At 73.3% G+C, this 113,795-nt stretch carries 104 protein-coding genes and 2 riboswitches (2 of these 106 only partly in view); of the genes, 40 read left to right on the forward strand and 64 right to left on the reverse strand.

The window, feature by feature from the left end; all coding sequences use genetic code 11:
• The 4 genes from AC3ANM_RS04130 to infC form a co-directional block, all read right to left on the reverse strand.
• Nucleotides 1-442, reverse strand: the 5' portion of a protein-coding gene (locus AC3ANM_RS04130) for a TrmH family RNA methyltransferase (protein ID WP_488286872.1). The gene continues 365 nt to the left of window position 1, outside the view; only the first 442 of its 807 coding nucleotides appear in the window; it begins with the start codon at nt 440-442; its stop codon lies off the left edge, out of view.
• 39 nt (nt 443-481) lie between these two features.
• On the reverse strand, nt 482-865 hold the full coding sequence (gene rplT / locus AC3ANM_RS04135) for a 50S ribosomal protein L20 (RefSeq protein WP_488286873.1): 384 nt from the start codon (nt 863-865) through the stop codon (nt 482-484).
• 78 nt (nt 866-943) lie between these two features.
• Nucleotides 944-1,138, reverse strand: coding sequence for a 50S ribosomal protein L35 (gene rpmI / locus AC3ANM_RS04140; RefSeq protein WP_331113087.1), 195 nt, complete (start codon nt 1,136-1,138; stop codon nt 944-946).
• Between the two features lie 66 nt (nt 1,139-1,204).
• Entirely contained in the window at nt 1,205-1,843 is a 639-nt protein-coding gene (gene infC / locus AC3ANM_RS04145) for a translation initiation factor IF-3 (protein ID WP_488286874.1), read from the reverse strand.
• A gap of 399 nt (nt 1,844-2,242) precedes the next feature.
• On the opposite strand from infC, the gene AC3ANM_RS04150 reads away from it, so the two are divergent.
• Together AC3ANM_RS04150 and AC3ANM_RS04155 are read left to right on the forward strand one after the other, a co-directional pair.
• Nucleotides 2,243-2,641, forward strand: coding sequence for a DUF1844 domain-containing protein (locus AC3ANM_RS04150; RefSeq protein ID WP_488286875.1), 399 nt, complete (start codon nt 2,243-2,245; stop codon nt 2,639-2,641).
• Nucleotides 2,642-2,657: 16 nt separating this feature from the next.
• Nucleotides 2,658-3,185, forward strand: coding sequence for a hypothetical protein (locus AC3ANM_RS04155; protein WP_488286876.1), 528 nt, complete (start codon nt 2,658-2,660; stop codon nt 3,183-3,185).
• Nucleotides 3,186-3,257: 72 nt separating this feature from the next.
• On the opposite strand, the gene AC3ANM_RS04160 is transcribed toward AC3ANM_RS04155, so the two are convergent.
• A complete protein-coding gene (locus AC3ANM_RS04160; RefSeq protein WP_488286877.1) occupies nt 3,258-4,457 on the reverse strand; it encodes an MFS transporter in 1,200 nt (399 codons plus the stop codon).
• A 139-nt stretch (nt 4,458-4,596) separates the two neighbouring features.
• On the opposite strand from AC3ANM_RS04160, the gene AC3ANM_RS04165 reads away from it, so the two are divergent.
• Nucleotides 4,597-4,926 (forward strand): DUF952 domain-containing protein, encoded by a 330-nt coding sequence (locus AC3ANM_RS04165; protein WP_488286878.1) that lies wholly within the window; start codon nt 4,597-4,599, stop codon nt 4,924-4,926.
• 68 nt (nt 4,927-4,994) lie between these two features.
• On the opposite strand, the gene AC3ANM_RS04170 is transcribed toward AC3ANM_RS04165, so the two are convergent.
• The 8 genes from AC3ANM_RS04170 to hisD are packed head-to-tail and all read right to left on the reverse strand — an operon-like array spanning nt 4,995 to nt 11,303.
• On the reverse strand, nt 4,995-5,717 hold the full coding sequence (locus tag AC3ANM_RS04170; RefSeq protein ID WP_488286879.1) for an SseB family protein: 723 nt from the start codon (nt 5,715-5,717) through the stop codon (nt 4,995-4,997).
• Nucleotides 5,714-6,121 (reverse strand): RidA family protein, encoded by a 408-nt coding sequence (locus AC3ANM_RS04175; RefSeq protein ID WP_488286880.1) that lies wholly within the window; start codon nt 6,119-6,121, stop codon nt 5,714-5,716. The genes AC3ANM_RS04170 and AC3ANM_RS04175 overlap by 4 nt, the downstream gene beginning before the upstream one ends.
• A complete protein-coding gene (gene priA, locus AC3ANM_RS04180) occupies nt 6,118-6,855 on the reverse strand; it encodes a bifunctional 1-(5-phosphoribosyl)-5-((5-phosphoribosylamino)methylideneamino)imidazole-4-carboxamide isomerase/phosphoribosylanthranilate isomerase PriA (RefSeq protein WP_488286881.1) in 738 nt (245 codons plus the stop codon). The genes AC3ANM_RS04175 and priA overlap by 4 nt, the downstream gene beginning before the upstream one ends.
• A gap of 48 nt (nt 6,856-6,903) precedes the next feature.
• Nucleotides 6,904-7,545: an imidazole glycerol phosphate synthase subunit HisH gene (hisH, locus tag AC3ANM_RS04185; RefSeq protein ID WP_488286882.1), complete on the reverse strand. Its 642-nt coding sequence runs from the start codon at nt 7,543-7,545 to the stop codon at nt 6,904-6,906.
• Nucleotides 7,546-8,184, reverse strand: coding sequence for a hypothetical protein (locus AC3ANM_RS04190; protein WP_488286883.1), 639 nt, complete (start codon nt 8,182-8,184; stop codon nt 7,546-7,548). It abuts the gene before it with no gap.
• A 4-nt stretch (nt 8,185-8,188) separates the two neighbouring features.
• A complete protein-coding gene (hisB, locus tag AC3ANM_RS04195; RefSeq protein ID WP_488286884.1) occupies nt 8,189-8,824 on the reverse strand; it encodes an imidazoleglycerol-phosphate dehydratase HisB in 636 nt (211 codons plus the stop codon).
• Entirely contained in the window at nt 8,821-9,951 is a 1,131-nt protein-coding gene (locus AC3ANM_RS04200; RefSeq protein WP_488286885.1) for a histidinol-phosphate transaminase, read from the reverse strand. The genes hisB and AC3ANM_RS04200 overlap by 4 nt, the downstream gene beginning before the upstream one ends.
• The gene (gene hisD, locus AC3ANM_RS04205; protein ID WP_488286886.1) at nt 9,948-11,303 is read right to left on the reverse strand and encodes a histidinol dehydrogenase; all 1,356 of its coding nucleotides are present in this window, start codon (nt 11,301-11,303) and stop codon (nt 9,948-9,950) included. The genes AC3ANM_RS04200 and hisD overlap by 4 nt, the downstream gene beginning before the upstream one ends.
• A gap of 68 nt (nt 11,304-11,371) precedes the next feature.
• Here hisD and AC3ANM_RS04210 point away from each other — a divergent pair, with 68 nt between their 5' ends.
• From AC3ANM_RS04210 to AC3ANM_RS04220, 3 genes are all read left to right on the forward strand, one after another.
• Nucleotides 11,372-12,181 (forward strand): ABC transporter permease, encoded by an 810-nt coding sequence (locus tag AC3ANM_RS04210; protein WP_488286887.1) that lies wholly within the window; start codon nt 11,372-11,374, stop codon nt 12,179-12,181.
• A gap of 10 nt (nt 12,182-12,191) precedes the next feature.
• On the forward strand, nt 12,192-13,166 hold the full coding sequence (locus AC3ANM_RS04215; protein ID WP_488286888.1) for a threonine/serine dehydratase: 975 nt from the start codon (nt 12,192-12,194) through the stop codon (nt 13,164-13,166).
• Between the two features lie 122 nt (nt 13,167-13,288).
• Nucleotides 13,289-13,711: a DivIVA domain-containing protein gene (locus tag AC3ANM_RS04220; RefSeq protein ID WP_488286889.1), complete on the forward strand. Its 423-nt coding sequence runs from the start codon at nt 13,289-13,291 to the stop codon at nt 13,709-13,711.
• 6 nt (nt 13,712-13,717) lie between these two features.
• Here AC3ANM_RS04220 and AC3ANM_RS04225 read toward each other — a convergent pair whose 3' ends face one another.
• Nucleotides 13,718-15,862 carry a SpoIIE family protein phosphatase gene (locus AC3ANM_RS04225; protein ID WP_488286890.1) on the reverse strand — a complete coding sequence of 715 codons (2,145 nt, stop codon included), beginning with the start codon at nt 15,860-15,862 and terminating at the stop codon, nt 13,718-13,720.
• Between the two features lie 98 nt (nt 15,863-15,960).
• A complete protein-coding gene (locus AC3ANM_RS04230; RefSeq protein ID WP_488286891.1) occupies nt 15,961-18,084 on the reverse strand; it encodes a S9 family peptidase in 2,124 nt (707 codons plus the stop codon).
• A 48-nt stretch (nt 18,085-18,132) separates the two neighbouring features.
• Between AC3ANM_RS04230 and AC3ANM_RS04235 the strand changes: the two genes are divergently transcribed.
• Nucleotides 18,133-19,575: an FAD-dependent oxidoreductase gene (locus AC3ANM_RS04235; RefSeq protein WP_488286892.1), complete on the forward strand. Its 1,443-nt coding sequence runs from the start codon at nt 18,133-18,135 to the stop codon at nt 19,573-19,575.
• Between the two features lie 73 nt (nt 19,576-19,648).
• On the opposite strand, the gene dnaE is transcribed toward AC3ANM_RS04235, so the two are convergent.
• From dnaE to mraZ, 22 genes are all read right to left on the reverse strand, one after another.
• Nucleotides 19,649-23,218, reverse strand: coding sequence for a DNA polymerase III subunit alpha (gene dnaE / locus AC3ANM_RS04240; protein WP_488286893.1), 3,570 nt, complete (start codon nt 23,216-23,218; stop codon nt 19,649-19,651).
• A gap of 230 nt (nt 23,219-23,448) precedes the next feature.
• Nucleotides 23,449-24,378 carry an RluA family pseudouridine synthase gene (locus AC3ANM_RS04245; protein WP_488286894.1) on the reverse strand — a complete coding sequence of 310 codons (930 nt, stop codon included), beginning with the start codon at nt 24,376-24,378 and terminating at the stop codon, nt 23,449-23,451.
• Nucleotides 24,371-24,877, reverse strand: coding sequence for a signal peptidase II (lspA, locus tag AC3ANM_RS04250; RefSeq protein ID WP_488286895.1), 507 nt, complete (start codon nt 24,875-24,877; stop codon nt 24,371-24,373). The genes AC3ANM_RS04245 and lspA overlap by 8 nt, the downstream gene beginning before the upstream one ends.
• A gap of 65 nt (nt 24,878-24,942) precedes the next feature.
• Nucleotides 24,943-25,731, reverse strand: coding sequence for a TraR/DksA family transcriptional regulator (locus tag AC3ANM_RS04255; protein ID WP_488286896.1), 789 nt, complete (start codon nt 25,729-25,731; stop codon nt 24,943-24,945).
• Between the two features lie 264 nt (nt 25,732-25,995).
• Entirely contained in the window at nt 25,996-27,129 is a 1,134-nt protein-coding gene (locus tag AC3ANM_RS04260; protein ID WP_488286897.1) for a DivIVA domain-containing protein, read from the reverse strand.
• A gap of 101 nt (nt 27,130-27,230) precedes the next feature.
• A complete protein-coding gene (locus AC3ANM_RS04265) occupies nt 27,231-27,506 on the reverse strand; it encodes a YggT family protein (RefSeq protein WP_488286898.1) in 276 nt (91 codons plus the stop codon).
• A gap of 54 nt (nt 27,507-27,560) precedes the next feature.
• Complete coding sequence (locus AC3ANM_RS04270; RefSeq protein ID WP_488286899.1) at nt 27,561-28,049, reverse strand: cell division protein SepF; 489 nt, start codon at nt 28,047-28,049, stop codon at nt 27,561-27,563.
• 53 nt (nt 28,050-28,102) lie between these two features.
• A complete protein-coding gene (locus AC3ANM_RS04275) occupies nt 28,103-28,840 on the reverse strand; it encodes a YggS family pyridoxal phosphate-dependent enzyme (protein WP_488286900.1) in 738 nt (245 codons plus the stop codon).
• The gene (pgeF, locus tag AC3ANM_RS04280) at nt 28,833-29,603 is read right to left on the reverse strand and encodes a peptidoglycan editing factor PgeF (RefSeq protein WP_488286901.1); all 771 of its coding nucleotides are present in this window, start codon (nt 29,601-29,603) and stop codon (nt 28,833-28,835) included. The genes AC3ANM_RS04275 and pgeF overlap by 8 nt, the downstream gene beginning before the upstream one ends.
• 166 nt (nt 29,604-29,769) lie before the next feature.
• Nucleotides 29,770-31,029 carry a cell division protein FtsZ gene (ftsZ, locus tag AC3ANM_RS04285; protein WP_488286902.1) on the reverse strand — a complete coding sequence of 420 codons (1,260 nt, stop codon included), beginning with the start codon at nt 31,027-31,029 and terminating at the stop codon, nt 29,770-29,772.
• 220 nt (nt 31,030-31,249) lie between these two features.
• Entirely contained in the window at nt 31,250-32,026 is a 777-nt protein-coding gene (locus tag AC3ANM_RS04290; protein WP_488286903.1) for a cell division protein FtsQ/DivIB, read from the reverse strand.
• 26 nt (nt 32,027-32,052) lie between these two features.
• Nucleotides 32,053-33,516, reverse strand: a complete 1,464-nt coding sequence (murC, locus tag AC3ANM_RS04295; RefSeq protein ID WP_488286904.1) for a UDP-N-acetylmuramate--L-alanine ligase — start codon at nt 33,514-33,516, stop codon at nt 32,053-32,055.
• A complete protein-coding gene (gene murG, locus AC3ANM_RS04300; protein ID WP_488286905.1) occupies nt 33,513-34,622 on the reverse strand; it encodes an undecaprenyldiphospho-muramoylpentapeptide beta-N-acetylglucosaminyltransferase in 1,110 nt (369 codons plus the stop codon). Before murG ends, murC begins: the two co-directional genes overlap by 4 nt.
• Nucleotides 34,619-35,896 (reverse strand): putative lipid II flippase FtsW, encoded by a 1,278-nt coding sequence (gene ftsW, locus AC3ANM_RS04305; RefSeq protein ID WP_488286906.1) that lies wholly within the window; start codon nt 35,894-35,896, stop codon nt 34,619-34,621. The genes murG and ftsW overlap by 4 nt, the downstream gene beginning before the upstream one ends.
• Complete coding sequence (gene murD, locus AC3ANM_RS04310; RefSeq protein WP_488286907.1) at nt 35,893-37,386, reverse strand: UDP-N-acetylmuramoyl-L-alanine--D-glutamate ligase; 1,494 nt, start codon at nt 37,384-37,386, stop codon at nt 35,893-35,895. Before murD ends, ftsW begins: the two co-directional genes overlap by 4 nt.
• Entirely contained in the window at nt 37,383-38,465 is a 1,083-nt protein-coding gene (gene mraY, locus AC3ANM_RS04315; protein ID WP_488286908.1) for a phospho-N-acetylmuramoyl-pentapeptide-transferase, read from the reverse strand. The genes murD and mraY overlap by 4 nt, the downstream gene beginning before the upstream one ends.
• On the reverse strand, nt 38,462-39,856 hold the full coding sequence (locus AC3ANM_RS04320; RefSeq protein WP_488286909.1) for a UDP-N-acetylmuramoyl-tripeptide--D-alanyl-D-alanine ligase: 1,395 nt from the start codon (nt 39,854-39,856) through the stop codon (nt 38,462-38,464). Before AC3ANM_RS04320 ends, mraY begins: the two co-directional genes overlap by 4 nt.
• Complete coding sequence (locus AC3ANM_RS04325; protein ID WP_488286910.1) at nt 39,853-41,463, reverse strand: UDP-N-acetylmuramoyl-L-alanyl-D-glutamate--2,6-diaminopimelate ligase; 1,611 nt, start codon at nt 41,461-41,463, stop codon at nt 39,853-39,855. Before AC3ANM_RS04325 ends, AC3ANM_RS04320 begins: the two co-directional genes overlap by 4 nt.
• Nucleotides 41,464-41,472: 9 nt before the next feature.
• Complete coding sequence (locus AC3ANM_RS04330) at nt 41,473-43,191, reverse strand: peptidoglycan D,D-transpeptidase FtsI family protein (RefSeq protein WP_488286911.1); 1,719 nt, start codon at nt 43,189-43,191, stop codon at nt 41,473-41,475.
• 316 nt (nt 43,192-43,507) lie between these two features.
• The gene (ftsL, locus tag AC3ANM_RS04335) at nt 43,508-44,182 is read right to left on the reverse strand and encodes a cell division protein FtsL (RefSeq protein WP_488286912.1); all 675 of its coding nucleotides are present in this window, start codon (nt 44,180-44,182) and stop codon (nt 43,508-43,510) included.
• A complete protein-coding gene (gene rsmH, locus AC3ANM_RS04340; RefSeq protein ID WP_488286913.1) occupies nt 44,179-45,159 on the reverse strand; it encodes a 16S rRNA (cytosine(1402)-N(4))-methyltransferase RsmH in 981 nt (326 codons plus the stop codon). Before rsmH ends, ftsL begins: the two co-directional genes overlap by 4 nt.
• Before the next feature lie 186 nt (nt 45,160-45,345).
• Complete coding sequence (mraZ, locus tag AC3ANM_RS04345) at nt 45,346-45,777, reverse strand: division/cell wall cluster transcriptional repressor MraZ (RefSeq protein ID WP_488286914.1); 432 nt, start codon at nt 45,775-45,777, stop codon at nt 45,346-45,348.
• A 399-nt stretch (nt 45,778-46,176) separates the two neighbouring features.
• On the opposite strand from mraZ, the gene AC3ANM_RS04350 reads away from it, so the two are divergent.
• The 11 genes from AC3ANM_RS04350 to AC3ANM_RS04400 all read left to right on the forward strand — a co-directional run bounded on the left by AC3ANM_RS04350 (nt 46,177) and on the right by AC3ANM_RS04400 (nt 60,975).
• Nucleotides 46,177-47,163: an AAA family ATPase gene (locus AC3ANM_RS04350; RefSeq protein WP_488286915.1), complete on the forward strand. Its 987-nt coding sequence runs from the start codon at nt 46,177-46,179 to the stop codon at nt 47,161-47,163.
• A gap of 52 nt (nt 47,164-47,215) precedes the next feature.
• Nucleotides 47,216-48,529: a DUF58 domain-containing protein gene (locus tag AC3ANM_RS04355; RefSeq protein ID WP_488286916.1), complete on the forward strand. Its 1,314-nt coding sequence runs from the start codon at nt 47,216-47,218 to the stop codon at nt 48,527-48,529.
• Entirely contained in the window at nt 48,526-50,928 is a 2,403-nt protein-coding gene (locus tag AC3ANM_RS04360; protein ID WP_488286917.1) for a transglutaminase TgpA family protein, read from the forward strand. The genes AC3ANM_RS04355 and AC3ANM_RS04360 overlap by 4 nt, the downstream gene beginning before the upstream one ends.
• Before the next feature lie 349 nt (nt 50,929-51,277).
• Nucleotides 51,278-52,429 (forward strand): Gfo/Idh/MocA family protein, encoded by a 1,152-nt coding sequence (locus tag AC3ANM_RS04365; RefSeq protein WP_488286918.1) that lies wholly within the window; start codon nt 51,278-51,280, stop codon nt 52,427-52,429.
• Complete coding sequence (locus AC3ANM_RS04370) at nt 52,426-53,568, forward strand: DegT/DnrJ/EryC1/StrS family aminotransferase (protein ID WP_488286919.1); 1,143 nt, start codon at nt 52,426-52,428, stop codon at nt 53,566-53,568. Before AC3ANM_RS04365 ends, AC3ANM_RS04370 begins: the two co-directional genes overlap by 4 nt.
• A 56-nt stretch (nt 53,569-53,624) precedes the next feature.
• Nucleotides 53,625-54,299: a sugar transferase gene (locus AC3ANM_RS04375; protein ID WP_488286920.1), complete on the forward strand. Its 675-nt coding sequence runs from the start codon at nt 53,625-53,627 to the stop codon at nt 54,297-54,299.
• On the forward strand, nt 54,296-56,041 hold the full coding sequence (gene murJ / locus AC3ANM_RS04380) for a murein biosynthesis integral membrane protein MurJ (protein ID WP_488286921.1): 1,746 nt from the start codon (nt 54,296-54,298) through the stop codon (nt 56,039-56,041). Before AC3ANM_RS04375 ends, murJ begins: the two co-directional genes overlap by 4 nt.
• Nucleotides 56,038-57,489, forward strand: a complete 1,452-nt coding sequence (locus AC3ANM_RS04385) for a hypothetical protein (RefSeq protein ID WP_488286922.1) — start codon at nt 56,038-56,040, stop codon at nt 57,487-57,489. The genes murJ and AC3ANM_RS04385 overlap by 4 nt, the downstream gene beginning before the upstream one ends.
• Nucleotides 57,486-58,808, forward strand: coding sequence for a YveK family protein (locus tag AC3ANM_RS04390; RefSeq protein WP_488286923.1), 1,323 nt, complete (start codon nt 57,486-57,488; stop codon nt 58,806-58,808). The genes AC3ANM_RS04385 and AC3ANM_RS04390 overlap by 4 nt, the downstream gene beginning before the upstream one ends.
• The gene (locus AC3ANM_RS04395) at nt 58,805-60,157 is read left to right on the forward strand and encodes a glycosyltransferase family 4 protein (RefSeq protein WP_488286924.1); all 1,353 of its coding nucleotides are present in this window, start codon (nt 58,805-58,807) and stop codon (nt 60,155-60,157) included. The genes AC3ANM_RS04390 and AC3ANM_RS04395 overlap by 4 nt, the downstream gene beginning before the upstream one ends.
• Entirely contained in the window at nt 60,154-60,975 is an 822-nt protein-coding gene (locus AC3ANM_RS04400; RefSeq protein ID WP_488286925.1) for a hypothetical protein, read from the forward strand. Before AC3ANM_RS04395 ends, AC3ANM_RS04400 begins: the two co-directional genes overlap by 4 nt.
• 264 nt (nt 60,976-61,239) lie before the next feature.
• On the opposite strand, the gene sat is transcribed toward AC3ANM_RS04400, so the two are convergent.
• The 7 genes from sat to AC3ANM_RS04435 all read right to left on the reverse strand — a co-directional run bounded on the left by sat (nt 61,240) and on the right by AC3ANM_RS04435 (nt 68,870).
• Nucleotides 61,240-62,442, reverse strand: a complete 1,203-nt coding sequence (gene sat, locus AC3ANM_RS04405; RefSeq protein ID WP_488286926.1) for a sulfate adenylyltransferase — start codon at nt 62,440-62,442, stop codon at nt 61,240-61,242.
• A gap of 186 nt (nt 62,443-62,628) precedes the next feature.
• On the reverse strand, nt 62,629-64,251 hold the full coding sequence (locus AC3ANM_RS04410; protein ID WP_488287909.1) for an RNA polymerase sigma factor: 1,623 nt from the start codon (nt 64,249-64,251) through the stop codon (nt 62,629-62,631).
• Between the two features lie 312 nt (nt 64,252-64,563).
• On the reverse strand, nt 64,564-64,971 hold the full coding sequence (locus tag AC3ANM_RS04415) for a universal stress protein (protein WP_488286927.1): 408 nt from the start codon (nt 64,969-64,971) through the stop codon (nt 64,564-64,566).
• 75 nt (nt 64,972-65,046) lie between these two features.
• Nucleotides 65,047-66,171 (reverse strand): homoserine O-acetyltransferase MetX, encoded by a 1,125-nt coding sequence (gene metX, locus AC3ANM_RS04420; RefSeq protein ID WP_488286928.1) that lies wholly within the window; start codon nt 66,169-66,171, stop codon nt 65,047-65,049.
• 34 nt (nt 66,172-66,205) lie between these two features.
• A riboswitch (SAM riboswitch) is annotated at nt 66,206-66,317 on the reverse strand.
• 70 nt (nt 66,318-66,387) lie between these two features.
• Nucleotides 66,388-67,503, reverse strand: a complete 1,116-nt coding sequence (locus tag AC3ANM_RS04425; RefSeq protein ID WP_488286929.1) for a DUF4192 domain-containing protein — start codon at nt 67,501-67,503, stop codon at nt 66,388-66,390.
• Nucleotides 67,504-67,660: 157 nt separating this feature from the next.
• Nucleotides 67,661-68,029, reverse strand: coding sequence for a YkvA family protein (locus AC3ANM_RS04430; protein WP_488286930.1), 369 nt, complete (start codon nt 68,027-68,029; stop codon nt 67,661-67,663).
• A 112-nt stretch (nt 68,030-68,141) separates the two neighbouring features.
• Nucleotides 68,142-68,870, reverse strand: a complete 729-nt coding sequence (locus AC3ANM_RS04435) for an EcsC family protein (RefSeq protein WP_488286931.1) — start codon at nt 68,868-68,870, stop codon at nt 68,142-68,144.
• A gap of 46 nt (nt 68,871-68,916) precedes the next feature.
• Here AC3ANM_RS04435 and AC3ANM_RS04440 point away from each other — a divergent pair, with 46 nt between their 5' ends.
• The 3 genes from AC3ANM_RS04440 (at nt 68,917) to AC3ANM_RS04450 (ending at nt 72,011) form a co-directional block, all read left to right on the forward strand.
• The gene (locus AC3ANM_RS04440; RefSeq protein WP_488286932.1) at nt 68,917-70,476 is read left to right on the forward strand and encodes an ATP-dependent DNA ligase; all 1,560 of its coding nucleotides are present in this window, start codon (nt 68,917-68,919) and stop codon (nt 70,474-70,476) included.
• A 166-nt stretch (nt 70,477-70,642) separates the two neighbouring features.
• Nucleotides 70,643-71,512, forward strand: a complete 870-nt coding sequence (locus tag AC3ANM_RS04445) for a sulfurtransferase (protein WP_488286933.1) — start codon at nt 70,643-70,645, stop codon at nt 71,510-71,512.
• A 25-nt stretch (nt 71,513-71,537) separates the two neighbouring features.
• Entirely contained in the window at nt 71,538-72,011 is a 474-nt protein-coding gene (locus AC3ANM_RS04450; protein ID WP_488286934.1) for a SufE family protein, read from the forward strand.
• Between the two features lie 112 nt (nt 72,012-72,123).
• Here the strand turns inward: AC3ANM_RS04450 and AC3ANM_RS04455 are convergent, their stop codons facing one another.
• Nucleotides 72,124-73,452, reverse strand: a complete 1,329-nt coding sequence (locus AC3ANM_RS04455) for an MFS transporter (RefSeq protein WP_488286935.1) — start codon at nt 73,450-73,452, stop codon at nt 72,124-72,126.
• 154 nt (nt 73,453-73,606) lie between these two features.
• Nucleotides 73,607-74,857, reverse strand: coding sequence for an SGNH/GDSL hydrolase family protein (locus AC3ANM_RS04460; protein WP_488286936.1), 1,251 nt, complete (start codon nt 74,855-74,857; stop codon nt 73,607-73,609).
• A 129-nt stretch (nt 74,858-74,986) separates the two neighbouring features.
• On the opposite strand from AC3ANM_RS04460, the gene AC3ANM_RS04465 reads away from it, so the two are divergent.
• Together AC3ANM_RS04465 and AC3ANM_RS04470 are read left to right on the forward strand one after the other, a co-directional pair.
• Complete coding sequence (locus AC3ANM_RS04465) at nt 74,987-76,687, forward strand: DNA polymerase (protein WP_488286937.1); 1,701 nt, start codon at nt 74,987-74,989, stop codon at nt 76,685-76,687.
• Entirely contained in the window at nt 76,684-77,523 is an 840-nt protein-coding gene (locus AC3ANM_RS04470; protein ID WP_488286938.1) for a DUF1206 domain-containing protein, read from the forward strand. The genes AC3ANM_RS04465 and AC3ANM_RS04470 overlap by 4 nt, the downstream gene beginning before the upstream one ends.
• Before the next feature lie 84 nt (nt 77,524-77,607).
• Here AC3ANM_RS04470 and AC3ANM_RS04475 read toward each other — a convergent pair whose 3' ends face one another.
• Complete coding sequence (locus AC3ANM_RS04475) at nt 77,608-78,525, reverse strand: PAC2 family protein (RefSeq protein ID WP_488286939.1); 918 nt, start codon at nt 78,523-78,525, stop codon at nt 77,608-77,610.
• A gap of 265 nt (nt 78,526-78,790) precedes the next feature.
• Here AC3ANM_RS04475 and AC3ANM_RS04480 point away from each other — a divergent pair, with 265 nt between their 5' ends.
• From AC3ANM_RS04480 to AC3ANM_RS04490, 3 genes are all read left to right on the forward strand, one after another.
• Nucleotides 78,791-79,396, forward strand: coding sequence for a TetR/AcrR family transcriptional regulator (locus AC3ANM_RS04480; protein ID WP_488286940.1), 606 nt, complete (start codon nt 78,791-78,793; stop codon nt 79,394-79,396).
• A gap of 92 nt (nt 79,397-79,488) precedes the next feature.
• Nucleotides 79,489-81,051 carry an MFS transporter gene (locus AC3ANM_RS04485; protein WP_488286941.1) on the forward strand — a complete coding sequence of 521 codons (1,563 nt, stop codon included), beginning with the start codon at nt 79,489-79,491 and terminating at the stop codon, nt 81,049-81,051.
• Nucleotides 81,052-81,199: 148 nt separating this feature from the next.
• The gene (locus tag AC3ANM_RS04490; RefSeq protein WP_488286942.1) at nt 81,200-82,306 is read left to right on the forward strand and encodes a WD40/YVTN/BNR-like repeat-containing protein; all 1,107 of its coding nucleotides are present in this window, start codon (nt 81,200-81,202) and stop codon (nt 82,304-82,306) included.
• On the opposite strand, the gene AC3ANM_RS04495 is transcribed toward AC3ANM_RS04490, so the two are convergent.
• The gene (locus AC3ANM_RS04495) at nt 82,196-83,176 is read right to left on the reverse strand and encodes a carbohydrate kinase family protein (RefSeq protein WP_488286943.1); all 981 of its coding nucleotides are present in this window, start codon (nt 83,174-83,176) and stop codon (nt 82,196-82,198) included. The two genes, AC3ANM_RS04490 and AC3ANM_RS04495, sit on opposite strands and share 111 nt — an antisense overlap.
• A 32-nt stretch (nt 83,177-83,208) precedes the next feature.
• On the opposite strand from AC3ANM_RS04495, the gene AC3ANM_RS04500 reads away from it, so the two are divergent.
• A complete protein-coding gene (locus AC3ANM_RS04500; protein ID WP_488286944.1) occupies nt 83,209-84,105 on the forward strand; it encodes a pseudouridine-5'-phosphate glycosidase in 897 nt (298 codons plus the stop codon).
• A 39-nt stretch (nt 84,106-84,144) separates the two neighbouring features.
• Here AC3ANM_RS04500 and AC3ANM_RS04505 read toward each other — a convergent pair whose 3' ends face one another.
• From AC3ANM_RS04505 to AC3ANM_RS04515, 3 genes are all read right to left on the reverse strand, one after another.
• A complete protein-coding gene (locus tag AC3ANM_RS04505; RefSeq protein ID WP_488286945.1) occupies nt 84,145-84,852 on the reverse strand; it encodes a class I SAM-dependent methyltransferase in 708 nt (235 codons plus the stop codon).
• 65 nt (nt 84,853-84,917) lie between these two features.
• The gene (gene hrpA, locus AC3ANM_RS04510; RefSeq protein WP_488286946.1) at nt 84,918-88,829 is read right to left on the reverse strand and encodes an ATP-dependent RNA helicase HrpA; all 3,912 of its coding nucleotides are present in this window, start codon (nt 88,827-88,829) and stop codon (nt 84,918-84,920) included.
• Nucleotides 88,830-88,943: 114 nt separating this feature from the next.
• On the reverse strand, nt 88,944-89,528 hold the full coding sequence (locus AC3ANM_RS04515) for an antibiotic biosynthesis monooxygenase (RefSeq protein ID WP_488286947.1): 585 nt from the start codon (nt 89,526-89,528) through the stop codon (nt 88,944-88,946).
• A 169-nt stretch (nt 89,529-89,697) separates the two neighbouring features.
• Here AC3ANM_RS04515 and AC3ANM_RS04520 point away from each other — a divergent pair, with 169 nt between their 5' ends.
• A complete protein-coding gene (locus AC3ANM_RS04520; RefSeq protein WP_488286948.1) occupies nt 89,698-90,243 on the forward strand; it encodes an NAD(P)H-dependent oxidoreductase in 546 nt (181 codons plus the stop codon).
• Nucleotides 90,244-90,276: 33 nt separating this feature from the next.
• Nucleotides 90,277-91,137 carry an SDR family oxidoreductase gene (locus AC3ANM_RS04525; RefSeq protein WP_488286949.1) on the forward strand — a complete coding sequence of 287 codons (861 nt, stop codon included), beginning with the start codon at nt 90,277-90,279 and terminating at the stop codon, nt 91,135-91,137.
• Here AC3ANM_RS04525 and AC3ANM_RS04530 read toward each other — a convergent pair.
• The 5 genes from AC3ANM_RS04530 to AC3ANM_RS04550 form a co-directional block, all read right to left on the reverse strand.
• A complete protein-coding gene (locus tag AC3ANM_RS04530) occupies nt 91,124-91,711 on the reverse strand; it encodes a TetR/AcrR family transcriptional regulator (RefSeq protein WP_488286950.1) in 588 nt (195 codons plus the stop codon). The two genes, AC3ANM_RS04525 and AC3ANM_RS04530, sit on opposite strands and share 14 nt — an antisense overlap.
• A 107-nt stretch (nt 91,712-91,818) precedes the next feature.
• Nucleotides 91,819-92,406: a TetR/AcrR family transcriptional regulator gene (locus AC3ANM_RS04535; RefSeq protein WP_488286951.1), complete on the reverse strand. Its 588-nt coding sequence runs from the start codon at nt 92,404-92,406 to the stop codon at nt 91,819-91,821.
• Nucleotides 92,406-93,416 carry an aldo/keto reductase gene (locus tag AC3ANM_RS04540; protein WP_488286952.1) on the reverse strand — a complete coding sequence of 337 codons (1,011 nt, stop codon included), beginning with the start codon at nt 93,414-93,416 and terminating at the stop codon, nt 92,406-92,408. Before AC3ANM_RS04540 ends, AC3ANM_RS04535 begins: the two co-directional genes overlap by 1 nt.
• Nucleotides 93,417-93,577: 161 nt before the next feature.
• Complete coding sequence (locus AC3ANM_RS04545; protein WP_488286953.1) at nt 93,578-94,903, reverse strand: bifunctional o-acetylhomoserine/o-acetylserine sulfhydrylase; 1,326 nt, start codon at nt 94,901-94,903, stop codon at nt 93,578-93,580.
• 98 nt (nt 94,904-95,001) lie between these two features.
• Nucleotides 95,002-95,117: riboswitch (SAM riboswitch) on the reverse strand.
• An 86-nt stretch (nt 95,118-95,203) separates the two neighbouring features.
• Nucleotides 95,204-96,184 carry a polysaccharide deacetylase family protein gene (locus AC3ANM_RS04550; protein WP_488286954.1) on the reverse strand — a complete coding sequence of 327 codons (981 nt, stop codon included), beginning with the start codon at nt 96,182-96,184 and terminating at the stop codon, nt 95,204-95,206.
• 203 nt (nt 96,185-96,387) lie between these two features.
• Between AC3ANM_RS04550 and AC3ANM_RS04555 the strand changes: the two genes are divergently transcribed.
• The gene (locus tag AC3ANM_RS04555) at nt 96,388-97,491 is read left to right on the forward strand and encodes a ScyD/ScyE family protein (protein ID WP_488286955.1); all 1,104 of its coding nucleotides are present in this window, start codon (nt 96,388-96,390) and stop codon (nt 97,489-97,491) included.
• Between the two features lie 143 nt (nt 97,492-97,634).
• Nucleotides 97,635-98,909 (forward strand): FUSC family protein, encoded by a 1,275-nt coding sequence (locus AC3ANM_RS04560; RefSeq protein ID WP_488286956.1) that lies wholly within the window; start codon nt 97,635-97,637, stop codon nt 98,907-98,909.
• Here AC3ANM_RS04560 and AC3ANM_RS04565 read toward each other — a convergent pair.
• A complete protein-coding gene (locus AC3ANM_RS04565) occupies nt 98,887-99,330 on the reverse strand; it encodes a homing endonuclease associated repeat-containing protein (protein ID WP_488286957.1) in 444 nt (147 codons plus the stop codon). The genes AC3ANM_RS04560 and AC3ANM_RS04565 overlap by 23 nt on opposite strands.
• A 23-nt stretch (nt 99,331-99,353) precedes the next feature.
• Nucleotides 99,354-100,190, reverse strand: a complete 837-nt coding sequence (locus tag AC3ANM_RS04570) for a serine hydrolase (RefSeq protein WP_488286958.1) — start codon at nt 100,188-100,190, stop codon at nt 99,354-99,356.
• A gap of 91 nt (nt 100,191-100,281) precedes the next feature.
• On the opposite strand from AC3ANM_RS04570, the gene AC3ANM_RS04575 reads away from it, so the two are divergent.
• On the forward strand, nt 100,282-101,331 hold the full coding sequence (locus tag AC3ANM_RS04575; RefSeq protein ID WP_488287910.1) for a C40 family peptidase: 1,050 nt from the start codon (nt 100,282-100,284) through the stop codon (nt 101,329-101,331).
• A 113-nt stretch (nt 101,332-101,444) separates the two neighbouring features.
• A complete protein-coding gene (locus tag AC3ANM_RS04580) occupies nt 101,445-101,960 on the forward strand; it encodes a hypothetical protein (RefSeq protein WP_488286959.1) in 516 nt (171 codons plus the stop codon).
• 73 nt (nt 101,961-102,033) lie between these two features.
• On the opposite strand, the gene AC3ANM_RS04585 is transcribed toward AC3ANM_RS04580, so the two are convergent.
• The 3 genes from AC3ANM_RS04585 to AC3ANM_RS04595 all read right to left on the reverse strand — a co-directional run bounded on the left by AC3ANM_RS04585 (nt 102,034) and on the right by AC3ANM_RS04595 (nt 103,729).
• The gene (locus AC3ANM_RS04585) at nt 102,034-102,276 is read right to left on the reverse strand and encodes a hypothetical protein (protein WP_488286960.1); all 243 of its coding nucleotides are present in this window, start codon (nt 102,274-102,276) and stop codon (nt 102,034-102,036) included.
• 113 nt (nt 102,277-102,389) lie between these two features.
• Nucleotides 102,390-103,418, reverse strand: coding sequence for a putative T7SS-secreted protein (locus tag AC3ANM_RS04590; protein WP_488286961.1), 1,029 nt, complete (start codon nt 103,416-103,418; stop codon nt 102,390-102,392).
• Nucleotides 103,415-103,729, reverse strand: coding sequence for a hypothetical protein (locus tag AC3ANM_RS04595; RefSeq protein ID WP_488286962.1), 315 nt, complete (start codon nt 103,727-103,729; stop codon nt 103,415-103,417). Before AC3ANM_RS04595 ends, AC3ANM_RS04590 begins: the two co-directional genes overlap by 4 nt.
• Nucleotides 103,730-103,902: 173 nt before the next feature.
• Here AC3ANM_RS04595 and AC3ANM_RS04600 point away from each other — a divergent pair, with 173 nt between their 5' ends.
• Together AC3ANM_RS04600 and AC3ANM_RS04605 are read left to right on the forward strand one after the other, a co-directional pair.
• Nucleotides 103,903-104,478, forward strand: a complete 576-nt coding sequence (locus tag AC3ANM_RS04600) for a TIGR03086 family metal-binding protein (protein ID WP_488286963.1) — start codon at nt 103,903-103,905, stop codon at nt 104,476-104,478.
• Nucleotides 104,479-104,642: 164 nt separating this feature from the next.
• Nucleotides 104,643-105,548, forward strand: a complete 906-nt coding sequence (locus tag AC3ANM_RS04605; protein ID WP_488286964.1) for a nuclease-related domain-containing protein — start codon at nt 104,643-104,645, stop codon at nt 105,546-105,548.
• Between the two features lie 25 nt (nt 105,549-105,573).
• On the opposite strand, the gene AC3ANM_RS04610 is transcribed toward AC3ANM_RS04605, so the two are convergent.
• Entirely contained in the window at nt 105,574-107,811 is a 2,238-nt protein-coding gene (locus AC3ANM_RS04610; protein WP_488286965.1) for an MMPL family transporter, read from the reverse strand.
• Nucleotides 107,812-107,924: 113 nt separating this feature from the next.
• Here AC3ANM_RS04610 and AC3ANM_RS04615 point away from each other — a divergent pair, with 113 nt between their 5' ends.
• The 4 genes from AC3ANM_RS04615 to AC3ANM_RS04630 all read left to right on the forward strand — a co-directional run bounded on the left by AC3ANM_RS04615 (nt 107,925) and on the right by AC3ANM_RS04630 (nt 110,950).
• Nucleotides 107,925-108,719 (forward strand): TetR/AcrR family transcriptional regulator, encoded by a 795-nt coding sequence (locus AC3ANM_RS04615; protein WP_488286966.1) that lies wholly within the window; start codon nt 107,925-107,927, stop codon nt 108,717-108,719.
• Between the two features lie 96 nt (nt 108,720-108,815).
• A complete protein-coding gene (gene sqr, locus AC3ANM_RS04620; RefSeq protein WP_488286967.1) occupies nt 108,816-110,087 on the forward strand; it encodes a type III sulfide quinone reductase, selenoprotein subtype in 1,272 nt (423 codons plus the stop codon).
• 10 nt (nt 110,088-110,097) lie between these two features.
• Nucleotides 110,098-110,412 (forward strand): TusE/DsrC/DsvC family sulfur relay protein, encoded by a 315-nt coding sequence (locus AC3ANM_RS04625; protein WP_488286968.1) that lies wholly within the window; start codon nt 110,098-110,100, stop codon nt 110,410-110,412.
• A gap of 22 nt (nt 110,413-110,434) precedes the next feature.
• Nucleotides 110,435-110,950: a DsrE/DsrF/DrsH-like family protein gene (locus AC3ANM_RS04630; RefSeq protein ID WP_488286969.1), complete on the forward strand. Its 516-nt coding sequence runs from the start codon at nt 110,435-110,437 to the stop codon at nt 110,948-110,950.
• Nucleotides 110,951-111,058: 108 nt separating this feature from the next.
• On the opposite strand, the gene AC3ANM_RS04635 is transcribed toward AC3ANM_RS04630, so the two are convergent.
• Both AC3ANM_RS04635 and AC3ANM_RS04640 read right to left on the reverse strand, forming a co-directional pair.
• Nucleotides 111,059-112,144, reverse strand: coding sequence for a hypothetical protein (locus AC3ANM_RS04635; RefSeq protein ID WP_488286970.1), 1,086 nt, complete (start codon nt 112,142-112,144; stop codon nt 111,059-111,061).
• Between the two features lie 190 nt (nt 112,145-112,334).
• Complete coding sequence (locus AC3ANM_RS04640; protein ID WP_488286971.1) at nt 112,335-113,096, reverse strand: helix-turn-helix transcriptional regulator; 762 nt, start codon at nt 113,094-113,096, stop codon at nt 112,335-112,337.
• Between the two features lie 63 nt (nt 113,097-113,159).
• Between AC3ANM_RS04640 and AC3ANM_RS04645 the strand changes: the two genes are divergently transcribed.
• Nucleotides 113,160-113,795, forward strand: partial view of a globin domain-containing protein gene (locus tag AC3ANM_RS04645; protein ID WP_488286972.1) — the 5' portion only. 576 nt of this gene lie beyond the right edge of the window; the window shows 636 of its 1,212 coding nt (coding positions 1-636); the start codon lies at nt 113,160-113,162; the stop codon falls past the right edge of the window.

The following is a 113,795-nucleotide window of genomic DNA, read 5'->3' on the forward strand; positions in this document are numbered from 1 at the left end:
CGTCGCTGACCAGGACGGCGTCCGCCCCGGCGGCGTCGGCGCCCCGGATGACCGTGCCGGCGTTGCCGGGGTCGCGGACGTTGGTGAGGACGACGAGCAGCCGCGGGCGGGCCTCGAGCACCGGGGTCAGGTCGACGTCCACCGGCCGGCAGACGGCAGCCAGCCCCTGCGGGGCGGTCGTGTCGCACATGGCCGCGAGCACCTCGGGGCTGACCTCGTGGACGTGCAGGCCGTGCTCGTGGGCCTCCTCCAGGATCGCCGCGTGGCGCGCGGCGGCCTCGGGCACGGCATACAGGTCCTTGACGACGTCCGGGCGGAAGCGGACGGCCTCACGGACGGCCTGAGGGCCCTCGGCGAGGAACAGCCCCTCGCGCTGACGCACAGCGCGCCGGGTCAATGCCTTGACGGACCGGACCCGATCGGAACGGGTGTTGGTCAGCACGGCATCGACCCGGCGCGCGGAGAGTGCTGGTGCAGCAGGTCAGGCAGCGTCGGAGCTGTCGGCCTGCGCCGGCACGTTGGCCTTGGCGATCTCGACGAGCGCGGTGAACGCGGCGGCGTCGTTGACGGCCAGGTCGGCCAGGATGCGACGGTCGACCTCGACCTCGGCAGCCTTCAGGCCCTGGATGAAGCGGTTGTAGGTCATGCCGTTGGCGCGGGCCGCGGCGTTGATCCGCTGGATCCAGAGGCGACGGAAGTCGCCCTTCTTGGCGCGACGGTCACGGTAGGCGTAACCGAGGGAGTGGGTGACCTGCTCCTTCGCCTTGCGGTAGAGGCGGGAGCGCTGGCCGCGGTAACCGCTGGCCCGCTCGAGGACAACCCGACGCTTCTTCTGGGCGTTGACCGCCCGCTTCACGCGTGCCACGTGAGTACTCCTTGCTGGTTAAAGCTGAACCGAGAGAGCTTCAGACTCGGTCGCTGGGATCGACTGGGTGAATCTCGGTTACTTGCCGAGGAGCTTCTTGATCTTCTTCGCGTCGGGCTTGGCCAGCTCGACGTCGTTCGCGATGGAACGCATCTTGCGGGAGGACTTGTGCTCCAGCAGGTGGCGGCCGCCGGCCTGCTCGCGCATGACCTTGCCCTTGCCGGTGACCCGGAAACGCTTCTTGGCGCCGCTGTGGCTCTTCATCTTCGGCATGGGAAGCCGATCTCCTTCAGTCGTGCTTGCTGTGGTCTGGTGTCGCCCGGGGGCGACGGTCGGCCGTCAGTCGGCGGCCTGGGCCTCCGGGGCCGCGGCCTCGGTCTGCGCCGGGGCGCTGGCCTCGGCCGGCGCCGGCGCGTCGGCCTGGGTGTCGGCCTCGGTGGCCGGGGCCTCGGCGGCATGCGGCGCCGCGGCGTCCTCACGACGACGACGCTGCTCGGCCTTGGCCTCGGCCTTCTTGCGGGTCGGCCCGAGCACCATGATCATGTTGCGGCCGTCCTGCTTGGGCGCGCTCTCGACGAAGCCGAGCTCGGCGACGTCCTGGGCGAGGCGCTGCAGCAGGCGGAAGCCCAGCTCCGGACGCGACTGCTCGCGACCACGGAACATGATCGTCACCTTGACCTTGTCACCGGCCTTGAGGAACCGCTCGACGTGGCCCTTCTTCGTGCCGTAGTCGTGCGGGTCGATCTTCGGGCGGAGCTTGATCTCCTTGATGACCGTGTTGACCTGGTTCTTGCGGGCTTCCCGCGCCTTCATGGCGGCTTCGTACTTGAACTTGCCGAAGTCCATGAGCTTGGCGACCGGAGGCTTGGCCATGGGGGCCACCTCGACGAGGTCGAGGTCCGCCTCCGCGGCCAGACGCAGGGCGTCCTCCACACGGACGATGCCGACCTGCTCACCATTGGGGCCAACCAACCGCACTTCCGGGACCCGGATGCGGTCGTTGATACGAGGCTCGCTGATGTTTGTCTCCTTGAGTCAGTGTCACGGTGCCGGCGGGGGACGAAGAAGGCTCCTCGCCACCTGAGTGCGCGAGGAGCCTGGGCATCCGGACCAAGAACCGCCGGTATGACGGGTGGCTGGCCACGTGTCATACGCTGACCGCCGCGGGTGAGCCGCCCCTCCGATTGAGGCGGCCCGCTCGTGGCGGGCGGGACCTGGAACCCGACGACTGGTGTCGATGCGGGTGGAAGCGGTGGTGCTGGCTTCTCTTGCACGCTGTGACCCGGTCGCTGCCCGGGGGCACCGTCGAGTCACAGCCGGTCGATCTGCAAGGCTACCAGCGTGGACCCGCAGAATCCCAATCCTGACCCCCTGACCATGGGCGACGCCCCCGCAGCGGCCGACGCTGCCGCCGGCGCCTCCCCCGACCCGGCTGCGGACGCGGCGGTGGACGCGCAGCTGCGCGACATCGCCGAGGTGCCCGCCGTGGAGATCATCACCACCGCCGCGGTGCACCTGATGAGCGCCGCCGCCGTGAAGTGCGGGCTGGCCGAGGGCCCCGACGCCGAGGACCTCAAGGACCTCGACGAGGCCCGCCGGCTGATCAACGCCCTCGCCGGGCTGGTCACCGCCGCCGCCCCCGACATCGGCAGCCAGCACGCCGCTCCCCTGCGCGACGGCCTGAAGTCGCTGCAGCTGGCCTTCCGGGAGGCGTCGGTCTACCCCGACGCGCCCGGCCAGGGCCCGGGCGAGAAGCTCACCGGCTCGGTCGTCTGAGCCGGCGAGGACACCCGTGCGACGGCTGCAGCAGGACATCGTGCTGCCGGTGGGGGCCCTCGACGTGGCCTCCGCCGTCGCACTGCTGCGCGTCCGGACCCACGCCCACGGCTGGCGGGGGCCCCGGGTGCACGTGGGTGACGACGGCACGGTCCGGCTGCGCCAGAGCACCAGGGGCGGACCGACCGGCGGCGGGACGGGCCGCCCGCTCCTGGACGGCCGGCTGGTGCCCGCCGCGGCAGGCGGCTCGGGTGTCGAGCTGCGCGCCGTGGTCCGGGAGTCGCTGCTGGCGGTGCTCGTGCCCCGGTGGCAGCTCCTGGTCGCCGCCGCCACGACGGCGGTCTGCGTCACCCTCCTGCTGACCGAGCGACCCCCCGGGGCCGACGCCCTCGTGTGCGGCCTCCTGGCGCCGGTCAGCGCGGCGCTCGGGTGGTGGACGGCCCGTCGCCGGCCCCACGAGTTCGCCACGCTCGTCGAGGAGCTCCGGCAGACGATGGCCCCGATGCTGGCGGCGGAGGAGCCGGGGCGCTCCGCGCTGCGCTGAGGACGCCTGAGCGGGCCCCGGAAGCTCGGGGGCCGGCTCAGGCGCCGACTCAGGCACAGGCTCAGGGGCGGCTCAGGCGCTGGGGGCAGGTGCGAGCTCGGCACCGGCCCGGCGACGACGGCGCACCGCGACCGTCCCCCAGCCGCCGGCGGCAACGAGCACGCCGAGGGCGCCGACGAGGACGAAGCCGCCCTCGAAGCCCTGCAGGTCGATCATGGCCCCGGCGACCGGGGCGCCCAGAGCCGAGCCGGCGGTCATGGCTGATCCGTGCCAGCCCATGGCTTCGCCCCGGGCCCGCTCGTCCACGACCCGGCTGACCGCGTCGACCGTGGCCGTGATCGTCGGGGCACAGAGCAGGCCGGCCACGAACGACAGCAGCGCCAGACTGACCGGGCCGCCGGCCAGGGCGAGCGGCAGCGTCGCCAGGCCGAGCCCGGCCAGCAGGCCGAAGACGGGCAGCGAGCGGTGGAGCGCGCCGTAGACGAGGCCGCCGATCGCCGACCCCAGGCCCCAGACCGCCAGCACCGGACCGAGCGAGCCGACCGCGCCGAACCCGCGCATCGCGGCAACGAAGGCCACGTCGCAGCCGGAGAGCACCATGGTGGTGGCCGCGGCGGCCGCAAGGACGGCCACGAACGCCCCGCTGAACCACTCGCGCCGGGGCAGGTGAGCCGCGTCGGCGTCGTGGCCCTCGCTGCGCATGACCGGGTTGACCACCCAGACCGCGATCGCGCCGACCACGGTCAGCATCTCGGCGGTGAAGAGCACCCACGTCGTCGACCACGTCGTGGCCGCCCACACCCCGAGCACCGGGCCGAGCATGAAGGAGAGCTCCACGCCCACCGAGTCCAGCGACAGCGCGGTACGCCGCTGCTCCTCGGAGATGGCGGCGATGATCGCCTGGCGCAGGATCGAGAACGTGGGCGTGACGAACAGGCCGGCCGGGATCGCCAGGAGCAGCAGCGGCACGAAGCTGACGAACGGCGCGACCGACCAGACCAGTGCAGTCACCACGATCGAGGGAAGCACCGTGCGCCGCAGGCCGAGGCGGTCGAGCAGCCGCCCGCGCCACGGGCCGCTGACGGCGATGCAGACGGTGGCGAGCGCGGAGACGATCCCGGCCTCGGCGTAGCTGCGGTGCAGGGTCTGCACGATGTGCAGGGTGAGCACCACGCCCCCGGCGAACATCGGGATGCGCAGGAACAGACCGAGCAGCAGCGCACTCCTGGCCGCCGGGACGGCGAGCACACGTCGGTAGCGGGCGAACGGCATACCGGCAGGCTCCCACGGGCCACCGACGGCGCTCCATCCATTTCCCCGCAACGCCATTCGTCCTTGGTGAAGGGTTGACCACACCCGGGTGTGGTCAACCCTTCACCAGAGGCCCGGCGCACCGGGGTAGCGTCGCGGCGTGACGATCTACCACCTGGCAGAGCAACAGCACTGGGAGGCCGCGCAGGTCTCGGGGAGCTATGGGCAGTCGACGCTGGGGCGGACCCTCGAGCAGGAGGGGTTCATCCACTGCTCGTCGGCGCAGCAGTGGCCGGTGGTGCGGCGGGCGTTCTACGCGGCATACCCGGATCCGTTGGTGCTGCTGGAGATCGACGAGGCGCGACTGACCTCACCGCTGGTGCGCGAGGTGGGCAACCCGCAGACGGGCGAGGAGTTCCCGCACGTCTACGGGCCACTGAACACCGACGCCGTGGTGGGCGTCACCGAGCTCGCGTCGCCGCACGCCTGAGCCAACGGCGACCGGCGACGGCGACGGCGACGGCGACGGCGACGGCGACGGCGACGGCGACGGCGACCTCAGGCCTGGCGGATCGCGAAGGCCAGCGCGTCGATCCGGGCGCGAGCCTCGCCGTCGGTGGCGATCCGCTCGCCCACCCGGGTCGCCAGCGCCTGGACCTGCGCCTGGTCGAGGCCGGGACGCAGTCCGAGGACGACCCGCAGCGTGCCGGTGCCCGGCTCACCGGCCTCGGCGGCGAGGTCGATCAGGTCGGGCTCCTCGGCGGCCGCCCGCTCGAGCGCCTGGGCGATGAACGGGTCCTCGTGGGCGGGCAGCCACTCGCGCTGCTGCGCCAGGGCCCACAGCATGCTCGGGCGCAGGACGACCGGCCGGCCCGAGCCGAGGTCGAGCACCATGACGTCACACCGCTCCTGGACCGCCGCCTGGGCGGCCAGGGCGCTGGTGACCGGCGAGGGCCGGGCCTGGGGGTCCCAGGCCAGCAGCGCCGCGACGCTGCTGAAGACCGGCAGGGCGCGCTGCCCGTCCGGGGCGGTCAGCGTCACCACGGCCATGTCGGTGGACTTCTCCACGGCGAGGTCGCCGGACTCGTCCACCTCGGTCGGGGCGGCGACGATCGGCACGATGAGCCGGGCCGCGGCGACGGCCGCCACCAGGGCCCGCTCGTCCTCACGGTGGGCGACGGCCTGCATCAGCGCGGCGTCCGCGGCGCCGGTGTCGTCGTCGAACCCGGTGCCGCTCAGCTGCCGTCCCGTGAACGGGATCCCGGCGGAGTCGTGGCTCACTGCTCCTCCTGGCGTGCGGCCGACAGCACCGCGTCGACCTCGATCTCGACGAGCATCGCCGGGTCGATCAGGCCGGCGACGACCACCATGGTCGCGGCCGGCCCGACCCCGGCGAACCGCTCACCGTGGGCCCGGCCGACGGCCTCGCAGTCAGCCCGGTCCACGACGTACATCCGCGTGCGCACCACGTCGGCCGCGCTCCCGCCGAGGCGGGCCAGCGACGCGAGCGCGGCATCCAGCGCCAGTGCGGCCTGGGCACCGGCGTCGCCGGGGTGCTGCACCCGACCGTCCACGACGGCGGTGCACCCGGAGACGTGGACCGACTCCCCCACCCGGACCGCGCGCGAGTAGCCGAACAGGTCCTCCCACGGGCCGCCGGTGCGGTCGAGCTGCCGGGCCGTCACGGCCGGCCGGCGACGTCGAGCGCGTCGGGCAGGGTGAACGCCCCGCGGTAGAGCGCCGACCCGACGATCGCGCCCTCGACCCCCAGCGGGACCAGGCCGCGGATCGCCTCGATGTCCGCCAGGGTCGAGACGCCACCGGAGGCCACGACAGGGCGGTCCGTGCGGGCGCAGACCTCGCGCAGCAGGTCCAGGTTCGGGCCCTTGAGCATGCCGTCCTTGTTGACGTCGGTGACGACGTAGCGCGCGCAGCCCTCACCGTCGAGGCGGCCCAGCGTCTCCCACAGGTCGCCGCCCTCCTGGGTCCACCCGCGGGCAGCCAGGGTCGTGCCGCGGACGTCCAGGCCCACGGCCACGCGGTCGCCGTGCTCGGCGATCGCGCGGGCGGTCCACTCCGGGTTCTCCAGCGCCGCGGTGCCCAGGTTGACCCGGCGGCAGCCGGTCGCGAGGGCGGCCTCGAGGGTCTCGGCGTCGCGGATGCCGCCGGACATCTCGACCTTGATGTCCAGCCGGCCCACGATGCTGGCCAGCAGCTCACGGTTGGCGCCGCGGCCGAACGCCGCGTCGAGGTCGACCAGGTGCAGCCACTCGGCGCCCTGCTCCTGCCAGGCCAGGGCGGCCTCCCACGGGTCGCCGAACTCGCCGCCGCTGCCGGCGACCCCCTGGACCAGCTGGACGGCCCGGCCACCGGCGACGTCGACGGCGGGCAGCAGCTCGAGGCGGGGTGCAGTGGTCACGAATCTCCTTGTGTTGTGGGCGTTGTGGGCGTTGTGGGGATCAGGCGCTCAGAGCGACTGCACCCAGTTGCGCAGCAGGTGGGCTCCGGCGTCGCCGGACTTCTCGGGGTGGAACTGGGTGGCTGCGAGCGGGCCGTTCTCGACCGCGGCGACGAACCGCTCCCCGTGCTGGCTCCAGGTCACCTTCGGCGCCATGGCCGCGAAGGCGCCCTGGGGGTCGAGCTTCCAGTGCCGGGCGGCGTAGGAGTGCACGAAGTAGAAGCGCTCCTGCTCGATGCCGGCGAACAGGCGCGTGCCCTCCGGGGTCTCGACCCGGGACCAGCCCATGTGCGGCACGACGTCGGCCTGGAGCCGCTCCACCAGTCCCGGCCACTCCCCCAGGCCCGGCTCCTCGCCGTCGACGCTGGGCTCGGCCGAGCCCTCGAAGAGCACCTGCATGCCGACGCAGACGCCGAGCACCGGCCGGCCGCCGGACAGGCGCGTCTCGATGAGGCGAGGGCCGGCCACGGCCCGCAGCCCGCGCATACAGGCGTGGAAGTTGCCCACGCCAGGCACCAGCAGGCCGTCCGCGGCCAGCACCGCGGCGCGGTCGGCCGTCAGCTCGACGTCCGCGCCGACGCGCTCGAGAGCCCGCACCGCCGAGCGGACGTTGCCGCTGCCGTAGTCGAGCACCACCACACGGGCCGCCATCTAGTGTCCTTCCATCTCGGCCCGCAGCCGGGCCTCGTCCGAGACGATCGAGTCGAATGTCGCCAGGTGGTGCTCGTCGGGCTCCACCAGCAGTGCGCCGTCCATCCCGGCAGCGCGTCCGGGGTCGTGCAGCAGCTCCGCACCGGGCAGGTCGAGCAGCCCGAGCAGCGTGGTGAGGAGCCCGCCGGCGTCACCGCCGGGGTCCCGCAGCAACCCGGCGACGTCGCGCACCGCGCGCCGGTCCCGCAGGCCCGCCACCTCGACCAGCTCGTCGGGCGCACCGAGCGGCAGGTCGGAGTCGCGCACGACGCCCTGGCCGGGCTCCCAGACCGCCCACCGCTGTATCGCGCGACGCGCGCCGGCCTGCACGGTCACCACTGCGCGCTCCTCCACGAGGAAGAACCCGAGGGCCTCGCGCAGGCGGCCCGCCACCGGGCGGGCGGCCAGCACCGAGAGCGCGTCGTCGTAGGGCGCGGGTCCTCGTGAAGGGCCGGCCGGCACGACAGCCGTCCACCCCGGCAGCGGCACCACGTGGACCGGCACGAGGCCGCGGCGCGACCAGGCCGCCACGGCGTCGGGCCGGCCACGCAGCAGCAGCAGGCCCCGCCCCCGGCGGGCCGACTGCCACGGCACGTCCACGGGACTACAGGCTGCCCTTCGCGCTGGGGATGCCGCTGACCCGGGGGTCCCTGGCCACGGCGGCCCGCAGCGCCCGGGCCACCGCCTTGAACTGCGCCTCGACCAGGTGGTGGGGGTCGCGGCCGTAGAGGACGCGCACGTGCAGCGCGATCCCGGCGTGGTGGGCCAGGCTCTCGAAGACGTGGCGGGTCAGGGCGCCCACGTAGGTGCCGCCGATGAGCACGTAGGCCTGGCCCTCGGGCTCGCCGGTGTGGACGACGTAGGGCCGGCCGGCGACGTCGACGACGGCCTGGACGAGCGTCTCGTCCAGGGGCACGGTGGCGTCACCGAAGCGGGAGATGCCGCGCTTGTCGCCGAGGGCCTCGCGCAGCGCCTCGCCCAGGACGATCGCCACGTCCTCGACGGTGTGGTGCGCGTCGACGTCGACGTCGCCGGTGGCCTGGATGCGCAGGTCGACCAGGGAGTGCTTGGCCAGGCTGGCGAGCATGTGGTCGTAGAACCGGACTCCGGTGCTGACCTGGGACTCACCGGTGCCGTCGAGGTTGACCTCGACCTCCACGGTGCTCTCGTGGGTCGCGCGCCGGATGTGCGCGGTGCGGGCCGGGGCGGTGGTGCGGGCGTCGATGGCCTGGTCGGTCATGCGGGCTGCTCCTGCTCCTGCTGGTGGGTGGGCGCGAGGCGGTGCATCGCGGCGAGGAAGGCGTCGGTCTCCGCGGGGGTGCCGGCGGTGACCCGGAGGTGGTGCGGCAGCCCGACGTCACGGACGAGGACGCCCTCGTCCAGCAGGGCCTGCCACGTGGCGTGCTCGTCGGCGAGGCCGCCGAAGAGCACGAAGTTGGCGTCGCTCGGCACCGGGCGCAGCCCCAGGGCGGCGAGCTCGGTGACGATGCGGTCCCGCTGCCCCTTGATCGTCTCCACGGTGTCCAGCAGCGCGTCGGCGTGGGCCAGCGCGGCGCACGCGACGGCCTGCGTGGGCGCGGACAGGTGGTAGGGCATGCGCACCAGGCGCAGGGCGTCCACGAGCTCGGGGGTGGCCGCGAGGTAGCCCAGCCGGCCGCCGGCGAGGGCGAAGGCCTTGCTCATGGTGCGCGTGACCACGAGCCGCTCCCGTCCCTCGAGCAGCGTAAGGGCGCTCGGGGTGCCGGGGCGGGCGAACTCGGCGTAGGCCTCGTCCACCACGACCACGGCCGAGGGGGCCGCCTCGTAGACCGCCTCGACCACCTCGAGGCCGAGGGCGGTGCCGGTCGGGTTGTTGGGCGAGCAGAGGAAGACCAGGTGCGGCTGGTGCTCCTTGACCTGGGCCACGGCTGAGGCGGCGTCGAGGTCGAACTCGCCGGCACCGGGCACCCCGCGCAGCCCGTCGACCCACCGGGTGCCGGTGGTGCGGGTGATGATCGGGTGCATCGAGTAGGCCGGGGTGAAGCCGAGCGCCACGCGGTCGGGACCCCCGAAGGCCTGCACCAGGTGCAGCAGGACCTCGTTGGAGCCGTTGCCCGCCCACAGCTGGGCCGGGTCGAGCGCCACGCCGCCGGTGCGGGTGAGGTAGCCGGCCAGCGCCTCGCGCAGGGCGGTGAACTCGCGGTCGGGGTAGCGGTTGAGGTCCGGCGCCACGGCGGCCACGGCATCGGTGATCGCGGCGACGACCTCGGCCGGCACGGCATACGAGTTCTCGTTGGTGTTCAACCGGACGGGGACGTCCAGCTGCGGCGCACCGTAGGCAGTGCGGCCGCGCAGGTCAGGGCGCAGCAGCTGTTCGATCGAGGTCACCGGCCGTCACCGAACCGGGCCGTGACCGCCTCGCCGTGCGCGGGCAGGTCCTCAGCGCCCGCGAGGGTCACGACGTGGCCCGCGACGTCGCGCAGTGCGTCCTCGGTGTAGTCGACGAGGTGGATGCCGCGCAGGAACGACTGCACCGACAGGCCGCTGCTGTGGCAGGCGCACCCGCCGGTGGGCAGCACGTGGTTGGAGCCGGCGGCGTAGTCACCGAGGCTGACCGGCGCCCACGGGCCGACGAAGATGGCGCCGGCGTTGCGCACCCGCAGGGCGACCGCCCGCGCGTCGCGGGTCTGGATCTCGAGGTGCTCGGCGGCGTAGGCGTCGACGACCTTCAGCCCGGCGTCGAGGTCGTCGACCAGGACGATGCCGGACTGCCGCCCGGCGAGCGCGGTCGTGACCCGCTCGGTGTGCTTGGTGGCGGCGACCCGCCGGGCCAGCGCCTCCTCGACCCGGGCGATGAGCGTCTCGCTGTCGGTGACCAGCACGGACGCGGCGAGGGTGTCGTGCTCGGCCTGGCTGATCAGGTCGGCGGCGACGTGCTCGGCGTCGGCGGTCTCGTCGGCCAGGACGGCGATCTCGGTCGGGCCGGCCTCGGCGTCGATGCCGATGAGGCCCTTGAGCGCGCGCTTGGCCGCCGCGACGTAGATGTTGCCGGGACCGGTGACGAGGCTGACCGGCTCGCACAGGACGTCGCTGGTGTTGGCGCCCTGCGGCCCGCCCTCGCGGGCGCCGTAGGCGAACATCGCCACGGCCTGGGCGCCGCCGACGGCGTAGACCTCCTCGACGCCGAGCAGCGCGCAGGCGGCCAGGATCGTCGGGTGGGGGTAGCCGGTGAACACGCCCGTGTTGTCCCGCTGCGGCGGGCTGCTGACGGCGATCGAGCCGACCTCGGCGATCTGGGCGGGCACGACGTTCATGACCACGCTGCTGGGGTAGACGGCCACGCCGCCGGGGACGTAGAGCCCGACGCGGTCGACCGGCAGCCAGCGCTCGGTCACGGCGCCGCCGGGCACCACCTGGGTCGTGACGTCGGTGCGCCGCTGGTCCTCGTGGACGATGCGGGCGCGGCGGATGGACTCCTCGAGGGCGGCGCGCACGGCCGGGTCGAGCTGCTCCAGGGCCGCGGCCAGCACATCGGCGGGCACGCGCAGCTGCTCGGGACGGACCCCGTCGAAGCGCTCCCCCAGGTCACGCAAGGCGTCGGCACCACGATGACGGACGTCCTCGCAGATCGGCCGCACTGCCTGCAGTGCGGCCTCCACGTCGAACTCCGCTCGGGGCAACGTCTCGCGCAGCGAGCGCACGTCGAGGGCGCGGCCACGCAGGTCAATCCGGGAGATCACCGGGCCAGTCTAGGTCGTCCCGCGCGTCCTCCCGCGGCCCGTCCCGGCCCGCGGCGGACAATGCGGCCATGATCACGGACCGAGCCGGTATGCCGTCCGCCCACCTGACGGGGCAGGCCCTGGTCAGCGTCGAGGGCACCGGCGGCCTGGTCCGCCTCGCCCTGGTCATCCTGGTCTGCACCGGGGCGGCGGCCCTGCTCAACGTGCGGGGCGGCCTGGGCCACGCCCGGGACGACGTGGTGGCGGCGGGGCGGGCCACCGTCCAGCTCGGCGTGGTCGGCCTGCTCATCACCGCGGTGCTGAGGTCGTGGTGGCTGACCCTCGCCTTCGTCATGGTCATGCTCTCCGTCGCGTCGATGACCGCGGGCCGGCGCCTTGCACCGCGGGGCCGGTGGGCCTGGGCCTTCGCCCCGGTCACCCTGGCGGCGGCGCCCGTCTCGGCCGGGCTGCTGGCCAGCGGGCTGATCCCGCTGCGCACGATCGCGATCGTGCCGATCGTCGGCATCCTCATCGGCAACGCGATGACGGCCACCTCCCTGGCCGGGCGCCGGGCCCTGGACGCGCTGCGCACCCGGGCCGGGGAGTACGACGCGGCCCTGTCGATCGGGCTGTCCGACCGGGACGCGGCGCTGCTCGTCGCCCGCGACGACGCAGCGCTGGCGCTGGTCCCGGGCCTGGACCAGACCCGGACCGTGGGCCTGGTGACCCTCCCCGGCGCCTTCGTCGGGATGCTGCTCGGCGGCGCGTCCCCGTTGCAGGCCGCGGCGGTCCAGCTGGTCGTGCTCGTGGCCCTGCTGCTGGTGCAGTCGATCGCGGTCCTCGTCACCGTCGAGCTGGTCGCCCGCGGCCGGATCGGCACGGTGCCGGTGCGTGGCTAGCATCGCGGGCATGCCCGAGCCGAGCGACCAGAGCCCTGCCGTCCCCACGCTCCGGGAGATCGAGGACGCCGCTCGGCGGATCCGCGGGCGGGTCCGGCGCACTCCCGTCGCGATGGTGGAGGGCACCCTCCTGCACACCCCGGGGCCGGTGGTGCTCAAGCTCGAGCAGCTGCAGCACTCGGGCTCCTTCAAGGCCCGCGGCGCCTTCAACACCCTGCTGTCCGCCCGCGAGCAGGGGACCCTCCCCGGCGCCGGGGTCGTGGCCGCCTCGGGAGGGAACGCGGGCCTGGCCGTGGCACACGCGGCCCGCGAGCTCGGCGTACCGGCCAGCATCTTCGTGCCGGAGGCGGCGAGCCCGGTCAAGGTCGCCCGCCTGCGCGCCTTGGGCGCGCAGGTGAGCGTGGTGCCCGGGTTCTACGCCGACGCCCTGGAGGCCAGCGCCGAGGCGGTCCGGGCGACCGGGGCCCTGACGGTCCACGCCTACGACCAGCCCGAGGTCGTCGCCGGCCAGGGCACGCTCGGCCTGGAGCTGCTCGAGCAGGCCGAGGTCGACACCGTGCTCGTGGCGGTCGGTGGCGGCGGTCTGGCCTCCGGGGTCGCCCTCGCGACCGCGGGCCGGGCCCGGGTCGTGGCCGTCGAGCCGGAGCGCATCCCGACCCTGCACGCGGCGCTGGCGGCCGGGAGGCCGGTCGACGTCGACGTCTCGGGGGTCGCCGCCGACGCCCTCGGCGCACGCCGGGTCGGCGCGATCGCCCTCGCCGTGGCCCGGGAGAGCGGCATGGACAGCGTGCTCGTGGCCGAGTCCGCCATCGTCGCCGCCCGTCAGCTGCTGTGGGACGAGCTGCGCCTTGTCGTCGAGCCGGCCGGAGCCACCGCCGCGGCCGCCCTGTTCAGCGGTGCCTGGACCGCCGGGCCCGACGAGCGTGTCGCCGTCGTCCTGTGCGGGGCGAACACCGACCCGAGGGACCTGTCCACCCTGCCCTGACACCGCCGCGGTGAGGCCGTCCGAGCCAGGCCTCCCCGCTGGCCACGGGCGGAACAGGCAGGGTCGGCCCTGTGTAGGCTCGCCACGATCGCCGCACACCACGGACGGCTGGAGGCCCCCACGTGACGTACACCGAGAGCACGGGCCCCCGTTTCACGCGGGTGCCCCAGGGCTACGACCCCGGACAGGTGGATGCCCACATCGCCGCGCTCACCTCCGGCGGCCAGCCGGGGGTCACCTCGGCCGCCGCGACGGCGCTGCTGTCCCGGTCGCAGGAGGTGGCCGACACCCTCGTCGCCGGCGCCAACGCCGAGGCGGAGCAGATCCTGGCCCGCGCCCGTGAGTCGGCGGCGGAGATCGTCGACCAGGCCCACGTCCGCGCCGCGGACATCGTCCAGGCGGCCGAAGCCCGCGTGGCCCAGCTCGACGCCCACGCCCTCCAGCTGCAGAACCGCCGGTCCGAGACCGCCGCCCGGGTGCGCCAGCTCGCCGACCAGCTGCACCGCGCGGCCGACGACGTCTTCGTCTCCCTGCCCGACCGCTGAGCCGCCTCAGCGGTCGGTCGGGCGCCGACGGACCACGATCGCAGCCACGTCGTCCTCGCCCGTCTCGCCGGCCAGGCTGACGACGAGCTCGCGCAGCCGCTCGCCCAGGCCCCCGCCCGCAAGGCTCGTGGCCACCTGGCCCAGCCGGTCCAGGCCGCTGTCGATGTCCTCGCCGCGGCGCTCCACGAGCCCGTCGGTGAAGGCGAGCAGCGTGGCGCCGGCGCGGAACGGGACCCGCAGGGTGCGACGTTCGAAGCCGTCCACCCCCAGGGGCGGGGACTCGGCCAGCGGCAGCCGCTCGATGAACCCGTCCGGGCCCACCACCAGGGGCGGCGGGTGCCCGGCGTTGACCAGCGCGATCTCGTCCCGGACCGGGTCCAGCACCAGGTAGACAAGGGTGACCAGCTGGGCGATGTCGTACTTGTGGAACATCCGGTCGAGCTTGGTCAGCACGGCGTCCGGGCTGGGGTCGATGACGACGTAGGCCCGGATCGCCGAGCGCACCTGCGCCATCGCGGCGGCAGCCGGGATGCCGCGGCCCATCACGTCGCCCATGAACACGGCGACGCGGCTGTCCTCCAGGGACACGGCGTCGTAGAAGTCGCCGCCGACCTCCGTGCTGCCCGCAGGGCGGTAGTAGCCGGCCATCTCCCAGGCGGGCAGGTCGTCCAGCCGCTCGGGTGACACGGCGCGCTGGAGCCTCAGCGAGCTCTCCCGGACCTCGCTGTGCAGCAGCGCGTTGTCGATCGCCACCGCTGCGCGGTGCGCGAGGTTCTCCGCGAAGGCCAGGTCCGCCTGGTCGTAGTGGTGTCCGGACTCCGCGCTGACCAGGGTGATCGCCCCGAGGACGCGCTGGCGCGCGATCAGCGGCACGACCAGGCCGCTGCACAGCTGAAGCTCGCGGCTGAGCCGCAGGTGCTCCTCGTCGCGTGCGCCGGCGACCAGCATCTCGTCGGTGACCTCGGGGACGAGCTGGCTCACGCCGGTACGGATCACCTCGTACACCCCGCCGGGGGCGTCCGGGTCGGCCGGGTAGCGCTCCTGGAGGTCCTCGGCCAGGGCCACCTTCGCCGGGTCCACGTGGGCGACGGCGAGGGTGTTGAGCTCGCCGTTCTCGACGACCTGCACCGCGCACCAGTCGGCGAGCGTCGGCACGGCCAGCCGGGCGACGTTGGCCAAGGTCAGCCGGTAGTCCAGGCTGCTCGCCAGCTCGGCCGAGGCACCGGCCAGGAAGGAGAGCTTCGCCGCGCGGTCCGCGGCGTCGGCCAGCGCCTGGAGCCGGTCGATCGCCTGGGCCGTGGCGTCACCCAGGGTGCTGAGGAACTCCAGCTCCTGGGAGTCCAGGTGCCGTGGGCCCGGGAAGGACAGTCCCATCGCCCCCAGGGTGCGCTCCCCGACGACGAGGGGGAGGGCCAGGAAGGAGCGCTCGCCCGGGACCCGCGCATACATCTCGGGGAACCGCTCCCGGATCGCCTCCGCGCCCTCGGCGAGGACGGGCTTGCCGGTGCGGATCGCCTCGGCCGACGGGGTCTGGGCGGTGATCGAGTAGCGCGCGTAGACGCTGGACAGGCTCTTGTCGTCGCCGCTGAAGCCGGCCAGGCGCACCGTGTCCTCGTCCTCGAGCAGGCTCAGGGAAGCCATGTTCGCGCCGACCGCGGCGGACGCGTGGGACACGATGACGTCGGTGACGGTGTCGAGGTCATGGGCGGAGGCGAGCTCCGCGGTGACCTTGGCGAGGCGGTTGAGCCGGGTGGCGAGCAGGTCGATGCCCGCCCGCGCCGTCTCGAGGTCGGTGACGTCCTCGGCCACCCCGAGCACCCCCACGACCTCGCCGCCCTCGTACAACGGGGAGTCGGTGATCTGGACCAGCTTCTCCTCGCCGTCCTTGGTCCGGACGAGGAACTCCCCGGTCCACTGCTGCCCCGCGGTGACCTGACGCATGATCTCGCGGGCGGGGGTGGTCCCCGCCGTCGGCACCAGCAGGTCCATGACGCTGGCCCCGCGCATCTCCCCCGGTCCGTAGCCGTACAGCGCCTCGGCCCGGCTGTTCCAGTAGAAGATCGTGCCCTGCAGGTCGGTGGCAATGACGGCAGCGCCGAGCGCGTCGAGCAGCGAGGAGGTGTCGCTGCGCCAGCTCGGCGGGAGGGTCATCGCCGTCCGCCCTTCACACACAGGATCCTCTCAGTCGGGGACCACCTCCGTCAGGAGAATCCCGACACGCCAGGGGGTCGTTCCCGGGAGGGGACCACTCAGGTCAACGCCCGGGCCTCCTGCGATGCTCCCGCCCGGTCGATGAGGAAGGCGAGCTCCCACGCGATCTGGTGCCAGGCGTCATACCGTCCGCTGCGGCCGCCGTGGCCGGCGATCATCTCGGTGCGCAGGAGGATGGGCCGCTCGACCGGGTCGTTGGTCACCGTCTCGCGCAACCGGGCCACCCACTTGGCCGGCTCGACGAAGTAGACCCGGGTGTCGTTCAGGCTCGTCGTCGCGAGGACGGCCGGGTAGCGCACCGGGGTGATGTTCTCGTACGGGCTGTAGGCCTTCATCCCGGCGTAGGCCTCGGGGTCGGCCAGCGGGTTGCCCCACTCCTCCCACTCCGGGACGGTCAACGGCAGCGAGGGGTCCAGGATCGTGGTCAGCGCGTCGACGAACGGCACCGCGGCGTGCACGGCCGCGAACCGCCCCGGCGCCAGGTTGACCGCCGCGCCGATGAGCAGCCCGCCGGCGCTGCCGCCCTCGGCGACGAGGCGGTCCGGGTGCACCCAGCCGGCCTCGACGAGGTGGTCGGCGCACGCGACGAAGTCGGTGAAGGTGTTGGTCTTGGCGGCGAGCTTGCCCTCGTCGTACCAGCGGCGGCCCATCTCCCCGCCGCCACGCACGTGGGCGACGGCGTAGACGAACCCGCGGTCGAGCAGGGAGAGCCGCGAGACGGAGAACCAGGGGTCCATCGACATCTCGTAGGCGCCGTAGCCGTAGACCAGGCCCGGGTTGGTGCCGTCGGGGGTGACCCCGCGCCGGTGCACCAGCGAGATCGGCACGCGGGTGCCGTCCCCGGCGGTGGCCCACTCCCGGTGCTGCTCGTAGTCGGCGGGGTCGTAGCCGCCGAGCACCGCCTGACGCTTGAGCAGGGTCAGCTCGCCGGTGGCCACCTCGACGTCGTAGACGGTGCGCGGGGTGACCAGGGACTCGAACGTGATCTGGAGGGTGTCGGCGGCGTACTCCGGGTTGTTGCCCGTGCCCACCGCGTGGACCGGCTCGTCGAAGGTCAGCGCCCGCGCCGGGCCGAATCCGTGCGGGGCCGCGTCGTCGCGCTGCAGGACCCGCAGGGCGGTCAGGCCGTCGCGGCGCAGCGAGACCACCGCGTGGCCGGCGAACGCCTCGATCCCGAGGACCCGCTCCCCCGGCACCGGCGGCAGCCACGGCGTCCACTGCTCGTGGCTCGTGGCGTCCAGCGGCGCCTGGGCGACCTCGAAGTCGGGGTCCCCGGCGTTGTGCACGATGAGCAGCCGGTCCCCGGCGGGCTCGACGTCGTACTCCACGCCCTCGCGCCTCGGGGCCACCAGGCGCGGCGGGTCCAGCGGCGTCGCGGCGTCGACCAGCCAGCACTCCGAGGTCAGCTTGGAGCCGAGCTGGATGACGATCCAGCGGTCGTCGCGGGAGGAGCCGATGCCCAGCCAGAACCGCTCGTCCGGCTCCTCGAACACCATGACGTCGGCCTCGACCCGTGTCCCGACCTCGTGGCGCCACACCTGGTGGGGGCGCCAGGCCTCGTCGACCCGGGTGTAGAAGACGTGGCGACCGTCGAGGGACCAGACCAGGCCGTAGCCGATGTCGGTCACGGCGTCGTCGACGACCTCGCCGGTGGCGATGTCGCGCACGCGCAGGGCGAAGCGCTCGTCGCCCTCCACGTCGACGGCGTAGGCGATCCGGCCGCCGTCCTCGCTGACCTCGAGGGCACCGAGGCTGAAGAACTCGTGGCCTGCGGCCTCGACGTTGCCGTCGAGCAGCACCTGCTCCCCCTCCGGGGCGCCGTCCTCCAGCGACGGGCGGCGGGCCGGGTCGGTGACCGGCACCCGGCACTGCGCGGCGTACTGGCGGCCCTCGAAGGTGCGCGCGTAGTACCACCAGCCGCGGTAGGACACCGGCACCGACAGGTCGGTCTCCTGGGTGCGGCCCTTGATCTCCTCGAAGATCGCCTGGCGCAGCGGCTCGAGGTGGGCGGTCATGGCCTCGGCGTAGGCGTTCTCGGCCTCGAGGTGGGCGATGACCTCCGGGTCCTCCTTGTCCCGCAGCCACTCGTAGGGGTCGACGACCCGGTCGCCGTGGTGCTCGCGGACGGTCTCGACCCGCTTGGCGCGCGGTGGGGTAGGCATGGGTGCAGCCTAGTTACCCGGGGCGCGGCGGCATCGGAGGTGTCGGGCATGACGGCAGGCGCGGGACGGGACGACGGGCTGGAGACGGCGGGGCTGGAGACGGCGCGGTCGGCGGTGGCCGGGGCGGCTGGGTCGGCCGTGACGGCGGGGTCGGCTGGGTCGGCGCGGCGGCGCACCCGGTGCTGCATCGCCGGCGGCGGTCCCGCGGGCATGGTGCTGGGCTACCTGCTCGCCCTCGCCGGGGTGGACGTCGTGGTCCTGGAGAAGCACACCGACTTCCTGCGCGACTTCCGCGGCGACACCATCCACCCCTCGACCCTGGAGGTCTTCCGCGAGCTCGGCCTCTTCGAGCAGCTGCGGCCGTTGCTGCAGAACGAGGTCCGCACCCTCGACGTCGTCGTGGCCGGGCACCGGCTGACGCCGGTCGACTTCGCCACGCTCGGCGGGCCGTGCGCGTTCCTCGGGCTCATGCCGCAGTGGGACCTGCTGGACTTCCTCGCGCGGCGGGCGGCGCTCCTGCCCGGGTTCCACCTCGTCATGGGAGCCGAGGTCACCGAGCTCCTCTGGCGCCGCGGCACCGTCGTGGGGGTGCGCGCCCGCACCGCCGAGGGCACGCTGGAGGTCGCGGCCGACCTGACGGTCGCCGCGGACGGCCGCAGCTCGACGGTGCGTCACAAGGCCGGTATGCCGGTCCGCGAGTCCGGGGTGCCGATCGACGTGCTCTGGTTCCGGCTGCCCAAGCCGGCGCAGGAGCCCCCGCCGACGCTTGCCTACCTCGACGCCGGCGAGATGGTGCTGACGGTCGACAGGGGCGACTACTACCAGTCGGGGATGCTCATCCCCAAGGGCGAGCTGGCGCGGATCCGCGCCGCTGGGCTGGACCGCCTGCGCGAGCGCGTGGTCGCGGCCGCGCCGTTCCTGTCCGAGGTGGTCGGCACGCTCACCGACTGGGACCAGGTCAAGCTGCTCACCGTGCAGGTGAACCGGCTGCGCCGCTGGCACCGCCCGGGCCTGCTGTGCCTCGGCGACGCCGCCCACGCCATGTCGCCCGCCTTCGGCGTCGGGATCAACCTGGCGGTGCAGGACGCGGTGGCCGCCGCGAACCTGCTGGCCAGCCCACTGCGCTCGGGCCCGGTCGCGGAGTCGCTGCTGGCGCAGGTGCAGCGTCGACGCCTCTGGCCCACCGTCGCGATGCAGAGCCTGCAGGTGGCCCTGCACCGTCAGGTGGTGCGGCCGGGCGGCCCCGCAGCCGGCGTGCCCCGGCGCTTCCCGGCGCCGGTCCGGCTGCTCGGCCACGCCGCGACGCCAGTGATCCAGCGGCTCGCCGCCCGGCTGGTCGGTCGCGGCTTCCGGCCCGAGCACGTCGCCACGGTCCTGCGCGATGCCGCCTCGGCTTCCAGCGCGTCCATGGCCCGCACCGGGACGGCTCCGGAAGGGACCGCCAGGGCCGACGACAGCCGGGCCGACGACACCCGCGCCGGGCGGCCGTAGCCGGCGCAGCCCGCCACCGCCACGGTGGGCCGGGCGCCCGGGGTGGGCACCCGGCATACCGGTGGGGGCGGCGTCAGCCGCTGAGGCAGGCGGGGCCGAGCAGGGCCTTGAGGTCGCCGAACAGCGCCGAGGAGGCCGTCACCCGCAGCGAGTCGTCGAGGCGGACCAGGACCGAGCGGCCGGGCTGGGTGAGGCGCAGGTGCACCTCGGTCACCCCGGGGTGGTCGGACAGGACGCCCTTGATCTTCTCGGCGACCCCGTTGGTGGCCCGGGCCAGCGGCAGCGTGACCACGACCGGGCCGCGCGGGCCCTCCTTGAGGTCGGGCAGGGTCAGCTCCTGGGCGAAGATCGAGACGCTGTCGTCGCGCCGGTTGACCCGGCCCTTGACCACGCAGACCACGTCGTGGCCGAGCATGGTCGAGACGGTCATGTAGGCCGAGGGGAAGAACAGGCACTCGATCGCGCCGTCGAGGTCCTCAACGGTCGCGATGGCCCACAGGTCGCCCTTCTTGGTGCGCTTGACCTGCAGGCCGGTGATCAGGCCGGCAATGGTCACCGAGGTGCCGTCGGGCTTGCCCTCCTCGCCGTTGAGGGTGGCGATCGAGGTGTCGGCGTGCTGGGAGAGCACGTGCTCGATGCCGAACAGCGGGTGGTCGGAGACGTAGAGGCCGAGCATCTCGCGCTCGAAGGCCAGCAGCGTCTGCTTGTCCCACTCCCCCTTGGGCACCGGCGCCAGGCCGTCGAACACGTCGCCGCCGCCCATGCCGTCGCCGTCGTCGTCGCCGAAGGAGCCGAACAGCGAGTCCTGGCCGATGGCCTCCTTCTTCTTCACCTCCACGAGCGCGTCGACGTACTGCTCGTGCACGGCGACCTGGCCGCGGCGGCTCTCGCCGAGGGAGTCGAACGCCCCGGCCTTGATCAGCGACTCGATGGTGCGCTTGTTGCAGACCACGGCCGGGACCTTGCCGAGAAAGTCCTTGAACGAGCCGTAGCGGCCCTTCTCCTCGCGGGCGCCGACGATCGCCTCGACGACGTTGGCGCCGACGTTGCGGATCGCGGCCATGCCGAAGCGGATGTCGGTGCCGACGGCGGCGAAGTTGGCGATGGACTCGTTGACGTCCGGCGGGAGCACCTTGATGCCCATGCGGCGGCACTCGTTGAGGTAGAGCGCCGACTTGTCCTTGTCGTCGCGGACGCTGGTCAGCAGGGCGGCCATGTACTCGGCCGGGTAGTTGGCCTTGAGGTAGCCGGTCCAGTAGGAGACGAGGCCGTAGGCGGCGGTGTGCGCCTTGTTGAACGCGTAGTCGGAGAACGGGACGAGGATGTCCCACAGCGTCTTGATCGCCTTGTCGCTGTAGCCGTTGTCCTTCATGCCCTGGCTGAAGGGCACGAACTCGGCGTCCAGGACCTCCTTCTTCTTCTTGCCCATGGCGCGGCGCAGCAGGTCGGCCTTGCCGAGGCTGTAGCCGGCGACCTTCTGGGCGATCTGCTGGACCTGCTCCTGGTAGACGATCAGGCCCTGGGTCATCGACAGGATCGGGTCGAGCGGCTCGGCCAGCTCGGGGTGGATCGGGGTGATCGGCTGCTTGCCGGTCTTGCGCAGCGCGTAGTTGGTGTGGCTGTTGGCGCCCATCGGGCCGGGGCGGTAGAGCGCGAGGGCGGCGGAGATGTCCTCGAAGTTGTCCGGCTGCATCTGGCGCAGCAGGGTGCGCATGCCGCCGCCGTCGAGCTGGAAGACGCCCAGGGTGTCGCCGCGGGCCAGCAGGGCGAACGTCGCCTCGTCGGTCATGTCCTTGGACAGGGCGTCCAGGTCGAGGTCGATGCCCCGGTTGAGCTTCACGTTGGCGACGGCGTCGTCGAGGATCGTGAGGTTGCGCAGGCCGAGGAAGTCCATCTTGACCAGCCCCAGCGTCTCGCAGCTGGGGTAGTCGAACTGGGTGATGATCTGGCCGTCCTGCTCGCGGCGCATGATCGGGATGAGGTCCATCAGCGGCTCGCTGGACATGATCACGCCGGCGGCGTGCACGCCCCACTGCCGCTTGAGGCCCTCGAGGCCGAGCGCGGTCTTGACGACCTCCTGGGCCTGCGGGTCCTCGTCGTGGACCTGGCGGAACTCCGCGGCCTCGGCGTAGCGCTTGTGCTCGGGGTCGAAGATCCCGGTCAGCGGGATGTCCTTGCCCATGACCGCCGGCGGCATCGCCTTGGTGAGCTTCTCGCCCATGGCGAAGGGGAAGCCCATGACCCGGCTGGCGTCCTTGAGCGCCTGCTTGGCCTTGATCGTGCCGTAGGTGACGATCTGGGCGACCCGCTCCTCGCCGTACTTCTCGGTGACGTACTTGATCACCTCACCGCGCCGGCGCTCGTCGAAGTCGACGTCGAAGTCGGGCATCGAGGGTCGCTCGGGGTTGAGGAACCGCTCGAAGATCAGGCCGTGCGGCACCGGGTCGAGGTCGGTGATGCCCATGGCGTAGGCGGCCATCGAGCCGGCACCGGAGCCTCGGCCGGGGCCGACCCGGATGCCGTTGCGCTTGGCCCAGTTGATGAAGTCGGCGACGACGAGGAAGTAGCCGGGGTAGCCCTTGCCGACGATGACCTCGATCTCGTAGTCGGCCTGCTTGGTGGCGTAGTCCGGCACGCCCTCGGGGAAGCGGCTGCGCAGCCCGGTGTGGACCTCCTTGATGAACCACGAGGTCTCGTCCTCGCCGGGCGGGCAGGGGAAGCGCGGCATGTAGCGCCCCTCGCCCTCGGTGAAGGACACCTCGCATCGCTCGGCGATGAGCAGCGTGTTGTCGCAGGCCTCGGGCAGCTCGCGCCAGACGTGGCGCATCTCCTGCGGGGACTTGAGGTAGAAGTCCTCGGCGTCGAACTTGAACCGGTTGGGGTCCATCAGCGTCGAGCCGGACTGCACGCACAGCAGCGCCGCGTGGGCCTGGGCGTCCTGCGGCTTGGTGTAGTGCAGGTCGTTGGTGGCGACCAGTGGCAGGCCGAGCTCGCGCGCCAGGCGGAGCAGGTCCTTCTGGACGTCGCGCTCGATGCCCAGGCCGTGGTCCATCAGCTCGCAGTAGAAGTTCTCGGCGCCGAAGATGTCGCGGAACTCCGCGGCTGCGGCGACCGCCTCGCGGTACTGGCCGAGGCGCAGGCGCGTCTGCACCTCACCCGACGGGCACCCCGTGGTCGCGATGAGGCCCTCGCCGTACTGGTGGAGCAGCTCGCGGTCCATGCGCGGCTTGAAGTAGTAGCCCTCGAGGCTGGCCAGCGAGCTCATCTTGAACAGGTTGTGCATGCCGGTGTTGTTGCGCGCCCACAGCGTCATGTGGGTGTAGGCACCGGCGCCGGAGACGTCGTCGCGGCCGCCGTCGCCGAACTTGACCCGCGTCTTGTCGGTGCGGTGCGTGCCCGGCGTGAGGTAGGCCTCGACGCCGATGATCGGCTTCACGCCGTGCTTCTGGGACTTCTTCCAGAACTCGTAGGCCCCGAAGACGTAGCCGTGGTCGGTCGTGGCCAGGGCCGGCATGCCCATCTGCGCCGCGGACTCGAACAGCTCGTCGATGCGCGCGGCACCGTCGAGCATGGAGTACTCGGTGTGGTTGTGCAGGTGGACAAAGCTTGCCGAGTCACTGCCGGGGGCTGCCATCGTCGTCATCGGGGGCGAGTCTAGTTGCCCCCGGCGACACCCCCGGTATGCCGTGTGGTCACCGTGCGGGGGCGTGTCGCCGGCCCGCGGCGCGTCGTGGGCGACACGCCGCGGACCCCCGGCGCGCCGGCGCCGGGCCAGGCAGGGAGAAGCGGGTCAGGCCGCGGGGCCGGGCCAATGGGTCCAGCCCGGAAGGTCCGGTGCGGGCCGGTGAGGCGCGCGGGGTCAGGCGCGCCGGGTCAGGCGCCGATCCGGTCCAGCGCCGTCTGCAGGTCCTCCGGGTAGCGGCTCTCGAAGGTCACCCACTCCCCCGACCCGGGGTGCTCGAAGCCGAGGCCGACGGCGTGCAGCCACTGCCGCTCCAGGCCGAGCTTCTTGGCCAGGACCGGGTCGGCACCGTAGGTCAGGTCGCCGGCGCACGGGTGACGCAGCGCGGAGAAGTGGACCCGGATCTGGTGGGTGCGGCCGGTCTCGAGGTGCACCTCGACCAGGGAGGCCGAGCGGAACGCCTCGATCACCTCGTAGTGGGTGATGCTCGGCTTGCCGCTGGCGAGCACCGCGAACTTGTAGTCGTAGCTCGGGTGCCGCCCGATCGGGGCGTCGATGGTGCCCTGGACCGGGTCGGGCAGGCCCTGCACGAGGGCGTGGTAGGTCTTCTCCACCGTGCGCGCCTTGAAGGCCCGCTTGAGCAGGCTGTAGGCGTGCTCGCTCTTGGCCACGACCATCAGGCCGCTGGTGCCCACGTCGAGACGGTGCACGATGCCCTGGCGCTCCGAGGCGCCGGAGGTGGCGATGCGGTAGCCCGCGGCGGCCAGGCCACCGATGACCGTGGGGCCGGTCCAGCCCACGCTCGGGTGGGCCGCCACGCCGACCGGCTTGTCGACGACGACGAGGTCGTCGTCGTCGTGGATGACCGTCATGCCGGGGACCGGCTCGGCGACCACGGCCAGCGCCGGGGTGGCGTCGGGGTCGGGCAGGGCCACCTCGAGCCAGGCGCCCGCACTGACCCGGTCGGACTTGCCGACCGGCTTCTGGTCGACGGTGACGGCGCCCTCGGCGGCCAGGTCGGCCGCCTTGGTGCGGGAGAGCCCGAAGAGCCGGGCGAGGGCGGCATCGACCCGCTCACCCTCGAGGCCGTCCGGGACGTTGAGGGAGCGCACGTCAGGCATCGGTGCGGGCCTCCGCCTCGTGCCTGGGCGTGTGGTGCTGTGCCCGCGTGCCGTCGATGGAGATGCCCCGCAGCGCGAGCAGCCCGATGAGCACCGCGGCGCTGACGATGGCCGAGTCGGCGACGTTGAAGATCGGCCAGTGCGGCAGCATCAGGAAGTCGACCACGTGGCCGCGGCCGACACCCGGCGGGCGGATGAGCCGGTCGGTCAGGTTTCCCAGCGACCCGCCGAGCAGCAGCCCGAGGGCCCAGGCCCAGCCACGGCTGCCCAGCTTGCGGCTGGTGAAGATGATGACCCCGACCACGGCGGCGGCGATGAGGGTGAGGACCCAGGTGGCGCTGGTCGCGATGGAGAACGCGGCACCGGGGTTGCGGGTGAGGTCGAGTCGCAGCACCGAGCCGATGACGTCCTGGGGGACGTCGGGCTGGAGGTGCGCGAGGGCCCAGGCCTTGGCGAGCTGGTCCGCGACGTAGACCACGACCGCAGCGCCGATGAGCACCGCGAAGAGTCGGGGACGACGCCAGGACCGGCCGGGAGGCTCCTGGGTGGGGGACGACGGACTGATTAGCGGCGCTCCTGCTTCTGCTTGCATGTCACGCATAGGGTCGCACGAGGGAAGGCCTGAAGGCGAAGTTTGCCGATCGGGTTGCCGCAGGACTCGCAGATCCCGTAGCTGCCGTCGGCGATCCGCTCCAGCGCGTGCTCGCTCTGGTCGAGCATCTCGCGGGTGTTGTTGGCGACCGAGATCTCCTGCTCGCGCTCGTAGGTCTTGGCACCCGCGTCGGCCTGGTCGTCCCCCGAGCCGTCACCCGCGTCGCGCATCAGGCCGACCAGGTCGATCTCGGCGGAGGTGATCTCGGAGCGGAGCCGGGCCACGTCCTCCTCGAGCTCGGCGCGCACGGCGTTGAGCTCGGCAGCGGTCCACGGGTCCTCCTCGGCCCGCACGGCGAGCGTGCTCGCCGGCGCCGAGGCCTTCTTCGCCCGGCTGGTCGTCGCCCGCTTCGCCGCCGTCGTTGCCGCACCCGCCGCGGTGGTGGCCGTCTTGGCGGTGCCGGTCTTGGCGGTGCCGGTCTTGGCGGTGCCGGTCTTGGCGGTGCCGGTCTTGGAGGCGGTGGTGCGGGAGGTGGCCTTGGCCGTGGTCTTCTTCGCCGCGGCGCGGGCCGGGGCGGTCGGGGCGGTGGAGCGCTTCGTGGCCGTCGCTGCCGTCGCGGCGGTCTTGGCCGCGACCTTCTTGGCCGCCGCCTTCTTCGCCGCCGCCGTGGTCGCACCGTTGGCGGAGGCCCCCCGGCTGGGCGTCGTGGCCTTCGCGGTGGCAACCGCCTTCTTCGCCGGTGCCGCCTTCTTCACAGCCATGCTCGGCCCCCTCGGGGTCTTGGGCACGCCCGGCAGGGCCGGGCGATGACAGGTGCGCCGAGGATAGGCCCACAACCTGCCCTTCTCAACGGAGAAACGCTGTATCTTTCGCCGATTCCGCGCCTTGGTACGAGCGGGGGGCGACAGGGGGCAGCCCGCGGGTGAACCGGGGCCGAACGCCGGGTGGACCGCGGGTGCACGGACGGCCGGAGGCGCCCACCCGTCGGACGGGTGGGCGCCTCCAGGCGTCGTGCGGAAAGGGCGTCAGCCCTGGTGCTGCTCCTGCTTGGCGCCCTCGACCCCGGTCTTGTCCAGGTCGCGCAGCTGGCCCTCGAGGTAGGACTTCAGGCGCGAGCGGTAGTCGCGCTCGAACGAACGAAGCTCCTCGATCTTGCGCTGGAGCATGTCGCGCTCGCGGCTGAGGTCCTCCAGGATCGACTGCTTCTTCTGCTGGGCCTCGGCGATCATCCCCGTGGAGCGCTCGCGCGCCTCGGTGATCATCTGCTCGTGGCGCGTCGTCGCCTCGGCGATGAGCGCGTTGTGCCGGGCCTGGCCGCTGGCCAGCAGCTCGTCGTACTTGGCCTGGCCGCTCGTCACCAGCTCGTGGTGGCGCGCCTCGGCCTCGCCGACCACCTTGTCGCGGTGCTTCTGGCCCTCGGCGATGAGCCGGTCACGGGTGGCCTGGCCCTCCGCGACGTGCTCGTCGTGGACCTTCTGCGCCAGGGCGATGACCCCGGCGGCACCGCCGCCACCGCCGGCGCCCAGGGCGGCGGCCGCAGCGACGGGTGCGGAGTCGTTGCTCTTGCTGGCCGCGGCCGAGCGCAGGCGCTCGGCGGACTCGGCCTGCGCACGCTCGGCGTCGGCACGGGCCCGGTCGGCCTCGGCCTTGAGCCGCTCGGCGTCGGTCTTGGCCTTCTCGGCCTCGAAGCGGACGCGGTCGGCCTCGGTGCGCGCCTTGTCGGCGTCGCCCTTGGAGCGCTCCGCCTCGTCGCGCACTGACTGTGCCTCGGCCTTGGCCTTGTCGGCTTCGGCACGGGCGCGGGACACCTGCTCCTGGGCCTCGCGCTGGGCCTTCTCGGCCTCGGACTGCACGCGGGCGAGCTGCTCGCGCAGCTCACGCAGGGCCTGGTCGGAGGCCTCGCCCTTGCCACCGTCCTTCGCCACGACCTTCGGCTCCGCCTTGACCGGGGCCGGGGCGGCCACCGCCGAGGCACCAGCGCCACGCGCCTTCTGGCACTCGGCCAGCTGGGCGCGCAGGTCGTCGTTCTCCGTGGTCAGGCGACGGAGCTCGGAGACGACCTCGTCCAGGAAGTCGTCCACCTCGCGCTCGTCGTAGCCGCGGCGAAACTGCGTGGCAGTGAAGTTCTTGTTGAGGACATCCTCGGGCGATAGCGCCATGTGGTCACCTCGGTCGGCGGGTCAGGGGCGGCACCCACGGTAGCGAACCATGGTGGTTGGCAAGCCGCTTTGGTGCTGGTAAGGGCAAGTTCTTGATCACCTTAAAGGATGTTTAAAGTCACCGAGACCGCGAGCATGAGCACGAGGAAGGCCAGGTCGACGCGCACCGCACCGAGCGAGAGCGGAGGAATGATGCGCCGCAACGCTTTCAGCGGTGGGTCGGTCACCGTGTAGACGGCCTCGGCGACGACGAGGATCACACCGTGGGGGCGCCAGTCGCGGGCCAGCACCTGGATCCAGTCCAGGATCAGCCTGATGATCAGCGCGATGAAGAACAGGTAGACGACAAGGCGCAGCAGGCTCAGGATCGCGTCCATGGGATCAGTGTGACGTCCGGGGCTGTGCCGCCACTGTGCGGGGCACCCCGACGGTCAGCTCTGGTTGAAGAACCCGCGGGCCGTCTGCGGTGCCTCGGACTCCTCGGCCGCCACCTCGACGTGCGCCGGTGAGAGAAGGAACACCTTGCTCGTCACCCGCTCGATCGAGCCGTGGAGGCCGAAGACCAGGCCCGCGGCGAAGTCGACGAGGCGCTTGGCGTCCGAGTCGTCCATGTCGGTGAGGTTCATGATGACGGGCACGCCGTCGCGGAAGCTCTCCCCGATGTTCTTGGCCTCGTTGTAGGTCCGCGGGTGGATCGTCGTGATGCGGTTCAACGGTCCGACCTCCACGTCCCGGACGACACGGGCGACCGGCGTGCGCTGCGGCAGCGGGGTGACGGCGGAGCGCTCCTCGCGCGAGGGCGTCGGCTCGTGGCGCGGCGCCGGCTCGTCGTAGGAGTCGTAGTCCTCGTAGCCGTCGTAGCGCTCGTCCTCCTCGGCCAGGCCGAGGTACACCATCGTCTTGCGCAGCGCCCCTGCCATGTGAAGCTCCTCGTCAGTCGGCTTCGCGCCGGTCGTCCTGTAGGAGGCCGACGCTACCGAAGCGGGGGGCGGGAACCGAGGATTGCGCTGCCGACACGCAGGTGTGTCGCCCCGTGGGCGACGGCGGCCTCGAGGTCGCCGCTCATCCCGGCCGAGACCCAGGTCGCCTCGCGGTGCTCCCGTTGTATGCCGTGTGCCACCCTCGCGAGGGCGGCGAAGGCCTGGTCGGGGTCGGCCCCCAGAGGCGCCACGGCCATGACGCCGCGCAGCCGCAGATGCTCCGTCGCCGCCACGCGGTCGGCCAGCGCCGCGGCCTCGGCCACCGGCACACCCCCGCGGGAGGTGTCCCCGTCGAGGCTGACCTGGACGAGCACGTCGAGGCGGCGGTCCGCGGCGGCCGCCCCGCGGTCGAGGGCCGTCACCAGACGGCCCCGGTCGAGGGAGTGCACGACGTCGGCGTAGCGGGCCACCGAGGCGGCCTTGTTGGTCTGGAGCCTGCCGACGAAGTGGATGCGGGGCACCGCGGCTCCGTCGGGTCCTGTTGCGGCGCAACGCAGCTCGGCGACCTTGGCCGAGGCCTCCTGGTCCCTGCTCTCCCCCACGTCGGTCACGCCCAGCCCGGCGAGGAGCTCGACGTCGGAGGCGGGGAAGTACTTCGTGACCACGACGAGGTGGACGTCGCCGCGGGGGCGACCGGCCGCCATACAGGCACGGGCGATCCGCTCCTCGACCGCGGCGAGGCCGGTGGCGAGCTGGTCCCGGCGACCCGGGTCGACGGCGAGCTCAGGCACCCGAGCCCTCCGGCAGCAGCCGGACGACCCCGGCGAAGCGCCCGGTGGTCCGGTCGCGTCGGTAGGAGAACAGGTCGCCGGACTCCCGGGTGCAGCCCGGCACCCAGTGCACCGCGACGTCCTGCGCGCGCAGCTGGTCCACGACCCCCGCCGCCACGTCGATGGCCGGGGTGCCGGTCCACGACACGGTGGCGCTGACCGGCGCCACGCGAGCCGCGTCCTCGCGCATCGCGGCCGGCACCTCGTAGCAGCGGCCGCACACCGACGGGCCGACCGCGGCCTCGAGCCGGCGGGCGCCGAGGTCGCGCATCGCCGCGACGGCGTTGTGCACCACGCCGGCGAGCATCCCGGGCCGGCCGGCGTGGACCGCAGCGGCGACCCCCGCCTCGCGGTCCACGAGCAGGACCGGGGTGCAGTCGGCGACGAGCACGGCGAGGGCGAGGTCGGTGCGGGTGGTCACCACGCCGTCGGCCGGCGGCACCGGCCCCGTCCACGGGCCGTCGACGACCACGACGTCGTCGCCGTGGACCTGGTCCATGAACAGCAGCTGCTCGCGCGGCACGCCCAGGGCGCCCGCGACGGCGTGCCGGTTGGCCTCCACGTCCCCGGCCGCATCACCGACGTGACCGCCGAGGTTCAGGGAGTCGAACGGCGCGGCGCTGGTGCCGCCGGCGCGTGAGGTGAACCCCCAGTCGACGCCGTGGCCACCCCGTGACGGGCGCCGGGACGTCCCGGCCGGGACCTGCTCTCGCCACACGAACACGGGCCCAACCTACGACAGCGCGCCAGCCGGACCTCACGACGGGCCGGACATGAGCGGGGTGGACGTGAGCGGGGTGGACGTGAGCGGGGTGGACGCGACAGGGGGCGAACATGACGACGGGGCGGCCAGCCTGTCGGCTGACCGCCCCGTGCCGGTGGAGCGTCGACTACTTCAGGAAGTCCGGGACGTCGAGGTCGTCGTTCTCGTCGAAGGTGACGGTGCGCGGCGGCCGGACCGGCTGGTCCTGCTCGGTGCGGGCCGGCTCGACCCGCGGGGCCTGCTCCGGGGCCGGGCGCTGCGGCTGGGCCGGGGCCGGGATGGCCTCGGGCCGCGCCTGCTGCGGCACCGCGGGCTGGGCCGGGGGCTGCACGGGCTGCGGCGCGGGCGGCTGGACCGGGCGCTGCATCGCGGGCGGCGCCTGGCGCTGGGTCGAGCCGGCGATCTGGCCGAGGGCGCGGTCGTCGGAGCGGCGGATCGGGCCGCCGCCGTCGAACCCGGCCGCGATGACCGTGACCCGGACCTCGTCACCGAGGGCGTCGTCGATGACGGCGCCGAAGATGATGTTGGCCTCGGGGTGGGCCGCCTCCTGGACGAGGCGGGCGGCCTCGTTGATCTCGAACAGGCCGAGGTCGGAGCCACCCTGGATGGACAGCAGCACGCCGTGGGCGCCGTCGATGCTGGCCTCGAGCAGCGGCGAGGAGATCGCCAGCTCGGCGGCCTGGACCGCACGGTCGTCGCCGCGGGCGGAGCCGATGCCCATGAGGGCCGAGCCGGCACCCTGCATGACCGACTTGACGTCGGCGAAGTCGAGGTTGATCAGGCCCGGGGTGGTGATCAGGTCGGTGATGCCCTGGACACCGGAGAGCAGGACCTGGTCGGCGCTGCGGAAGGCGTCGAGCATGCTCACCGCGCGGTCGCTGATGGACAGCAGCCGGTCATTGGGGATGACGATGAGGGTGTCGACCTCCTCGCGCAGGCTCGCGATGCCGGACTCGGCCTGGTTGGCGCGGCGCCGGCCCTCGAAGGTGAACGGCCGGGTGACCACACCGATGGTCAGGGCACCGAGGCCCTTGGCGATCTTGGCCACGACGGGGGCGCCACCGGTGCCGGTGCCACCGCCCTCACCCGCAGTCACGAAGACCATGTCGGCCCCCTTGAGGACCTCCTCGATCTCCTCCGCGTGGTCCTCGGCGGCCTTGCGCCCGACCTCGGGGTCGGCGCCGGCACCCAGGCCCCGGGTCAGCTCACGGCCCACGTCGAGCTTGACGTCGGCATCACTCATCAGCAGCGCCTGGGCGTCGGTGTTGATCGCGATGAACTCGACACCCTTGAGACCGACCTCGATCATCCGGTTGATCGCATTGACACCGCCCCCGCCGATGCCGACGACCTTGATAACGGCCAAGTAGTTCTGCGGTGCTGCCACGTCGGTGGGCCTCTCCTGAGCGAGTACTGCTGAGTGCTGTCGGGTCCTGCTGCCGGCCATCGTTGGCATCCCCCTGGAAAACCCCGAACTCAACGTTCAACGTCCACTTGAGGGTGATAGTTATGTCAACCCTGCCGTGGGCTGACGCTATTGCCTGCTGCTGCCGGGGACAACCCTAACCGCGGCGTGTCGTCGCACGTGGTCCGGTTGCCTGAATTGGTCAGCGGATCACCGGGGTACGCGGCGTGCTGACGTCGATCTGCCGCGGGTTCTGGCGCATCAGGACGGTGATGACCTTGACCTTCAGGTCAGCGTCAGCCGCACCGCCCCAGACCACCGTGGTCCGCCCGAGGCGCAGGCTCACCGAGCTGGCGCCGGTGACCCGCACGTCGGTGACCTGGCGGCGCAGGGCCGGGGTCAGGGCGTCGAGCACCGAGATCCCGGCGCGCAGGGCCGCGCGGCTCGGCGGGGTGATGCTGGTGCTGATCTGGGGCACCCCACGCGGGGCGGCGGGGACGGTCGCGTAGGCCACGCCGTCACCATCCACAACCTGTACCTGACCTTGAGGGTTCTTCACGGCCAGGACCGGCACCCTGGGGCTGGCCGAGACCACGATCGTGGACGGCCAGGACCGGCTGACCGTCACCTCGGCCAGGGTCGCCGAGGCGATCACCCTGCGGGCGATGGCGTCGGTGTCGACCCGCGCCAGCGGCTGGCCGATCGGCACCTGCGCCCGCTGCGTGATGTCCGCGACGGCAGCCCGGGGAACGCCCTCCACCCGGACGGTCCGGGCCGCGAGCACAGGGCTGAACCACACCAGCCAGGCCGCCCCGGCGAGGAGGGCGACGACGCCCAGGCCCCACGCCGCGAGCTGCCACGGGCGGCGCCGGACCTCGGCGGAGCGGGCGGCGAACCGGGCGCGCGAAGACGCCAGGCCGGTCGATCGCCGGCCGCCACGTCCGCCGCGCACGGTCCAGCGGGCGCGACGTCCACCCACCACAGTGGAGCCGCCGCGCCGGGGGCTCACGCGCCGGCCGCCGGGGCCGGGCTGCCCTCGCCGAGCAACCGCAGCACCTCCGGCCCCACCATCGTCACGTCCCCCGCCCCGACCGTGAGGACCAGGTCACCCGGACGGGCCAGCTCCGCCACCGCCGGGGCCACGGCGGACCACGAGGCGACGAACTGCGCCTGGGCGGGCGGCCTGACGCGGTCGGCGACCAGCGCGCCGGAGACACCGGGGACCGGGTCCTCACGCGCGGCGTAGACGTCCATCACGAGGACGACGTCGGCCGGCGACAGCGCGTCGGCGAGCTGCTCGGCGAAGTCCCGCGTGCGGGAGTACAGGTGCGGCTGGAACACCACGACGAGTCGCCCCGGCGCAGCCAGCTCCCGCGCGGTCTCCACCACGGCCGCGACCTTGCCCGGGTTGTGGGCGTAGTCGTCGACGACCCGCACTCCCCCGGCCTCGCCCTTGGGCTCGAACCGGCGTCGGGTGCCGGTGAAGCCGGCCAGGCCTTCGAGCACGAGGACCGGGTCCTGGCCCAGACCCGCGGTCGCGGCCAGGAAGGCAGCCGTCGCGTTGAGCAGGTTGTGCCGGCCGGGGATGCCGATGGCCAGGGGCAGGACGACCTCGCCGGTGCCGTCGGGGTCACCGCCGCGCAGGTGCAGCTGCGCGGCGGAGGTCATGCCGCTGCCCGAGAGGTCGGTCAGGCGCACGTCGGCGTCCGCCGCGGTGCCGTAGGTCAGGACCCGGACGCCCGCGGCGCGCGCCGTCCCGGCGAGGGCGCGGGCGCCCTCGTCGTCGGCGCAGGTGACGAGCAGGCCACCGGGCTCGACGCTGGCGGCGAACCGCGCATACGCGTCCTGGACGGCCTCGAACGTGCCGTAGAAGTCGAGGTGGTCCGGCTGCACGTTGGTCACGATGGCGACCTCGGGCCGGTAGACGAGGAACGAGCCGTCGCTCTCGTCGGCCTCGGCGACGAAGACCTCGCCGGTGCCGTGGTGGGCGTTGGTGCCGTGCTTGGCGAGCTCGCCACCCACGGCGAAGGAGGGGTCGACCCCGCAGTGCTGGAGCGCGACCGTCAGCATCGAGGTGGTCGTCGTCTTGCCGTTGGCGCCGGCCACGGCGACCCGGCGCCGGCCCTGCATCACCGACGCGAGGGCCTGGGACCGGTGCAGCACGCGCAGCCCACGCTCGCGGGCCGCCCGCAGCTCGGGGTTGTCCTCGCGGATGGCCGAGGAGATGACCACCGTGTCTGCGCCCTCGACGTGGGCCGGGTCGTGCCCGACGTGGACGTCGGCGCCCTCGGTGGCCAGGGCGGTCAGCACCAGCGACTCCCGGGCGTCGGAGCCGCTGACCGGCACGCCCTGGGCGAGCAGGACCCGGGCGACCCCGGACATGCCCGCGCCGCCGATGGCGATGAAGTGGACGCGGCCGAGCGAGGCGGCGTCGGGCACGGGGGCGGTGAAGTCGAAGCGGGAGTTCATTCCTGCACACCCTCCCGCACCGCGGACTGCACCATGTCGGCCAGCTTCTCGTCGGCCCCCCGCTCGCCGACGGTCACCGCGGCGGCGGCCATGGCGGCCAGCCGCTCGGGGTCGGTGACCAGGGGGATGAGCGTCTCGTCGACCCACTCCGGGGTCACCGCGGCGTCCTCGACGAGGAGTCCCCCGCCGGCGGCCACGACGTCGGCCGCGTTGACGCGCTGCTCGCCGTTGCCGATCGGCAGCGGGACGTAAACGGCCGGCAGGCCGACCGCGGTGAGCTCGGTGACCATCCCGGCACCCGAGCGGGTGACCACGAGGTCGGCGGCGGCGTAGGCGAGGTCCATCCGGTCGGCGTAGGGCAGCACCACGTAGGGCGGGCCCTCGCCGGCGGTGGGCTCGAACTCCTTGCCCTTGCCGGTGACGTGCAGGACCTGCACCCCGGCGGCCCGCAGCTTCGCGACGCGCTGCTCGAAGGTGCTGTTCAGCCGCTGGGCACCCAGCGAGCCGCCGGTGACCAGCAGCGTCGGCCGGTGGTCGCTCAGGCCGAAGGCAGCCAGCGCCTGCGACCGCACGGCCGCACGGTCCAGCTGCGAGATCTCCCGGCGCAGCGGCATCCCGATGGCCGTGGCGTGCGGCAGGACGGTGGAGCGGAAGGTCGTGGCCACCCAGGGCGTCATCCGCGCCCCGAGCCGGTTGGCCAGGCCCGGGCGGGCGTTCTGCTCGTGGATCACCACGGGGATCCCGCGCTTGCGCGCCGCGAGGTAGGCCGGGGTCGAGACATAGCCGCCGAAGCCGACGACGACGTCCGCGGACACGTCGTCGATGGCCCGGCCGGCCAGGGCGACGGCCGCGCGGAGGGCGCCCGGCAGCCGCAGCGCGTCGCCGGAGGGCTTCCGGGGAAAGGCCACCTTGGGGATGGTGCGCAGGTCGTATCCGCGGGCCGGCACCAGGGTGGACTCCAGCCCGGTGTCGGTGCCGAGGGCGGTGATCCTCAGGTCGGGGTCACGACGGCGCAGGCAGTCGGCCAGCGCCAGCAGGGGCGAGACGTGGCCTGCCGTCCCGCCCCCCGCAAGGAGCACGGAGGACAGGGCGTGAGGGGGGTTCATGAACGGGGTCTCCGACCGAGGGGGACGACGGCGAGCGAGCGGCGCACGACGCCCGGGCGCGCCGCGAGAGCCTCGCGACAGCCCGGTTCGTTGCGGGCGAAGGACACCAGCATGCCGAGGGCGAACAGGGTGGTCACCAGCGCCGAACCACCGCTGGAGACAAGGGGAAGCGGGACGCCGATGACCGGCAGCAGGCCGATGACGGCACCGATGTTGATCACGGCCTGGGCCAGGATCCACACCATGATGCCGGCGGTGGCGACCCGCGTGAAGAAGTCGTCGCTGCGCAGCACCAGGCGGTAGCAGGCGATGGCGAGGACCGCGAACAGGCCGATGACGACGAGGGTCCCGGGCAGGCCGAGCTCCTCGCCGATGATGGCGAAGATGAAGTCGTTGTGCGCCTCGGGCAGCCAGGCCCACTTCTCGCGGCTGGCGCCGAGGCCGACACCCCACCAGCCGCCGTCGGCCAGGGCGTACTGACCGTGCACGGTCTGCCAGCAGTTGCCGGCGGTGGGGTCGGTGCAGCCGCCACTGAGCCAGGAGTGGATGCGGGTCATGCGGTTCGCGCTGGTGACGACCATGACGAGGCTGAGCAGCACGGCACCACCGCCCGCGAAGGCGAACATGCGCGCGGGGACCCCGGAGGCGAAGAGCATGCCGGCGACGATGGCCAGCAGCACCATGCCGGTGCCCAGGTCCTTGCCGGCGAGGACGAGGCCGATGACCAGGACCGAGGCCGGGAAGACCAGTGGGACGACGGCGTGCTTGAACTCCCCGAGCCGCCGGCGCTTGGAGCTGAGCACGGTGGCGCCGAAGAGGATGAGGGCGATCTTGGCGAACTCCGAGGGCTGCAGCTGCATGCCGCCGACACGGATCCAGTTGCGGTTGCCCAGGACGGACACGCCCAGCGGGCTGAACACGGTGCCCTGCAGGAAGATGGCGGCGACCAGCAGGATGGGTGCGACCCGCCGCCACCGGCGCACCGGCTGACGGCTGGCGATGACGGCTCCGACGACCCCGATCACCGCGAAGCGCAGCTGGTTGAGGAAGACGGTGTAGGAGGAGTGCGTCTCCTTGTAGGAGGTCACGCTCGAGGCGGAGAGCACCATGACCAGTCCGATGACCACGAGCAGCGCGGTGGCCCCGACGAGCAGGTAGTAGGTCGTGACCGGCGACTCCAGGCGCTCCATGAGCGGGGAGAGCCGGCCCAGGGGCGGCGGCACCGTCGCCCCCGGCCGGGTCGCCGGCCGGACCGGTGGGGTGGTCGTGCTCACGACGCCTCGGGTCCCCCGCCGGCGGCGTGGCGCTGCACTGCCTGGGCGAACGCCTCGCCGCGGGCGCCGTAGCTGGCGAACATGTCCTTCGAGGCCGCTGCGGGCGCGAGCAGCACCACGTCACCGGGCTGCGCGAGCGCGGCCGCCTGCTGCACCACCGTGTCCATGACGCCAGTGTCCGTGCTCGCGACGTCGACGACGGGCACATCCGGCGCGTGTCGCGCGAGGGCCTGCGCGATGAGCGCGCGGTCGGTCCCGATGAGCACCACGCCGCGCAGCCGGTCGTGGACGGAGGCCACGAGGGCGTCGACGTCGGCGCCCTTGAGCTGGCCGCCGGCCACCCAGACGACGTGCTCGAAGGCCCGCAGCGAGGCCTCGGCGGCGTGCGGGTTGGTGGCCTTGGAGTCGTCGACGAAGCGCACCCCGGCGACGGTGGCGACGTCGGCGATCCGGTGCGGGTCGGGGCGGAAGGCCCGCAACCCGTCCCGCACGGCGAGCGGGCTGACGCCGTAGGCGCGCGCCAGCGCCGCCGCAGCCAGGGCGTTGGCGACGTAGTGCGGGGCGACCGAGGGCGCGTCGCCCTGCAGGTCGGCCAGCGTGCACAGCTCGGCGGCAGAGGTCTGCCGCTCCGCGACGAAGGCCCGGTCGGCCAGCACGTCGTCGACCAGCCCGACCATCGACAGTCCGGGCACGCCGAGGGTGAAGCCGACCGCCCGGCACCCCTCGACGACGTCCGCGTCCATCACCAGCTGCTCGGTGGCCGGGTCCTGCACGTTGTAGATGCAGGCGACCTGGGTGTTCTCGTAGACCTTGCCCTTGGCCCGTTGGTACTCCTCGAGCGAGCCGTGCCAGTCCACGTGGTCGGGGGCGACGTTGAGGCACGCCGAGGCGACCGCCGAGATGGAGCGGGACCAGTGCAGCTGGAAGCTGGACAGCTCGACGGCGATGACGTCGAAGGGGTCCGGGTGGAGCACGGCCTCGAGGATCGGCGTGCCGACGTTGCCCGCGCTGGTGGCGCGCAGCCCGGCCGCGCGCAGGATCGAGGCGAGCATGTTGACCGTCGTGGTCTTGCCGTTGGTGCCGGTGACGGTCAGCCACGGCGCCGCGCCGGACCGTGCGCGCATCCGCCAGGCGAGCTCCACCTCGCCCCAGACCGGTATGCCGGCCGCGGCCGCCGCGACCAGCAGCGGGTTCGCGGGGCTCACCCCAGGTGAGGTGACGACCAGCTCGGTGCCCTCCGGGGGCAGCGCCACCGCGTCCTCGCCGAGGTGCACGGTCGCGCCGAGGATGTCCAGGATCCGGGCCCGCTCGACGATCGCCTCGGTGGCGTCGGTGCTGGTCGCGGTGACCACGGCGCCGCGCTCGAGCAGGGCGTCGGCGGCGGCGAAGCCGCTGACCCCCAGGCCGAGGACGAGGACGCGCAGGCCGGACCAGTCGGCGTCGCGGTGCGTCAGCCCCGACCGCGGCTCGTAGTCGTCGGTGCCGGTCATGCCGCGCCCGCCACCCACTCGGCATAGAAGATGCCCAGGCCGAGGGCGACGAACAGGCCGGCGATGATCCAGAAGCGGATCACGATGGTGACCTCGTTCCACCCGACGAGCTCGAAGTGGTGCTGCAGCGGCGCCATCCGGAAGACCCGTTTGCCGGTGAGCTTGAACGAGCCGACCTGGATGATCACCGACAGCGTGATGATGACGAACAGGCCGCCGAGGATGACGACGAGCAGCTCGGTGCGGGAGGTGATGGCGAGGCCGGCCAGCGCGCCGCCGAGGGCCAAGGAGCCGGTGTCGCCCATGAAGATCTTGGCCGGCGAGGCGTTCCACCACAGGAAGCCGAAGCAGGCGCCCATGACACAGGCGGCGACCAGGGCCAGGTCGTGGGCGTCGCGCACCTCGTAGCACTTGGTGCCGGGGTTGGTCTGGCAGTTCTGGTTGAACTCCCAGATGCCGATGAGCACGTAGGCGCCGAACACCATGACGCTGGTGCCGGTGGCCAGGCCGTCGAGGCCGTCGGTGAGGTTCACGCCGTTGCTGGTGCCGGCGATCATCAGGTTGGCCCAGATGACGAACAGGATCAGCCCGATCAGCGTGCCGGCGAAGGCGAAGTTGACCGGGGTGTCGCGCACGAAGGAGACGAACGGCGCGGCAGGGGTCCGGAAGTGGCTGTTGGGGAACTGCAGGGCCAGGACGGCGAAGATCACCGCGACCAGGGTCTGCCCGGCGAGCTTCTCCTTCGAGCGCAGGCCGAGGCTGCGCTGCTTGGAGATCTTGATGTAGTCGTCCAGGAAGCCCACCAGGCCCAGACCGGCCATGAGGAAGAGCACGAGCAGGCCACTCATCGTGACCGGGGTCAGCGTCAGGACGTGGGAGAGCCCGTAGGCCGACAGTGCCGCGGCGATGATCACCGCGCCGCCCATGGTCGGCGTGCCCCGCTTGGTGTGGTGCGAGGTCGGGCCGTCGTCGCGGATGAACTGCCCGTAGCCCTGGCGGACGAGGTACTTGATGAACATCGGGGTGCCGAGCAGCGCGACCACCAGCGAGATGGCTGCTGCCAGGAGTACGGCCTTCACGACGAAACCTCCGAGTGCGCTCCCCCGACGAGACGGTCCCCGAGCCACCGTAGACCGGCGTCACGGCTGGACTTGAGCAGGACGACGTCGCCGGGGGCGAGCTCCTGCTCCAGCAGGGCGTGCGCCGCGTCGGCGTCCGGCACCCACGTCGACTCCTGGCCCCAGGAGCCCTCGTGCCGGGCGCCGCTGTCCATCGCGCGGGCCCCCTCGCCGACGACGACGAGGCGCGAGACGTTGAGCCGCACCGCCAGGCGCCCGATGGCGTCGTGTTCGACCGCGGACTCCTCGCCAAGCTCGAGCATCTCGCCGAGCACGGCCCAGGTCCGCCGTCCGTGACCCATGGCCACGAGGGCCTTGAGGGCGGCCCGCATCGAGTCGGGGTTGGCGTTGTAGGCGTCGTTGACGACGGTGACGCCGTCGGGCCGGTCGTGCACCTCCATGCGCCACCGGCTCGCGGGGCGTGCCTCGGCCAGGGCCGTGGCCACGTCAGCCAGCGACATCCCGACGTGCAGCGCCACCGCAGCTGCCGCCAGGGCGTTGCCGACGTGGTGCTCGCCGTAGAGGCCCAGGGAGACCCGGGTGCTGCCCTGGGCGGTGCACAGGGTGAAGGAGGGACGCCCGGCGGCGTCGAGCTCGATGTCCTCAGCGCGCACGTCGGCGCGGGGGTCGGTGCCGACCCGCACGACGGTGGCGGGGGTGACCTCGGCCATCGCCGCCACGACCGGGTCGTCGACGTTGAGGACGGCCAGCCCGTCGTCGGGCAGCGCGCGGACCAGCTCGGACTTGGCCCGGCCGATCGCCTCGCGCGAGCCGAACTCGCCCATGTGCGCGGTGCCCACGTTGAGCACGACGCCGATCCGCGGCGGGACCACCTGGGTGAGGTAGGCGATGTGGCCGATGCCCCGGGCCCCCATCTCCACGACGAGGTGGCGTGTGGTCGGCGTGACCCGGCAGACGGTCAGCGGCACGCCGACCTCGCCGTTGAGGGAGGCGACGTTGGCGACCGTCTCGCCGTGGCGGGCGAGCACCGAGGCGATGAGGTCCTTGGTGCTGGTCTTGCCCGAGGAGCCGGTGATGCCGATGACGGTCAGCTCCGGGCTGCGGTCGACCAGGTCCCGGGCCAGCGCCGCGAAGGCGTCCTGGACGTCGGGGACCACGACGCACGGCAGCTCGGGCACCTCCCGGCTGGTCAGGGCCGCGACGGCGCCGCGGTCGCGGGCACCGCCGGTGAAGTCGTGGCCGTCGGCGGCCTCGCCGACGCGGGCGACGTAGAGGCTGCCGGCGGCGGCCTCGCGGGAGTCGGTGACGACGGGGCCGTCGACCAGGACGTCCTCGCCGTGGCGGATGCCGCCGGTGATCCGGGCGACCTCACTGAGCCGGAGGGGGATCACGGGCTCACCTCGCTGTCCTGGTCCTGGCTGCTCATCACGGCGGCTCTGGTCATGTCGGCGGCGCTGCCCGTCAGGGCGGCGCGCAGCTCCTCGCGGTCGTCGAAGGGGTGGACCACCCCGGCCACCTCCTGGCCGGTCTCGTGGCCCTTGCCCACGACGACGACGGTGTCGTCGGGGCCGCTGGCGCGGGCGACCGCGCGACGGATGGCCTCGGCCCGCCCGGCGACCTCCAGCACCTCGTCCGCTCCCCCGGGCGCGGTGGCGCGCTGCCGCGCGCCCTTTAGAACGGCACCCCGGATCGCGGCCGGGTCCTCGGATCGGGGGTTGTCGTCGGTGACGACGACCACGTCGGCCCGCTCGGCCGCCGCCGCGCCCATCGGGCCGCGCTTGGCCCGGTCGCGGTCACCGCCGGCACCGAGCACCACGATCAGCCGCCCGGGGGTGGTGTGCCGCAGCGACCGCAGGGCGAGCCCGACCGCGTCCGGGGTGTGCGCGAAGTCGACGACCGCCAGCGGCACCGACGCCGGGTCGGCACCGTCCGGCAGCACCCGCTCCATGCGCCCGGGCACGTGCGGGTCGGCGGCCAGGGCCCGCTCGACGTCGGCGGGGGCGACCCCCGCGGACAGGAGCACGACGGCCGCGACCGCGGTGTTGACCCGGTTGAAGTCGCCCGGCAGCGCCGAACGCAGGTGGAGGGTGGTGTCGGCCGAGCGCAGCGTGAACGCCGCGTCGTCGCCGGGGACCGGCTCGAGCCGGAAGTCGGCCTCCGTGCCCTCGGCAGAGCCGACCGTGACCACCGGCACCGTCGCCTCACGGGCCAGCCGGGCACCCCAGGCGTCGTCGACGCAGACGACCCCGCGACGGGACCGCTCCGGCGTGAACAGCGCGGCCTTGGCCAGGAAGTAGTCCTCCATCGAGCCGTGGAAGTCGAGGTGGTCCTGGGAGAGGTTGGTGAAGGCGGCGACGTCGTAGACCACGCCATCGACCCGGTGGAGGCTCAGCGCGTGGCTGGACACCTCCATGGTGCACGTGTCGGCGCCGCGCTCGACCATCACCGCGAGCAGGGCGTGCAGGTCGCTGGCCTCGGGTGTGGTGCGCACGGACTTGATCCGCTCGGCGCCGACGCGCGTCTCGACGGTGCCGATGAGCCCGGTCGTGCGCCCCAGGGCGCGCAGGGCGGAGTCGAGCAGGTATGCCGTGGTGGTCTTGCCGTTGGTGCCCGTCACGCCCAGCATCGTCAGGGCGCGGCTGGGGTGGCCGTGGACGAGGTCGGCCACGTGGCCCATCACGGCGCGGGGGTCCGGCACCACGAGCACGGGCGCGGGACCGGCGGCCTCGCCGGCCGCGATCATCGCCGCACCGGCCTCGTCGGTGAGGACCGCGCGGGCGCCGAGGCTCACCGCGGCCGCCGCGAAGGCGGCGCCGTGGACGTTGGCACCCGGCAGCGCGGCATACAGGTCACCGTGCTGGACGGCGCGCGAGTCGTGCGTGACGCCGCTGACGGCGACCGCCTCCATCTGCGGCGTCGCCGGGGCACCCGCGGACGCAGCGACGTCGGTCAGGGTCACTGCGCGCAGGGACTGGGGTCGGGGGGCCACACTCACCACGGGGAGACGTTACTGCCCGTCGGTCCTGAGCTTGATGGTGGGCGGAGTGGTGCCCGTCGGAGGGATCTTGTAGGCCTGCAACGCGTAGGTCATGACCTGCGAGAACACCGGGGCCGCGACGAGGCCACCGAAGTAGACGGTGGTCGGCCGCTGGACGATGACGGCCACGACGATCTCGGGCTTGTCCGCCGGCGCGAAGCCGATGAACGAGGCGGTCTTGCCGCGGTAGCCGCCGACGGTGGGGTCGTAGCGATCGGCGGTGCCGGTCTTGCCAGCGACCCGGTAGCCCTCGACGCGGGCCTCCGGGGCCGTGCCCTCGCTGCTGACGACGCCCTCGAGCATCGTGCGCACCTGTGAGGCGACGGCCGGCGAGACGACCCGCACCGGGGTCGGCCGGCTCAGCGCGGCCAGCGACCCGTCGGGGTTGCGCACGCTGTTGACCAGGGTCGGCGGCATCCGCACGCCGTTGTTGGCGATGGTCTGGAAGACGCCGGTGGCCTGGATGGCGTTGACGGACAGGCCCTGGCCGAACATCACGGTGTAGCGCTGGGAGCCGCTCCAGTCCTTGACCGGGGTGAGCAGGCCGGCGCTCTCGCCGGGGAAGTGGATGCCGGTGCCCTGACCGATGCCGAACTTCGTGAAGTAGCGGTGCAGCGTGTCGGCGGAGATCTTCTCCCCGAGCTCGATGGTGCCGATGTTGCTCGACTGGGCCAGCACGCCGGCCGCCGTGAGGTGCTCGGTGCCGTGGTTCTCGGCGTCGTGGAAGGTCGTGCCGGCCCGCGGCAGCGTGTTGGGGACGGTCACGGGGGTCGTCGGCGTGGCCACGCCCTCCTGCAGCGCCGAGGAGAACGTCATGACCTTGCCGGTGGACCCCGGCTCGAAGACCTCGTCGAAGGCGCGGTTGTCCAGGTTGCCCCGCGCCTGGGCGATGTTGTTGGGGTCGAACGTGGGGTAGCTCGCGACGGCCAGCAGCTGGCCGGTGTGCACGTTCTCCACCACGACGGTGCCCGACAGCGCCTTGGTCTGCTGCACCTTCTGGGCGATGGCGTTCTGGGCGTACCACTGCAGGTCGCTGTTGATCGTCAGCTGCACGGTGTGGCCGGGCACCGCCGGGGTGATCGACTGCTCCCCCGTCGGGATCATCCGGCCGTCACCGGAGCGCTCGTAGACCTGGCTGCCCCCCTTGCCGCTGAGCTGGCGGTTCATCATCAGCTCCAGCCCGCCGCCGGGCGTGCCGTCACCGCCGACGAACCCCACGAGCGAGGCCGCGGCCGTGGAGGTCGGGTAGCTGCGCTGGGTCGTGGGCTCGCTGTAGATGCCCGGGATGCCCAGCTCGTTGATCTTGCGCCACGTGAGCGGCGAGAGCCCCTTGGCGACGTAGGTGAAGAGCCGGTTGCCGGTGAGGATGCGGGTGAGCTCCTCCACCGACTTGCCGGTCAGCGGGGCGAGGTCCTCGGCGGCCCCGGCGACGCCGACGGTGATGTAGTGCCCGCCCACGGTCTTCTTGTAGTGGGGCACCGCGGTCTGGTCGGCGGTGATGTTGCGCCGCTCGATGCTCGTGGCCAGGGCGACCCCGTTGGCGTCGACGATGTCGCCACGCATCGCCGGGACCTGCACCGTGAGCAGGCGCGAACCGAGGGCGGCGCTGGCCATCTTGGAGGCGTCCAGCGCCTGGATCTTGACCAGCTGCGCGGCGAAGATGCTGAAGACGAACAGCACGGCGATCATGACGAAACGCACCCGGCGGTGCGGGTGCGCGACGCCCAGCCGCACCGGCCGGGAGGGCCGGCGCGGCGGCTGTGGCGCTTGGCTGCGGGGCCGCGGCGGGCGCGGCCTGTGCTCCTGGGCCGTGGACCCGCCCTGGCGCTGGACCCCCGGGCGGGGCTTGGCCGCCGGACGGCCCGCAGGCTGCGGACGGCCGGGACGCTCGGCGGGCGGACGCGGGCCACGGGGGGCGCCGGCGGCGGTGCGGGGCTGGCGGGCGCCGGGGCCACCCCGACCTCCGGGACCGCCCCGGCCGCTGTCGCGGCTCGGGCTCACGTGCTCACCTCGTGTTCGCTGCCTGCTTGCTGTGGCCGTGCCCGGTGGCCTTGCCGTTCGGGTGGCCGCTGGTGGTCCGCGTCGTCGTCGTGGTCGTGCTGCCGTCGCTGTTGACGGTCGTGACCACCGTGGTCGTCACGCCGTTCTTCGTCGTCACCGCCGTGGTGCTGCCGGCCTTGGCGGCCGGTGCGCTGGGGGTGGCGGCCGGGGTCGCGGCGGCCGCACTGGCGGCGACCGGCGGGACCACGACCTGCCCGATCACGGTAAAGCCCGGCTGCTTGGTCGCCGGCTTCGCCACGCCGAACACCGCGCCGTCCGACAGCCGCAGGAACGCGGCGGACTGCGCCGGCACCATGCCCATGGCGACGGCCTCCTTGGCCAGGTGCTGCGGGGAGGCGGCGCTCTGGATCTGCTGCGTCAGCGCGTCCTGGGTGTCGCTGAGCTCCCCGGAGGTCGCCTGCAGGTCGTGCAGCGCGAACGCGCCCTGGGCCAGGGAGGTGTTGAGCAGCAGCAGGCCGAGCAGGCCGGCGCTGAGCAGCACCATGCACAGCACGGCGAACCCGGCGCCGGGGCGCTTGGTCTCGGCCCCGCTGACGACGCGCAGGCTCGGCAGCGTGGGGGTCCGGCGAGGTGCGCGGGCGGTGCCGACGCGCGCGGCGGCAGCCGTCATCTGGCTCATGCGTGGTGTCCCTTCGTGGCCCGGGTGCGTTCGGCGGCCCGGAGCCGGGCCGATGCTGCGCGGGGGTTGGCGGCGGTCTCGGCGGCGCTGGGCTCCTCGGCCCCGCGGGTGAGCAGGCGCAGGTAGGGCGCGTGCTCGGGCAGCTCGACCGGCAGGCCGGGCGGGGTGGTGCTCTTGGCACCGGCCGCGAGGGCCTGCTTGGTCAGCCGGTCCTCGAGCGAGTGGTAGCTGAGCACGGCGATCCGGCCGCCGACGGCGAGGGCGTCGATGGCCGCGGGCAGCGCCGTGCGGATCGCCTCCAGCTCGGCGTTGACCTCGATCCGCAGCGCCTGGAAGGTGCGCTTGCCGGGGTGGCCGCCGCTCTTCTGGGAGGCCGCGGGGACCGCGGCGCGCAGCAGCTCGACCAGGCGCGCGGAGGTGGTGAACGGCTCCTTGGCCCGCTCGCGGACGATGGCACCCGCGATACGGCGCGCGAAGCGCTCCTCCCCGTAGTCCTTGAGGACGCGCTCGAGCTCGGGGGCGTCGTAGGTGTTGAGGACCTCCGCGGCGGTGATGCCGCGGGTCTGGTCCATCCGCATGTCCAGCGGCGCGTCCTGGGCGTAGGCGAAGCCGCGGTCCGCCTCGTCCAGCTGCAGCGAGGAGACCCCGAAGTCGAACAGGACCGCCTGCACCTGGGGCATGCCGAGGTCGGCCAGCACGTCGGCGATCTCGTCGTAGACGGCGTGCACGGGGATGAAGCGCTCGCCGAAGGAGGCCAGCCGCTCCCCCGCCAGCTCCAGCGCCTCGGGGTCGCGGTCGATGCCGACGACGCGGGCCTCGGGGCAGCGCTGCAGCACCGCCTCGCTGTGCCCGCCCATGCCGAGGGTGCCGTCCACGTAGACCGAACCGGGCTCGGCCAGCGCGGGCGCGAGCAGGTCGAGGATGCGGTCACGCAGGACGGGGACGTGCCGCTCCTCGGCGGTCCCTCGTGCGTTCATGGGTGGGGCTTCCTTCTCTTGGTATGACGGGTGACCCGCAAGCGGTCAAGGTCCAGCTGGGTGGTCCTGCAGTCAGGTCTCCAACCGCTTCAAGGGGGTGCGGCCCGGGGCCGGGGAAGGTGTCCCGGGACGCGAAGCGGGTGGAGACCTGGCAGCAGGGCCGGTGGTGGTCGGCCCTTCGGCGGCTCAGAGGAGTCCGGGGATCACCTCCTCGGCCTGGTCGGCGAACGCCTGCTCGGTGCCCTCGAGGTAGCTGTCCCAGGCGGTGCTGTCCCAGACCTCGACGCGCGAGCCGGCGCCGATGACGGTGCAGTCGCGGTTGAGCCCGGCGTAGTCGCGCAGGTTGGCGGGGATGGTCACCCGGCCCTGCTTGTCGGGGATCTCGTCCGAGGCGCCGGAGAGGAAGACGCGGGCGTAGTCCCGGGCGGCCTTGCTGGTCATCGGGGCCTGGCGCATCGACTCGGCGACCCGGAGGAACTCATCCATCGGGAAGACGTAGAGGCAGCGCTCCTGGCCGCGGGTGACCACGAGGCCTCCGGCGAGGCGGTCCCGGAACTTGGCCGGCAGGAAGAGGCGGCCCTTGTCGTCGAGCCGGGGCGTGTGCGTACCGAGGAACACGGTGCGCCTCCTCCCCTGCGGCTCAGCGCCGGCCGATGCTCTCCTGAGTGCCCCACTTTAACCCACTCTCCCCCACCACGTGCCGTTTCGGGGCAAGAGCCGCGCCTTTTTCCGGGGAGTTTCCGCAGGTCAGCGGGGGTGGGGGGAAAGTGGGGGAAAACCGGGCGAACGTTCCCCGCTGCCGGCCGCGTCACAGGGACGGAGGAGGCACCTCTCGTGCTCCGGCGCGCCGTCGTGCCCACGGCGGAACCGACCGGGCCTCCCGGACGTGGGGTGAAGTGGAGCGACGGCTGGCAGCGGCCGCCGCGGCGGTGTGGCCGGAAGGCCGGTTGGCCGGTTGGCCGGACGAACTTGGGCGTGAGGAGAGCCGTGGACGGCGGATTCGTGCAAGATCAGGTCATGGACCTGGAGTCGGGGATGGACAGCGGGGGACGCGACAGCCTGGAGCTGGTCGGCGACGTGGCCGGCCGCATCAGCGTTGCCATGCAGTCGGTCATCGAGGGCAAGCCGGACGTCGTCAGCACCGCGATCACCGTCCTGCTCGCCGAGGGCCACCTGCTGATCGAGGACGTCCCCGGTGTCGGCAAGACGATGCTCGCCAAGGCCCTGGCCCGCTCCATCGACTGCTCGGTGCGCCGGGTCCAGTTCACCCCCGACCTCCTGCCCAGCGACATCACCGGGGTCAACGTGTTCAACCCCGACGTGCGCGAGTTCGAGTTCCGCCAGGGCGCGATCTTCGCCAACGTCGTGGTCGGCGACGAGATCAACCGCGCCTCGCCCAAGACGCAGTCGGCGATGCTGGAGTGCATGGAGGAGGGCCAGGTCACCGTCGACGGGCAGACCTACGAGCTGCACAAGCCGTTCATCGTCCTGGCCACCCAGAACCCCATCGAGATGGAGGGCACCTACCCCCTGCCGGAGGCGCAGCGCGACCGCTTCATGGCCCGCCTCTCCATGGGCTACCCCTCGCCGGCCGCCGAGGTCGCGATGCTGGAGTCGCACGGCGACACCTCACCGCTGGACGAGCTCTCCCCCGTCACCGACGCCGAGACCGTGGCCAAGCTGATCGAGACGGTCCGGACGCTGTGGACCAGCCCCGGGCTCAAGCAGTACGTCGTCGACCTCGTCACGGCCACCCGGACCAGCCCGGCGCTGCGGCTCGGCGCCTCGCCGCGCGCGTCGCTGCACCTGCTGCGCGCCGCCCGCGCCCACGCCGCCCTCGCCGGCCGCGACCACGTCCTGCCCGACGACGTGCAGGCACTGCTCGTGCCGGTGCTCGCCCACCGGCTGCTGCTCACCGGGGAGGCCCAGCTCTCCCGCCGCACCCCCGCCGACGTGCTCCATGAGATCGTCCGCCGCGTGCCCGTCCCCGCGCCCGGGCGGTGAGCCGGGGCGGGCGGGGAGACGTGGACGCCATGACCAGCCGGGGCCGGACACCATGACCCGGGTCCGCGACGTGCTCACCACCCGGGGCCGGGCCTTCGTCGGCGCCGGGATCACCCTCGTGCTGACCGGGCTGGGCCTCGGGCTCGGCGACCTGACCCGGATCGGCGTGCTGCTGCTGGCCCTCACGCTGCTGTCCGCGCTGACCAGCCGCCGCGCCCTGCCCGACCTCGAGGTGGACCGCCGGGTGCAGCCGTCCCGGCTGTCGGTGGACGAGGTCGCCACAGTGGTCGTCGAGCTCGCCAACACCAGCCGGCGCCGCTCGCCGGTCCTCATGGCCGAGGAGCGCGTGGACTACGCGCTCGGGGACCGGCCGCGCTTCGTCCTGCCTCGGATGGGCCAGGGCGAGCGCCGCGAGGTCAGCTACGACATCCGCTCGCACCTGCGCGGGCGGCACCGCCTGGGCCCGCTGTCCTTCCGGGTCCGTGACCCGTTCGGCCTGTCCACCCGACAGGTGGCGTTGAGCACCAGCGCCGAGGTCCTTGTGCTCCCCCGGGTCGAGCCGCTCTCCAGCGGCCGGGCCGGGGGCGAGGGCGTCGGCGCCGAGGGCGTCATCCCGCACATGGTCGCCCTGCACGGCGAGGACGACGTGGCGATCCGCGAGTACCGCGACGGCGACGACCTGCGCCGCATCCACTGGCCGGCGACCGCCCACCAGGGCGAGCTCATGGTCCGCCAGGAGGACCGTCCGGCCCGCCGGCGGGCGGTGCTCCTGCTGGACTCGCGCGCCGGCGGGCACCGCGGGGCAGGCGCCTCGGGCTCGTTCGAGTGGGCGGTCAGCGCGCTCGCCTCCGTCGCCGCGCACCTCGCCTCCAACGGGTATGCCGTGCACATGGTCAGCCACGAGTCCGTCACCGAGGGCCGCTCGGCGGAGATCGTCGACCTGGACTCGGCGCTCGAGGCCCTCGCCCTGGCCTCCACCGACCCCGGACCCACCTTCGACGACGTCCTGCACGCCGCCCACCCGCTGACCGCCGCCGGAGGGCTGGTGTTCGCGGTCATGGCCGACCGCGACGAGGAGCTGCTGCGCCAGCTGGTCACGCTGCGCCAGCCCGGGGGCGTCGGCCTGCTCCTGCTGCTGGACTCCTCGACCTTCGCCTCCGCCGGCTTCACCGCCTCCTCGTTCCGCACCGCCGGGGTCCCTGACGAGGAGCTCGCGAAGGAGTGGCTCGGCAGCCGGGCCGAGGACTTCGCCGACCTGGCGCGGGCCGCCGGGTGGAGCACCCACGTGGTCCGCGCCGGCGAGACCGTGGCGCGGGCATGGGCAGGGGTCTGCACGCCGTCGACCCGGATCGGGGTCGGACGATGAACGCGCGCCCCGGCGACGCCGGGATGGCCGCCCTGGCCACCGTCGTCGCCCTGCTGCCGGTGACGACCCTCCTCGCGACCGGCGAGTGGCTCAACCCCGCCCTGGTGCTCGTGCTGGTGGTCGCGGTGACGGGGATGCTCGCCCGGTCGGCCCGGCTGCGCGGCTGGCAGGTCGCCGTGCTCCAGCTCGTCGCGGCCGCGGTCACCACCGGCTGGCTGCACGGCCGCGGCCACCTCTGGCACGGCCTGCCCGGGCTCGAGACGGTGCTCGCCTTCAACCAGCTCCTCGTCGACGCGATCCAGACCATCCAGACCTACACCGCCCCGGCGCCCACGACCCGCGGGCTCATCCTCATGGTCAGCCTCGTCGCCGGCGTCCTCGCCGTGGCCGTGGACTACCTCGCCGTGACGCGCCGGTCGGCCCCTCTGGCCGGTCTCCCGCTGCTTGCCGTGTTCCTCGGCTCGGCCGCCAACAGCGGCTCCTCGCTCAACCCGGCCTTCTTCGTCGCCCTCGCGCTCGTGTGGCTGGTCATGGTGGGGCGCCAGGGCACGTCCCTCGTCCGCCGCTGGAGCACGACCACGGCGACCCCGATCACGCCGGTGGCCTCCAGCGGCGACGCCGACACCGGCGGTGCCGCGGCGTTGGGCCGGTCCCTGGGCGTGGCCGCGATCGTCGCGGCCCTCCTGGTCCCGCTGGCACTGCCCCACCTGCCCACCCGCTTCCTGCTCTCCGGTCTCGGCCGGGACGCCGACAGCGCCGGGGGCGGTGGCAGCGTCGGCTTCAACCAGAGCCTGGACCTCGCCCGCGACCTCGCCGACCGCAGCACCGACCCGGTCCTGACCTATCGCACCGACGCCCCCTTCCCGCCGCCGTTGCGCGTCCTCGTGAGCTCCACCTACGTCGACGGGACGTGGCTGCCGCCGCGGCGCAACGTCGACCGGATCGCCTCCAGCCCTGACCCCTCGGTCCCCTCCCCCACGGGGCTCGCCCCGTCGGTGCCCAAGACGCGCTACCTCATGACCGTCCAGGGCAACGTGCTCCAGCGACCGAACCTCGCCGCGCCCTACCCCCTGGTCGGGGGCGACCTCGGGGGCGTGAGCTGGGGCCTGGACAACAGCACCCAGACGATCTACACCGCCGACCAGGTCAAGGACTACGAGGTCTCCTTCTGGGACGTCGAGCCCGACCCCGCGACGCTGCGGGCCGCACTGCCCGGCACGGACAACCGGGTCGTGGACTCCCGCGACCTGCAGGTGGACGCGGCCTCGGGCGCCCGGGTCACCGAGCTGGCGCGGTCGGTGACCCGGGGCCACTCGACCCCCTACGACCGGGCGCTCGCCATCCAGGAGTTCCTGCGCTCCAACGGCGGCTTCTCCTACTCCCTGACCCTTGCTCCGCCGGTGCGCAACGCGGCCGGGCGGCCCGTGGCGATGGACCCGCTCTCGCACTTCCTCGTGACCCGGCAGGGCTACTGCGTGCAGTTCGCGACGGCGATGGTCATGATGGCTCGCGCCCTGGGCATCCCCGCCCGGATGGCCTACGGCTTCCTGCCCGGCCACGTGGACCGGGGGCTGTGGACCGTCGCCGTCGCCGACGCGCACGCCTGGCCCGAGCTCTACCTCGACGGGATCGGCTGGCTGCGGTTCGAGCCCACCCCGGCCTCGCGCAGCGGCGCCGCTCCGACCTACGCCACCGTCCTCAGCGGGGGTGCGGGCGAGTCGGGACGCCCCACCGACGGCGCGACGACCAGGCGTGGGACCACGACCCACAAGGGCGACCTGCTCGACACCTCCGACAAGCTGACCAACGGACCGGCCAGGCCTGTCGCGACCGGGGCGGGCCGGCCGTGGACCGACCGGCTGCCCCGCGGGTGGGGACTCGTCCTGCTGGCGGCCCTGGTGGGCCTGGTCGGGGCCGTGGTCGTCCCGGCCGGGGCGGCCTGGTCACGCCGGCGGCGCCGGCATGGCGCGGGCGACGGCGCAGCCCTCGTGGAGGCCGAGTGGGTGTCCCTCACCGAGCGGCTGGCCGACCTCGGGATGCCCTGCCCTCCCACGCAGACCCCGCGGCAGCTGCACGACCACTACGTCCGCGAGGCCTACCTCGACGAGGACGGGGCGCAGGCCCTCGGCCGGGTGCTGGGCACCCTCGAGCGCGCCCGCTACGCCCCGCCCGCGGTCGCGGCCGGGGTCCCCGACGTCGGCGCGGACGTCCGTCGCGTCCTGCATGCGGTGGCCCCGACCCGGCCCGGCTGGGTCCGGCTCCGGGCGATGGTCTGGCCCAGCAGCGGGGTCGCCCAGCTGCGTCGAAGCCGCGCGGCTGCCGGTCAGGGGCTGCGGGCGCCCTTCGTCGCCCTGGGCCGCGCGCTCGGCAGCGCACTGGCCGGCCTGCGGCGCGACTGAGCCGACCACCCGGCATACCCGTCGTCCGCGGTGGGCGGCCTCGCAGCCTGCCGCCCGCAGACCTGCCTTGTCGGCGGCGCGGGGGACGTGACACCCGTGTCCGGCGCCCTCCCCGGCGCAGGGCCCGGTCCTGAATCCAGCGAGTTGTCAACCTCCCGGCGCTGATGCCAGGTGAGCGAGCGCCGCTCATGCACCCACGCCCCGGTGCGTCCCGTGATCAGCGCACGCCCTCTCCCCATGCCGGGCGAGGGCTCGCCCCGCCGTGTCGGTGAAAGTGATGAGGCAAGCGCACGCCCGCGGTCGAACAGCGGCAGCAGCGAGGGGAATCGGTCAGATGACAGGAGATCGCATGAAGACCTCGAGTGGGCTCCGGGTGGGTGTCGTCGGCTGCGGGTACTGGGGGTCCAAGCACCTGCGGGTGCTGCAGTCGCTGGGCGACGTCTCGCAGGTGGTGATGATCGACTCCCGCGTGGACCGGACCGCCAACCTGATGCGCGGCTTCCCCGGCGCCCTGGCCTTCGAGACCCTCGGCGCCGCACTGCCCGAGGTGGACGCGCTCGTCCTCGCGACCCCGCCGACCTCCCACGCCCCGCTCGCGCTGGCCGCCATCGCCGCCGGCAAGCACGTGCTCGTGGAGAAGCCGCTGGCCACCACGAGCAAGGACGCCCGTCGCATCGTCGCCGCGGCCGAGGAGGCCGGGGTCACGCTCATGGTCGGGCACACCTTCGAGCACAACTCCGCCGTCAGGAAGCTGCGCGAGCTGGTGGAGCAGCGCGAGCTCGGCGACCTCTACAACATCGACACGGCGCGGCTGAACCTCGGGCTCTACCAGAGCGACGTCAACGTCATCTTCGACCTGGCCCCACACGACATCTCGATCATCAACCACGTGCTGGGGCGCGCCCCCGAGTCGGTCCACGCGTGGGGGGCCTGCCACGCCCACCGCCGGTTCGAGGACGTGGCCTACCTGCGCCTGTTCTACCCCGACCTGGCGCTGTCGGCGAACATCCACGTCAGCTGGCTGGACCCCTACAAGGTGCGGCGGGTGACCGTCGTGGGCAGCCGCAAGATGGCCGTCTACGACGACATCGCCGTCGACGAGCGGCTGCGCATCTTCGACAAGGGCGTCACCGCCTCGGCCGACGACCAGGACCTGACCCAGCCGCCGATGTCCTACCGCTACGGCGACATCACGGTCCCCTACCTCGACTTCGAGGAGCCGCTGCTCGTCGAGGACCGCAGCTTCCTGGAGTGCATCCGCACCGGGGCGAAGCCCAGCACCGACGGCGCCAACGGCCTGGCCGTGGTCGAGGTCCTCGAGTCGCTCCAGATCTCGCTGCGCGAGGGCCGGCGGGTGTGGGTCGACGAGGTCCGGGAGCCGTCCCGCACGGTGAGCCAGGTGGTGAGCCGGGCCCGGAGCCGGGCCGGGAGCCCGGCGGGTGCGGCCGGGACCGAGCCCCCCGACCACGGCGAGAGCTCCCTGATCGGGAGCCTGTCGTGAGCGCCGCGGTCGAGGGCCGGCCCACCCTGCGGGTGCCCTTCGCCGACCTCGCCGGGCAGACCGCCGAGATCCGCGCCGAGCTCGACGCCGCCTGGGCGACGGTGGTGGACAGCCACCGGTTCGTCGGCGGAGACGTGGTGGACCGCTTCGAGCAGGAGTGGGCCGACTACTGCGGCAGCCGGGAGGCGGTCGCCGTGGGCAACGGCACCGACTCCCTGCACCTCATCCTGCGGGCCCTCGGGATCGGGCCCGGGGACGAGGTCGTGGTCCCCGCCAACACCTTCATCGCGACCGCCGAGGCCGTGGTGCTGGCCGGGGCGACACCGGTGTTCGTGGACGTGGACCCGTTCACGCTGCTCGTCGCCCCGGCACAGGTGGAGGCCGCACTCACCCCGAGGACGGCGGCGGTCATCGCCGTCCACCTCTTCGGGCAGATGGCGGACATGACGGCCCTCGCCCGGGTCGCGGCGCGGGCCGGCATCGCCCTCGTCGAGGACGCCGCGCAGGCGCACGGGGCACGGCACTGCGGGCGCCCCGCCGGGTCGCTCGGCGTCGCGGGCAGCTTCTCCTTCTACCCCGGCAAGAACCTCGGGGCGTTCGGCGACGGTGGTGCCATCACGACCTCCGACGGCGCGCTCGCGGACCGGCTGCGCTCGCTGCGCGACCACGGCCGCGCCCTCGAGGACCGCTACCTGCACGACGCCATCGGCACCAACAGCCGGCTGGACGCGCTCCAGGCCGCGGTGCTCTCCCTCAAGCTCACGCGCCTCGACGACTGGACCCGCGCGCGCCGCGCCATCGCCGGGATCTACCGCGAGCGCCTGCCGCGGGAGGCCATCGAGCTGACCGCCGAGCGCCCCGGCACGCCCAGCGTCTACCACCTCGCCGTCGCGCGGACCGACCGGCGGGACGAGGCGCAGCAGGCCCTGGCCGCCGCCGGCGTGGAGACCGGCATCCACTACCCGGTGCCCTGCCACCTGCAGGAGCCGTACCGGCGGTTCGCCCGCCAGCCGCTGCCGGTCGCCGAGCTCGCGGCCGGCCAGATCCTGTCCCTGCCGATGTTCCCCCACATGAGCGTCCAGCAGGCCGAGCACGTCTGCGCGGTCCTGTCCTCTGCCCTGGCCGGCGACCGGGGGTAGCCGTGTCGGACTTCAGCAGGGGACCAGGACGCACCCGCGCGCGGACACCGGGCTGGATGGCGCGTCGCACCGCCGGCGGGCCGACCGCCGCCCGGCACCGGCCGGCATACCGGGTCTCGAAGCGGGGCCTGGACCTCGGCGCTTCCGCGGTCGGGCTGGTCCTCCTCTCCCCCGTGCTCGCCGTCGTGGCGGCGCTGGTGCGCCTGACCTCGCCCGGCCCGGCGCTGTTCCGCCAGACGCGGGTGGGCCGGGACGGCGAGCCCTTCACGATGCTGAAGTTCCGCACGATGACACACGGGTGCAGTGACGAGCTGCACCGCGACTACGTGCAGCGGCTCCTGGCCGAGGACCCCGGGGATGCCTCGACCCCCCACACGCTGTTCAAGCTCGAGGACGACCCGCGCCTCACCCCGCTGGGCCGACTGCTGCGGCGGACGAGCCTGGACGAGCTGCCGCAGCTGGTCAACGTGCTCCGGGGGGACATGTCGCTGGTCGGGCCGCGGCCGGTGCTCCCATGGGAGCGCGAGCTCCTCGAGGACCGGTATGCCGCGCGGTTCGCCGTGCCCGCCGGGATGACGGGCCTGTGGCAGACGAGCGGGCGCAGCACCCTGACGATGCGCCAGGCGCTGGACCTCGACCTGGAGTACGTCCGCCGGTGCGGCTTCGCGCTGGACGTGCAGCTGCTGCTGCGGACCGTCCTGGTCGTGCTGCGGCCCGGGGACGCCGGATGAGCGGGACCGGCGGGCGGGCGCCCTCGCCGCGGACGACGGCCGGCGAGCCGGCCGCGGAGCGCGTGCCGGCCGCGCAGCGCGGCGTCACCCCCGAGCGCGGCCTCCCCCCGGACCCCGGGGCCGGGTCGCGGGCCGCGGCCGACTCGGTGACCGTGGCCACCTGGACGGTGGTCAGCCGGGTCACCGGGCTGGTCCGGATCGCGGCCATCGGCGCGGTCCTGGGCCCGACGGTGCTGGGCAACACGTTCCAGTTCACCAACGCCCTGCCCAACCTCATCTACTACGGCCTGCTCGCCGGCTCACTGTTCACCTCGCTGCTGGTCCCGGCCCTGGTGCACCACGTCGACGAGCGCGACCGGTGCGCCAGCGAGCGCCTCGCGGGGGGCTTCCTCGGCACGACCCTGCTCGCCCTGGCCGTGGTCCTTCCGGTCGCCGTCCTGCTGGCCCCGACCCTCCTGGCGGTGACCGCCCCCGACCACCAGGCCGGCGCCGGCGGGGCCGACCAGGCTCAGATGGCCCGGCTGCTGTTCCTGATGTTCGCCCCCCAGGTCTTCTGCTACGCCGTCGTCGGCACGGCCTCCGCGACGATGAACGCGCACCAGCGCTTCGGCCTGGCGGCGGCGGCGCCTGCGCTGGAGAACGTCGGGATCATCGTGGTGCTGGGCATCGACGCGGCAGTGCGGGGTCAGCACCAGTCCCCCACCGGCGGGACCGGCACCGGCGAGCTGCTGCTGCTCGGGCTCGGGACCACCGCCGCCGTCGCCGCCCACGCCGCCCTCCAGTGGTGGGGCGCCCGGCGGGCCGGCGTCGTGCTGCGGCCGCTGGCGGGCTGGCGCAACCCGGAGGTCACCACGATCATCCGCCGGGCGCTGCCGTCGCTGGGGCAGGCCGGGCTTTTGGCCGTGCAGGTGATCATCCTGCTGGCGGCCGCCAACCGCACCACCGGCGGCGTCGTGGGCTTCCAGCTCGCCCTCAGCTTCGTCTACCTCGCGGTGGCGCTGGGCGTGACACCCGTCGCGCTGGGGATGCTGCCCTGGCTGTCCCGGCTGTTCGTGCGGCACGAGGCCGAGGAGTTCCACGACGCGTTCGTCCGCTCCCTCGGGCTCGGCCTGTTCGTCGCGGTGCCGGCCGCGGCGGGCTGCCTGACCCTCGTCCCGTTCCTGGCGCGCTTCGTCGCGGTCGGACGGATGGGCACCGACACCGGGGTCGCCATGGTCGCCGCCTCGCTCGGCGCGCTGTCGGCCGCCGTCGTCGGCCAGGCGGTGTTCACGCTGTGCAGCTACGCGTTCTACGCACAGAAGGACACCCGCGCACCGTTGCTGGCGGCCGCCACCCAGGTGGCCGTGTGCCTCCTCGGGGCCGGCCTGTCGGTGCTCCTCCTCGAGGGCCCGGCGCTTCTGGCTGGCCTGGGGGCGGCGTACTCCGCCGGCACCCTGGCCGGCGCCCTGTGCATGTGGCTCCTGCTGCGGCGCCGCCTGGCCAGCGGCCCGGTCCGGCTGCTGCCCTCGCTGGCCCGCACCTGCGCCGCGGCGGTGCTGATGGCCGGCCCGGCGTGGCTGACCGCGCACGAGGTGGCGTCGGCCACCACCGGGCGGGTCGGCAGCGCCCTCGCGGTCCTGGCGGGGGCGCTCGTCGGGCTGCTCACCTACGCGGCTGTCTCGGCCGTCCTGCGCGCCCCCGAGCTGCGGTGGCTGCTCGGAGGGATCGGGCGCCGCGGCCGCCTCGGCGAGGACCTGTCATGAGCGTCCTGGTCGACCTCGCCGGGACGTCCCGGGTGCGCCGGCTGCTGCCCCCGTGGGTGGGCGTGGGCCTGCTCGGCCTGCCCGTGGCCGTGTGGCTCGGACTGCGCCAGCCCCTGCTCGGCGTGGCCCTGCTCGCCGTGGCCGCCCTCGTCGTGACCGTGGCGATCCACCCGTCGGTGGCGGCGTACTCCCTCATCGTGGTCACGCCGTTGACCGCCGGCATCGACCGGGGCGCGGCCATCCCGATGCTGCGCCCCAACGAGGCCCTGGCGGCCGCGGTCGGGGCGGGCCTCGTCGCCCGCGCGCTGCTGCTCGCCCGGGAGGGGTCGCGCCCCTCGTTCCGGCCCAACCGGACCGAGTGGGCCCTGCTCGCGATGGCCGTCGCGAGCTCGGTCATCCCGCTGACGTGGATGGCCCTGCGGCAGCAGCCGATCGGCAACGACGACCTGCTCTACGCCCTGGTGCTGTGGAAGCTCGGCGCGGTCTACCTGATCGTCCGCACCAGCGTCCGCACCGAGGCCCAGGTCCGGCGCTGCCTGCAGCTGTCCGTCGGCGTCGCCGCCGTGGTGGCCGTGATCGCCATCCTGCAGGCGCTCGACCTCTTCCACACGCGCTCGCTGCTGTCGACCTACTACGTGCCCAACGGCAACGTGGGCGCCCTGGCCAACCCCCGGGGCGGCTCGACGCTCGCCCTGCCGGCCGCGATGGCCGACCTGATGATCCTCAACCTCGCCGTGGTGGCCGGCCTGGTCTCCCGCGGCGCCCGCCACAAGGTCCTGCTCAGCGGTGTCGGCGGCCTGTTCGCCGTGGCGGCCGTCGCCTCGGGCGAGTTCTCCAGCGCGGCCGGGCTGCTCCTGGCCTCGGCCCTCACCGCCGTGGTGATCCGCCGCCCCCGGCTGCTGTTCCTGGCCCTGCCCCTCGGCGCGGCCGCGGCCGTGGTGGCGTGGCCGGTCATCTCGGTGCGGCTCTCCGGCTTCCAGAGCGCGTCCGGCCTGCCCGTCAGCTGGACCGGGCGGCTGCGCAACCTGCAGAGCTACTTCCTGCCCGAGCTGCTCAACCACGGCGGCTTCGTGCTCGGGGTGCGCCCCAGCGCCCGGGTCCCCGTGGCCAGCCAGGCGACGGGGTTCGTCTGGATCGAGAGCGGCTACATCTGGCTGCTCTGGGGCGGCGGCATCCCCCTGCTGCTGGCCTTCGCCTGGTTCGTGCGCGGGGTCGCCAAGCGCTCGCTGGCCCTGGCCCGGACCAGCCACGACGCGGTCGGCGCCGCCGGGACCGGCCTGTTCGTGGCCGTCATCGTCATGGCCGTCCTCATGGTCTTCGACCCTCACCTCACCTACCGCGGCGCCGGGGACGCCCTGTTCATCCTCGCCGCCCTGGCCCGCCCCCTGCCCCATCCGCCCGACACCGCGGCCCCCGCGGTCGTACCTGAAGGAGCCGTGACCGTATGACGCCCAGCTCGCCCCCGTTCGCAGGGGAAGGGCCCCGAGGTGCGGGCCGTCCCTTCCTGCTGGCCCATGCGGTGCTGATCCTCTGCTTCGCCGCCCTGGTGACCGCCGCCGTGGCAGCGCTCAGCTACGCCCAGCCAGCGACCTACACCTCGGTCGCGCGGGTCGTCGTGGCACCGCAGCTGCTGCCCAACGGCGGGGCCCCGCCCGCGCCCGACATGGGCACGGAGAAGGCCCTGGCGACCTCCGGCTCGGTCACTGCCGTGGCGGCCGACACGCTGCACCTGTCGGCCGACGACGCGGTCAGGGGCGTGGACATCGCGGTCCCCGTCGACACGCACGTGCTGGAGTTCCGCGCCTCGGCGGCCACCCCGGAGGAGGCGATGGTGCGCGCGAAGGCGTTCTCGGACGCCTACGTCAGCGTCCGTGAGGCCACGGCCGACAAGGACATCCCCCAGCGGGTGGAGGTCATCACCCCGGCCAGCGCCCCCACCTCGCCGTCGGGCCCCGACCACCTCCTCCAGATCGGCGTCGCGGTCATCCTCGGCCTGGCCCTCGGCACCGGCATCGCCGCCCTGCGCGACCGCTGGAACCACCACGTGCGCGGCGCCGGCGACCTGGCGGCGCTGACCGCCGGGCCGGTCCTCGGCGTCCTGCCGCGGCCGCGGCTGCGGGGCCAGGAGCGCCTCGTGGTGTCCGCCCACCCCCGGTCCCGGGTGGCCGAGGCCTACCGGTTCCTGCGGGCGAGCCTGCTCGGGGCGACCCGGCTCGGGGAGGGCATGACGATCGTGGTCACCTGCGCCAGCCCGCGCGACCACGAGGCCCGGGACGTCGTCGTGGCCAACCTCGCGGCGGCCGCGGCGGAGGCGCGACGCTCCGTGGTCGTGGTCCCGGCCGTGGCCGACCGGGCCACGCTGGACGGCTTGCTCTCGGCACCGCCGGAGCTGCTCGAGGTCTCGGGCCTGCGCCTGGACCAGGTCGACAGCGCCGTGCCGTTCCTCAGCCAGACGCACGACGTCGTCATCGTGCAGGCGGCGGCAGTCACCGCCTCCGCCAGCACGGTGGACGCGCTGCGACGCGCCGACGCCGCGCTGCTCGTGGTGGACACGGCCCTGTCCGACCGGCGCTCGGTGAAGCGGGCGCACGACCTCGTCAGGCGGTCCTGCGACGGCCCGGTGTGGGCCGTGCTCACCCACCCCTGCCGGGCCCGGTCGGCCCGCCGGGACGCGCCCGGCGCCGTCGCACCGGTGCGCCCCGTCGAGTCGGATGCGGTCGCGCGGGTGCCGGGCGCCGAGGCCGCACCGACCGAGGGCCGCGCGTGACGTTGCTGCGCGCACTGGACCGCGCCGCAGAGAGCCTGCAGGGCAGCCTCCTGGGCCGGCGCCGCTCGGCCGGCCGGCGCGAAGACGGCCGGCGCGAAGACGGCCGGCGCGAAGACGGCCGGCGCGAAGACGGCCGGCGCGAAGACGGCCGCCCGGCAGCCCCCCACGTGCTGCTGGTGGTCGAGAACGTCTCCCTCGCTCGCGACCACCGGCTGCGCAAGCAGGCGACCTCGTTGAGCGAGGCCGGCTACGACGTCACGGTCATCTGCCGGCGCGATCCGGACAACCCGGCCCTCCCGGGCGTGCGGCTGCTCGACTACCCCGCACCCCCGGAGGCCGAGAGCCGGCTGTCGTTCGTGCGCGAGTACGCGTGGTCCTGGCTCATGGCGGCCGTCCTCATCTGGCGGGTCCACCGCGAGCAGCCGTTCCGCCTCGTCCAGGTCTCGGGGACACCGGACATCTACGTCGCGCTGGCCCTGCCGTTCCGGCGGCTCGGCACGACCGTCGTGCTCGACCAGCGCGACCTCTCCCCCGAGGTCTACGTCGCGCGGTACGGCCGCTCCACCGGACTGGTCCACCGCACGCTGCTGGCCTGCGAGCGGCTCAGCTTCCGGGCCGCCGACCACGTCGTCACGGTCAACGAGTCACTGCGGGACGTGGCCCGGACCCGCGGAGGCCTGGCGGCGGACGCCGTGACCATCGTCGGCAACGGCCCCCGCCTGGCGAACCTGGCTCCGGCACCGGCCTCCGGGGCGGCACGGGACGTGGCCCCCACCGGTGGCGTGTGCGTCTGGGTGGGGGTGATGGGCCGGCAGGACGGGGTGGACCTCGCCGTCCGCGCCGTGGCCCACCTGGTCACCGTGCAGGGACGCACGGACCTGCGGGCGGTCTTCGTCGGTGACGGCGAGCGGCGGGAGCCGATGCGCCGGCTCGCGGCCGACCTTGGCATCACCGCCAACGTGGAGCTCACCGGATGGCTGGGTGAGGAGGAGGTCTTCGCCCACCTGCGGGACGCCGACGTCGGGCTCGAACCCAACCTGGAGCCGGTGGTCTCGCCGGTGAAGGTGATGGAGTACATGGCCTGCGGCGTGCCGTTCGTCGGCTTCGACCTGCCCGAGACCCGGGCCCTGGGTGCAGCGGCCGGCGACTACGTCCCGGCCGGGGACGTGGTGGCCCTGGCCGAGGCGGTGGACCGGCTCCTGTCGGACCCCGGACGTCGCCTGCGGATGGGCGACGCCGGACGCGCCCGCGTCCGCGAGCAGGTCGCCTGGGAGCACCAGGAGAGGGTCTACCTCGACCTCTTCGGCAGGCTGCTGGCCTCGCCCCGACCCGCAAGGAGCGCGTCATGACCCGCAGCCCGACGGTCTCCCCGGCCCGACGCGTGCGCCACCGGGCACGGACCTACCTGTCCGAGAGCCCCACGCTCTACCTGCCCATCGCGCGGCGGCGCCACCCCGGGCCCAGCCCGCAGGTCGTCGGTCCCACCACGGAGCTGGTGATCGACGGCTACACCCGCTGCGCCAGCACCTTCGTCGTCTACGCCTTCCAGCTCGCCCAGGAGCGCCCGGTCCGGTTGGCCCATCACCTGCACGCCGGCGCGCAGATCGTCAGTGCCGTGCACCGCGGCCTCCCCGTGCTCACCGTGGTCCGCGAGCCGAGGGGCGCGGTCCTGTCCCAGCTCGTCCGCGAGCCCCACGTGGACCTGCGTGACGCGATGCTGGCCTACGCCCGCTTCTACGAGCAGCTGATGCCGCACCGGGACGCCATGGTGGTCGGCGAGTTCGCGCAGGTGACCCGCGACCTCGCGCCGGTGGTCCGGCGGCTCAACGCCCGCTTCGGCACCTCCTTCGCCGAACCCTGCCTGGACGAGCAGCTGCGCCGGGAGTGCGACGCCCTGGTGAGGGCGCGCCCGACCCTGTCCCCGGTCCTGCTGGGCTTCGAGTCGGGCCTGGTCAGCCGCGCCGAGGTGCGGGCCCTGACCCGTGACGGCGTCCCGGCCGGAGGACACGGCGGCGCGTCGGCCCCGGCCGGTGAGCTGTGGGTCCCCTCCCCCGAGCGCGACCGCGAGAAGGCCGCGCTGGCCGCCGCCTGGGACCAGGCGGCCCCGAGGCTGCGGCGGCGGGCGCAGGAGGCCTACGCCGCCTTCACCGCACCCGACGCGGGCTGAGCGGGACGGATCCCCGGGCCCTGGCCGGGTCGCAGGCTGCGCGGTGCGCCGCGTGCGCGCCGGCCGGCCACGGGGCCGGTCAGCCGGGTCCGATCCAGGCGGCAGGCCGGTGCCGGTGCGCACAGCCACGCGCGCACCCACGCAAGCAGGCGTATGCCGGGTCCGCGCGCAGGCACGCGCGCCAGCAGGTGTGTGCCGCTCCGCGCACCCACCTCTGGACCGCCGGTCAGCCCGGCAGACCAGGGCGCCGGCGGGAGGCGATGATCAGCTCGCGGGTTGGGGCACCGGCGGGAAGCGACGCCGCAGCACCTCGGCCACCGCCGGCGGGGTGAACCAGGACGGCAACGCCTCACCGCGGGCGAGGCGCTCGCGCACCTCGGTGCCCGAGATCATCCGGACGGGGGTGCCCGGGGGCACCTCGTCGACCGGCTCGTAGCTGTCGGTGGTGGCGACGTAGCCCAGCTGCGGGAAGGAGACCATGGTCACCTCCAGCTCGCGCTGGTGCCGGCGCACCAGCTCCTGGGCGGCATACGGCCTGTAGAAGGGTCGGCCTTGGCTGTCCCGGCCAGGGCCGGCGTGGTCGCGGCCCACGATCATGTGGGTGGCGCCGAAGTTCTGCCGGATGATCGCGTGCCACAGCGCCTCGCGCGGGCCGCCCATGCGCATCGCCAGCGGCAGCAGGGCCAGCGTGGCCTGCCCGGGGCGGTAGCTGGGCATCAGGCTGCGGTAGCAGGCGATGCGGGTGTCGACGTCGACGTCGCCGGGCTTGGTCGGGCCCACCACCGGGTGGATGAGCAGATGCGCCCCGGTCTGGCGGGCCGCCCTCAGGGTCAGCTCCTGGTGCGCCCGGTGCATGGGGTTGCGCGTGTTGAAGGCCACGACACGGCCGACGCCGAGCCGGTCGAAGTGGGCCCGCAGCGAGGCCGGCGTGTGCAGCCCCTCACCGGCACCGAGTGCGCCGGGCCGCTCGGGCAGGACCTCGAGGCGGCCGGTGACGTACCAGCGGTGGGTGCGGTGCAGCAGGTGCTCGACGCTGGGGTGTGCCGGGTCGACGCTGCCGAACACGGCCTCGGCCTCGGCCTGGTGGTCGGCTCGGTAGGCCCCGCGCGGCTGGAGCACGGCGACCAGGTGGCCCTCGGCGTCCCGGAGCGCCAGGTGCCGGGCGGCCTCGGCCCGGCGCAGCGTCTGGTCGTCCACGTCCAGGGTGATCGGCATCGGCCACAGGGTCCCGTCGCCCAGCCGCATCCGGTCGCACACGAGCGCGTGGTCGACGTCGTCCATGAACCCGGTCAGCGGCGAGAAGGCCCCGCAGGCCAGCAGCTCCAGGTCGCAGCGCTGCCGCGGCGTGAGGAACCAGTCCGGCCAGGCCGCGGCGCCCGCCTCGAGCTCGCGCGCCCGGTCCGGGCCGACCACCAGGTCGACCAGCGTGCTGCCATGGGGAGCCGACAGACCCCGATCCGCGTGCATGCTGCCTCCTGCTCGTGGCCCTCACCCGCTCCGTGCCCCGATTCTGCGGGGCCGGTCGGAGCGTGGCCTCGGCCGTTCGGCTGAGGGGCCACCCGGGCGGCTGGTGGAGCCCGACAGCCCCGGAACAGGCGAAGCGCCCGCCACCGTCGAGGGTGGCGGGCGCTTCGGGGGCTGCTCTCAGGCTGCTCAGTCGAGGTAGTCGCGCAGGACCTGCGAGCGCGACGGGTGGCGCAGCTTGGACATCGTCTTGGACTCGATCTGGCGGATCCGCTCGCGGGTCACGCCGTAGACCTTGCCGATCTCGTCGAGGGTCTTGGGCTGGCCGTCGGTGAGGCCGAAGCGCATCGAGACGACGCCGGCCTCGCGCTCGGAGAGGGTGTCGAGCACCGAGTGCAGCTGCTCCTGCAGCAGGGTGAAGGAGACCGCGTCGGCCGGGACGACCGCCTCGGAGTCCTCGATGAGGTCACCGAACTCGCTGTCGCCGTCCTCGCCGAGCGGGGTGTGCAGGGAGATGGGCTCGCGGCCGTACTTCTGGACCTCGACGACCTTCTCGGGGGTCATGTCGAGCTCCTTGGCGAGCTCCTCCGGGGTGGGCTCCCGGCCGAGGTCCTGCAGCATCTGGCGCTGGACGCGCGCGAGTTTGTTGATGACCTCGACCATGTGCACCGGGATGCGGATGGTGCGGGCCTGGTCGGCCATCGCGCGGGTGATCGCCTGGCGGATCCACCAGGTCGCGTAGGTCGAGAACTTGTAGCCCTTGGTGTAGTCGAACTTCTCGACCGCACGGATCAGACCGAGGTTGCCCTCCTGGATCAGGTCCAGGAAGAGCATGCCGCGACCGGTGTAGCGCTTGGCCAGGGAGACGACCAGACGCAGGTTGGCCTCGAGCAGGTGGTTCTTGGCCTTCTTGCCGTCCTGGGCGATCCACCACAGCTCGCGCTTGAGCTTCATGTCGATCTTGTCGCCGGAGTTCAGCTTCTCCTCCGCGAACAGGCCGGCCTCGATGCGCTTGGCGAGCTCGACCTCCTGCTCGGCATTGAGCAGGGCGACCTTGCCGATCTGCTTGAGGTAGTCCTTGACCGGGTCGGCGGTCGCACCGGCGGTGACGACCTGCTGCGCCGGTGCGTCCTCCTCGTCGTCGTCGCGGATGACGAAGCCGGCGTCCTCGGACTCCTCCTCGGTCCCGGCCTTGGCCGCGACCTCGGTCGTCTCCTCCTCGCCGTCAGGGGTCTCGGCGACCTCGGCGTCGTCCTCGACGACGACCTCCTCGAGCTCGCTCTCGTCGACCTCGGCGGGCTCGGCGTCGTCCTCGACGACCTCCTCGACCCCATCGGCGGCGGTGGCAGCGCTTGCCTTCTTGGCCGCGGCCTTCTTCGTGGTGGTCTTCTTCGCGGCAGCCTTCTTGGCCGGCGCCGCCGCCGCGTCAGCCGCAGCCTTGGTGGTCGTGGCGGCGGCCTTCTTGGCCGTCGCCTTCGCCGGGGCAGTCTTGGTCGCTGTGCCGGCCTTCTTGGCCGTCGTCTTGGTGGCACGCGCCGTGGTCGTGCGGCGCGCCGAGGTGGCGGCGACCGCGCGGTGGGCGGTGGCGGTGTCCAGCGTGACGTTGATCCCCATCTCCTCGAGGGAGCGGAGCACCGCCTTCATCCTCTTGGGCTCGACCTCAGCTCCGAGGAGGGCATCACGGAGCTGGTTGCTGTCCACCGAGCCGTTGGCGGAGCCAATGGCGAGCAGCTCCTGGAGGGCGGGGTGGGAGAACTCGGCCGGGAGCGGACGCGCAGGGCGCTCCGACGCAGCGGGACGGGCGTTCGACACAGGCGACACCGACTACCTTTCGTCGCGAATCTGGTGCACCACACGTCTCAGCGGCTCCGGAGGCGGCGCCGACGGAGAACCATGACGTGCGGGAAGTTCGTTGTGACCGAAGTGGCGGCGGCTCTTCGGTCGGGCAGATGAACATTGTAAAACGTCGGGGGTCGTGCTCGCGCCCTCAGAGGCCGGATCCGACAGTCCTGACACGGAATTGACCCCCTTCCACCTGCACAAACGCACCAGATCGGGAAATCCTTCCCGTCACCCGAGGCGCACGAGCCGCACAGCCGGGTGGCCGGGCCCCGCGCGACGGGCTCAGCCCTCCGGCGGAGCCTTGACTGCGAGGACCGGACAGGGGGCGTCGAGGAGGATGCGCTGGGCGTTGGAGCCGAGGATGAGCTTGCCCACAGGGGTCCGCCGGCGCAGGCCGATGACGATGAAGTCCGCCTCGGACTCCTCCGCGGCGGCGATGAGGTCCTCGGCCGGCTCGTTGCCCCGGACCAGCTGGCGCACCTCGTGCTGGACGCCCACCTGCTCGAGCTGGCCCTGGACCGCTCGCAGCTCCTCGTCGAACCGGCGCGCCTCGTCGGCGTCGAGGTCCTTGCCGCCGCGATGGGAGTTGATGACGATCAGCCTGGTCCGCCGCAGCAGGCACTCCTCCGCGGCTCGACGCAGGGCCGCACGGCCCTCCTTGGTCGGCACATACCCCACGACGACGGCCACCTGAACCTCCTTGTCCAGTCGCGCAGCACCTGCTGCTCCGTGCGGCGACCGTACCGGATATCGGCAGATGCGTCGTCAGGACCGCGCCGCGTCGCCGAGCGCCTCGCGAAGGATCTGCCCGACCTGGCCGATCTCGATGAGGAAGCCGTCGTGGCCGTAGTCCGACCGGACCCGCCAGGCGGCGCCGACGGAGGCGGGCGCGGAGGCCATCTCGTCCGAGAGCCGTGGCGGGTAGAGCCGGTCGGAGTCGACGCAGGCCACGGTCAGCCGGGCCGTGACGCGCTCGAGGGCGGCCTGCCAGCCGCCCCGGCCCCGCCCGACGTCGTGGGAGTTCATGGCCTCGGTGAGGACCAGGTAGGAGTTGGCGTCGAACCGGCGCGCCAGCTTGTCGGCGTGGTGGTCCAGGTAGCTCTCGACCGCGTAGCGGCCCCCGCCCCCCAGGGGGACCTCGGCCCCCTGGGGCTCCCGGCCGAAGCGCTCGGCCAGCTCGTGCTCGCTGCGGTAGGTGACGTGGGCGATCCGCCGCGCCAGGCCCAGGCCGGCGTCGGGGCCGGCGGGCCGGTCGTAGTAGTCACCGCCATGGAAGTGCGGGTCCTGGCGGATGGCCAGCAGCTGGGGCTGGCACCACGCGATCTGCTCGGCCGTGGCGTAGGCCCCGCTGGCCAGCACGATGCACGCCTCGACGCGGTCGGGGTGCGTCACCGCCCACTCCAGCGCGCGCATGCCGCCCATCGAGCCACCGAGCACCCCGGCCCAGCGGTCGATGCCGAGCGCGTCGGCGAGCCGGGCCTCCACGGCGACCTGGTCGCGCACGGTGACGAACGGGAAGCGACTCCCCCACGGCCGGCCGTCGGGTGCCGGGCTGGACGGGCCGGTCGTGCCCTGGCAGCCGCCGAGGACGTTGCTGGCGACGACGAAGTAGCGGTTGGTGTCGAGCGGGCGGCCCGGCCCGATCAGCCCGTCCCACCACCCGGGCGTGGGGTGCTCGTCGCCGGCGGGACCGGCGACGTGGCTGTCCCCGGTCAGGGCGTGCTCGACGAGGATCGCGTTGTCCCTGGCGGCGTTGAGCCGGCCCCACGTCTCGTAGGCGACGCGGACCTCCGGCAGCGAGCCACCGGCCTCCAGGCCGAGCCCGCCGAGGTCGACGTGGCGGCGACCCGGACCCGTCGTGGCGGCAACAGGGTCGGACAGGACGGTCACGGCGGCTCCCGAAGGTGGTGTCAGGGCCCGGCCGGGCCCGCGCTTGCCGCCTGCGGTCCAGACGGCCCGGTCATCACCCGGGGCACCCCACCGCGGTGGAGGGTTGCCGTCCAGCAAGCCGGGGCTACGCGCTGGAGCTCATGACCTGGCCGTCACTATACGACCGCGGTCCCGACAGGTGGACCGCCCGTCCGGTGGCTGGACCTAGCGGCGGCCTCAGGCGCTGCGCCCCTCGGGACGGATGGCGAGGTCCACCATGCGCTCCAGCAGGGTCGCAAGCCGGTAGCCGGGGTCGGCCGCCAGGGCCCGGTCGAGGGCGACCCGGGTGAGCGCCCCGTCACCCCGCCACCAGGTCACGTTGGCCAGCACCGTCAGCGCGGCGACCGCCCACTCGTCGGGCAGCACCCGGCACAGCGCCATCAGCCGCGCCTCGACCCGCCGCTGGGCGGTGGCCTCGGCGGTGTCCGGCTCCTCCGCGCTCCAGCCGCGCAGCGGCAACCTTGCGCGCAGCTGGTCGCGCAGCTCCGGGGCGACCAGGTCGAGGTCGAGGGTGCCGGGGCACAGCCAGGCGATGAGGGCGTCGCGCAGGTGGACGTCGACGAGGGAGAAGGCCGCGAGCGCCAGGTCGACCGGTGGCAGGTCGGTGACCACCGGCGCGTTGTCGTCGTCACGCAGCAGGGTGGCCCAGACGCGCAGCGCGCGGTCGCGCTCGGCATGAGCGTCGCGCTCGGCACAAGCCTCGGGCCCGGCGCCCGGGTCGGGCTCGCCGTCGCCGTCGAGCAGCGCCTGGAGCCGCTCGTCGGCGCAGGCCCCGACCGCCCGGGTGAGCAGCGGGCGCTCCCCTGAGCTCACGCTGGCCACGAGGGCGTCCCGGTCGGCCAGGGGCGCCACCTCGAGCCCGACGTAGTCGGCCACCGCGGGGACCTCGTGGTCGGCCGGCAGCGGTGTGCCCGCCGCGGGACAGCAGTCCTCCTGAGCGCAGTCGAGCGCGAACCACCTCCCGTCGCGCACGACCAGGCGGTCGGCCACCGGCAGGTCCAGGACGAGGCAGGCGCCCTCCAGGGCATCAAGGACGGGCGCCGAGTCGCCCTCGGTGCCCTCGTAGCCGATGAGCAGGGCGGACTCGGGCTCGTCCGCGAGCAGCGGACGGATCATCGCGGCGGCGGCCTCGGCGACGTGCTCGAGCGGCGGGAGGTCGAGCCGCTGGACCAGGCCCATGCGGCGACCGTGGAGGCTGACCACCACCACGCTGTCGCGGGGGTGGAAGCCGAGCTGGTAGGGCAGGACGGCCAGCATGTCGGCCGGCCCGCGCAGGTGCAGTGTCGTGGTCATGCCCCGACTCTGCGGCGCGACGGCCGCCCCCGACAGGGCTGCCGTCGCGCCTGTGGACAGTGGGACGAACGCCGGGGGGCATGTGGACAAACCAGCCGCGATGCCCCCTCACGGAACCGGCGGGAGGACCTCCCGGCGGCCGGCAGACCCGCCGGGCTCAGCCCACGACCTGCCCGGGGACCGTCCGGTCGCGCTGCTGCTCCCAGGCCAGGAACTGCTCGGTCTCGTTGACCACCATGGTGGCGATCCATGACACGACGACCGCGTCGTCGGCCAGGCCGAGCAGGCCCAGGAGGGCCTCCGGCATGAGGTCCACCGGCGAGACCACGTAGGCGACCGCCCCCGCAAGGAGGAGGAGCCGGCTGAGGCTGGTCCCGGCATACTCCCCGCGGGCGGTGGCCCGCACGAGGCGCGGCATGGCGCGCAGCCGCTCGAGCAGCCCGGGACCACCCGGGCGGGCGACGGCGCGCAGGGCGCGGGCGATGTTGCGGAACGCGCTCCAGCGCAGGGCGGTGGCGGTGGCCATGGGGGCTCCCCTCTGCGGGCAGCACGGCTGCCCGCCGATGGTCGGACGTGCCTGTATGACGGGTGGGAGGGTCCGGGGGTTCCGCCCGGGGCGGGACCCCCGGACCCTGATCTCAGCGCGACAGCTGGCGCGAGCGGCGCGGGAACTCGTGCCGCGAGTGGTCGGCGATCCGCTTGAGCAGGTAGGTGTCCAGGCCGGCGCCGACGACGCCCCCGACCAGCGGGACCGCCTTGCCGAAGCGGGTCAGCGACTTCTTGCCGACCTGGGTGAGCAGCCGGAAGCCGACCGCCTTGTTGACCACCATGAGCGCCGGGCCGGGCAGCTGCTGGGCGGCCAGGTTGGCCAGGCGCCCGGCGCTGCGCACCCCGGCCTTGGAGAGCAGGTCGTCGGCGTCGGCGCCGACGAGCGCCAGCAGGACCGCCGAACGGACCTCCGGCTGGCGGATGTCGTAGCCGCGGGCGGACGCCAGCGCGGCGACCATCCGGGTGGCGACGAGGTAGAACCCGGCGACGTTGGCGGGCAGCGCGACCGGCAGGGTCACGAAGCCCCCGAGGCTGGTGACGAACCCGCCGGCGGCGCCCATCTTCAGGTGCAGCCGCACGATCGCGTCGACAGCCCCCTCGATGTCGGCGTGGTCGGCGAGGGCGACGTCGGCGACCTTCTGGGCGGACTCGAACGGGCCCTTGCCGTCGATGCCCACGTCGAGCAGCCGCTCGACCATGCGCGCCGCGGTGCCTCCGAGCGCCGCCTCGTCGAACACCGGCTCCTCGGCGCCCGCTGTCACGGCGACCTCGGCGCCGGTCGTGTCGGTGCTGCCGCTGTCCCTGTCGAAGATGCCCACCTGGTCTCCTCTCGTGGCTGTCGGACCATCCTGCCAGCATGGGCGCGTGCTGCTCGCTGAGGTCGTCGCCACGTCGGGAGCCGTCGCCGCCACGGCGTCACGCAACGCCAAGGTGGGGCTGCTCGCCGAGCTGCTGCGGCGCACGCCCGGGGCGGAGGTGGCCCTGGTGGCCCGCCTGCTGTCCGGGCAGCTGCGCCAGCGCCGCACCGGCATCGAGCTGGCGGCAGTGCGGTCGCTGCCCGACGCGGCTCCGGCGCCGACGGTGACCGTGGTCGAGCTCGACGCCGCCATGCAGCGGGCCAGCGAGCTCGCCGGCAGCGGCTCCTCCGCCACCCGGGCCGCCCTCGTGGGTGACCTCCTGGGCCGGCTGACCGCCCCCGAGCAGCTCTTCCTGGTCGGGGTGCTGCGCGAGGGCCTGCGCCAGGGGGCCGGGGAGTCCCTCGTCCTGGCGGCCGTCGCCCGGGCGGCGGAGGTGCCCGAGCCGGACGTGCGCCGCGCGGTCACCGTCAGTGGCAGCCTGCCCTCGGTCGCCGAGGCGGTGCTGACCCGGGGCGCCCCGGCGCTGGCCGGCTTCACCCTGACCGTCGGGCAGGGTGTCGGGCCGATGCTCGCCGCCTCCGACAAGACCCTGGAGGCGGCGCTGGGACGCACCGGTCCGGCCGGGGTGGAGTGGAAGCTCGACGGCATCCGCGCCCAGATCCACCGCCACGGCTCCGACGTGCGGGTGCTGACCCGCTCGCTGGAGGACATCACCGACCGGGTGCCCGAGGTCGTCGAGACCGTCGCGGCGCTGCCTGTCGAGAGCGCGATCCTCGACGGCGAGCTCATCGCCCTGCGCCCGGACGGCCGGCCCAGGCCGTTCCAGGAGACCGGCGGCCGCACCGCCAGCCGGGTCGACCCCGAGGCGGGCCGACGCACGACCCCGCTGACGGCCTACCTCTTCGACGTCCTGCATCTGCAGGGCCAGGACCTCATCGACGAGCCCGGGGACGTGCGGCGCGCGGCGCTGGAGTCGGCGGTGCCGTCCGGCCTGCTGACCCCGCGCCTGGCCGTCCCCGACCCGACCGACCCCCGCCTGCTCACCGCGGCGATGGCCTTCGCCGACGACGCCCTCGCCCGCGGCCACGAGGGTGTGGTGGTCAAGGCGGACGCGGCGACCTACGACATGGGCCGGCGCGGCGCGGGCTGGGTCAAGGTCAAGCCGGTCCACACCCTCGACCTGGTCATCCTCGCCGTCGAGCGCGGGTCGGGCCGACGCGCGGGGTGGCTGAGCAACCTGCACCTCGGCGCCCGCGACCCCGACGGCCGGTTCGGTCCGCCCGGGGGGTTCGTGATGCTCGGCAAGACGTTCAAGGGCCTGACCGACGAGATGCTGCGGTGGCAGACCGAGGTCCTGCCGCGCCACGCCGAGGGCCCCACCGACGGGTATGTCGTGCGGTTGCGTCCCGAGGTCGTCGTCGAGATCGCCCTCGACGGGGTGCAGTCCTCCAGCCGCTACCCCGCAGGGCTGGCCCTGCGCTTCGCCCGGGTCGTGCGGCACCGCCCGGACAAGAGCCCCGCGGAGGCCGACGTGGTCGAGGCCGTGGAGGCCCTCGCCGCGCGGTGACCCCGGGATGCCCGGCACCCTTTCCTGCGCCATAACCCGGAGTTATGCTGTCCATAATGCGAGCCGCAGTCTGACTCGTGGGACGCGGGTGCCACGATACGGACGGAGGGCAGCCCCCTCCCCCGATGACCTGTCCAGCCGATCGCACACCACGGAGGTGCCCGTCATGGCGCTACCCATCGACGACAACCCGCAGTTCACGGAGTACGCCCACCCCGAGCGGCTGGTCTCCACCCAGTGGCTGGCCGACCACCTCGGCGACGAGGGCCTGGTCGTCGTGGAGTCCGACGAGGACGTCCTGCTCTACGACACCGGCCACATCCCCGGCTCGGTCAAGGTCGACTGGCACAACGACCTCAACGACCCGCTGACCCGCGACTACGTCGACGGCGCCCGCTTCGCGCAGGTCCTCGGCGAGCGAGGCATCGGCCGGGACACCACGGTCGTCATCTACGGCGACAAGAACAACTGGTGGGCGGCCTACGCCCTGTGGGTGTTCTCGCTCTTCGGCCACGAGGACGTCCGCCTGCTCGACGGCGGCCGCGCCAAGTGGATCGCCGAGGGCCGCGAGCTCACCCGCGACCTGCCCAAGCCCACGCCGGTCGACTACCCGGTCATCGAGCGGGACGACTCGGTGATCCGCGCGTTCAAGGACGAGGTCCTCGCCCACCTCGGCCAGCCCCTGGTCGACGTGCGCTCCCCCGGGGAGTACTCCGGCGAGCTGCTGCACATGCCCGACTACCCGCAGGAGGGCGCGGTGCGCGGCGGGCACATCCCCGGCGCCAGGTCGGTGCCGTGGGCCCGCGCCGCCGCCGAGGACGGCACGTTCAAGTCGCGCCCCGACCTCGAGGCCATCTACCTGGAGGAGCAGGGCCTCAAGCCCACCGACGACGTGGTGGCCTACTGCCGCATCGGCGAGCGCTCGTCGCACACGTGGTTCGTGCTGACCCACCTGCTGGGCTTCGAGCGCGTGCGCAACTACGACGGCAGCTGGACCGAGTGGGGCAACGCGGTCCGCGTGCCCGTCGAGAAGTGACCAGGAGCTGACGCACACTGTGAGCGTGAGTACCGACACCGACCGCGCCGCCCTGCCCACGGCCCTGGCCGAGATCGCCGAGGACTTCGCCTCGGTGCCCGTCCGGGACCGCCTCGAGCTGCTGCTGGAGTTCAGCGACGGCCTGCCCGACCTGCCCGAGCGCTACGCCGGGCACCCGGAGAAGCTGGAGCAGGTCGACGAGTGCCAGTCGCCGCTGTTCCTCGTCGTCGAGCTGGACGAGGCCACGGACGGCTCGGGGGACAGCCGGCAGGTGCACCTGTTCTTCCAGGCGCCGGCCGAAGCACCGACCACGCGGGGCTTCGCCGGGATCCTGCACGAGGGCCTGGACGGGCTCACCGCCGCCGAGGTGCTCGCCGTCCCCGACGACGCGCCCTACCGCTTCGGCCTGGCCGAAGCGGTGTCGCCGCTGCGGCTGCGCGGCATGGTCGCCATGCTCAGCCGGATCAAGCGCCAGGTGCGGCTGAAGTCCGCCGCCTGACGCCCGCGACACCGACGCGACGAAGGGGCCCCGCCACCCGGCGGGGCCCCTTCGTCGTCATTGCCGTCATGTCCTCGATGGCGTCACGTCGTCATGGCGCCATCGCCCGGGCTCAGCGGGCGACCGCCGTCTCCGGCGCCACCGCCTCGTCGGCGACGACCTTGCGGCTGGGCATCAGCACCAGGGCCAGCATGGAGACCGCGCAGCAGCCGATGATGTACCAGCTGATGCCGGTGCTGGATCCCGTCGCACTGAGGATGGCCGCCGCGATCAGCGGCGCCGGGCCACCGGCGATCACCGAGGCCAGCTGGTAGCCCATACCGGCACCGCTGTAGCGGACGTTGGCGCCGAAGCTCTCGGCGATGAGCGCCGCCTGCGGGCCGTACTGCATGTCGTGGGCGACGAGCGAGACCACGATGGCCAGCAGCACCAGGCCGGAGGCCTTGGTGTTGAGCAGCCCGAAGTAGGGGAAGGCGTAAAGCGCCGTGCAGACGATGCCCGCGCCGTAGACCAGCTTGCGGCCGACCCGGTCCGAGAGGTGACCGAAGAACGGCACGCTGACCAGGCCGAGGGCGGCGGCGATCAGGCTGTCGTTGAGCAGGCCGCCCTTGTCCAGCTTGAGCTCCTTGGTGCCGTAGGTCAGCACGAAGGTGATGAACAGGTAGAACGGCGCCTGCTCGGACATCCGCACGAACGCCGAGGTGAGGATCTCGCGCGGGTGGGACTTGATCGCCTCCCACGCCGGCTGCTTCACGACGTCGGCGGAGCGCTTGACCTCGGTGAACTCCGGGCTCTCCAGCACGCGCAGCCGGACGTAGAGGCCGATCGCGACGAGGACGATGCTGACCAGGAACGGCACCCGCCAGCCCCAGGTCTCGAACCCGTCGCCGCTCAGCCCCGACATGAGCTTGACCATGCCGGTGGACAGCAGCAGGCCGATCGGGACCCCGAGCTGCGGCCAGCTGGCCATCAGGCCGCGCCGCTTCTGCTCGCCCCACTCCATCGACATCAGCACCGAGCCGCCCCACTCGCCGCCGACGCCGATGCCCTGGACGATCCGCAGCAGGGTGAGGATGAGCGGGGCCGCCAGCCCGATGCTGGCATGGCTCGGCAGCACGCCGATGAGGAACGTCGCGATCCCCATGAGCATCAGGGTGGTGACGAGGGTGGCCTTGCGCCCGACCCGGTCACCGAAGTGGCCGAAGACCGCCGCGCCGATGGGCCGCGCGGCAAAGCCCACGAACTGGGTGCTGAACGCCGCCAGCACGCCGGCGTAGGTCGAGCTGTCCGGGAAGAACACCGACGGGAAGACCAGCGCCGCCGTGGTGCCGTAGAGGAAGAAGTCGTACCACTCGATCGTGGTGCCGACCGTGCTCGCCAGGACGGCGCGCCGTCGGTGGCTGCGTACGTCGACCGCAGAGTGCTCCTGTGCTGTCGTCATGATCGTCTCCCCTGCCTGAACCACCCGGCCGCCCGCGTGGGTCGTGCCGGTCCTGCCGGAGACCGTCCGGCTCGGCGCACTCGATCGTGTACCCGATCGGGGCACCTGGCCGGGAGCCACGCGGCGCGCAGGCGCGGCTCCCGGACCGCGGGAGCTACTGCAGGCTCATCCGCGGCTCGCCGCCGACCAGTCCCGTGCCCGCGATGGAGCAGGTGCCGCCGCGCGGCATACCGGCGTTCCACGCCTGGCGCACGCAGCTGCGCAGGGCCATCTGGGCCCAGTAGTTGGGGTGCAGGGACTCCTGGATGTAGTAGTCGCTGCCCGCGGTGGAGACGGTGCGGATCTGGTTGACCCACTCGGTCTTGTCGACCGCGCCGGCCTGGGTCCAGGAGGTCAGCCCCTTCTCCTCGTAGAGGCCGACGGTGTTCTCGCAGAGCCGGCGGCCGTTGAACGCCGAGGCCAGCTCGAGGGTGCGCGCCCCCGAGACCCCGGAGGCGGCGATCGCGTTGCGGACCGTCGCGTTGATCGTCGACAACGCCGTGCCGTTGGCCCAGTCCGCGTCCTTGTCCCAGAAGCCGCAGCCGCCGGTGTTCTGGCGGGTGTAGCCGGACTGGCTGTAGCGGAAGCCCGAGGAGGACGGGATCGGCGAGGGGTAGGTCTGGACGAGCATCGTCCACGTCCCGTCGGCGTAGCCGGCTGCGCGCATCGCCGCGCGGACGTTCTGCAGCGCCGTGACGATGTGGGACTGGACCGCGCTGACGTTGGCCGACGTGAAGTTCGCCGTCACCGAGGAGTCGTCGTTGCAGTAGTCGGGGAACCACGACGAGGAGGCCAGGAAGTCCTGCACGCACTGCTGGACGATGGAGCCGAAGTTGAAGTCGTTGCCGCCGATGCCGACGACGACCATCTTGACGTTGTGCGAGCCGGCGAAGCCCTGCAGCATCGTGGCCTGGCCCTGCTGGCCGGCGCCGTTGTCGGAGAAGTCCAGGCCCGGCTTGAAGTAGCCGTTGCTGTCGGTGAACGTCGAGGTGCGGGCCCCCGAGCAGGCCAGGTTCTGACCGTTGACGCCCCCGCCGATGTAGGCCTCGTCGGCCTTGCTCCGGTGACAGCGCGGGATCTGCTCGGCGGTGTTGCCGGCGTTGTCGTAGTAGGCCGTCGAGCCGAGCGCGTCGGAGTAGGACTCGCTGGCGTTGGAGTTGCCCGCCCAGCGGCCGGCCTCACCGGAGATGTAGCTGTCACCCACGGTGACCACCCAGGGGGTCCCCGACCCGGGACCGTCCGCGGCGGCCGGGGCCGCGAGGGCCAGGCCACCGAGGGTGCTGGCACCGAGGGTGAGCGCCAGGAGCGCCTCCCCGAGACGGTGCCGGCGGAAGAAGTTCGGGCGGTGCGGGTGACGGTGACCCATGGGCGCTCCAGACGACGCAGCAAGGGGCCCTCTGCTGGGGGCCCGCGGCAGCGTGGCACTTTGTCCCGATTTGCGGCTAGACCTCTTGACCAAGATTTGACTGTCGTTGGTCTGATGTTGGATGGGCTCGTGACCTCCGTCCCCGCTGCCGAGCACCTCGCGCTGGCCTTCGGCCCCGACGTGGCAGCCGTCGTCGGCGACGGCCTGGAGCTGGCCGGCACCCCGGCGCAGGTGCGCGACGCGGTGGCCCGGCTGGAGGCCGAGCGCCGGCCCCGCTGGACCTGGTGGGCGGCCGGCGGTGACGGGCGCGCCCTCGTGGCCCACGGCATACGGCCGCAGCGGTGCTGGGACGTCGCGGAGGCGCACCGGTTGCTGGCCGGCGGGTGGGCGGCGGCCCCGGAGGTGGCCTGGGCCGCCGCCCACCAGCTGCCCACGGACGCCCTCCCCCGGGCCGCCGGGGGCGACCTCTTCGACTTCACCGCGGCCGCCGACGACGGCGACCCCGACGCCGCCGTCCGCACTGACGGTTACCTGCGCCCCGAGGCCGTGTCCGCGGACTGGCTGACCACACCCGCCCGCGCGGTGGCGTGGGCGACGGCGGCCCGGGAGACGGCCCTGCTCCAGCGGGAGACGTTGCAGCACAACGGTCCTCGTGCGGTCTCCACCGCACTGTCCGAGTCCGCCACGGCCCTCATGTGCGTCGAGCTGGAGCTCGACGGCCTGCCCCTCGACCGGGCCGTGGCCGAGCAGCTCATCACCGCGGCCGCCGGCGAGCGCCCCCGCTCGGAGGAGCACGCCCGGGCGATCCGGCGCGAGCGCGACGCCGCGGTGCTGGCCCACGCCCCGGGCCGGGAGTCCACCGACCTGCGCAACCCGCTCCAGGTGCGCGAGCTGCTGGCCTCGGTCGGCGTGGTGGTGCCCGACACGCGGGCCTGGCGGCTGGAGCCCTACCGCGAGGTGCACCCGCTCGTCGAGGCGTTGCTGGTGTGGCGCAAGGCCGAGCGGATCGCGACCACCTACGGGTGGACCTGGCTCGACACCCATGTCGGCCCGGACGACCGGCTGCGCGGCGGCTGGAGCGCCTGCGACGGCGCGGCCGGACGGATGACCGCGCAGAACGGCCTGCACAACCTGCCCACCCCGCTGCGCCCGGCGGTGGCCGCCCACCCCGGGCACGTCCTCGTGCGCGCCGACCTGGGGCAGATCGAGCCGCGCGTGCTCGCCGCGGTCTCCGGGGACCGGGCCTTCGCCGCGGCGACCCGGGCGCCGGACCTCTACGCCCCGGTCGCCGCCGCGCTCGGGGTCGAGCGGGCCGTGGCCAAGGTCGCCGTGCTCGCCGCGATGTACGGCCAGACCAGCGGCCCCGCCGGCGAGGCCCTCAAGGACCTCCAGCGCGCCTACCCGGTCGCCATGGCCTACCTCGAGCACGCGTATGCCGAGGGGCTGGCCGGGCGCGCGGTGCGCACCTTCGGCGGGCGGCGGGTGCCGATGTGGCAGCTGCCGGCCGACCTTCCCGGCGCCGCGGTCGGGGCCGCGAGCGCAGCGCGCGGCCGGTTCGCCCGCAATGCCGTCGTGCAGGGGGCGGCCGCCGAGCTGTTCAAGGCCTGGACCGCCACCGTGCGGCTGGCCCTGCGCGACCTCGACGCCCAGGTGGTGCTCTGCCTGCACGACGAGGTGCTGCTGCACGTGCCGCAGCAGCACGCGACCCGGGTGGCCGCGCTGGTGGACGAGGTGCTCACGGACAGCGCCCGTAGGTGGACGGGCTCCTCGGCCGTACAGTTCGTCGCGGACACCAGCATCATCACCCGGTGGTCCGACGCCAAGGCGTGAGCGTCACATCCGCCGTGCAGGAGGAGAGCCTCGTGGAGATGAGGGACGTCAAGGTCGCCGCCCGGGATGCCGGCGACCACCCGGCGGTCGAGGGCCTGGCCCGGGTGGGCTACGTGGTCAGCGGCATCATGCACCTGCTCATCGCCTGGATCGGCCTGCAGCTTGCCTTCGGCGACACCGGCCAGTCGGCCGACCAGTCCGGCGCCCTGCAGACGCTGTCCGGCAACCTGGTCGGCAAGCTGACCCTGTGGGTCGCGGTCGTGGGCTTCCTCGGCCTGGCCCTGTGGCAGCTGCTCGAGGCGGTCGGCGGCTACCACGGCACCGGCACCCGCAAGTGGGCCCAGCGCGGCAAGGCCCTGGCCAAGGCCGTGGTCTACGCGGTGCTCGGCTGGACCAGCCTGGCGTTCGCGCGCGGGCAGGTCACCAAGAGCGGCAAGCAGCAGACGATCGACTTCACCGCCTCGCTGATGAGCAGGAGCGGTGGGCGCGCCCTGGTAATGCTGGTGGGCCTGGTCGTCGTCGGCGTCGGCATCTACCACATCGTCAAGGGCGTCAAGAAGAAGTTCCTTCAGGACCTGGTCGAGCACCCCGGTGTCATCGCCGTCCAGGCTGGCCGGATCGGCTACGTCGCCAAGGGCATCGCGCTGGCCATCGTGGGCCTGCTCTTCGTCGTCGCCGGCGCCCAGAAACGCCCCGGCAAGGCCACCGGGCTCGACGGCGCACTGCACACGCTGCGCAACCAGCCGATGGGCCCGGCCCTGCTGACCGTCGTCGCCATCGGGTTCGCCGCCTACGCCGTCTACAGCTTCGCCCGGGCGAGGTACGCGCGGGTCTGAGCCACCCGGCATACGAGCGAAAGGGTCAGCCCCGGGTGCGCGTGCACCCGGGGCTGACCCGCGCCTGGCCGTCTGGGCCCGGCGTCAGTCCTCGTCGTCCTCGGCCCGGGTGCGCAGGAACTGCTCGAACTCCGCGCCGATCTCGTCGGCGGTCGGCAGCTCGCTGACGTCCGTGGCGAGCAGGCTGGGGCGCTGACGGCCCTCGATGAAGCTGTCGTACTGCCGCTCGAGCGCCTCGACGACCTGGGCGACCTCGTCCGAGCCGGCGACCTCCTGGGCGATCTCGGCGCGGTTCAGCCCCGCCGCGGCCGCGAGGTCCTCGGTCGGGACGGCCAGGCCGGTCGCGCCGATGACGGCGTTGAGCCCGGCGAGGGCCGCGTCGGCGAACTCGGACTGGGCCAGGTAGTGCGGCACGTGCACGGCGTAGCCCATCGCGTCGTGGCCGGCCTCCCCCAGGCGCATCTGGAGCAGCGCGGTGATGCTGGCCGGCACCTGGACGGTGCCGAAGACCGGGTCGTGCGGGCCGATCAGGCGCGGGTCGGTCGCGTGGGGGGTCATCCCGATCGGGCGGGTGTGCGGGACGGCCATCGGTATGCCGTGCACGCTCACCGTGAGCGTCACCCCGAGGAGCTCGACGAGCTGGCGCACCGCCTCGATGACGCGCTCCCACTGGTAGTCCGGCTCCGGGCCGGCGAGGAGCAGGAAGGGCACGCCGTCGGCGTCGACCACCCGGTGCAGCAGCAGCGCCGGGTCGGCGTAGGAGGACCAGCGGTCTCGGTCGAAGGTCATGGCGGGGCGCCGGCCGCGGTAGTCGAGCAGCTGGTCGACGTCGAAGGACGCCACGACCGTGTGGTCGAGGGACTCGAGGACGTGCTCGGTGAGCAGGCGCTGGGTCTGCCCGGCGTCGACGAAGCCGCCGAGCGAGACCAGGAGCACGGACGCGCGCAGGTCGCGCGGGTCGGTGTCGGTCTCGAACCGGAAGAGCTCGGACGGGTTCTGCACGGACTCGCCTTTCGTCGGGAAGCGTGGCGGGGCGGTGGTTGCCCCTGCCTTGCCATCTCGGGATGTGTTGCTGTCTCAAGCATCTCAACACTTCCCGCCGTGACGGGATTCCGCCCGGGAAAGTTCGCGAAAAGCGGTTGTCCCGTCCTCCCGGGCGACCTACAGTCGCGGATGAAACGAAACTGTTTCGTTTCATCCGGCACCCGGCCACCCGTCATACCGGCCGTCTGCCCTCACTCCCCCGCCGCGAAGGGACGCCCGACCGATGACCCCCCAGGCCGCCACCACCCGACCGCGCGTCGAGGGTGAGCGCGAGGCCGAGATCTTCGACGCCACCGCCCGGCTCCTGGTCGAGCACGGCTACGACCGGCTCACCTTCGACGCCATCGCGGCGGCGGTGAAGGCGAGCAAGGCCACGCTCTACCGGCGCTGGTCCGGCAAGGCCGAGCTGGTCATCGACACGCTCAAGCACCTCAAGGGCCTCCAGCAGCGCGGGCCGGTCGACACCGGGAGCCTGCGCGGCGACCTGGTGACCCTGGCCTGCGGCGAGGGCGGCCTCACCGACGAGATGCTGGTCGGCATCATCGGGGCGCTCGTCCCGGCGCTGCACCGCGACCCCGAGCTGACCCGGGCGTTCCAGGAGCGCTTCATCGGACCCAAGCTCGAGGTGGCGACCGCCGCGTTCGAGCGGGCGCGCGAGCGCGGGGAGCTCGGGCCGGACGCCGACGTGCGCTTCCTCGCCCGGATCCTGCCCTCGATGGCCACCCACGAGATGTTCGTCTTCGGCACGTGCGTCACCACCGAGCACATCGCCCGCATCGTCGACGAGGTGGTGCTGCCCGCCTGCCGGGCCACCCTCACCGACCACTGACCACCCCCGGTCCGTCAGCTGCCCGTCATGGCGCTGTCAGACCCCGGCGGGACGCTGAATCTCATCCACTTCACGAAGGGACCGGACACGAGATGTCCAGCAACACGACCGCGGAGGCGGTCACCCCAGGCTCGGGCGCCGCCGAGGACCACGGTCACCGGCACCTCGGGCTGGCGCTGACGATCATCAGCGCCGCGCAGCTCATGGTCGTGCTCGACGGCACGATCGTGAACATCGCGCTCCCCCACATCCAGACCGACCTCGGCTTCACCCCGGGCAACCTGTCATGGGTGGTCAACGCCTACACCCTGGCCTTCGGTGGCCTGCTGCTGCTCGGCGGCCGGCTCGGCGACCTGCTCGGGCGCCGGCGCATGTTCGTCATCGGCGTGCTCGTCTTCGCCGTTGCCTCCCTGTTCGGCGGCCTCGCCCAGAACGAGGCGATGCTGCTGGGCTCGCGCGCCCTGCAGGGCCTGGGCGCCGCGATCGCCTCGCCCACGGCGCTGGCGCTGATCACCACCACCTTCCCCGCAGGTCCGCCGCGCAACCGCGCCTTCGCGGTGTATGCCGCGATGTCGGGTGCCGGGGCGGCTGTCGGCCTCATCCTGGGCGGCATCCTGACCGAGTCGTCCTGGCGCTGGACGTTCTTCGTCAACGTGCCGATCGGCCTGGTCGTCGCGTTCATGGCGCCGCGCTTCCTCGGTGAGTCCCCGCGCCAGCACGGAGCCTTCGACCTGCCCGGCGCCCTCACCGGCACCCTGGGCCTGGGCTCGCTGGTCTACGGCCTCACGCACGCCGCCCCGCCGCACCACTGGGGCGACGCCCTGACCGTGGTCCCGATCGTGGTCGGCCTGGTCCTGCTCGCGGCCTTCGTGGCCATCGAGCGTCGCGCGGAGCACCCGCTGCTGCCGTTCCGGATCCTGGCCGACCGCACGCGCGGCGTGAGCTTCACGGTCATGCTCGTCGTGGGCGCCGCGATGTTCTCGATGTTCTATTTCCTCGGCCTGTTCATCCAGCAGGTCCTGGGCTACTCCCCCGTCAAGACGGGCTTCGCGTTCCTGCCGTTCAGCTTCGGCGTGGTCATCGCCGCGCAGGTCGCCTCGCGGCTGATCAGCCGGGTCGACCCCCGCTGGATCGCCGGCACCGGCACGCTGCTCGCCGCCGGCGGCATGTGGGGCTTCTCCCACCTGACCGTGCACAGCAGCTACGCCACGGCCCTGCTGCCGTTCATCCTGCTGCTCTCGGTCGGCATGGGCCTGACCTTCGTGCCGATGACGCTGACCGCCGTCGCCGGGGTCGCCAAGCGCGACTCCGGTGTCGGGTCGGCGGTGCTCAACACGATGCAGCAGGTCGGTGGCACACTCGGCCTGGCCACGCTGGCGACGGTGGCGGCGACCACCGGCACCCAGCGCGGCGCCGAGCTCGGGGCCGCCCTGGGCGCCAAGGCCCAGAGCGCGCACCTGAGCCCGGAGGCGCTGGTGGCGGCCAAGCACCAGATCGCCCTGGCCGCGCAGACCTACGGCTCGACGCGGGCGTTCCTCGTGGCGGCGGGCATGATCCTCGTCGGCTCGCTCATCACGGTGTTCGGGCTGAACATCAAGCACGAGCGGCTGGCCGCCGACGGCGCCGAGGCCCCGGCCGGCGTCCACGCCGGCTGACCGCGGCACAGCGCCTGACGGGGCGGGTTCCTTCGGGGAGCCCGCCCCGTCGGCGTCGGCGTCACCGTTGGGCGGGGGCCGGGTGCGCCCGGCCGGGACCCGGCGTCTCGAATGTCCGACCTGACCGATCCGTCCTACATTCGGCGCCATGACACTTCTGGCGGGGACGGGGTCCCTGGTGACGGCAGCCCTGATGATCGGGAGCAGCATGCTCGGCACGAACGCCGCCGGGCCCGGGCACGACCCGGGCGGCGAGGCGCGGCACCACAGCGACCACCCGGCATACAGCTGGCAGGACACGGCGACCGGCTCGCAGGCGCGGCTGCGCGGGCTGTCCGCCGTCTCGCGTGACGTCGCCTGGGCGAGCGGCACCGGGGGCACGGTGCTGCGCACGGTCGACGGCGGCCGGACCTGGGCCTCAGTGGGCCCGCCCGGCACGGACACGTTGCAGTTCCGCGACATCGAGGCGACCTCGGCGCAGCACGCGGTGGCCCTGTCGATCGGCGAGGGTGAGGACAGCGGCGTCTACGTGACCGACGACGGCGGCAGGTCCTGGACCGAGTCCTTCCGCAACACCGACCCGGCCGCGTTCTACGACTGCATGGCGTTCTTCGACCGCCGTGACGGCCTCGCGGTGAGCGACCCGGTGGACGGCAGGTTCCGGCTGCTCCGCACCCGCGACGGCGGGCACTCGTGGTCGGTCGTCGACCCGGCCGGGATGCCGGCGGCCCAGCCCGGCGAGTTCGGCTTCGCCGCGAGCGGGACCTGCCTGACCACCGGCCCGGGGCACCGGGCCTGGCTGGCCTCCGGTGGCGTCAACCCGGCCCGGGTGTTCAGCACCCGCGACGGCGGGGACACGTGGACGGTGACCGGCACGCCGGTCGCCGGGGGCGACGCGGCCGGGATCTTCTCCGTGCGCTTCCGGGATGCGCAGCGCGGGATCGCGGTCGGCGGGGACTACCTCAACCCGACGGGCGCGACGGGCAACGCCGCGTGGAGCGTCGACGGAGGGCGCAGCTGGCACGCCGCCACGGGCCGCTCCCCCGGTGGCTACCGCTCCGGCTCGGCGTGGGTGCACGGCACCCACGACACCGCGCTGGCGGTCGGGCCGACCGGCTCGGACGTCTCGACCGACGGCGGGCGCTCATGGGTGGCCTTCGACAGCGGGAGCCTGGACAGCGTCGAGTGCGCCGCCGACGGGGCCTGCTGGGGCTCCGGCGAGCACGGCCGGGTCGCGCGCCTGACCCGCGGCTGACCCGGGACCAACCCGGGGCGCCTCGTCAGGAAAGCGCGGGTGCGCCCCGGCGACGGCCACGCACTCGGCGGCCGCCTGCATGCCGCGCTCGGGCCCGTCGACGAGGTGTCCCGCGGCGAGGGCATCACCGGCTCCGGTCACGTCCACCACCGGCCCGGGCACCGGCTCGAGCTCGTGGTGCCACCCGCCGTCGTAGTAGCCCGCGCCCTGGGCGCCACGCTTGACCACGGCCTCGCAGTCGAGGTCGGCCAGCGAGGCGGGCTCGACCCCGAGCACCTGCCACTCCGCCTCGTTGCCCAGCAGGACATCCGGTCGCAGGTCCTGCACCAGCGACCAGAAGCCGGGCGGCCCGAACGTCCGGATCATCGCCGCCGAGGCCAGGTCGATGCTCACCCGCGCCCCGGCGGTGTGGGCCTCGTGCGCCGCCGCCACCAGCAGGGCCGGGTCCGGCGCGCGCAGCAACAGGTAGCCCGACAGGTGCAGCCAGTCCGCGCCGGCCAGCCACGCGGGGTCGGCGAGTCCCTCGTCGATCCAGCCCAGGTCGCCGGGGTCGGAGGCCAGGGTGCGCAGCCCCTGGGTGGTCAGGGACACCACCGCCCCCGAGCGGGCGTCCCTCGGCGACCCGCACAACGCGATCCCGCGCTGCCCCAGCTGCGCGTCGATCATCGAGCCGACCGTGTCGGTGGTGCGCGGGCCGAACAGCCGGGCCTGCCCGCCGAGGTGGCACACCCAGGCGGCGACGTTGGCCGCCTGGCCGCCGGCCGCGAGGGCGATCCGGGCCGGGGTGTCGTCGTCCTCGCGCAGCGGCCCGTCGGTCGCCACGATCACGTCGAGCAGGACGTCCCCGGCGACACAGACGACGACGGACATGCGGGCCTCCGGTCGGTGCGTAGGGTGCTGCCGTGATCATCGCCGACGAGGTGCGCTCAGCGCTCGACGAAGGCCGGGGTGTCGTCGCCCTGGAGTCCACGATCATCAGCCACGGGCTGCCCAAGGAGTCCAGCGCCCGGGTGGCGCGAGAGATCGAGGACGCCGTGCGGTCCGCGGAGGCGGTGCCGGCCACGATCGCGGTCGTCGACGGCGAGGTGCGAGTGGGCCTCGACGAGGCCGGCCTGGACCGGATCGCCACCGACCCGGTGGTCGTCAAGACGAGCATCCGCGACCTCGGCACGGTCTGCGCCACCGGCCTGACCGGCGCCACGACGGTCGCCTCGACCGCCTACCTCGCCGACCGGGCCGGCATCCGGGTCTTCGCCACGGGCGGTCTGGGCGGGGTCCATCGCGGCGCCGGGACCAGCTTCGACGAGTCGGCGGACCTGCCGGCCCTGGCGTCGATCCCGGTCGCCCTGGTGTGCGCGGGCGTGAAGTCGATCCTCGACATCGGCGCCACCCTCGAGCGGCTGGAGACGCTGTCGGTGGAGCTGGTCGGCTACGGCACCTCCCGCTTCCCCGGCTTCTACATCCAGGACAGCGGGTATGCCGTGCCCTGGGTCGCGCACTCCGCGGACGAGGTCGCGGCGATCGTACGTGCCCGCAACCGGCTGGGCCTGCGGCAGGCGCTCGTCGTGGCCAACCCCATCCCGGACGGCAAGGAGATGCCGGCCGATCTGCACGACGCCACGCTCGCGTCTGGGCTGGAAGCCCTTGCGGCACAAGGCATCACGGGCAAGGAGGTGACGCCCTTCCTGCTGGCGTGGTTCCACGAGCAGACCCACGGGGTCAGCCTGCGGGCGAACGTCGACCTGGTGCTGAACAACGCCCGGGTCGCCGGCGAGGTCGCCGTCTCGCTGGCGCGATGACCCGGGGCGCCGTGGGGAAGGTTGCGCGGCCAGGTGAGGTCAGGCGGGGCGGTGCGCCAGGACATAGCCCTGCGACTGCTTCTCACCCGGCAGGGGCTCGCAGACCACACGCGCGTCGATGACCAGGCCCGCACTGACGAGCAGGTCGGCGACCAGCTCCAAGGGAGTCCAGAAGACCTGGAGCGACAGGTCGTGCCCGTAGGCGTGCTGGAGGTGGACCTGCCGGTCGCCGACCTTGAACGCCGTCAGCAGCGGCGCGCCCGGCGCGAGCACGCGGCACACCTCGGCGTAGACCACCGGCAGCTGGGCCGGCGGCGTGTGGACGGTGGAGTACCACAGCAGCGCGCCGCCGAGGCCGGCGTCGGGCAGGTCGAGCCCCAGCGTCGAGCCGACCTCGAAGCGCAGGTGGGGGAAGCGGCGGCGCGCCTCGGTGACCATGCCCGGGGACAGGTCGACGCCGAACGCCTCGGCCCCCAGCGACGCCAGATGGGCGGTCACGTGCCCGGGACCACAGCCGAGGTCGGCTACGGGCCCCAGCCCTGCGCGGGTCGTGGTCTCCGCGAAGGCCGAGAGCAGGGCACGGTCGAAGGGCCTGTCATCCATCGAGTCCGCCAGCAGGTCGGCGTAGGAGGCGGCAACCGTGTCGTAGGAGGCCTGCGTCCCGGCGAGGTCCTCCGTGGCCGGCATCGGGGTCCCGGGCGGCACGGCGACGGACACGCTCTTGCGGGGCTCGGTGGTCTGCGGCACGCCGCGACCCGAGCGATGTCGCAGGACGCTCACCCGTCGACTCACCCGGCCGGACCGGGCGCCGCTCAGGCGGACTCGACGGCGTCCATCGCCTTGTAGATGCGCTTCTCCGAGACCGGATAGGCCGTACCCAGTGTCTGCGCGAACAGGCTGACCCGCAGCTCCTCGATCATCCAGCGCAGCTCGCGGACGTCGTCCGCCGCGCGACGCGTGCCGGGCAGGGAAGCCAGCAGGTCGGCGTACTCGGCCTGCACCCGCTGGACGGTCGCCCTGCGCTCGGCATCGCGGGCGAGCTCACCCGGGGCCTTGTCGATGCGCACGAGCATGGCCCGCAGGTAGCGCTCGAGGTGGCGCAGCCGCGCGTAGCCGGTGTCGGCGACGAACCCGGGGTGGATCAGCGACGTCAGCTGCGCGGCGAGGTCGGCCCTGAGCTCGGCGAGCAGCGGGCTGCCCAGCCGCGCCAGGCCCAGCTCGACCTCGCGCGCCCGCAGCAGCACCGGCTCGACGAACGCCACCACGTCGAGGACCCGTGGCACGACGTTCTGGCGCACGACCGCAAGGGTCTCCTCGAACTCCGCCGGAGTGCGTACCGTCCCACCCGGCCGCTCGGCCACGAGCGAGTCCACCGCACAGGCCAGGCAGTCCTCCAGCAACGCGGGCACGCTGCCGTGCGGGTTGTTGCCGAGGGACAGCTTCTGGGCGTTGGTCAGGGTGGCCAGCACCCGCTTCCACGGCGCGGTGGTGTTGAGCAGCAGTAGCCGCCGCACGCCCAGCCGGCTGGCCGCGTCACGCTCGGCCGGCGTGGCGAGGACCTCGACCGACACCGAGTCACCGTGGTCGACCACGGCCGGGAAGCCCTGGATGACCCGATCACCCGACTTGCGCACGAACGTGGTCGGCAGGTCGCCGAAGTCCCACTGCCGCAGGCCTTTTCGCTCCACCGAGGACGCGGCGCGGGCCATCGTCTGGCGGACCTGCGGGGCAAGCCGGGCCTTGAGTGCCTCAAGGTCCTTGCCCTCCCCCAGCGCCTTGCCGCGCCGGTCCTCGACGCGGAAGGTGATGCGCAGGTGGTCCGGCACCCGCGACCAGTCCCAGTCCATCGCGTCGATGCCGGTGCCGGTGCGCGCCTTGAGCGCCCGCCCCAACTCCTCGGTGATCGGCCCGGCAGTGGGATCCGCATCGGCGAGGGCCGCCGCCGCGTGGTCCGGCGCCGGCACGAAGCTGCGCCGGGTCGCCTTGGGCAGCGACCGCAGCAGCGCGGTGGCCAGGTCGTGGCGCAGCCCGGGCACCTGCCAGTCGAAGCCGTCGGGCTCGACCTGGTTGAGCACGTCGACCGGCACGTGGACGGTGACGCCGTCGGCCGCGGCGCCGGGCTCGAACTGGTAGCTCACCGGAAGCTCGGTCGAGCCCTGACGCCACACCTGCGGGTAGTCGTCGGCGCTGACCGCCTCGGCCTCGTCGGTGACGAGCAGGTCCTCGGTGAAGGTCAGCAGGTCCGGGGTCTGCCGCCGGGCCTTCTTCCACCACGAGTCGAAGTGCCGCCCGGAGACGACGTCGGCGGGGATCCGCTTGTCGTAGAACGCCACCAGCGTCTCGTCGTCGACGATCAGGTCGCGTCGACGGGCCCGCGCCTCGAGCTCGCCGAGCCGCTCGACCAGCGCCCGGTTGTCGTGGAAGAAGCGGTGCTCGGTGTCCCAGTCGCCCTCGACGAGGGCGTGCCGGATGAACAGCTCGCGCGACTCCTCGGGGTTGACCCGCCCGTAGCCGACCTTTCGCCCGGCGACCAGCGGCACGCCATACAGGGTGACCTTCTCCAGCGCGACGGCGCTGGCGCGCCTGCGCTCCCAATGGGGCTCGGAATACTGCCGCTTGACCAGGTGCTGCGCCTGGGCCTCCACCCACGCCGGGTCGACGCGTGCGTTGACCCGCGCCCACAGCCGCGTCGTCTCGACCAGCTCGGCAGCCATGACCCACTGCGGCTGCTTCTTGAACAGCGAGGACCCGGGCGAGATGCCGAAGCGCGCACCGCGGGCGCCGAGGTACTCCCGCTTCTCCACGTCGCGCAGGCCGACGTGCGAGAGCAGGCCCGACAGCAACGACTGGTGCACCTGGTCCGGCGTCGCCGGCGTCGAGCTCGGGTGCAGCCCCAGCGACTTGCATGCCTGGCGCAGCTGGCTGTGCAGGTCCTGCCACTCGCGCACACGCAGGTAGTGCAGGTACTCCGCCTTGCACATCCGGCGAAAAGCGCTGCCGCTCAACGTCTTCTGCTGCTCACGCAGGTAGTCCCACAGGTTGGTCAGCGCGAGGAAGTCGGAGTGCTCGTCGGCGAACCGGCGGTGCTTCTCGTCCGCCTGCTGCTGCTTGTCGGCCGGTCGCTCGCGCGGGTCCTGGATCGAGAGCGCGGCCACGATGATGAGCACCTCGCGCAGCGCGCCGTTGCGGTCGGCCTCCAGGACCATGCGGGCCAGGCGCGGGTCGAGGGGCAGCTGGGCCAGGGACCGCCCGTATGCCGTGAGCCGCTTGCCTGGGTCGCTCACCTCCGGGTCGATCGCCTGGAGCTCCTCGAGGAGCCGCACGCCGTCGGTGATCTGGCGCGAGTCGGGCGGGTCGACGAACGGGAAGCGGCCGATGTCGCCCAGGCCGAGGGAGGTCATCTGGAGGATGACCGAGGCCAGGTTGGTGCGCAGGATCTCGGGGTCGGTGAACTCCGGGCGGTTCTCGAAGTCGTCCTCGGAGTAGAGGCGGATGCAGATGCCGTCGGCGACGCGGCCGCAGCGGCCCGCGCGCTGCCGGGCGCTGGCCTGCGAGATCGGCTCGATCGGCAGGCGCTGGACCTTCAGCCGCTGGCTGTAGCGGGAGATGCGGGCGGTGCCGGCGTCGACGACGTAGCGGATGCCCGGGACCGTCAGCGAGGTCTCGGCCACGTTGGTCGCCAGGACCACGCGCCGCCCGGTGTGCGAACCGAAGACGCGGTGCTGCTCGGCGGCCGACAGCCGCGCATACAGGGGCAGGATCTCGGTGTGCGGCAACGCCATCCCGGTGAGGGCGTCGGCGGTGTCTCGGATCTCCCGCTCGCCGGAGAGGAAGACAAGTATGTCGTGGCTGTCCCCTCCGCTGGCGCTCTCTGTCCAGAGCTCCTCGACGGCCTGACAGATGCCGGTGACCTGGTCGCGGTCCTCCTCGCGGGTCTCGCCGGCCAGGGGCCGGTAGCGGAGCTCGACCGGGTAGGTGCGGCCCGAGACCTCGATGATCGGGGCGGGCACGCCGTCCCGGGCGAAGTGCTGCGCGAAGCGCTCGGGGTCGATGGTCGCCGAGGTGACGATGACCTTCAGGTCGGGCCGGCGAGGCAGCAGCTGCTTGAGGTAGCCGAGGATGAAGTCGATGTTGAGCGACCGCTCGTGCGCCTCGTCGATGATGATCGTGTCGTACTTGCGCAGGTCGCGGTCGCGCTGCATCTCCGAGAGCAGGATGCCGTCGGTCATGACCTTGACGAGGGTGTCGTCGCTGGAGCGGTCGGTGAACCGCACCTGGTAGCCCACGGCCGTGCCGAGGTCGGTGCGCAGCTCCTCGGCGATGCGCTCGGCGACCGAGCGGGCGGCGATCCGGCGTGGCTGGGTGTGCCCGATCAGGCCCTCGACACCGCGGCCAAGCTCGAGGCAGATCTTCGGCAGCTGGGTGGTCTTGCCCGAGCCGGTCTCCCCCGCGACGATCACGACCTGGTGGTCGCGGATGGCGGCGGCGATGTCGTCCTTGCGCGCCGCGACCGGCAGGTCCTCGGGGTAGGTGACGGTCGGCATGGCGGCCCGGCGGCGCGCGACACGGGCCTCGCGGGCGGCCCGCCGGGCGGCGTCACGCTCGGCACGCTGCTCCGCGGTCAGCCGGTCCTGCTGCGGGCGGCGCGAGCCCGAGGAGCGTTGGCCCGAAGGCCGCGGACGGTTCCGGGCACGCCGGGGCTCACGGGCGGGCTCGGCGGACATGGGTCTCAGGATAGGTGGCCGGTCACGCCGGCCTCGACCGAGTTCCGCCCGGCCGCGCGCCTGGACCAGCCAGCGTGGAGGGTTGTCAGGGTCAGGACCCCGAGAACCCTCCACTCAACGGTGCAGCCAGCCCTCGAGCCGCTTGGTCAGGGCCGGCAGGACGAGGTAGGTCATGATCGGAGTGAGGACCACGGTCATGCACAGCACGCGCAGCACCACCGGCCAGCCGACGATGAGCGACCCGAGGGTGAGGGTGGCGAGCAGGTTGACGGGGAAGAACGCCATCCAGATCAGCAGCGCCTGCTTCCACCGCGGCGGGGCCTTCGGCGCGGCCAGGGTCTCCACGCTCGTGGACTCCGGCTCCTCGAACCAGCCCTCGATACCGGTGCGGCGCTCGGCGCGCGTGTGCTCGACCAGGCCCTCCCCCGACCGCAGCCACCACTGCCGCTCGGTCGAGGACTCCCACGCGCGCAGGCTCTCGTGGTCGGCGAACCGGTAGAGCATGTGCCACTCCTCCGACCCGTCGCCGGGCCGGACCCAGCCAGCGCCGAGGAACCCGGGGAACAGCTCGGCCATCGCGGTCCCGGCGCGGACCCACGCGATCATCTGGGTGGTGTCCTCACCCGCGACACGGCGGGTGATGGAGACGGTGACGGGGCCGTCGGCGGACGGCGGGGCGAGCTCGGTGGGCGCAGTCATGACGCCCTCCATTGTCCGGGACCGCACGGGGTGCCCCTCACCGCGCGAGACGTGGCGGCGCTCACGCGACCCGACCACCCGGAATACCGAACTGATCGGTGCGGTTATCGTGGGCGACCTCAAAACGGACAGACCTGTCTACCCCGCGCCCGATCCCGGAAGGCCCGCCATGACCTCCCCTCGCACCCTCGTCCTGCTCGCCCACCCCGACCTGGCCGGCTCGCGCGTCAACGCCCGCCTGGCCGACGCGGTCCGCGACCTCGAGGACGTCACGATCCACGACCTCGCCGCCGCTTACCCCGACGGGCGCATCGACGTCGCCCGCGAGCAGGAGCTGCTCCTCGAGCACGACGTCATCGTCTGGCAGTTCCCGTGGCACTGGTACTCCGTGCCGGGGATCCTCAAGTCCTGGATGGACCAGGTGCTGACCTGGGGCTTCGCGTACGGGACCGACGGCACCAAGCTGCGCGGCAAGACCCTCCAGGTCGTCACCTCCACCGGCGGCCCCGAGCAGGCGTACGTCGAGGGCGGCTACAACCGCTTCACCATGGAGCAGCTGATGCGCCCGCTGGACGCCACCGCCTGGCTGTGCGGCATGCCGATGGCCGAGCCGATGGTCCTCCACGGCGTTCGCACGATGTCCGACGATGAGCTGGACCGACAGGCCCTGCGGTATCGCGCGCTGCTCACCATCGACCGCGCCCGCGCGGCCTGACCCCGCTCCACCACCTGCAAGGAGCCCGAACCCGTGACCACCTCCCTGAGCGGCCGGACCGTCCTCGTGACCGGCGGCACCGACGGCATCGGCCGGGCGACGGCGCAGGCCCTCGCCACGGCCGGCGCCGCCGTGACGGTCGTCGGCCGCGACGCCGACAAGACCGCGCGCGTCGTCGCGGCGCTGCGCCGCGACAGTGGCAACGACCGTATCGAGGGGATGGTCGCCGACCTGTCCTCGCAGGCCGAGGTGCGCCGCGTGGCAGCGGAGTTCACCGCGGGCCACGACCGGCTCGACGTGCTGGTCAACAACGTCGGCGGCTTCTGGGCGACCCGCCACGTGACGGCCGACGGGCTGGAGCGGACGTTCGCACTCAACCACCTCGCGCCGTTCCTGCTGACCCACCTGCTGCTGCCCCTGCTGAGGGCGAGCGCCCCCGCTCGGGTGGTCACGGTCAGCTCGGGCGCGCAGGCCATGGGCCGGATCAACTTCGCGGACCTTCAGGGTGAGCACGGCTACAGCGGCCAGCGCGCCTACAACCAGTCCAAGCTGGCCAACGTGCTCTTCACCTACGAGCTGGCCCGCCGGCTCGAGGGTGCCGGGGTCACGGCGAACGCGCTGCACCCCGGCGTGGTGCGCACGCAGTTCGGGCAGGAGGACGCCTCGGGGCTGTATCGCATCGGGCTGCCCCTGGCCCGGCCGTTCATGCTCAGCCCGGAGCGCGGCGCCGAGACCTCGGTCTTCCTCGCGTCCGCCCCGGAGGTCGAGGGGGTGAGCGGGAAGTACTTCGCGAAGAGGAAGGCCCGCAGGTCGAGTCCCGCGTCCTACGACGAGCAGGCAGCGCGCCGGCTGTGGCAGGTCAGCGCCGAGCTGACCGGGATCAGTCCCGCCTGAGGCCGTCGAGGACGAGGTCCACCGCGCGGGTTGCCCAGCCGTGCCGGCCGCCCTGGCCGGCGAGGTGGTCGGCGTAGTAGGTGCCGAGCAGCGCGGACACGGCTGCGTCGAGGTCGGCCCCGGGCCGCAGCTCGCCCGTGGCGACGCCGGCCTCGAGCACCTCACGCAGCAGCGCCCGACGCGGCAGCACCGTCCGCTCGCGCAGCAGCCCCAGCAGCTCGGGGGTGTGCGACTCCTCGGCCAGGCAGGTGCCGATGAGCGCCATCCCGTTGACCGCGCCGATGGTGGTGGCGAAGTCCTCCAGGATCGCCACGAGGTCGGCGCGGGTCTCGCCGGTCCCGGCCTCGACCCAGGTCATCCGCATCGACGCGAGGGCCGCGGTGACGAGGTCGGCCTTGGTCTTCCACCGCAGGTGGATCGTGGACTTGCTGACCCCCGCGAGGTCGGCGACCTGCTGCAGCGTCATCCGGGTGAAGCCGTGCGAGGCCAGCGTCGCCACGGCCGCCTCCAGGATCGCGGCCTCCTTCTCGACCGACCGCGGGCGCCCGGCATGGCGGGCCGGCGTCTGGGTCATGCGGTCACGATAGGGCCGGGCCCCGGCTTCCCGCCGGGACTAGCCGAAGACGTGACCACACCCGGGTGTGGTCACGTCTTCGGCGTGACAGCGCAAGGCCGATCGGGTCAGCCGGCGCGCAGCCCGTCCAGGACGAGGGTGCAGACCCGGTCGAGGGCCTTGTCGACCCCGCCGTCGCCCCACTCGTTGGCGTGCGCCGGGTGGCAGAACCAGATGAACGCGTAGAAGGCCGCCTGACCGGCCTGTGCGGCGGTGAGGTCGCTCGCGAGCTCGCCGCGCGCCATACCGTCGGCGACGATCCGGGTGAGCTGGTCGACCAGCGTCGCCTCGTGGGCGCGGACCACGTCGCGGGAGCCGCTGGCGATCTCGTGGTAGGTCGCGAACAGCTGGGGGTCCTCCAGCGCCATGGTGCGCTTGGCGGTGCTGAGCTGCTTGACCCACCGCCGGATCCGTTGCGGCGCAGGGGTGTTGGAGGCGACCACCTTCTCCAGCGGGTCGGACATGCGGGCCAGCCAGTGCTCGGCGACCGCGTCACGCAGCGCCGCCTTGCTCGGGAAGTGGCGGTAGACGCTGCCGTGGCTGACGCCGAGCTCGCGCGCGACGTCGACGACGGTGGCCTTGGCAGGCCCGTAGCGGCGGAGGACGTCCTCCGCCGCCACGAGGATCTGCTCGGCCGTGAGGGCCGACTCGACCATCAGGCGTCCACGGTCCGGCGCTCGCTGTCCAGGAACGCCATCTGCTCGGCGGCGTAACGGGTCCCGGCGACGGCATCAGCGGGGACGGCCGCCTCGATCGCCGCGAGGTCCCCCGCCGACAGCTCCAGGTCGACGGAGCCCAGGGCCTCGGCCAGGCGGTTCCGGCGACGGGCGCCGACCAACGGCACGATGTCCTCGCCGCGGGAGAGCACCCAGGCGATCGCGGCCTGGGCCACCGTCGCCCCCTGGGCCTCGGCCACTCCACGAAGGGCCTCGACCAGCCGCAGGTTCTGCTGGAGGTTCTCGCCCTGGAAGCGCGGGCTGTGGGCGCGGAAGTCGGTGACCGGGGTCTCGCGCTCCGGCGTCCAGTGGCCGCTGAGCAGGCCGCGGGAGAGCACGCCGTAGGCGGTGATGCCGATGCCGAGCTCGCGCGTGGTGGGCAGGATCTCCTGCTCGATGCCGCGGGAGACCAAGGAGTACTCGATCTGCAGGTCGGCGATCGGGTGGACGGCGTGGGCCCGGCGGATCGTCCCGGCTCCGACCTCGGACAGGCCGATGTGGCGGACGTGGCCGGCCTGGACCATCTCGGCGATCGCGCCGACGGTCTCCTCGATCGGCACGGCGGGGTCGAGGCGGGCGAGGCGGTAGACGTCGACGTGGTCGGTGCCCAGCCGCTTCAGCGTGTAGGCGAGGGAGCTCTTGACGGCAGCGGGGCGGCCGTCGACGCCGAGCCAGCTGCCGCCGGGGCCACGCAGGGCGCCGAACTTGACGCTGACCTGGACGCCGTCGCGGTCGCGGCCTCGCAGCGCCTCGCGGATGAGCATCTCGTTGTGGCCGGCGCCGTAGAAGTCACCGGTGTCGAGCAGGGTGACGCCGGCGTCGAGCGCGGCGTGGATCGTCGCGATGCTCTCGGCGTCGTCGGCGGGGCCGTAGAGGTCGGACATGCCCATGCAGCCGAGGCCGAGGGCCGAGACGACGGGGCCGGTGGAGCCGAGGGTGCGGGTGCGCATGGTGGAGAGCCTTCCGTTGGTGACGGCTCCACTGTGCGCCTGACAACTGACAGATGTCAACTTTTGTCAGTCGATCTGACAGTGCATTGCGCCCGATGTGATCGCACGGAAGCCCCTTGAGGGCACTCCCGGCGACCACACCGGGCGCAAACGCGGCTGGGTCAGTCGCCCTTGGCGGCGGTGAACCCCTGCTCGAGGTCGGCGAGGATGTCGTCGATGTGCTCGATGCCGACGGCCAGGCGGACCAGGCCTGCCGTCACCCCGGCGGCGAGGCGGTCCTCGTCCGGCCCCTGGGAGTGCGTGGTCGAGGCGGGGTGGATCGCCAGCGAGCGCACGTCGCCGATGTTGGCGACGTGGCTGTGCAGCGTCAGGGCCTCGACGAACCGCCGGCCCGCGTCGACGCCGCCGCGGACCTCGAACGCCAGCACCGCCCCGGCTCCCTTGGGGCTGTACTTCTGCGCCTTGGCGTAGCTCTCGTGCTCGGGCAGCGAGGCCCACACGACGCGCTCGACCTGGTCCTTGGACTGCAGGAAGGCCGCCACCTTGTGGGTGTTCTCCAGGTGCCGGTCCAGCCGAAGGCTCAGGGTCTCCACGCCCTGGGCGACGAGGAAGGCGTTGAACGGCGAGATCGCCGAGCCCAGGTCGCGCAGCAGCTGCACCCGCGCCTTGAGGATGAAGGCCAGGTTGGCGCCCAGCGGGCTGCCGACGCCGAGGTCCCGCGCGAAGACGAGGCCGTGGTAGCTCTCCTCCGGGGTGTTGTAGTTGGGGAACTTCTCCGGGTCGCGGCCGAAGTCGAACGTGCCGCCGTCGACGATCACCCCGGCGATCGCGGTGCCGTGGCCGCCGAGGTACTTCGTCGCGGAGTGCACGACCACGTCGGCGCCCCACTCCAGCGGCCGGATCAGGTAGGGCGTGGCGATCGTGTTGTCCACGACCAGCGGCACGCCGTGCTCGTGCGCCACCCGCGCGACGCCCTCGATGTCGAGGACCTCGGACTTGGGGTTGGAGATCGTCTCCCCGAAGAAGAGCTTGGTGTTGGGTCGGACGGCGGCCTTCCACGACTCGAGGTCGTTGGCGTCGGCGACGAACGACACCTCGATGCCGAACTTGGGCAGCGTGTGCTTGAGCAGGTTGAAGGTGCCGCCGTAGAGCGACGGGCTGGCCACGACGTGGTCCCCGGCCTCGGCGATGTTGAGGATCGCGATGGTCTCGGCGGCCTGGCCGGAGGAGACCAGCAGCGCCCCCACGCCACCCTCGAGCGAGGCGATCCGCTGCTCGACCGCGTCCTGGGTCGGGTTCATGATCCGGGTGTAGATGTTGCCGAACTCCTTGAGCGCGAACAGGTTCGCCGCGTGCTCGGTGTCGCGGAACACGTAGGAGGTCGTCTGGTAGATCGGCAGCGCGCGGGCGCCGGTCGCGGGGTCGGGCACCTGGCCGGCGTGGACCTGCCGCGTCTCGAAGGACCAGTTCGGGGTGGTGTCAGTCATCGGTTTCCCTTGCCTCTCAACACTTCTCACGTATGACGAGTGGTCGCGAAAGGTGCGGAGCGCACCTCACGCGAGGTGCGGGATACCGAAGGGAGGTGCTCCCGCGCTTGCGGCGTGCCGGGGTGGCACGTCGCCTGGTCCTCACCCGGGGCACCCCACCGCGGTGGAGGGTTGCCGGCCAGCGAGCCGGGGCTTGGCGCTGGCACTCATGACCTGGATCGACCTTAGGACGGCCGCTCACGCACCGGAACGGCCGTCTCTCATCGCGGACGCGCCGCCCACCCGGGACGGCGGCCAGGCTCAGACGCCGAGCGCCGACAGGGTGACGAAGGAGTAGCCGTAGGCGCGCAGCTGGCTGATCACCCGGGGCAGGGCAGCGGCGTCGAGGGTCGTGTGGTCCTGCGGGTTGGACCCGACGTGCATGAGCACGATCTCGCCGGGGGTGCGCGCCGCGACGACCCGGGCGACCACCGCGTCGGCGGTCTGGCCGCCGGAGGTGCCCTTCCAGCCGAGGCTGTCGACGGTCCAGCCGACCGCGACGTAGCCCATCGAGTTGACCAGGGAGAGCGTGTGCGACGTGTACTCCCCGAACGGGAAGCGGAACAGCGGCTTGGGGCTGCGACCCGTCGTCGCCACGATCGCGGAGTACCCGGCGGACACCTCGGTGCGCACGGCCGTGTCGGCGAGGGTGGTCATGTGCAGGTGGTTGTCGGTGTGGTTGCCGATGCGCCCGTAGGCCGCGACCTGCCGTGCCAGCGTGGGGTAGGCGCGGACGAAGTCCCCGGTGAGGTAGAAGCTGGCCGGCACGCCCTGGGCCCGGAGGGTGGCCAGGATCGAGGGCACGCCGTCACCGTTCGCGCCGGCGTCGAAGGTCAGCGCGACGACCTTGCTCGAGGTGGGGATGCGGGACACGACCGTGCCGGACAGGTGGGCCGGCAGCCCCGACGGGGTCGTCGGTCGCGGCGGGATGGTGGGGTGCGGCGTGGTCGGTCGCGGCGCCGTGGGGCGCGGCGTGCCCGGCCGCGGCGCGGACGTCGTGGTGCCCGGACGCGGAGCGGTCGTCGGGCGCGGCGCGGGAGTGGTGGGTCGGGACGTCGTCGCAGGAGGGGAGGTCCGCGCGGTGCTCGAGCCGCCCGGCGAGGTCGTCGAGACCGATGGGGAGGTCGGAGTCACGCTCGTCGTCGCCGCGCCGGTCCCGGCGGCCCCACCGCAGGCCGCCCCACCCAGCACGACGGCGGTGGCGACCAGCGCCACCATGCCCGTCCGACGCGGCCCTCGCACCGTGACCACCTCTCCCCTGTCGACCCCCGCACTCGGGGGCCACCTCCACGGTGCGCCCGACCCCCGGGCGCCGCCATGGTCCTACGTCCCCCGGCGCACGGTCTTAGGACACCTGAGGGAGGTGGCCCTCACAGCCGACTCATAGCGTCGGCCGCAGGCGGGCGCCGGACGGCGCCGACCGCCAGAGGACCCCGGGAGGACTGATGAAGCTGAGCCGAAGCTGCCTCGTGGCAGCCGTCACGGTGGCCGCGGCCTCCCTGGCCGTCGCCCCCACCGCCCGCGCCGACGGCGGGTCCACCCCCCACGTGACCACCGTCAACACCAGCGTGATCGCGCCGTTCCAGCTCTCCTTCAGCGGGGGCAAGCTGTTCGTCGCCGACGGCGGGACGTCCAAGGTCTCGCAGGTCAACGGCTCCAGCCTGACCACGCTCGCCACTGGCCCGTCACCGAGCGCCGGCGGCGACGTCGCGGGCCTGGACGTCACCGGCGGCGGCCGGCTCTGGGCCTACACCTGGACCGACCACGCCAAGGGCACGTCGGCGCTGAAGATCCTCAAGGGGACCACCGTCGTGCGCACGGTCGACCTGTCGGCCTGGGAGAAGGCGCACAACCCCGACGGCAAGCAGTCCTACGGGATCGACAACCCCAGCCAGTGCGTCAAGGACGCGTTCGCCGCGATGGCCTCGCAGGGCGCCCCGCCGGCGTCGTACAAGGGCCAGGTCGACTCCCACCCGTACTCGGTGCTCCGGTGGGGTGACGGCTGGATCGTCGCCGACGCCGGCGGCAACGACCTGCTCAAGGTCAGCGAGAACGGTCGCATCTCCACGCTGGCGGTCCTGCCTCCGCAGCCGCTGAAGATCACCACGGCGATCGCCGCCAGCCAGCACCTGCCCTCGTGCGTCGCGGGCAACACCTACAAGTTCGAGCCGGTGCCGACCGACGTCATCTCCTGGGGCGGATGGCTCTGGGTGACCACCCTGCCCGGCGGCCCGGAGGACCCGAGCTTGGGCGCCCGCGGCAGCGTCTACAAGGTCAACCCGTGGACCGGAGCGTCCACCCGCGTGGCCACCGGCTTCGCCGGCGCGACGAACCTGACCGTCGACGACCACGGCAAGATCTACGTGGCCGAGCTGTTCGGCAACAGGATCTCCACGATCCGGGACGGCAAGCCGCACACCTGGGTGACCCTGACCGGCGCGCTGTCGCTCGAGTTCGCCCAGGGCGCCGTCTGGGCCGGCACGCTCGCCCCGACGGACTCGATGGGCAACCCGACCGGGCACGGCTCGATCGTCAAGATCACCAGCTGATCCCGGGGGTGCCCGCCCCGGCGGGCACCCCGCCACCACACACCTTCTCGTATGCCGTGTGGCCACCCGGCCACACGGCATACCGGTGTGCGCGGACCCACCCGTGGCTGACAGCCGACCGGGCACCCGTCATCCTTCATCCTGTGACGCTGCCCCGGCACGGGACGAACTACGCCCCCAGCACGCTCGCCGCCGTGCGGTCGGTGCTGCGCAGCGCGCGCGAGGTGTGGCACCGCAACGGCCGCGCGATCCTGACCCGGACGGCGCGGCTGACCTTCGCGGCCGTGCTCGCCTACGTCGTGGCGGTCGCGGTCCTGCACGAGCCGACCCCGCCGCTGACCGGGCCGCTCACGGCGCTGCTGGTGGTGCAGGCGACGTTGTACTCCACGCTCAACGCCGGGTTCCGCCGGCTGGCCAGCGTGGTCAGCGGCGTCCTGATCTCGGTGGTCCTGACCAACGTCATGGGTCTGACGTGGTGGAGCCTGGGCATCGTCATCGCCCTGGCGCTCATCGTCGGCCACCTGGTGCGGCTCGAGGAGCACCTGCTCGAGGCGCCGATCAGCGCGATGCTCATCCTGGGGGTGAGCTCGACCGCCGACATGGCCGCCTCGTACCGGATCGGCGAGACCCTCGTCGGCGCCGGCGTGGGGATCCTGGTCAACGTGCTGCTGCCGCAGCCCGTGCGCACCGGGTCGGCCGGGGCCGCGGTCGAGCAGGTCGCCACCGACGCCGCCACGGTGCTGGACCGGGTCGGTGACGAGCTGCCGCAGGGCGCCTCGCGCGAGCAGGCCTACGGCTGGCTGGCCGACTTCCGGGCGCTCTCGCACCGGGTCGACGCCGCCGACCGGGCCATCCACGAGCTCGCCGAGAGCCGGCGGCTCAACCCGCGTGCGGTGCGGACGGCGGACACGACCCCGATCCTGCGCAGTGGCCTGGACGCGCTCGAGCACAGCGTGGTGTCGCTGCGGGCGCTGTTCCGCTCGATCGCCGACGGGCTCGGCGATGGGGAGGGCCTGGCGGCTGAGGGCGAGGCCGATGGTCACGGCGCCGACGGGCTGGCGGGCTACCAGCCCGAGCTGGCGGCCGCGTTCGGTGGGCTGCTGCACGACCTGGCCGGGTCGCTGCGGGCGTTCGGGGCCCTGGTGCGCGCCGAGGCCGACCCCACCCAGCCGGGCACCGACACGGCCCTGGCCGAGGCGCTGGAGAGCCTGCGGGAGACGCGCGCCTTCCTGACCGAGCTGCTGCTCGTCGACGCCCGGCAGGACCCGACCCTGTGGCTGCTGCGGGGCTCGCTGCTCGCGGCGGTCGAGCGCGTGCTGCGCGAGCTGGACCTGGATGAGCGACGGCACCGCCGCGAGCAGTGGGAGCGCGAGCAGGCCGAGCGCCGCCGCCGGGTCAGCCGCCGTCCCGCTCGATGAGCGCCTGCGCGCCCGCCTTGGCGTTGGCCCAGCCCTTGAGGTTGTTGCGCACGGTGTTCGCGCTCGGGGCCCCGGGCACCGCCCGGGACCACTCGTCATACCCGGCGTAGCTGCCGCTGGCCCCCTCGGTGCGCAGGTAGTCCGCGACCGCAGCCACCAGCTGCTCGGCCGTCCACGAGCGGCGGTATGCCGTGCGGCCGGGGTTCGTGGGCAGGCCCGCCGCGGCGCACGCGGCGTTCCAGGAGCCGAACCGCTGCACGAGCCGGGCGCTGGAGACGCCGTCGTAGTCGCGCCAGACGTGCTCGTAGCGCTCGGCGGAGATCGGCGTCCCGACGTCGGCCGCGGCGCGACGCAGCGCCTCGAGCACCTGCTCGTCGGCCATCTCGCGCGCCCTGCCGGTCGCCTCGGTGCTCTCGGGCATGGCTGCCTCTCCCCTGTCGCGGCTCATCCCAGGTCCTCGCCGAGCTCCTCGCGCAGCGCCGACCCCACCGAGTGCATGACGGCGAGCGCGTCGTCACGCCGGTCCGGGCCGAGCGGGTCCCAGTGGGCGAGGACGGCGTAGGTCAGGGCGCAGCGTTGCGTCTGCACCATCCCGACGTCGGCGCGGATGCCGTTGTCGGTGCCGGTCTTGTGCCACAGCCGGACGCCGCGGTCGCCGTCGGCGTGGGCCAGCGGGTCGAGGTGCAGCGGCGCGGCGACCATCGACAGGTCGGCGCCGGCAGCGAGCCAGCCGAGGACACGGGCGCAGACCGCGTCGCTGACGGCGGTGCCGCCGTGCAGGTCGGCCATCAGCGCCGTCAGCTCGGTGGCGCTGCCCTCGGACAGGGTGGGCGGGTCCTGAGGCGCGCGGGTGTCACGGACCCGGTCGTGCAGCCGGGTTGCCTTCAGCCCCAACGCCTCCGAGACGTCGTCGACCGCGTCGAGGCCGACGGCGCGCAGGAGGACGTTGGTGGCGTAGTTGTCGCTGACCGTGCCCACGAGCGTGGCCAGGTCGTGCACCGAGAGCTCGTCGGCGGTCAGGTGCTGCCACAGGCCGGAGTCGGCGACGGCGTCCTCGGGGGTGCGCAGCAACGGCACCCCCGGCGTCCAGTCGCCGTCCTCGATCCGGCAGGCGACCGCGAGGAGCAGGAGCAGCTTGCCCACGCTGGCAGTGGGCAGCTGGGAGTCGGGGGACACGGCATACAGCTCGTCGCGGGTGCGCGCGTCGAGCACCCGGATCGACCACTGCACGTCCCGGACCTGGTCAAGACGGTTGCCGACACCCTCCCACCGTGCTGCCATGGCGCTCAGGCTAGGCCCCAGAGGGCCTGAAGGGGGACCGATGACTCGGGCGGGCGCGGCGCGCGGGCCGCACGCTGGTCGCGTGCGGCGGATGACGGTGGCGGTGGTCGCGGTGTATGCCGCGCTGGTCACCGCGTGTGGCGTCGGCGCCCCGCCCTCCTCGGCCAGCCCGACGACCGGGGTGTCGACCGGCTCGACGACGGCAACGGCTGCGGTGCCGGGCGCGGTGCCGGCGCCCACGGTGGGGCACTCGGCGTGGGTGGCCGTGTCGGTCGCGACCTTGTGGCACTCCCCCGCCTCGCCGCGCGCCGTGGACCGGCCGGCCTTGGCCAACCCGGCCGGCATCCGGACCTGGCTGGCCGGGATGACGACGAGCGACCGGCTCGGTCTGGTCGGCCGCGCGGACACGCAGGCGCTGCTCGGCGATCGCGTGGTGGTGACGGCCCTGAGTGGCTCCTGGGCCAAGGTGGTCGTGCCGGACCAGCCGACGCCGCTGGACTCGCGGGGCTACCCGGGGTGGGTGCCGCTGGCCCAGCTCACCGCCCGGGTGCCCACGGCGTCCACGCTGGTGGCGACGGTGACGGCCCGGACGACCTGGCTGCGCACGGATGACGCTGCGGCCCGGGCGGTGACCGAGATCAGCTTCGGCACGCGGCTGTCGCGCGTCGGCGCCTCCGGCAACTGGGTCCGGGTGGCCACGCCGACTGGCCGGGTGATGCGGGTCTACGTCACGCGGGTGGTCGTGGCGGCTCCCGCGGTGTCGGCGCTGCCCCGCACAGGAACCGACGTGGTGCGGGCGGCCCAGATGTTCACCGGGCTGCCCTACCTGTGGGCCGGCCGCTCCGGGTTCGGTTTCGACTGCTCCGGGCTGACGTCGCTGGACTACCGGGTGCACGGGGTGACGATCCCCCGCGACGCCGACGCCCAGGCGGTGAAGGGCTCGTGGGTCTCGCGCACCGCACCGCGGGTCGGTGACCTGATGTTCTACGCGACGGCCGGGCGGGTGCACCACGTGTCGATCTACGCCGGCGGAGGCCTGATGGTGCAGGCGCCGCGCACCGGGCTGCCCGTGCAGACGATCGCCACCTCGACCCCGGCCTTCGCCCGGGAGCTGTCCGGAGTGCGCCGGTTCCTCGGCTGAGACCCGCTTGTCCCGCGGTCGCCCGATCGTCCCGTCCTGCGATGACTAGTCACTTGTGGTGGTTCTTGTCGGAAATCTCGGACAGGTCGTCCCGGCACCGACAGGATCGACGCATGGAAGGTCAGGTCATGGGGGACATCGATTCACTGCACGGCTCGGCAGCGCACGCCGCAGGGGGTGACGTGCCCGGCCTGGACCGCCTCATCGCGGCGCTGGAGACGGAGCGACCCACCTCGCTGACGCTGGTCCCGAGTGAGGGCCGCCCGATCCTGCGGGGTCGGCGCGAGGGCTCCACCGGGTGGCAGATGGACCTGGACTGCCGCGCTCCCCTCGCCGAGGAGCTGCGCAACCTCGTGGTCAACGAGGACGCCGACGGCGAGGCCGGGGTCGGTCCGGCCCAGCAGCGCGACAACACCCGCCGCAACCTCGTGCACCTCGTGGTGCAGTGCCGTCAGGTGGACGTCCTGCGCCGGTTGCTCCAGGCCGTGATCGAGGACCAGAGCACCCGCCGCCCCGGCGAGCGCGTTGCCGCCCTGGTGCAGGAGGGCCGCGCCTCGGCGCCGCGCCGCATCGACGTGCGGATCCCTCCGGCCCCCAAGCCGATGCAGTCCCGCAGCCTCCGCGGCTGACCTGCCGCCTGAGGTCGAGACCTGCGGGGAGCGTGCGGCCCGGTCGCCGTTCCGCCGAGTTCGGCCACCTGATCTACCCGCCCTCGCCCCCTGGTCCTTCCTGGTTGGCCGTCTCCTCGATCCAGTCGACCGCCGCGTCGGTGAGCTGGGTCTCGCCGTCCCGTGACTCGCCCGCCCACCACGAAGCGTCGCGTTCCCCCTGGGTGACGGACAGGAGCTCAGTGACGACGGCGTCAGGCAGTGGCTCCCCGTTGTGGTCGCTCAGCCATTGCCGGGTCTCGGGGCGGAGACGGGCCCAGATCTGAGGAAGGTCCATCCCTCGATCATGGCGCGGTCCAGCCACACGGTCACGCCCTGTACGTGGGCCAGGGTCTTCACGAGCCCACCCCCTCGGACCGGGGTTCTGGCACTGCCCTGGAAGTCAGGGCGTCACCCGCCGCAACTGCTCCCGCGGATCCCAGCCCGGCGGAGGTCGATCGGCGGGTTGGCGCGTTTCGCGAACTGCGCGGCGGGCCGTGCCGAGGAGACGAAGCTCTCCTCCACCGCGGTCGAGCTGCCACCGGAAACCATGCCGGTCAGGACGTTGCCGCCGAGATGACCGAACGCCCGCGCCGGGTTCCTCGACCAGGTCCCCAGGTCGAGCACCGTCGAGAGCAGCAGCGCCGGCGGTGGTTTCAGGGCCGAGCTCGCTGCGTTTTGGGCAAGCTTCCCGGTGTCGCTCATCCAGCCGCGCGGGTTCACCACGGCCCGCATCGTGGAGGTGCGCAGGGCGAGCACGACCTGGTCGATGAACACCTCTTCGGCGCCGAAGGCGACCTGGCGCTGCTGCTGCACGCGATGGATCAGGGCCCGCACGACGAGGTTGGGCTCCTTCGGCGCCGACGAGGCGGCTCGCGCGAGCACCGCCGCCACCTGGCGACCGGAGTCCGCGACCATCTGGCGCGCCTCGGCCAGCATCCGCTCGCTGCGCTGCCGCGCCGGCTCCCCCGGGTCGGCACCGAGCGGCGGCATCGACGCCAGCTGCACCACCGCCCCGGCGTCGCCGGAGGCCGCCCTCGTGGCCACCTCCTCCCGCTCCAGCGAGCGTGAGGACCAGGCCGCCGTCGCCGCACGCCCCTCCTCGGCGACCGCGACCGCCGCCCGGGCGGTGGTCTGCGCGAGCATCAGCACCTCCGCGTGACCGAGGACCACCCCGGCCGCCGCCCCGAACGCCTGGCTCCCGGAGCGCAGCGGCTCCGGCGCCAGGCCCAGCGCGCCGAGGAACGCCGTCGCCGCAGGACCCTGCCACTGGTCCACGCCGACCAGCGACAGCGCCTCCGCCCCGGCACCCAGACCTGTCGCGATGGCGCCGAGCTGGTCGGCCAGGGCCACCACGCGCTCGGGCTCCCCCGGCACCAGGGCTCGGACATCGACGGCCACCGAGGCCTCGTCGAGGCGGGCTGCCTCGTACCGCGTCACCGCCGGCCCCTGAGCCCCGAGAGGAAGGACTGGCTCACGTCACCCTCGACCTGGGTGTAGACCGCGGCCGCCTTCAGCAGGGCGTCGGCGAGGATGTCGACGTCACTGCCGATGACCTCGATGCCCCACATCCACCGGTCCGCGAAGTCCCCCACGGCCGAGGCGAACACGGCATCTCCCCCGTCCTGCGCCCGACCGTGGAGCGTCCCCTGTCGGTCCTTCAGCTCCCCGATCTCGTCGGCCGCCCTCCGCACCTGCGCCGCCAGCGACGCCAGCTCCTCGGCCGAGACCGCGATCCTCGTCTCCCCCATGGCCGCCATCGTGCCGAGTTCGCGCGGGAGGCCGTGACGGCCATCCACAGGCGGCGACAGCCGAAGCAGGCAACGACAACCACCGCGGGTAACGGCGTGCGCCGCCGCGACGGCGGCGCAAGAATCGCAGGGCAACCGCACGGCATACCCGCAGCTGGAGCACCTGGAGCGCCATGAGCCTGCCCACCGACCCGCTGTCCCTGCTCGCCCGCGCCCTCGACCAGGCCGGAGCGGTCCTCGCCGGCGTCCGGGAGGAGCAGGCCCACCTGCCGACCCCGTGCCGTTCCTGGGACGTCAGCGAGCTCGTCGCGCACCTGGTGCACGACCTGCGCCAGTTCACCGTCCGCGCCGAGGGCGGCGACCCCGACTGGCAGGAGCCGCGCGCTGCCGTCGACGGCGACTGGGTCGACGCGTTCCGCGCCGGCGAGAAGCGCCTGCTCGAGGCGTGGCGCGCTGCCGGCGACCTCGACGCGATCCCGGACGGCGGGCAGCTGCCGAAGCACTTCTCGGTGGACCAGCAGACCGCCGAGTTCGCTTGTCACGCCTGGGATCTGGCGGTCGCGACCGGCCAGTCGACACATCTCGACGAGGAGGTGGGTCAGGCCTCCCTGGCGTGGGCACAGCAGGCCCTCCAGCCCCAGTTCCGCGGCACCGAGGAGGAGGGCAAGGCGTTCGGCCCCGAGGTCAGCCTCCCCCCGGACGCCCCGCTCTACGACCGGCTCGCCGGCTACTTCGGCCACCACCGGTAGCGGGCCGACAGCAGCCCGCCAGAGTGGCCGAGGCCCGCCTCCGGCACCGGACGTAGGCCCGCTGACCGAACACCCGAGGACCCGCTCCGTCCTTCAGGCGCACTTGTCCCACAGCTGTTCCCCGGCTGTGAAGGAGCAGTCACGATCAGTGCTGGAGGTGCTCCATGCGCGGACGGGACTGGCTCGCTCTGAGCGGCACGGCTCCCCTGAGCCTCACCACCGTGCGGTATGCCGGGTGGTGCGGTTGCGGTGCCCATGTCGCCGTGGGCGACGTGGCCGGGCTCGACCACGTGCGCCTGCGGCTGGTGTGCCTGGACTGCCTGCTGCCCAAGCGGCACGGCGATCGGGAGAGGCACGCCGGCGGGACCGTCGAAGCCGAGGGGTCGGGCGCCCCCGCCGGGCGTCCCGGGGCCTCGGCCTGGCGGGAGTACCAGCGGCTGCGGGTCCAGCGCCGGGAGCGGCTGCGCGAGCGGCTCCCCCACCTCGGCGGCCTGCTCGCCGCGGTCACCCCCGAGCCACCGTCGACGCGGGCCTGGGCCGCCGGCGCCCGCGGGGAGCAGCGCGTCGGGCACGCGCTGACCGGTCTCGCCGCCGACTGGGTCTACACGTTGCACGACCGGCGGATCCCCGGCCGGCGCACCAACATCGACCACATCGCGATCGCCCCCAGCGGCGTGTTCGTCATCGACGCGAAGAACCACACCCACGCCGCGGTCGAGGTGCGCCTGCCCTCACCCCGCTCCCCTCTGGTCGAGCAGCTGCTGGTGGCCGGACAGGACCGGACCGACTTCGTCGGCGCCATGCAGCGCCAGGTCCTGACGGTGCACGACGCCCTGGCCGACCTCGACCTGGGCGAGGCCGCGGCGCGGCGGGGTCCGGTGCTGGTTCGGCCGATGCTGTGCTTCGCGGGCGGCAACCTGCCCCTGCTGGGCCGGCTCAGCGTGGACAACGTCCCGGTCGTCGGGCTGCACGAGATGCGCTCCATCGTGCGCCGCCCCGGGCCCCTGGACGTCCACACCCGCTACCGGATCTACACCCACCTGGCCGGGCGCCTCCCGTCGATGACGTGAGGCGCCCGGCCGCGAGTGTGACCGCTCAGGGGGTGCCGGACAGGGCGGCCGGCGGCCCGAGCGGCGCGCCCTCTCCCGCGAGCTCACCCTCGGACTCACCCGAGGAACCGCCCGCCGCGGACTCGCGGTAGCCGTGCCGCTCCCACCACCGCCGCATCGGCGCGGGCGCCCACCAGTTGGCGCTGCCGAGCAGCCGCATCGTGGCCGGCACGAGCAGGGCCCGCACCACGGTCGCGTCGAGCAGCACGGCGACGAGCATGCCGATCCCGATCATCTTCATGAAGACGATGCCCGAGGTGGCGAACCCGCCGATGACGACGGCCAGCAGCAGCGCCGCGCTGGTGATGATCCGGCCGCTGCGTTGCAGCCCGGTCGCCACCGCCGTCGTGTTGTCGTGGCTGTGGTCCCACTCCTCCCGGATCCGCGAGAGCAGGAAGACCTCGTAGTCCATCGACAGGCCGAACAGGATGCCCAGCATGAGGATCGGCTGCGTCACGTCGAGGTAGCCCGGTGAGGTGAACCCCAGCGGCCCCGACAGGTGCCCGTCCTGGAAGATCCACGTCACCACGCCGAAGGACGCCACGATCGACAGGGCGTTCATGACGACCGCCTTGACCGGCAGGACGACCGAGCCGAAAGCGAGGAACAGCAGCACGAGCATCACCGCGACCACGAACACGCCCATCCACGGCAGGTGCGCGCCGATGGAGTCGATGAGGTCGACCGCCTGTGCCGAGGACCCGCCGACCAGCGCGCTCGCACCAGCACCGGGGTCGACCGCCCGCAGGGCGCGGACGAGGTCCTGCGACGCGGGGGTCTGGCTGTTGCCGCGCCACGTCACCTGGAGCAGGGTTGCCGCATCCTGCCCGGCACCGGTCCGGTCCAGCGGCTGCACCGCCGTGACACCGGGCACGGCGGCCAGCTCCGCGCTGTAGCGCCGCACCTGCACCGGCCCCGCGCCACGGACGACGATGTTGGCGCTGGAGGTCTCCCCGCCGAACTCGCGGTTCTGCAGGTCGGCGGCCACCCGGCTCGCGGCGGTCGTGGGCAGGACCCGCTCGTCCACGCTGCCCCACGTCGCCTTCAGGAACGGCGCGCCGAGCGCGAGCAGCGCCGCCGTGATCACCACCAGGTATGCGACGGGTCGTCGCATGACGCTGTGCGCCACCTTCGCCCACGCCCCCTGGGGGTCGAGGACCAGGGTGCGGCGCGCCCGCGCGCCGCGGCGCCACGGCATACGGCCGGCGTCGATCCTGCGGCCGAGCACCGCCAGCAGGGCGGGCAGCACGGTCAGGGCCGCGGCCATCGCGACGAGCACTGCGGCGACGCCGCCGAAGCCCATGGAGCGCAGGAAGTTCTGTGGGAAGATCAGCAACGACGCCAGCGAGGCGGCGACGGTCAGGCCGGAGAACAGCACGGTGCGCCCGGCGGTGGTCATGGTGCGCACGACCGCGGCGTTGACGTGGGCGCGCTCGGTGCCCGGCTGCGCCGCGAGCTCCTCGCGGAACCGGCTGACGATGAACAGCGCGTAGTCGATGGCCAGGCCCATGCCGATCAGCGTGATGACGTTGATGGCGAAGACGGAGACGTCGGTGACGGTGGTGATCAGCCGGATGACGGCGAAGGCCCCGAACACGGCGACCGCGCCGACCAGGCCGGGCATCAGGGCGGCGACGACGCTGCCGAAGATGACCAGGCACAGCAGCACCACGATCGGCATCGACAGGCTCTCGGCGCGCGCGATGTCCTTGGACACGGTGTGGTTGACGTCGCCGTAGACGGCCCACTGGCCGCCCACGTTGGTCGCCAGGCCACGCGCCTGCAGGTGGGGCTTCACGAGGTCGTAGCTGGCGGACTTCGCGTCCTGACCCTTGCCGGACAACGTGATCAGGACGCGCGTCGCGTGCCGGTCCTGGCTGACCAGGGCCGGGGAGGGGGTCTGGTACCAGCTGGTGACGCCGGCGACGGCGTCCCGGGGCAGCCGGTTGGTGACCGCGGTGACCGCCTGCTGGAAGCGCGGGTCCGTGACCGTCAGGGTCGGGCTGGAGTAGATCGCCACCACGTCGACGTCGTGGCTGCGGAAGGTGGACTGCTCGGCGGCGAGGGCCCTGGCCGACTCGCTCGCGGGATCGTCGAAGCCTCCGTTGCTCAGCTGGCCGAAGACCCCCGTGCCGTAGACGGCCGCGGCCGCCAGCAGGGCCAGGCCGGCGATGAGGACGCTTCGCGCTCGATGGGCGACGAAGGCGCCCCAGGTCTGCATCATGTCGAACTCCGCTACTGATCGTCACGAACGCTTACGCCGTTCACTGTGAACGCTGTTAACTTCGCTGTCAACCGTTTATGCTGACCTCATCCAGACGGAGGGCAGGGATGACGATGAGCGCGGACCCGGCGGTCGCCGGCGCGGTGCCGCTGACCCGGCGTGAGCGGCAGCGGCAGGCCACCTACGACGAGATCGTCACGGTCGCCCGTCGCCTGCTCCGGACGCCGGAAGCGTTGTCGCTGCGAGGAATTGCCGCCGAGATGGGCATGACGGCGCCGGCGCTCTACCGCTACGTCGACAGCTACCAGGAGCTCATGCTGCTCGTCGCCCGCGCGGTGTTCGAGGACGTCGTGGCGGCCTTGACGACGGCCCGCGACCGCCACCCCGAGGACGACCCCGGCGCGCAGATCCTCGCCGCCGCGGTGGCCTTCCGCGCCTGGGCGCTGGCCAACCCCGAGGAGTTCGGGCTGGTCTTCGCCAACACCGCGACGACGGAGGTCAAGACCCCCACCCACCCCACCGAGGACGGCGGTGCGCAGTTCGCGACGTTCTTCGCCGACATCTACCGCCGGCTCTGGGACCGCTACCGCTTCGCCCTGCCGACCGACGCCGACCTCGACCCCGCGCTGCTGACCGCCCTGCAGGACCAGCGACGCGACGGCACCCTCCCCTGCGACTTCCCCGACCTGCCGCTGGGGCTGAGCTGGATCTTCATCCGCTCCTGGGCGCGCCTCTACGGCACGGTCACCCTCGAGGTCTTCCGCCACATGGATGCCGGGCTCATCAGCAGCGGCGCGCTGTTCCGCTCCATGCTGGAGGACAACGGCCGCGACCTCGGCTTCGACGAGGACTGGCCGCGCCTGCGCGACGTGGTCGAGACGGAGCTGGCCCGCACCAGGGACCTGTGACCCCGCTCACCGGGGACCTTCGGCGCTAACCGGTCACGGCACACCTTCCTAGCGTGGCTCGTGGAGGGACACCTTCCCGAGCGCAAGGAGCAGGTCGTGACCAAGCAGCTGCTGGTCCTGGGCGGTGGCACCGCAGGGACCATGATCGTCAACAAGCTGCGGCGCCGGTTGGCGCCCGAGGAGTGGGCGATCACCGTGGTCGACCGGGACGACCGGCACACCTACCAGCCGGGCTACCTGTTCCTGCCGTTCGGGACGTACCAGCCCAACCAGGTGGTCCGCTCGCGGCACCGGTTCCTGCCCGACGGCGTCGACCTCGTGCTCGGCGAGATCCACCGGGTCGACCCGCACGAGCGCACCGTGGCGCTGACCGACGGTCGCCGGCTGGGCTACGACTACCTGGTCATCGCCAGCGGCACGTCCCCGCGGCCCGACCAGACACCGGGGATGCTGGGCGAGGAGTGGCGGCGCAGCATCTTCGACTTCTACACCCTCGACGGCGCGACGGCCCTGGCCGCGGCGCTCCAGCGGTTCGACCACGGCCGGCTGGTCGTGCACGTCACCGACATGCCGATCAAGTGCCCCGTCGCCCCGCTGGAGTTCACCTTCCTCGCCGACGCGTGGCTGCGGGAGCGGGGGCTGCGCGACCGGGTTGAGCTGGTCTACGTCACTCCGCTGCCGGGGGCGTTCACCAAGCCGATCGCCTCCCAGCAGCTCGGCTCGATGCTCGAGGACCGCAAGATCACGGTCGAGCCGGACTTCCTCGTCGAGCACATCGACCCCGAGAACAAGCTCCTGGTCTCCTACGACGAGCGCGAGGTCCCCTTCGACCTGCTCGTCACCGTGCCGCTGAACATGGGCGCCGACTTCATCGCCCGCTCGGGGCTGGGAGACGAGCTGAACTACGTCCCCGTCAACCGGCACACGTTGCAGTCCAAGGCGTTCGAGACGATCTTCGCCGTCGGCGACGCCAACGACATCCCCACCTCCAAGGCCGGGTCGGTTGCGCACTTCTCGGTGGAGGTGTTCGTCGAGAACTTCGTGGACCTCGTCGAAGGCCTGCCCATGACACGGTCCTTCGACGGCCACGCCAACTGCTTCGTCGAGTCCGGCGACGGCAGGGGCCTGCTCATCGACTTCAACTACGACACCGAGCCGCTGCCCGGCACCTACCCGCTGCCCGCGGTCGGGCCGCTGGAGCTGCTCAAGGAGACCCGGGGCAACCACCTCGGCAAGCTCGCGTTCCGCTGGATCTACTGGAACGTCCTGCTCCCGGGACGCCCGCTCCCCCTGCCGTCGCGCATGTCCATGGTCGGCAAGAAGCCGCCCGCCCCCAGCACCGACCGGGACGCCGTCCCGACCCCGTGAGGAGTGCACCATGCCCGTGACCACGCTTGACGGCCACCAGGTCCACGTCAACGACGAGGGCTTCCTGACCGACCCCGCCGAGTGGGACGAGGACCTCGCGACGGTGCTCGCCGGCCAGATCGGCATCACCCTGACCGACGAGCACTGGGCGGCGATCCACTTCCTGCGCAAGGACTTCGCCGAGCGTGGCGAGACGGCCACGCTGCGCCGGATCTCGGCCGTCGGCGGCATCCCGGTCAAGCAGCTGTTCGTGCTGTTCCCCCAGAAGCCCGCGAAGAAGATGGCCTACGTCGCCGGGCTGCCCAAGCCGCAAGGGTGCGTGTGAGCACCCGGAGATGGAGCCCCTCATGACCACGCTCGACACCTCCCCCGCCATCGTCCCCGACTTCGGCGAAGCCACCCCGAGCGGGCGCAAGCTGGCGATCATCTGCTCCAAGGGCAGCCTCGACATGGCCTACCCCGGCCTGATCCTGGCCAACGCCGCCCTCGGCGAGGGTGTCGAGGTGCACCTGTTCTTCACGTTCTGGGGCTTCGAGATGATCAACAAGAAGACCATGGGCGACCTGAAGTTCACCATGCTCGGCAACACCGCCACGCACATCCCGCAGGGCCTCGGCGGTCTGCCCGGCATGACCGCGATGGCGACCTCGAAGCTGAAGAAGTCCATCGCCGAGCTCGACGTCCCCGAGATCCCGGAGTTCCTCGAGCAGATCGTCGCCTCGGGCGGCCATCTGTGGGCGTGCCGGATGTCGGCCGACATGAACCACCTGACGATGCAGGACCTCTACGAGGAGGTCGAGGGCATCATCAGCGCCAGCGACTTCATCGAGAAGACCGAGGGTGCCCAGCTCCTCTTCATCTGAGAACCGTTGCCGCGCAGGCCAGTTCGCGGGCCGACACACGACCAGACGGGTATGCCGTGCCCCGCATCTGAGGTGCGGGGCACGGCATACCGGCGGGAGGCCTGGTGGTCAGCTGACGGTGGCGTGCCCGATCTCGCAGCCGCCCTGGCCGCTGTTGAAGTCGTTGGACCACGTCGACTGCACCGGGTAGCTGCCGGTGCTGGTGCTGATGTTGGCGGAGGCGCCCTGCCCGGAGGAGATCCACGCGCACTTGTCGCCGTTCTCCTGGCCGGTCAGGTCGGTCCAGCCGCCGGCGGGGAACTGGTCGGTGACCGTCTCGGCGTACTCGTGGCCCTCGACGATGGTGACGCCGTCGTTGGCGCCCCCGGCACCGGAGTTCACGAAGTTCGCGCCGCAGCTGGAGCCCATGTCGGGGATGTACGGCTCGTTGGTGAAGGCCAGCGCGCCGTAGGGCGAGCTCACCGCACCGCCGGACAGCGTGGTGTCACCGGTGTAGTCGTGCCAGGCGCACCACTGGCTGGTCGGCGTGTTGTAGCCGTCGGGGTGGGTGCCGGTCGGCGAGAGCACGACGTACTGCACGTTGCGGTTCGACGCCGCGGTGGTGTTGCCGAAGTGGCCCGCGGCCTTGACCGCCTCGGCGCCGATCTGGTTGCCGGTGGCCTGCGCCGGGGCAGCGGCGGAGGTGTCGGCCCAGACGCCGGCCAGCGCCCCGCCTGTCGGGTAGCCCACGTGCGCGGAGCCTGCCGGGCAGGTGGTGCTGCCCTGGGTGACGCCCTCGCAGTACTGGGTCATGACGCCGGACCAGCTCTCGCCACTGGTGCCCAGGCCCTTGAAGAAGCCCTGCAGCACGGGGGCGGTGTTGCTCGGGTCGCCGCTGAGCGTGGTGTAGCCGTTGGCATCGCTGCCCTGGGTGCCCCACTGGGAGCCCCAGAACACCAGGTAGACCTTGGGGGCGCCGGTCGTGACGCCCACACCGCCGGTTCCGCCGCCGTACTGCAGGTTGTTCAGGCCGAGGTTCGGCACGGTGGAGCCCAGGGTCTGCACCAGGCCGTGCCGGTACGGGTGGCTGAGCGCGTCGCCCGGGTCGCCGGGGCTGGGGACGGTGGCGGCGTGCGCGGCGACCGGGAGGAGTCCGGCTGCGAGGACGGAGGCGCCGAGCGTCGCGAACGCCCGTGCCCGCCAGCGTCGGGGCATGGCGGAGTCGTTCCTGGTGGAGGTCACGAGGAGCCTTTCGTTGCAGTGACTTCGGCCGCGATGGGCGGTCACGGGGTCAACGAGGGCTCCCTCGCCGGGTTAGTCAGGAACAGGCCAAGATCAGGCAAAGAACACCGGTATGCCGTGCCCCGCACCTCCCGGCGCGGGGCACGGCATACCGGCGTGAGGCTCAGCTGCGGCGACGCGGGAGCAGGTCCAGGCGGCACGCGCCCGGCTCGGAGAAGGGCGTGAGCGCGGCGGAGCCGGCGTCGGCGCCGAGCTCCTCCAGTGCGGCCTTCACCAGCCCGAGGTGGACGTTGCAGACGACCTCGGGGTGCTCGTACGCGGCCTCCAGCAAGGGGCAGCGACGCAGCTTGACCACCGACGCCCGCTCATCGGCTTCGGGCTCGAAGCCCATCTCGTCGAGCATGGCCACGACCTGGCGCCGGGCGGCCGTGGCGTTGGGCGCCGGCTCCCGACCCGAGGCCAGGGCCAGCTGGTGCCCCCAGGCCGCCCCGGCCGCGAGCGACTCCTGCACCGGCTCGGCGCTGGCGCGCACCAGGTGCGCGGCGAGCGCGGCCGCCAGCCCGGCGTACTCGCGGACGACCGCGCCGGACTCCTCCCCCGGCTCCGGCATGTCCACCGCCGCGTAGAGCCAGGCCGGCCGTCCCCGACCGTGCGGGTCGGCGGCGACCCGGGTGGCGTAGCCGTCGGTCACCAGTGCGTCGAGGTGCTCGCGCACGGTGTTGGGGTGCTGGCGCATCACCGCCGCCAGGGCCGCGACCCGGCACGGCTCGGGCTGGTCGGCCAGGCGCTGCAGGACCGCGGCCCGGGCGCGTGTCAGGCGGGGCCGTCGGCGGCGGCGCGAGGGGCCCGGCAGCGGCCCCGTCGGGACATCGCCGCTGGTCAGCGCGGGCGGCGCCGGCGTGAGGCGCTTCAGCGTATTTTTCACGGAAACAATCCTAATAAAATGTGACTTGTCAGCTTCCCGCGCCTCCTTTGGAGTGGCACCGCCATGCTTTCTGCCGAGTCCGCCGCCGTCGTCAGGGCCACGGCCGCCGTCGTTGCCCAGCACGCGGTCGAGATCACCTCCCGCTTCTACCCGGCCATGTTCGAGGCCCATCCGGAGCTGCTGCGACTGTTCAACACCGGCAACCAGGCCAACGGTGACCAGCGCCGGGCCCTGGCGGCGTCCGTGGTCGCCTACGCCACGCAGCTCGTCGACCCCGACGCCCCGTCGTTCGAGCCGGTCCTGGAGCGGATCGCCCACAAGCACGTGTCGCTCGGGATCCGCCCGGAGCAGTACACGGTCGTCGGCCGCTACCTCATGGGCGCGATCGGCGAGGTCCTCGGCGACGCCGTCACCCCGGAGGTCGCGCAGGCGTGGGACGAGGTCTACTGGCTGTTCGCCACGCAGCTCATCGCCGAGGAGGCGCGGCTCTACACCAGGGCCGGTGTGGACCCGGCGCACCCGTGGCGCCGGTTCGAGGTGGCCGAGCGCATCCAGGAGGCCACCGACGTCGTCACCCTGGTGCTGCGTCCGGTCGACGACGAGCCGGTCCCGGCCCACCGGCCCGGGCAGTACGTCTCGGTGGCGGTCGACCTGCCGGACGGCACGCGCCAGCCCCGGCAGTACACCGTCTCCAGCGGG

Source organism: Oryzihumus sp. JJN4-3R (assembly GCF_057747915.1).

Bases quoted from the DNA above. Each gene is read 5' to 3' on its own strand.
- AC3ANM_RS04365 (WP_488286918.1), top strand. From the start codon at position 51,278: ATGAAGACCTCGAGTGGGCTCCGGGTGGGTGTCGTCGGCTGCGGGTAC.
- AC3ANM_RS04610 (WP_488286965.1), bottom strand. From the start codon at position 107,811: ATGATGCAGACCTGGGGCGCCTTCGTCGCCCATCGAGCGCGAAGCGTC.
- AC3ANM_RS04575 (WP_488287910.1), top strand. From the start codon at position 100,282: ATGACGGTGGCGGTGGTCGCGGTGTATGCCGCGCTGGTCACCGCGTGT.
- AC3ANM_RS04160 (WP_488286877.1), bottom strand. From the start codon at position 4,457: ATGCCGTTCGCCCGCTACCGACGTGTGCTCGCCGTCCCGGCGGCCAGG.
- murD (WP_488286907.1), bottom strand. From the start codon at position 37,386: ATGACCGGCACCGACGACTACGAGCCGCGGTCGGGGCTGACGCACCGC.
- murC (WP_488286904.1), bottom strand. From the start codon at position 33,516: ATGAACTCCCGCTTCGACTTCACCGCCCCCGTGCCCGACGCCGCCTCG.
- AC3ANM_RS04605 (WP_488286964.1), top strand. From the start codon at position 104,643: ATGCGCGGACGGGACTGGCTCGCTCTGAGCGGCACGGCTCCCCTGAGC.
- AC3ANM_RS04635 (WP_488286970.1), bottom strand. From the start codon at position 112,144: ATGCCCCGACGCTGGCGGGCACGGGCGTTCGCGACGCTCGGCGCCTCC.
- AC3ANM_RS04490 (WP_488286942.1), top strand. From the start codon at position 81,200: ATGACACTTCTGGCGGGGACGGGGTCCCTGGTGACGGCAGCCCTGATG.
- AC3ANM_RS04225 (WP_488286890.1), bottom strand. From the start codon at position 15,862: ATGACCCTCCCGCCGAGCTGGCGCAGCGACACCTCCTCGCTGCTCGAC.
- AC3ANM_RS04485 (WP_488286941.1), top strand. From the start codon at position 79,489: ATGTCCAGCAACACGACCGCGGAGGCGGTCACCCCAGGCTCGGGCGCC.
- AC3ANM_RS04520 (WP_488286948.1), top strand. From the start codon at position 89,698: ATGACCTCCCCTCGCACCCTCGTCCTGCTCGCCCACCCCGACCTGGCC.
- AC3ANM_RS04150 (WP_488286875.1), top strand. From the start codon at position 2,243: ATGGGCGACGCCCCCGCAGCGGCCGACGCTGCCGCCGGCGCCTCCCCC.
- AC3ANM_RS04630 (WP_488286969.1), top strand. From the start codon at position 110,435: ATGACCACGCTCGACACCTCCCCCGCCATCGTCCCCGACTTCGGCGAA.
- hrpA (WP_488286946.1), bottom strand. From the start codon at position 88,829: ATGTCCGCCGAGCCCGCCCGTGAGCCCCGGCGTGCCCGGAACCGTCCG.
- AC3ANM_RS04355 (WP_488286916.1), top strand. From the start codon at position 47,216: ATGACCCGGGTCCGCGACGTGCTCACCACCCGGGGCCGGGCCTTCGTC.
- AC3ANM_RS04425 (WP_488286929.1), bottom strand. From the start codon at position 67,503: ATGACCACGACACTGCACCTGCGCGGGCCGGCCGACATGCTGGCCGTC.
- AC3ANM_RS04245 (WP_488286894.1), bottom strand. From the start codon at position 24,378: ATGCCTGACGTGCGCTCCCTCAACGTCCCGGACGGCCTCGAGGGTGAG.
- AC3ANM_RS04570 (WP_488286958.1), bottom strand. From the start codon at position 100,190: ATGGCAGCACGGTGGGAGGGTGTCGGCAACCGTCTTGACCAGGTCCGG.
- AC3ANM_RS04265 (WP_488286898.1), bottom strand. From the start codon at position 27,506: ATGGACGCGATCCTGAGCCTGCTGCGCCTTGTCGTCTACCTGTTCTTC.
- AC3ANM_RS04215 (WP_488286888.1), top strand. From the start codon at position 12,192: ATGCCCGAGCCGAGCGACCAGAGCCCTGCCGTCCCCACGCTCCGGGAG.
- AC3ANM_RS04625 (WP_488286968.1), top strand. From the start codon at position 110,098: ATGCCCGTGACCACGCTTGACGGCCACCAGGTCCACGTCAACGACGAG.
- AC3ANM_RS04210 (WP_488286887.1), top strand. From the start codon at position 11,372: ATGATCACGGACCGAGCCGGTATGCCGTCCGCCCACCTGACGGGGCAG.
- murG (WP_488286905.1), bottom strand. From the start codon at position 34,622: ATGAACCCCCCTCACGCCCTGTCCTCCGTGCTCCTTGCGGGGGGCGGG.
- AC3ANM_RS04455 (WP_488286935.1), bottom strand. From the start codon at position 73,452: ATGACGACAGCACAGGAGCACTCTGCGGTCGACGTACGCAGCCACCGA.
- AC3ANM_RS04600 (WP_488286963.1), top strand. From the start codon at position 103,903: ATGAGCCTGCCCACCGACCCGCTGTCCCTGCTCGCCCGCGCCCTCGAC.
- AC3ANM_RS04350 (WP_488286915.1), top strand. From the start codon at position 46,177: ATGGACCTGGAGTCGGGGATGGACAGCGGGGGACGCGACAGCCTGGAG.
- AC3ANM_RS04330 (WP_488286911.1), bottom strand. From the start codon at position 43,191: ATGATCGCCGTGCTGTTCGTCTTCAGCATCTTCGCCGCGCAGCTGGTC.
- AC3ANM_RS04230 (WP_488286891.1), bottom strand. From the start codon at position 18,084: ATGCCTACCCCACCGCGCGCCAAGCGGGTCGAGACCGTCCGCGAGCAC.
- AC3ANM_RS04375 (WP_488286920.1), top strand. From the start codon at position 53,625: ATGGCGCGTCGCACCGCCGGCGGGCCGACCGCCGCCCGGCACCGGCCG.
- AC3ANM_RS04260 (WP_488286897.1), bottom strand. From the start codon at position 27,129: ATGGCGCTATCGCCCGAGGATGTCCTCAACAAGAACTTCACTGCCACG.
- AC3ANM_RS04270 (WP_488286899.1), bottom strand. From the start codon at position 28,049: ATGGCAGGGGCGCTGCGCAAGACGATGGTGTACCTCGGCCTGGCCGAG.
- AC3ANM_RS04540 (WP_488286952.1), bottom strand. From the start codon at position 93,416: ATGCGCACCCGCACCCTCGGCTCCACCGGCCCCGTCGTCTCGGCCCTC.
- AC3ANM_RS04480 (WP_488286940.1), top strand. From the start codon at position 78,791: ATGACCCCCCAGGCCGCCACCACCCGACCGCGCGTCGAGGGTGAGCGC.
- AC3ANM_RS04555 (WP_488286955.1), top strand. From the start codon at position 96,388: ATGAAGCTGAGCCGAAGCTGCCTCGTGGCAGCCGTCACGGTGGCCGCG.
- AC3ANM_RS04595 (WP_488286962.1), bottom strand. From the start codon at position 103,729: ATGGGGGAGACGAGGATCGCGGTCTCGGCCGAGGAGCTGGCGTCGCTG.
- rpmI (WP_331113087.1), bottom strand. From the start codon at position 1,138: ATGCCGAAGATGAAGAGCCACAGCGGCGCCAAGAAGCGTTTCCGGGTC.
- AC3ANM_RS04445 (WP_488286933.1), top strand. From the start codon at position 70,643: ATGGCGCTACCCATCGACGACAACCCGCAGTTCACGGAGTACGCCCAC.
- sat (WP_488286926.1), bottom strand. From the start codon at position 62,442: ATGCACGCGGATCGGGGTCTGTCGGCTCCCCATGGCAGCACGCTGGTC.
- AC3ANM_RS04460 (WP_488286936.1), bottom strand. From the start codon at position 74,857: ATGGGTCACCGTCACCCGCACCGCCCGAACTTCTTCCGCCGGCACCGT.
- hisH (WP_488286882.1), bottom strand. From the start codon at position 7,545: ATGGCGGCCCGTGTGGTGGTGCTCGACTACGGCAGCGGCAACGTCCGC.
- rsmH (WP_488286913.1), bottom strand. From the start codon at position 45,159: ATGAACGCACGAGGGACCGCCGAGGAGCGGCACGTCCCCGTCCTGCGT.
- AC3ANM_RS04545 (WP_488286953.1), bottom strand. From the start codon at position 94,903: ATGACTGACACCACCCCGAACTGGTCCTTCGAGACGCGGCAGGTCCAC.
- AC3ANM_RS04580 (WP_488286959.1), top strand. From the start codon at position 101,445: ATGGAAGGTCAGGTCATGGGGGACATCGATTCACTGCACGGCTCGGCA.
- AC3ANM_RS04360 (WP_488286917.1), top strand. From the start codon at position 48,526: ATGAACGCGCGCCCCGGCGACGCCGGGATGGCCGCCCTGGCCACCGTC.
- AC3ANM_RS04495 (WP_488286943.1), bottom strand. From the start codon at position 83,176: ATGTCCGTCGTCGTCTGTGTCGCCGGGGACGTCCTGCTCGACGTGATC.
- AC3ANM_RS04535 (WP_488286951.1), bottom strand. From the start codon at position 92,406: ATGGTCGAGTCGGCCCTCACGGCCGAGCAGATCCTCGTGGCGGCGGAG.
- AC3ANM_RS04565 (WP_488286957.1), bottom strand. From the start codon at position 99,330: ATGCCCGAGAGCACCGAGGCGACCGGCAGGGCGCGCGAGATGGCCGAC.
- AC3ANM_RS04400 (WP_488286925.1), top strand. From the start codon at position 60,154: ATGACCCGCAGCCCGACGGTCTCCCCGGCCCGACGCGTGCGCCACCGG.
- AC3ANM_RS04390 (WP_488286923.1), top strand. From the start codon at position 57,486: ATGACGCCCAGCTCGCCCCCGTTCGCAGGGGAAGGGCCCCGAGGTGCG.
- hisB (WP_488286884.1), bottom strand. From the start codon at position 8,824: ATGACCGACCAGGCCATCGACGCCCGCACCACCGCCCCGGCCCGCACC.
- AC3ANM_RS04615 (WP_488286966.1), top strand. From the start codon at position 107,925: ATGAGCGCGGACCCGGCGGTCGCCGGCGCGGTGCCGCTGACCCGGCGT.
- AC3ANM_RS04255 (WP_488286896.1), bottom strand. From the start codon at position 25,731: ATGGCTGTGAAGAAGGCGGCACCGGCGAAGAAGGCGGTTGCCACCGCG.
- AC3ANM_RS04235 (WP_488286892.1), top strand. From the start codon at position 18,133: ATGACGGCAGGCGCGGGACGGGACGACGGGCTGGAGACGGCGGGGCTG.
- murJ (WP_488286921.1), top strand. From the start codon at position 54,296: ATGAGCGGGACCGGCGGGCGGGCGCCCTCGCCGCGGACGACGGCCGGC.
- AC3ANM_RS04585 (WP_488286960.1), bottom strand. From the start codon at position 102,276: ATGGACCTTCCTCAGATCTGGGCCCGTCTCCGCCCCGAGACCCGGCAA.
- dnaE (WP_488286893.1), bottom strand. From the start codon at position 23,218: ATGACGACGATGGCAGCCCCCGGCAGTGACTCGGCAAGCTTTGTCCAC.
- ftsL (WP_488286912.1), bottom strand. From the start codon at position 44,182: ATGAGCCAGATGACGGCTGCCGCCGCGCGCGTCGGCACCGCCCGCGCA.
- AC3ANM_RS04385 (WP_488286922.1), top strand. From the start codon at position 56,038: ATGAGCGTCCTGGTCGACCTCGCCGGGACGTCCCGGGTGCGCCGGCTG.
- AC3ANM_RS04530 (WP_488286950.1), bottom strand. From the start codon at position 91,711: ATGACCCAGACGCCGGCCCGCCATGCCGGGCGCCCGCGGTCGGTCGAG.
- AC3ANM_RS04515 (WP_488286947.1), bottom strand. From the start codon at position 89,528: ATGACTGCGCCCACCGAGCTCGCCCCGCCGTCCGCCGACGGCCCCGTC.
- AC3ANM_RS04430 (WP_488286930.1), bottom strand. From the start codon at position 68,029: ATGGCCACCGCCACCGCCCTGCGCTGGAGCGCGTTCCGCAACATCGCC.